Origin of the sequence: Ligilactobacillus aviarius, from assembly GCF_001654615.1 — a bacterium.
GTDB classification, from domain to species: domain Bacteria; phylum Bacillota; class Bacilli; order Lactobacillales; family Lactobacillaceae; genus Ligilactobacillus; species Ligilactobacillus aviarius_B.
In genome coordinates this window covers 1-92,023 of record NZ_LWUD01000002.1, presented here as the reverse complement: position 1 = coordinate 92,023, position 92,023 = coordinate 1, and the positions used below count along the sequence as shown (strand labels likewise).

74 protein-coding genes and 1 riboswitch are annotated in these 92,023 nt (G+C 41.8%); of the genes, 17 read left to right on the top strand and 57 right to left on the bottom strand.

Features of this window, described 5'->3' with window-relative positions; genetic code table 11:
* Positions 1-144: IS3 family transposase (locus A3O17_RS07740; protein ID WP_155729645.1), on the top strand; the 144-nt coding region annotated here is incomplete at its 5' end.
* A 186-nt stretch (positions 145-330) separates the two neighbouring features.
* On the opposite strand, the gene htpX is transcribed toward A3O17_RS07740, so the two are convergent.
* From htpX to A3O17_RS00535, 14 genes are all read right to left on the bottom strand, one after another.
* Positions 331-1,212 carry a zinc metalloprotease HtpX gene (gene htpX / locus A3O17_RS00600; RefSeq protein ID WP_057826936.1) on the bottom strand — a complete coding sequence of 294 codons (882 nt, stop codon included), beginning with the start codon at positions 1,210-1,212 and terminating at the stop codon, positions 331-333.
* 37 nt (positions 1,213-1,249) lie between these two features.
* Positions 1,250-1,804 carry a LemA family protein gene (locus A3O17_RS00595; RefSeq protein WP_064208548.1) on the bottom strand — a complete coding sequence of 185 codons (555 nt, stop codon included), beginning with the start codon at positions 1,802-1,804 and terminating at the stop codon, positions 1,250-1,252.
* A gap of 272 nt (positions 1,805-2,076) precedes the next feature.
* A complete protein-coding gene (locus A3O17_RS00590) occupies positions 2,077-2,505 on the bottom strand; it encodes a GNAT family N-acetyltransferase (protein WP_064208549.1) in 429 nt (142 codons plus the stop codon).
* Between the two features lie 132 nt (positions 2,506-2,637).
* On the bottom strand, positions 2,638-3,942 hold the full coding sequence (locus A3O17_RS00585; protein ID WP_318529077.1) for an NCS2 family permease: 1,305 nt from the start codon (positions 3,940-3,942) through the stop codon (positions 2,638-2,640).
* A gap of 193 nt (positions 3,943-4,135) precedes the next feature.
* Positions 4,136-5,065, bottom strand: a complete 930-nt coding sequence (trxB, locus tag A3O17_RS00580; RefSeq protein WP_064208550.1) for a thioredoxin-disulfide reductase — start codon at positions 5,063-5,065, stop codon at positions 4,136-4,138.
* A 16-nt stretch (positions 5,066-5,081) separates the two neighbouring features.
* A complete protein-coding gene (gene trxA, locus A3O17_RS00575; protein ID WP_064208551.1) occupies positions 5,082-5,393 on the bottom strand; it encodes a thioredoxin in 312 nt (103 codons plus the stop codon).
* Positions 5,394-5,553: 160 nt separating this feature from the next.
* The gene (locus tag A3O17_RS00570) at positions 5,554-5,805 is read right to left on the bottom strand and encodes a type B 50S ribosomal protein L31 (protein ID WP_057826942.1); all 252 of its coding nucleotides are present in this window, start codon (positions 5,803-5,805) and stop codon (positions 5,554-5,556) included.
* 115 nt (positions 5,806-5,920) lie between these two features.
* Positions 5,921-7,306: a transcription termination factor Rho gene (gene rho, locus A3O17_RS00565; RefSeq protein ID WP_081255594.1), complete on the bottom strand. Its 1,386-nt coding sequence runs from the start codon at positions 7,304-7,306 to the stop codon at positions 5,921-5,923.
* A 14-nt stretch (positions 7,307-7,320) separates the two neighbouring features.
* The gene (locus tag A3O17_RS00560; RefSeq protein WP_064208552.1) at positions 7,321-8,595 is read right to left on the bottom strand and encodes a UDP-N-acetylglucosamine 1-carboxyvinyltransferase; all 1,275 of its coding nucleotides are present in this window, start codon (positions 8,593-8,595) and stop codon (positions 7,321-7,323) included.
* Between the two features lie 123 nt (positions 8,596-8,718).
* Positions 8,719-9,546 carry a DNA/RNA non-specific endonuclease gene (locus tag A3O17_RS00555; protein WP_064208553.1) on the bottom strand — a complete coding sequence of 276 codons (828 nt, stop codon included), beginning with the start codon at positions 9,544-9,546 and terminating at the stop codon, positions 8,719-8,721.
* Positions 9,547-9,642: 96 nt separating this feature from the next.
* The gene (locus A3O17_RS00550) at positions 9,643-9,861 is read right to left on the bottom strand and encodes an LBP_cg2779 family protein (protein ID WP_057826945.1); all 219 of its coding nucleotides are present in this window, start codon (positions 9,859-9,861) and stop codon (positions 9,643-9,645) included.
* Between the two features lie 69 nt (positions 9,862-9,930).
* Positions 9,931-11,535, bottom strand: coding sequence for a CTP synthase (locus A3O17_RS00545; protein ID WP_064208554.1), 1,605 nt, complete (start codon positions 11,533-11,535; stop codon positions 9,931-9,933).
* A 160-nt stretch (positions 11,536-11,695) separates the two neighbouring features.
* Complete coding sequence (rpoE, locus tag A3O17_RS00540) at positions 11,696-12,244, bottom strand: DNA-directed RNA polymerase subunit delta (protein WP_057826947.1); 549 nt, start codon at positions 12,242-12,244, stop codon at positions 11,696-11,698.
* Between the two features lie 44 nt (positions 12,245-12,288).
* On the bottom strand, positions 12,289-12,726 hold the full coding sequence (locus A3O17_RS00535; protein WP_064208555.1) for a DUF1934 domain-containing protein: 438 nt from the start codon (positions 12,724-12,726) through the stop codon (positions 12,289-12,291).
* Positions 12,727-12,880: 154 nt separating this feature from the next.
* Between A3O17_RS00535 and A3O17_RS00530 the strand changes: the two genes are divergently transcribed.
* Positions 12,881-14,206: an HD domain-containing protein gene (locus A3O17_RS00530; protein ID WP_064212525.1), complete on the top strand. Its 1,326-nt coding sequence runs from the start codon at positions 12,881-12,883 to the stop codon at positions 14,204-14,206.
* 187 nt (positions 14,207-14,393) lie between these two features.
* Here the strand turns inward: A3O17_RS00530 and A3O17_RS00525 are convergent, their stop codons facing one another.
* From A3O17_RS00525 to purR, 3 genes are all read right to left on the bottom strand, one after another.
* A complete protein-coding gene (locus A3O17_RS00525) occupies positions 14,394-15,380 on the bottom strand; it encodes a ribose-phosphate diphosphokinase (protein ID WP_057826949.1) in 987 nt (328 codons plus the stop codon).
* Between the two features lie 70 nt (positions 15,381-15,450).
* Positions 15,451-16,857: a bifunctional UDP-N-acetylglucosamine diphosphorylase/glucosamine-1-phosphate N-acetyltransferase GlmU gene (glmU, locus tag A3O17_RS00520; RefSeq protein WP_064212484.1), complete on the bottom strand. Its 1,407-nt coding sequence runs from the start codon at positions 16,855-16,857 to the stop codon at positions 15,451-15,453.
* 120 nt (positions 16,858-16,977) lie between these two features.
* Positions 16,978-17,820, bottom strand: coding sequence for a pur operon repressor (purR, locus tag A3O17_RS00515; protein ID WP_057826951.1), 843 nt, complete (start codon positions 17,818-17,820; stop codon positions 16,978-16,980).
* A 364-nt stretch (positions 17,821-18,184) separates the two neighbouring features.
* Here purR and ispE point away from each other — a divergent pair, with 364 nt between their 5' ends.
* A complete protein-coding gene (gene ispE, locus A3O17_RS00510; protein ID WP_064212485.1) occupies positions 18,185-19,054 on the top strand; it encodes a 4-(cytidine 5'-diphospho)-2-C-methyl-D-erythritol kinase in 870 nt (289 codons plus the stop codon).
* A gap of 166 nt (positions 19,055-19,220) precedes the next feature.
* On the opposite strand, the gene A3O17_RS00505 is transcribed toward ispE, so the two are convergent.
* The 9 genes from A3O17_RS00505 to A3O17_RS00465 form a co-directional block, all read right to left on the bottom strand.
* A complete protein-coding gene (locus A3O17_RS00505; protein ID WP_064212486.1) occupies positions 19,221-20,069 on the bottom strand; it encodes an alpha/beta hydrolase in 849 nt (282 codons plus the stop codon).
* Positions 20,070-20,171: 102 nt separating this feature from the next.
* Positions 20,172-20,423, bottom strand: coding sequence for a Veg family protein (locus A3O17_RS00500; RefSeq protein WP_057826954.1), 252 nt, complete (start codon positions 20,421-20,423; stop codon positions 20,172-20,174).
* Positions 20,424-20,522: 99 nt separating this feature from the next.
* Positions 20,523-21,404, bottom strand: coding sequence for a 16S rRNA (adenine(1518)-N(6)/adenine(1519)-N(6))-dimethyltransferase RsmA (rsmA, locus tag A3O17_RS00495; RefSeq protein WP_064212487.1), 882 nt, complete (start codon positions 21,402-21,404; stop codon positions 20,523-20,525).
* On the bottom strand, positions 21,394-21,969 hold the full coding sequence (gene rnmV / locus A3O17_RS00490) for a ribonuclease M5 (protein WP_155728894.1): 576 nt from the start codon (positions 21,967-21,969) through the stop codon (positions 21,394-21,396). Before rnmV ends, rsmA begins: the two co-directional genes overlap by 11 nt.
* Positions 21,970-21,985: 16 nt before the next feature.
* Positions 21,986-22,753: a TatD family hydrolase gene (locus A3O17_RS00485; RefSeq protein WP_064212527.1), complete on the bottom strand. Its 768-nt coding sequence runs from the start codon at positions 22,751-22,753 to the stop codon at positions 21,986-21,988.
* Between the two features lie 91 nt (positions 22,754-22,844).
* On the bottom strand, positions 22,845-24,875 hold the full coding sequence (gene metG / locus A3O17_RS00480; RefSeq protein WP_064212488.1) for a methionine--tRNA ligase: 2,031 nt from the start codon (positions 24,873-24,875) through the stop codon (positions 22,845-22,847).
* A 74-nt stretch (positions 24,876-24,949) separates the two neighbouring features.
* Positions 24,950-25,651 carry an NAD-dependent protein deacylase gene (locus A3O17_RS00475; RefSeq protein WP_064212489.1) on the bottom strand — a complete coding sequence of 234 codons (702 nt, stop codon included), beginning with the start codon at positions 25,649-25,651 and terminating at the stop codon, positions 24,950-24,952.
* A 21-nt stretch (positions 25,652-25,672) separates the two neighbouring features.
* Positions 25,673-26,635: a hypothetical protein gene (locus A3O17_RS00470; protein WP_064208562.1), complete on the bottom strand. Its 963-nt coding sequence runs from the start codon at positions 26,633-26,635 to the stop codon at positions 25,673-25,675.
* Positions 26,632-27,897 carry a hydroxymethylglutaryl-CoA reductase, degradative gene (locus A3O17_RS00465; RefSeq protein WP_064208563.1) on the bottom strand — a complete coding sequence of 422 codons (1,266 nt, stop codon included), beginning with the start codon at positions 27,895-27,897 and terminating at the stop codon, positions 26,632-26,634. The genes A3O17_RS00470 and A3O17_RS00465 overlap by 4 nt, the downstream gene beginning before the upstream one ends.
* 79 nt (positions 27,898-27,976) lie before the next feature.
* Here A3O17_RS00465 and A3O17_RS00460 point away from each other — a divergent pair, with 79 nt between their 5' ends.
* Complete coding sequence (locus tag A3O17_RS00460; RefSeq protein WP_064212490.1) at positions 27,977-28,735, top strand: substrate-binding periplasmic protein; 759 nt, start codon at positions 27,977-27,979, stop codon at positions 28,733-28,735.
* Between the two features lie 35 nt (positions 28,736-28,770).
* Here A3O17_RS00460 and trpS read toward each other — a convergent pair whose 3' ends face one another.
* The 4 genes from trpS to A3O17_RS00440 form a co-directional block, all read right to left on the bottom strand.
* Positions 28,771-29,787: a tryptophan--tRNA ligase gene (gene trpS, locus A3O17_RS00455; RefSeq protein ID WP_064212491.1), complete on the bottom strand. Its 1,017-nt coding sequence runs from the start codon at positions 29,785-29,787 to the stop codon at positions 28,771-28,773.
* Positions 29,788-30,052: 265 nt separating this feature from the next.
* Positions 30,053-30,745 (bottom strand): VIT1/CCC1 transporter family protein, encoded by a 693-nt coding sequence (locus A3O17_RS00450; RefSeq protein WP_064208535.1) that lies wholly within the window; start codon positions 30,743-30,745, stop codon positions 30,053-30,055.
* Between the two features lie 17 nt (positions 30,746-30,762).
* Entirely contained in the window at positions 30,763-31,431 is a 669-nt protein-coding gene (locus A3O17_RS00445) for a VIT1/CCC1 transporter family protein (RefSeq protein WP_064208537.1), read from the bottom strand.
* Positions 31,432-31,605: 174 nt separating this feature from the next.
* Complete coding sequence (locus tag A3O17_RS00440; protein WP_064212492.1) at positions 31,606-33,546, bottom strand: glucose PTS transporter subunit IIA; 1,941 nt, start codon at positions 33,544-33,546, stop codon at positions 31,606-31,608.
* A gap of 203 nt (positions 33,547-33,749) precedes the next feature.
* Here A3O17_RS00440 and treR point away from each other — a divergent pair, with 203 nt between their 5' ends.
* Positions 33,750-34,472 carry a trehalose operon repressor gene (treR, locus tag A3O17_RS00435; RefSeq protein ID WP_064212493.1) on the top strand — a complete coding sequence of 241 codons (723 nt, stop codon included), beginning with the start codon at positions 33,750-33,752 and terminating at the stop codon, positions 34,470-34,472.
* A 14-nt stretch (positions 34,473-34,486) separates the two neighbouring features.
* Entirely contained in the window at positions 34,487-36,154 is a 1,668-nt protein-coding gene (treC, locus tag A3O17_RS00430; RefSeq protein WP_064212494.1) for an alpha,alpha-phosphotrehalase, read from the top strand.
* Between the two features lie 45 nt (positions 36,155-36,199).
* Here treC and A3O17_RS00425 read toward each other — a convergent pair whose 3' ends face one another.
* From A3O17_RS00425 to A3O17_RS00390, 8 genes are all read right to left on the bottom strand, one after another.
* Positions 36,200-37,252 (bottom strand): ATP-binding protein, encoded by a 1,053-nt coding sequence (locus A3O17_RS00425; protein ID WP_064212495.1) that lies wholly within the window; start codon positions 37,250-37,252, stop codon positions 36,200-36,202.
* Positions 37,253-37,400: 148 nt separating this feature from the next.
* Positions 37,401-38,315, bottom strand: coding sequence for a phosphate/phosphite/phosphonate ABC transporter substrate-binding protein (locus A3O17_RS00420; RefSeq protein ID WP_155728895.1), 915 nt, complete (start codon positions 38,313-38,315; stop codon positions 37,401-37,403).
* 152 nt (positions 38,316-38,467) lie between these two features.
* Positions 38,468-39,121 (bottom strand): Lreu_0056 family protein, encoded by a 654-nt coding sequence (locus A3O17_RS00415; protein WP_064212497.1) that lies wholly within the window; start codon positions 39,119-39,121, stop codon positions 38,468-38,470.
* Between the two features lie 73 nt (positions 39,122-39,194).
* A complete protein-coding gene (locus A3O17_RS00410) occupies positions 39,195-40,133 on the bottom strand; it encodes a zinc ribbon domain-containing protein (RefSeq protein ID WP_064212498.1) in 939 nt (312 codons plus the stop codon).
* 15 nt (positions 40,134-40,148) lie between these two features.
* Positions 40,149-41,567 carry a zinc ribbon domain-containing protein gene (locus A3O17_RS00405; RefSeq protein ID WP_064212499.1) on the bottom strand — a complete coding sequence of 473 codons (1,419 nt, stop codon included), beginning with the start codon at positions 41,565-41,567 and terminating at the stop codon, positions 40,149-40,151.
* A gap of 106 nt (positions 41,568-41,673) precedes the next feature.
* Positions 41,674-42,213: a hypothetical protein gene (locus A3O17_RS00400; RefSeq protein WP_064212500.1), complete on the bottom strand. Its 540-nt coding sequence runs from the start codon at positions 42,211-42,213 to the stop codon at positions 41,674-41,676.
* Positions 42,206-42,709, bottom strand: coding sequence for a hypothetical protein (locus tag A3O17_RS00395; protein ID WP_155728896.1), 504 nt, complete (start codon positions 42,707-42,709; stop codon positions 42,206-42,208). The genes A3O17_RS00400 and A3O17_RS00395 overlap by 8 nt, the downstream gene beginning before the upstream one ends.
* Positions 42,710-42,806: 97 nt before the next feature.
* The gene (locus A3O17_RS00390; RefSeq protein ID WP_064212502.1) at positions 42,807-43,811 is read right to left on the bottom strand and encodes an LPXTG cell wall anchor domain-containing protein; all 1,005 of its coding nucleotides are present in this window, start codon (positions 43,809-43,811) and stop codon (positions 42,807-42,809) included.
* Positions 43,812-44,282: 471 nt separating this feature from the next.
* Here A3O17_RS00390 and A3O17_RS00385 point away from each other — a divergent pair, with 471 nt between their 5' ends.
* Entirely contained in the window at positions 44,283-44,852 is a 570-nt protein-coding gene (locus tag A3O17_RS00385; protein WP_064212503.1) for a TMEM175 family protein, read from the top strand.
* A gap of 35 nt (positions 44,853-44,887) precedes the next feature.
* Here A3O17_RS00385 and A3O17_RS00380 read toward each other — a convergent pair whose 3' ends face one another.
* The 8 genes from A3O17_RS00380 to galE form a co-directional block, all read right to left on the bottom strand.
* Positions 44,888-45,415 (bottom strand): HdeD family acid-resistance protein, encoded by a 528-nt coding sequence (locus A3O17_RS00380; RefSeq protein WP_064212504.1) that lies wholly within the window; start codon positions 45,413-45,415, stop codon positions 44,888-44,890.
* Positions 45,416-45,472: 57 nt separating this feature from the next.
* Positions 45,473-46,096, bottom strand: coding sequence for an endonuclease III domain-containing protein (locus A3O17_RS00375; protein ID WP_155728897.1), 624 nt, complete (start codon positions 46,094-46,096; stop codon positions 45,473-45,475).
* A 75-nt stretch (positions 46,097-46,171) separates the two neighbouring features.
* Positions 46,172-46,858 carry a 2,3-diphosphoglycerate-dependent phosphoglycerate mutase gene (locus tag A3O17_RS00370; RefSeq protein WP_057826975.1) on the bottom strand — a complete coding sequence of 229 codons (687 nt, stop codon included), beginning with the start codon at positions 46,856-46,858 and terminating at the stop codon, positions 46,172-46,174.
* Positions 46,859-46,941: 83 nt separating this feature from the next.
* On the bottom strand, positions 46,942-48,132 hold the full coding sequence (locus A3O17_RS00365) for a MalY/PatB family protein (RefSeq protein ID WP_064212505.1): 1,191 nt from the start codon (positions 48,130-48,132) through the stop codon (positions 46,942-46,944).
* Complete coding sequence (locus A3O17_RS00360; RefSeq protein WP_064212506.1) at positions 48,125-49,195, bottom strand: AI-2E family transporter; 1,071 nt, start codon at positions 49,193-49,195, stop codon at positions 48,125-48,127. The genes A3O17_RS00365 and A3O17_RS00360 overlap by 8 nt, the downstream gene beginning before the upstream one ends.
* Before the next feature lie 100 nt (positions 49,196-49,295).
* Positions 49,296-49,943, bottom strand: a complete 648-nt coding sequence (locus tag A3O17_RS00355; protein ID WP_064212507.1) for an HAD family hydrolase — start codon at positions 49,941-49,943, stop codon at positions 49,296-49,298.
* 14 nt (positions 49,944-49,957) lie between these two features.
* Complete coding sequence (locus A3O17_RS00350) at positions 49,958-51,010, bottom strand: aldose epimerase family protein (RefSeq protein ID WP_064212508.1); 1,053 nt, start codon at positions 51,008-51,010, stop codon at positions 49,958-49,960.
* A gap of 147 nt (positions 51,011-51,157) precedes the next feature.
* Positions 51,158-52,159: a UDP-glucose 4-epimerase GalE gene (gene galE, locus A3O17_RS00345; RefSeq protein WP_064212509.1), complete on the bottom strand. Its 1,002-nt coding sequence runs from the start codon at positions 52,157-52,159 to the stop codon at positions 51,158-51,160.
* Positions 52,160-52,356: 197 nt separating this feature from the next.
* Between galE and A3O17_RS00340 the strand changes: the two genes are divergently transcribed.
* On the top strand, positions 52,357-53,082 hold the full coding sequence (locus A3O17_RS00340) for a GntR family transcriptional regulator (RefSeq protein ID WP_064212510.1): 726 nt from the start codon (positions 52,357-52,359) through the stop codon (positions 53,080-53,082).
* A 167-nt stretch (positions 53,083-53,249) separates the two neighbouring features.
* On the opposite strand, the gene A3O17_RS00335 is transcribed toward A3O17_RS00340, so the two are convergent.
* Positions 53,250-54,233: a GMP reductase gene (locus A3O17_RS00335; RefSeq protein ID WP_064212511.1), complete on the bottom strand. Its 984-nt coding sequence runs from the start codon at positions 54,231-54,233 to the stop codon at positions 53,250-53,252.
* 147 nt (positions 54,234-54,380) lie between these two features.
* Positions 54,381-54,481: riboswitch (purine riboswitch) on the top strand.
* A 74-nt stretch (positions 54,482-54,555) separates the two neighbouring features.
* Between A3O17_RS00335 and A3O17_RS00330 the strand changes: the two genes are divergently transcribed.
* Together A3O17_RS00330 and A3O17_RS00325 are read left to right on the top strand one after the other, a co-directional pair.
* Positions 54,556-55,131 carry a xanthine phosphoribosyltransferase gene (locus A3O17_RS00330; RefSeq protein WP_064212529.1) on the top strand — a complete coding sequence of 192 codons (576 nt, stop codon included), beginning with the start codon at positions 54,556-54,558 and terminating at the stop codon, positions 55,129-55,131.
* A 2-nt stretch (positions 55,132-55,133) separates the two neighbouring features.
* Complete coding sequence (locus A3O17_RS00325; protein WP_064212512.1) at positions 55,134-56,429, top strand: nucleobase:cation symporter-2 family protein; 1,296 nt, start codon at positions 55,134-55,136, stop codon at positions 56,427-56,429.
* Positions 56,430-56,469: 40 nt separating this feature from the next.
* Here A3O17_RS00325 and cls read toward each other — a convergent pair whose 3' ends face one another.
* The 4 genes from cls to A3O17_RS00305 all read right to left on the bottom strand — a co-directional run bounded on the left by cls (position 56,470) and on the right by A3O17_RS00305 (position 61,503).
* A complete protein-coding gene (gene cls, locus A3O17_RS00320; RefSeq protein WP_064212513.1) occupies positions 56,470-57,927 on the bottom strand; it encodes a cardiolipin synthase in 1,458 nt (485 codons plus the stop codon).
* 84 nt (positions 57,928-58,011) lie between these two features.
* Entirely contained in the window at positions 58,012-58,884 is an 873-nt protein-coding gene (locus tag A3O17_RS00315; RefSeq protein WP_057826985.1) for an alpha/beta hydrolase, read from the bottom strand.
* 16 nt (positions 58,885-58,900) lie between these two features.
* Positions 58,901-60,211 carry a PTS transporter subunit EIIC gene (locus tag A3O17_RS00310; protein ID WP_064212514.1) on the bottom strand — a complete coding sequence of 437 codons (1,311 nt, stop codon included), beginning with the start codon at positions 60,209-60,211 and terminating at the stop codon, positions 58,901-58,903.
* 113 nt (positions 60,212-60,324) lie between these two features.
* Complete coding sequence (locus A3O17_RS00305) at positions 60,325-61,503, bottom strand: cation:proton antiporter (protein WP_064212515.1); 1,179 nt, start codon at positions 61,501-61,503, stop codon at positions 60,325-60,327.
* A 177-nt stretch (positions 61,504-61,680) separates the two neighbouring features.
* On the opposite strand from A3O17_RS00305, the gene A3O17_RS00300 reads away from it, so the two are divergent.
* Positions 61,681-64,101 (top strand): Xaa-Pro dipeptidyl-peptidase, encoded by a 2,421-nt coding sequence (locus A3O17_RS00300; RefSeq protein ID WP_064212516.1) that lies wholly within the window; start codon positions 61,681-61,683, stop codon positions 64,099-64,101.
* 586 nt (positions 64,102-64,687) lie between these two features.
* Positions 64,688-65,233, top strand: coding sequence for an ECF transporter S component (locus tag A3O17_RS00295; RefSeq protein ID WP_064208050.1), 546 nt, complete (start codon positions 64,688-64,690; stop codon positions 65,231-65,233).
* Positions 65,234-65,315: 82 nt separating this feature from the next.
* On the opposite strand, the gene A3O17_RS00290 is transcribed toward A3O17_RS00295, so the two are convergent.
* Complete coding sequence (locus A3O17_RS00290) at positions 65,316-66,536, bottom strand: ammonium transporter (protein ID WP_404802686.1); 1,221 nt, start codon at positions 66,534-66,536, stop codon at positions 65,316-65,318.
* A 226-nt stretch (positions 66,537-66,762) separates the two neighbouring features.
* Between A3O17_RS00290 and glsA the strand changes: the two genes are divergently transcribed.
* Complete coding sequence (gene glsA / locus A3O17_RS00285) at positions 66,763-67,692, top strand: glutaminase A (RefSeq protein WP_064212518.1); 930 nt, start codon at positions 66,763-66,765, stop codon at positions 67,690-67,692.
* 59 nt (positions 67,693-67,751) lie between these two features.
* Here the strand turns inward: glsA and A3O17_RS00280 are convergent, their stop codons facing one another.
* Complete coding sequence (locus A3O17_RS00280) at positions 67,752-70,430, bottom strand: SpaA isopeptide-forming pilin-related protein (protein WP_064212519.1); 2,679 nt, start codon at positions 70,428-70,430, stop codon at positions 67,752-67,754.
* Positions 70,431-70,686: 256 nt separating this feature from the next.
* Positions 70,687-75,180: a SpaA isopeptide-forming pilin-related protein gene (locus A3O17_RS00275; protein ID WP_064212520.1), complete on the bottom strand. Its 4,494-nt coding sequence runs from the start codon at positions 75,178-75,180 to the stop codon at positions 70,687-70,689.
* Between the two features lie 272 nt (positions 75,181-75,452).
* Between A3O17_RS00275 and A3O17_RS00270 the strand changes: the two genes are divergently transcribed.
* A complete protein-coding gene (locus A3O17_RS00270; RefSeq protein WP_064212521.1) occupies positions 75,453-76,115 on the top strand; it encodes an Lreu_0056 family protein in 663 nt (220 codons plus the stop codon).
* Positions 76,116-76,145: 30 nt separating this feature from the next.
* Here A3O17_RS00270 and A3O17_RS00265 read toward each other — a convergent pair whose 3' ends face one another.
* Positions 76,146-76,991, bottom strand: a complete 846-nt coding sequence (locus tag A3O17_RS00265; RefSeq protein WP_064212522.1) for a DUF4097 family beta strand repeat-containing protein — start codon at positions 76,989-76,991, stop codon at positions 76,146-76,148.
* 109 nt (positions 76,992-77,100) lie between these two features.
* On the opposite strand from A3O17_RS00265, the gene A3O17_RS00260 reads away from it, so the two are divergent.
* Positions 77,101-78,006 (top strand): proline-specific peptidase family protein, encoded by a 906-nt coding sequence (locus tag A3O17_RS00260; RefSeq protein ID WP_064212530.1) that lies wholly within the window; start codon positions 77,101-77,103, stop codon positions 78,004-78,006.
* A gap of 279 nt (positions 78,007-78,285) precedes the next feature.
* Positions 78,286-80,079 carry a putative polysaccharide biosynthesis protein gene (locus A3O17_RS00255; RefSeq protein WP_064212523.1) on the top strand — a complete coding sequence of 598 codons (1,794 nt, stop codon included), beginning with the start codon at positions 78,286-78,288 and terminating at the stop codon, positions 80,077-80,079.
* Positions 80,080-80,238: 159 nt separating this feature from the next.
* On the opposite strand, the gene A3O17_RS00250 is transcribed toward A3O17_RS00255, so the two are convergent.
* Both A3O17_RS00250 and A3O17_RS08005 read right to left on the bottom strand, forming a co-directional pair.
* The gene (locus A3O17_RS00250; RefSeq protein WP_225354710.1) at positions 80,239-91,419 is read right to left on the bottom strand and encodes a mucin-binding protein; all 11,181 of its coding nucleotides are present in this window, start codon (positions 91,417-91,419) and stop codon (positions 80,239-80,241) included.
* Positions 91,358-91,522 (bottom strand): KxYKxGKxW signal peptide domain-containing protein, encoded by a 165-nt coding sequence (locus A3O17_RS08005; protein WP_081255599.1) that lies wholly within the window; start codon positions 91,520-91,522, stop codon positions 91,358-91,360. The genes A3O17_RS00250 and A3O17_RS08005 overlap by 62 nt, the downstream gene beginning before the upstream one ends.
* 247 nt (positions 91,523-91,769) lie before the next feature.
* Between A3O17_RS08005 and A3O17_RS00245 the strand changes: the two genes are divergently transcribed.
* A partial coding sequence (locus tag A3O17_RS00245) for a helix-turn-helix domain-containing protein (RefSeq protein ID WP_155729646.1) occupies positions 91,770-92,023 on the top strand: 254 nt, incomplete at its 3' end.

Here is a 92,023-nt window from a genome sequence, read left to right as displayed (position 1 = left end):
GGTTATGAAGATCAATACAAAAATACTGATGAATTGATTCAAGCAATTCACCAGTATATCCAGTATTATAATAACGACAGAATTAAGGTAAAACTAAAAGGACTGAGTCCTGTTCAATACAGAACTCAGTCCCAGGTTGCCTAGCTAATAAAGTGTCCAACTTTTAGGGTTCACTTCATAAGTCGCAGTCTCTTTACTATTGCATAATCGGGTTCCAAAACAAACGAGCTGAGTGGAAGTTCGAAAACCTCCGAATCTATGCTCTGCGATTCGTTCGCTTTTCTGCTTCCACCACGCTCGTTTTTACTGTTTTGTCACACCTTCTCATACTTACATATGTTCCAACCGCTCAATTCGTTTTTCGATTGGCGGATGAGTATCAAATAAATGGGTCCATGAACCCTTTTTAAACGGATCGGCAATGTAAAGCGACGCGCTGCTTGTGTTCGCGTTCCGCATCGGTTCACTGTCTGAAATTGCCCGTAAGGCATCGATCAAGCCTTGCGGATTACGTGTCAATTCCACTGATCCCGCATCAGCAAGATATTCCCGGTTCCGCGAAAGGGCCATTTGAGCAAGGGTAGCTGCAAGCGGGCCTAAAATCAGCGTTAAAATCGAAAAGATCATTGCAATAATTGCTGACTGATTGTCATCATCATCGCGGTTGACCCGTCCCCAAAAGAACGAATTCACTCCTAAGTTTGCAAGGTATGAAATTGCGGATGACAATGCTAACGCCGTTGATTGCAGCCGAATATCATAATTTCGAATATGACTGATTTCATGGCCAATTACCCCTTCAAGCTCTTCCCGGTTCAACCGTTCAAGCAAGCCCGTTGTTGCGGCAACGGCTGCATGCTGCGGATCCGGCCCGGTGGCAAATGCATTGGGACTTGGATCATCAATAATGTAAACTTTCGGCATCGGAACTTTACCGACCATTGCCATGTCTTGAACAACGTGATATAAAACCGGCGCCTGCTCTTCAGTAACCGGATGGGCATTATTCATGCTCATGACGATCGACGTTGATTGGGTCAACGTCATGATCATGTAGAAAAGGCCAACGCCAATCGCAATTGCAATTCCAATCGTTGCCCGGCCGTAACAAAAGTACCCAAGAGCAGCTCCCATCAAGCCGACTAAAACATAAAATCCAATTAAAACGTAAATCGTTTTGCGTTTATTTTGTGCGATTTGTTGATAAAGCATTTGCTAAAACCTCCGTTTCAACAAACTAATTTCAAAATTAAAATGAAACCTTTGGTGCTTCCTTCGCTGCACTTGGAGTTTCCAAGTAGTTGACCTTCGTCAAATGGTGAATGTGGGCCACCATATTTGACGGGAAGGTTACTAATTTTTGGTTATATAATGCAGCTGAACTATTGAAGAGTTGCCGTGAATAGGCAATTTTATTTTCAGTATTTGTTAATTCTTCTTGAAGTTGTGAGAATTCTTGGCTGGCCTTCAAATCAGGATAATTTTCTGACAATGCAAAAATTGACTTTAATGCATCCGTTAATTGATTTGAAATCTCCATTTTTTCTTGGTGAGCGTCAGCTGGAAGTTGCATAATTTTGTTCCGTAAGCCAACAACTTCATCAAGGGTTTCCCGTTCATGTTTGGCATACCCCTTCGTTGTTTCAACCAAATTTGGAATCAAATCGTTCCGCCGTTGCAATTGAACATCAATTTGGCTCCAAGCTTCATCAGTATTAACTTTGGCACGTTGAAGACCGTTGTACATTACAATGTATGTGATCACCAATGCAATCACAATTACTAAAACAATTAATCCAATCATTCCTGATCCTCCGTTTATTTTGGTAATAAAAATTAGTTACGATACAGCAGAGGAGGCCGACATTTGTCTGACCTCCTCACTTTGCGGTATTTTGTTTATCCAAAATAGTTGAACGTTTTATCCACATTAAAAGTTCAACGCCACCCTGCAATCCGGCAGTAATGGTGTCCGCGTTCGATTTAAAGCCGTCTGTGCCGCAGCACACCAGAAAATTTCTGGCCGGCTTTCCTCGACTCATCGCATACCAATACCATATCATTTTTCATTTTAGATTACAAATCTTTGGTCATTACATGGTGGGGAAGATCAGCTTCTTCAAACTGATCTCCTTCAACTTGATATCCTAACTGGGTATAAAATGATTGCGCATCATCTTGAGCGTGCAAAATCAATCTTTCAGCCTGTTGAGCAAGCGCGTCCTGTTCAATCTGCGCCATCATCTCAGTTCCATAATGCTTATTGCGTTCTTCAGAAACGACCGCAACCCGTTGGATCAACCACTCATTCGCTTTCTTTACAACCCGCGCAGTTGCAACCGGATGACCATCAACGTATCCAACGTAATAGCACGGTCCATCTTCACCCTTCATTTCCTTTTCAATCGGGATTCCCTGTTCGTTAACAAAGACCTGTTCCCGAATTGCGACAGCATCTTTATACAAATCGCGGTCAAGATCAACTGTCTTTTCAATTTCTAACATATATCTACCTCGTGAATTATTGTCATAATTTACCAAGAAGGGCCCTTAAAATAGCCTTCTTCGCAACATTCTCACTCACAGTTAGATAATTTAATCATATCCCCGCCGATTTTTCAAGTTTTGCACGAAATCCTAGTGGTTCAAAATCCAAATGAAAATTACAAAGACGATTCCAAGAATGTACATCAATGCTGGAACTTCTTTGCCGCGTTTAGCTGCCAGCATTGTTAATGGATAAGCAATAAATCCTAGTGCTAACCCATCAGAAATACTGTACGTCAGCGGCATGCCAACTAAAATCAAGAATGCAGGAATCGCAATTTCCAACTTGTTCCAGTGGATCTTGGCCATGTTTTGGGCCATCAAAACTCCCACGATAATCAATGCCGGGGCAGTAACTTGAGAAGTAACCACGCCTAAAAGGGGCGAGAAGAACATTCCTAAAATAAAGAGGATTCCGGTAATCACAACGGTCAATCCGCTCCGGCCACCAACGGCGATTCCGGCTGATGATTCAATGTAAGCTCCAACAGGTGAAGTCCCAAGCACTGACCCAACCATCATCCCGGTTGAATCGGCCATCAAGGCACGACCGGCACGCGGCAACTTATTATCCTTCATAAAACCGCCTTGTTGGGCTAACCCAATCAATGTTCCGGTCGTATCAAAGAATGTTACTAATAAGAACGTAAAGACAACGATCCACATTTGGACGGTATTAATGCTTCCAAGATGATGAAGGGCCACGCCGAATGTTGGCTTCAAACTTGGAATTGCCGAAATGAAGTGATGCGGCATTGGAATATATCCCATTACGATTCCAAAGATTGCCCCCAGAACCATTCCAATAAAGATTGCCCCGGGAACATTTAAAATCAGTAACAAAGCCGTTGCAAGCAAGCCAAACAAGGTTACCCAAACTGCTCCGTGAATGTTGCCTAAACCAACCAACGTCGATTTGTCAGCAATAATGATTTTCCCGTCTTGCAACCCTACAAATGCGATGAACAAGCCAATTCCGGCAGAAATTGCATACTTCAAGTCTTCAGGAATTGAATTAATGATCGTTTCCCGAAGTTTTAAAACCGTTACCAATAAGAAAATGATCGATGCCACAAAAACGCTGGCTAAAGCGGTTTGCCACGGAATGTGCATTCCGATACAAACTGAATAGGTAAAGAATGCATTAACCCCTAAACTTGGAGCCGAAGCAAATGGGTATTTCGCGTATAATCCCATCACTAAACATGCAAAGGCAGCCGAAACAGCCGTTGCCGTGAAGACCGCTCCCTTATCCATTCCCGATGCACCTAAAACGCTCGGGTTAACAAACAAAATGTAGGCCATTGATACGAAAGTGGTAACGCCCGCAATGAATTCTCGTTTAAAATTCGTATGCATCTTATCAAACTCGAAATAATTTGCAATACCCTTCAAAAGTAACACTCCTTTAGTAAGATACGAACATTATTTTGACTGTTTAAACCAAACAACATCAATAAATATATATCACAAATTTTATTTTGTAAATAAGCAAATAAATACGAAAGTTATTTTTCGACATTTCTTTGAAATTAAAAAGCGAGAACCGAACATTAATCTGTTCGATTCTCACTTTAATCTGATCAAATTAGTCTTTTAAACTTTCGATGTAACTAAAGACGCCTTGGCCGGCAATTCCGCCATCACCAACAGCGGTTGTGATTTGACGCAACTTCTTATCCCGAACATCGCCAACTGCAAACACGCCTGGAACGTTCGTCTTCATTTCGTCATCCGTAATTACCCAACCTTGTTCGTCAGTAATTCCAAGGTCTTTAAATGGTTCCGTCATTGGAACATTTCCAATGTAAATAAATACGCCATCGGTTGGAACTAGCCGATCTTCATTCGTTTCCTTGTTGTGAGTCTTTACGCCGGTAACTTTCTTACCGTCACCCACAATTTCAGTTACGATCGTATTCCACGTAAAGCCAATCTTATCATTCGCAAATGCTCGATCTTGCAAAATCTTTTGGGCCCGTAACTGATCACGCCGGTGAACAATGTTAACGTTATTAACCAGCTTTGCAAGGTACTCACTTTCTTCAACGGCCGAATCACCGCCACCGACCGTCGTCACATTTTTTCCACGGTAGAAAGCACCGTCACATACTGCACAGTATGAAACACCCTTACCGCTGTATTCATCTTCACCTGGAATTCCAAGTTTCCGGTATTGTGATCCGGTTGCAATTACGATTGCCGGAGCCTCAAGTTCGCCGCTGTCAGTCTTCACGTGCTTGATACCGTCTTCGTCAACCGTCACCTTTTCAACGTTGCCGTAGACAAAATCTGCTCCAAATTGAATTGAACTTTGATACATTTGCTCAGCCAAATCAGGACCTAAAATTGATTTAAATCCGGTATAGTTTTCAACCTCTGCCGTGTTGTTCATTTGACCGCCATATACCCCACGATCAAGCATTGCAACTTTAAGGTTTGCCCGTGATGCGTAAAGCGCAGCCGTCATTCCACCAGGGCCTGCACCGATCACAATTACGTCGTATTTATCTGCCATTGTGACACCTCATTAATTAAAGATATTGATTGATAATTTGTTCAAGTTGAGTTTTATCATGATACCCAACAACTGTATCTACAATTTTACCATCTTTTTTGATGACCATTGTTGGAATTGACATAATTCCCAATTCTTGGGCCGTTCCAGGGTTTTGATCGATATCCATCTTTCCAAATTGAACCTTATCGCCCATTTCATCAGCCAATTGATCAACAACGGGGCTTTGCATCCGGCAAGGACCGCACCATGTTGCCCAAAAGTCTGTAAATGTAACGCCCTTAGCGGTTTCAGCTTCAAAGTTTTGGTCAGTTAATTCTTTAATCATTCTAATCGTCCTTCCCATATTTGATTTACTTACTTTTTACAAGTATAAAATATCAAATTTACAATCCAATTTCAACCGGATTGCTTAACTTAATTTTAGCTCACTTGGAGGCGAAAACCTAGAAAAAAAGAAGCTGGCCTTCGCCAACTTCTCATTCCAATTATTTGTTTGTAAAGCCGTATTTCTTGTTGAAACGATCGACAACCCCGTCTGCTTGAGTAAACTTTTGCTTACCTGTGTAGAATGGGTGTGAGTCGCTTGAGATTTCAACACGGATCAATGGGTATGTATTCCCATCTTCCCATTCAACAGTTTCATCTGATGTTGCTGTTGAACCAGATAAGAACTTGTATCCTGTTGATGAATCCATAAATACAACTTTGTGGTAATCTGGATGAATTCCTTGTTTCATTTAAATTTCGCTCCTTTGCCCTGGTCCATTTGCTGAGCCAGAGTTATTTATGCATATAACATGCAACATACACCATGTTATCATGAATAAAATTTTCATGCAATAACTCTTTGAATTATTTAACCGACTTTATTTTACTGATTTGTTGAATAAATTCATCATTATTCTTCGTCTTGCGCAGCATGTTCAAAACTTCCGTTGTATCTTGCGTCAAGTCGTTTGTCATCAGCTTCCGCCGCAACTTCCAAATTGCGTTCCGGATATCGTCACTCAGCAGCAGATCTTCCCGCCGGGTAACTGATTTATCCAGGTCAATTGCCGGATAAATTCGCCGTTCAGCTAGGGTCCGACTCAATTGCAATTCTTGGTTGCCGGTTCCCTTAAATTCTTCATAGATCACGTCATCCATTCGACTGCCGGTATCAACCAAAGCCGTTGCAAGAATCGTTAAACTGCCGCCTTCTTCAACGTTGCGAGCTGCCCCGAAGAATTTCTTCGGTTTGTACAAGGCTGCTGGATCAACCCCACCAGACAACGTCCGTCCGCTTGGAGTTTCAACCAGGTTGTATGCCCGGGCAAGCCGGGTAAGCGAATCAAGCAAAATTACAACGTCTTGTTTATCTTCGACAAGCCGCATTGCCCGTTCCAAAACAAGTTCAGCAACGCGCACATGATTTTCCGGGCGTTGATCAAACGTTGAATAAATCACTTCACCATCAACTGTTCGCTCTAGATCCGTAACTTCTTCCGGACGTTCATCAATTAATAGAAGCATCAGCTTAGCATCCGGATAGTTAGCCGAAATCCCGCCAGCGATCGCCTTTAATAAACTCGTTTTCCCCGCATTGGGCGGCGCAACGATCAATCCCCGTTGACCGAATCCAATCGGGGCAAACAGATCGATCACCCGCGTCGAAATGTTCTTCGAAGTTGTTTCTAATTTGATCTGTTTATCCGGATAAATCGGCGTCAACGCTGGAAAGTGCGGTCGGTTCTTAGCTTCTTGCGGAGCCTTGCCATTGACCGAGTCGATCCGCATCATGCCGTAGTTTTGCTCCCCATGCCGTGGTGGCCGGGCTAATCCCGCGACCCGATCACCGTTTCGCAATCCAAATAAGCTGATCTGACTTGCCGAAACGTAAATATCTTCTTGCGACGGGCCATAGTTGATTGGCCGCAAAAAGCCATATGAATCATGGGAAATGATCTCAAGGACCCCATTCATAAAGAAGTATCCTTGTTTTTCAGCTTGCGCCCGGACAACTGCCATCGCAAGCTCTTTTTTATTCATCTGACTGTAATATGGAATTTTATACTGACGCGCGTATTCATAAATCTCCCGCAACGTCTTCTTTTCAAGATCTTCAAGGGTGATGTTTTCGTGCGAAGCCGGTTGCTTGGCTTCTTTATTCTTGTTAGTTTCCTTTGCCTTTGAAGATGCTTTTCCCTTTGCAACCCGCTTTTTTTCGGGTTCGCTCTTCTTCAATGTTTTCTTTTCCATTTCGCTACTACTTTCTAAAGATTATCAGCAACCGTCAATAACTCGATATCAACTGATAATCCACGCATCTTTTCAACGATTCGGTCATAACCCCGTAAAATATTATCCGCGTTATTAATAACCGTTGTTCCTTTAGCCATCAAACCAAGTCCAAGAAGCGCAACGCCGGCCCGAATTTCACCGGCATCAACATTGGCCCCTTTAAGATTCTTTGCCCGATGAATTGTAAATACTCCATCTTCGCATGAAATATCAGCACCCATTCGTCGCATTTCAGGAATATGCTTGATTCGTTTCGGATAAATCGTTTCAATGATCTTGGATGTTCCTTGCGCACACATTAACAAAGGTGTGATTGGTTGTTGTAAATCAGTCGCAAATCCAGGGAACGGTGATGTCTTGACGGTTACCGGACTCAACCGATCATTTCCCGGAATGTAAATACTGTCTTCGTCAATTTCCATCGTAACGCCCATTTCACGCAATTTAGCAATAAATGGATCCAAGTGTTCCGTGATCACATTCTTTACCAAAACCCCGTCACCATTTGCTGCGGCAAATGCAAGGTAAGTTCCGGCTTCGATTCGGTCCGGAATAATCGTGTGGGTATTCGTCGACTTTAAACTCTCAACCCCTTCGATTCGAATCTCATCCGTTCCGGCACCGCGAATGTGGGCTCCCATATTGTTCAAGAAAGTTGCTAAATCAATGATTTCCGGTTCCTTTGCAACGTTTTCCATGATCGTTGTTCCCTTAGCCTTAACGGCGGCAAGCAAAACATTGATCGTTGCCCCAACGGACACCATGTCAAAGAAGACCCGCGCACCATGCAGCCCTTCAGGACCAGTCGTGATCCGAACCGCGTTATCTTCCTCTTCAACGTGCGCCCCTAATGCCTTAAATCCTTTAATATGCTGGTCAATCGGCCGCGGACCAATGTTATCCCCGCCAGGAAATCCAACAACCGCCTTGCCAAACCGGCCAAGCATTGCGCCCATGAAATAGTATGATGCCCGTAAACTGCGAATCGCATCTCCTGGTAATGGGCGGTTCTCGATATTAGTAGGATCAATTTCTAATTGTCCATGCGAAAAGTGCGATTTTACATTCATCGCTTCAAGAATCAACATTAAATTGTGGACATCTAAAATCTCAGGAACTGAGTCAAATTTAACCGGAGTATCAGCTAAAATTGCAGCCGGAATCAAGGCAACCGTACTGTTCTTGGCACCGCCGATCGTTACTTCGCCGTGCAAGCGCTGTTCTCCTTTGACGATCATTTTTTTCATCGCAAGAATCCTCACTAATTTTTTAAATTTATTTATTATAATCCGAACCATCGTCGAGTCGACGTGTCAACTCTAATGATACAAAATCCTTAATTGGGTTTCAATCGTTTTTAAAGAATATTACTAATTTTGTGTCGCATAACCCGTTGCGTAATTGATTCGAATATTGTTTTGAACATTCGGAACAAAAACGTTAAATTCCAACGATCCATCGGACGACTTGGCTTCAATATGCGCTCCTGCCGGAACTAAATTATTGCCGTCATAAATATCAGTCACCCGGTAACGAACTTGCTTGTTTTGATCAAGGGCTTTCCGGACTAAGCCTTCATAATAGTTTTGCCCCGTTGAATCTGCTGACCGGGCTTCGTTGGCCCATGCAGTTTGGGTCGCAACGTTTGCCGGGTTTGATTCAGAAGCGTTAAAGCCGCGAATTCCGCCAACCAACGCATATCCTAATAAGTGGCCGCGGTCATAGGCATGCTTATATTCTCCCGGTAATCCGCTTAATTGATGGAATCCAGCTGGTTTCCAATCCGTGCGGCCGTTCCCGGTTTGCTCACGGTTTTTGTACTGCCGGCAAGTCTTATTCAACCACGCATTGCCAATATGCGGCCGGCCTAAGTTATCAACTTCATCCGTTGCGTACGGGGCACTTGCAATCTGCGCATTCAAATCATTTTGATTATTGTTGATGATGAATGCTCCATGTCCGTTATAGGTGATCGAACCTCCAAGCTGTTGTTTAACACTATCTGTTAATACACTTGATGCTAATTTTTGATTGGGGGTATTTTGACCTGCCCGGACATTTTGCGTCATTCCAAGATCAAGGCGTCCCAACTTACCCGAAACTCTTCCTCCGGCAAGCACGATCAAAATCGCGGCTAAAACCGTAATAATGACCTGTGACGGGGTAACCTTTTGCTTTTTACGTTTTCTCTTTGCCATTTTACTTTCCTTTCTTTAAAGCCAATCAATTTCGTTAAATACAATAAAAGAGACTGGACATGATTGTCGCAGCCTCTTCGCTCTCAATTACAGTTTCTATTGTTTATCATCACTTGTAACTGGTTCCTCATCAGCCAACAATTCCTGTAATTCTTCATATTCTTCAGGACGAACTTCAACTTGTCCCGCCTTGATTGCATGAATTCGTTCTACTGAAAAATGACTTGTCAGTGCCAATTCAGCATCTGTTAAATGATACTTTTCTTGATACTTTACAATTTCTTCAGCAAGGTGTCCTAATTTCTTTTCTTTCATCCCTAGTTCGCCTCCGTTATCTATTGCTACTATAAGGATAACACATTTAATTCAATTCGCCTTCTAAAATTACTTTTGATTTTCAAAAGCAGCTTTAACGAATGCGGCATATAAGCCTTCTGGACGTTGTGGTCGTGATAAGAATTCTGGGTGGTATTGTGATGCAACGAAGAACTTGTTTTCTGGAATTTCGATAACTTCAACTAAGCGGTTATCCGGTGATGTTCCGGAGAAGACAAGGCCGTGAGCTTCAAATGCATCGCGATATTCATTGTTGAATTCGTAACGGTGACGGTGACGTTCTTGAATGACATCCTGGTTATCATAAGCAGCAGCTGCAACTGTCCCTGGACGAAGCTTGCATGGATATGCTCCTAACCGTTGAGTATTTCCCATGTCTTCAACGTCAGCTTGGGCTTCCATCAAATCAATTACCTTGTGCGGTGCATCTGGGTTAACTTCGCCAGTTGTTGCATCTTCAATTCCAAGAACGTCGCGGGCAAATTCGATACTTGCCATTTGCATTCCAAGGCAAACCCCTAAGAATGGTACGTTTTCTTCACGCGCATACCGAATTGCTTGGATCATTCCTTCAATTCCCCGTGAACCGTAACCACCAGGAACAATAATTCCGTCATAGCTGCCAAGTTTTTCAGCAACGTTATCCTTATCAAGGTTTTCAGCATCAAAGTAATCGATGTCAACTTTGGCATTCACCTTGTAGCCCGCGTGCCGGAGGGCTTCATTAACTGAGATGTATGCATCTGGAAGTTGAGTATACTTTCCAACCAATGCAATCTTGACATGGCCCTTAAGGTTCCGAACCCGATCAACTAATTCTTTCCATTCAGTCATATCAGCTTCTGGGGTTTCAAGTTTCAATTTCCGGCAAACAATATCATCCATGTGTTGCGCTTGTAAGTTCAATGGAATTTGGTAAAGCGTATCAACATCAAGGGATTCAATTACAGATTCTGGGTCAACGTCACAGAAACTTGCAATCTTATTCCGAATTTCTTGTGAAATTGGCTTTTCAGAACGAACAACCAAAATATTTGGTTGAATTCCGACACTCCGTAATTCCTTTACACTGTGTTGGGTTGGCTTGGTCTTCATTTCACCCGCAGCCTTCAAGTATGGAAGAAGGGTCGTGTGAATGTAAAGGACGTTATCAGCGCCAACTTCCGCCTTCATTTGACGTAAAGCTTCAAGGAATGGAAGAGATTCAATATCCCCAACAGTTCCTCCAATTTCAGTAATTACAACGTCTGAATCAGTAACCGTTCCGGCACGTAAGATTTTTTCCTTGATCATGTCTGTAATGTGTGGGATAACTTGAACGGTCTTTCCTAAATAGTCACCGCGCCGTTCCTTCTTCAAAACTTCTGAATATACCTTCCCGGTCGTAACGTTTGAATATTTGTTAAGGTTGATATCAATGAACCGTTCATAATGGCCAAGGTCCAAGTCAGTTTCTGTTCCATCATCAGTAACGAAAACTTCACCGTGTTGGTATGGACTCATTGTTCCGGGGTCCACGTTGATGTATGGATCAAACTTTTGAATTGTAACCTTTAATCCACGATTTTTAAGCAAGCGGCCTAAAGATGCTGCAACAATACCTTTTCCAAGTGAGGAAACAACCCCACCAGTAACAAAAATATACTTGGTCATTGTGAAATATTCCTCCAAATTAATTGATTTCCGGGGATTACAAAAAACAACAAGCCCCCTACCTTAATAATCTATAAGGTAGGGAGCTTTCTCCGTTCAAAAGGCTCTTCACGAGCGCCCAAATAAGATTTTACCTAATCGTTATTCGAACGTCAAGCCTTTATTCATCATCGTCATCTGAAAATTCGTTAAGTTGACCTTCGATTCCATCTGGCAAATCGTCTTGCGGGTCATCGCCATCGTCCACGTCATCCAAATCGTTTTGGTAATCCTTCAAATCTTGTTGGTGATCATCGTCATCATCAGCAAAATCATCATCTTCAGGATCATCATTGTCATAATCGATTACATCGTCATCATTGTTTGAGTCTAAGAAAGCATTGACCTTTTTCCGCTTCTTGCGTGGTTGGTCATCATCTGCTTCATCAGAATGGACAAGTGCTTCATCGATTGATTCAAATGGATACCATGAGCGCAATGCCCACATATTATCTCCCAATGAGATAAAACTGCCATCAATGTTTAAGTCAGTATAGAATTGTGGCAACCGTTCACGAATTTCTTCATCGCTCTTTTCAAGGAAATTTTGAACCTCGTTTGTTAAATCAGCAAACGCCATCGGTTCGCCTTTTTCATGCAAAATTTCCCGTGAAACTTCGATCATTGACAATTCATCTTTATTCATACCTTCGAATTTTTCAAGCCCCAATTTGGTACACGTCCTTTCAGCAGTTTACTCTTCATCATACAATACTACGCGGTAAATTGCAATCTGATTTTATAATCGCCAAGTAAAGAATCCCCATTATAAAGGCGGTAATCGATCTCTAACTTTCCAGCACGCGGATCATCTTCAAGCACCGTTTCCATGCGGCCGGCAAAGGCTTCAACCGGAATATTACCGTATGGAGTTTGATATCGGGATGGAATTCGTTTTCCCGGTTTAAAGGTCAAATGCAGTTTCTGATGTTCGAGCTTCCGGGTCAATTGGACCTCTTCATCACCCGCAATCTTAAAGGTCACCTTTGCGTGTTCATTTTCTGGAAGTTCTTCTTCATAACGCAAATAAACCGTCTCCCCGATCTCAATCAACCGGCCATCAAAATCTTCCGCATATTCTTCTTTTTGCCCATCCTGCCGATGAACAGTTTCAACGTGAATTTTGACCGGAATTTCATTTTTAGATGTCATCTGATCACTTCCTTGTTAAAAATCCTTAGTTCTATTATATCGAGCCGCCATTCACTTTACCACCGATTAATTTGTCGGTTGCGGTATAATAAAGGCAATCATTAACCGAAAGGAAGTGACTCCGATCACAGTTTTGCATCCGCAACTTTTACCAATGGAAAAGGTTCTGCGTGACCCGATCCATAATTACATTTACATTCAGCATCAAGTGATCCTTGACCTGATCAATACCAAGGAATTTCAACGGTTACGCCGGATCAAACAGCTTGGCACAACCAGTTATACTTTCCACGGAGCTGAGCACTCACGTTTTTCGCATTCCGTTGGGGTGTATGAGATCACCCGAAAAATCTGTGACCTCTTCCAACGTAATTATCCAACGCAAAAGGCCAATGATGGTCTATGGGATGATCGTGAACGGCTCGTTGCTTTATGTGCCGCTTTGTTACATGACGTTGGTCACGGAGCATACTCGCATACTTTTGAGCATATTTTTCATACTAACCACGAACAAATGACGCAGCAGATCATCACTTCGCCGGAAACCGAAGTCAACCACGTTCTGCGGCAGGTCAGCGATGATTTTCCTGCGCAGGTCGCCAGCGTAATTGCGAAGACCTATCCAAACCAGCAAGTTGTTCAAATGATTTCAAGCCAGATCGACGCGGACCGGATGGATTACCTTTTACGCGATTCGTACTTTACCGGAACAAAATACGGTAACTTTGATCTCACCCGGATCTTACGGGTCATGCGGCCGTACCACGGCGGGATCGCCTTTAACTTTAGTGGAATGCATGCGGTTGAAGACTACATTGTCAGCCGTTTTCAAATGTACCAGCAAGTTTATTTCCATCCCGTTTCCCGGTCAATGGAAGTCATTTTAAGTTCATTATTGAAACGGGCAAAGGACCTGTATGAAATGGATCAGTTACCGCATGACTTTGCATACGAAACTTTAAAACCGTTTTTTGATAATCAATTTTCACTTGAACAGTACTTGAAACTTGATGATGGCGTTTTAAATACCTGTTTCAGCATTTGGAGCGAATGCGATGATCACATTCTTAAAGACCTTGCTCGGCGCTTCTTAAACCGCAAACCGCTTAAATCAGCTAAGGTCAATGATGATACGCGTTCGTTGTTACCAACCTTGCGCAAATTGATTGCTGAAGCCGGTTTTGATCCGTATTATTATGCAGCCACTAATGACAGTTTTGATCTGCCGTACGATTCATACAATCCGAATGCCAAAAAGCCGCAAACGCAAATCGAATTGATGCAAACGGATGGAAGCCTGATCGAACTTTCAACGGTCAGCACGCTGGTCAAAGCCATCAGCGGTAAAATCACCGGTGATGAACGGTTCTTCTTCCCGCGGGAAATGCTTGCTAAGGGCAATCAACTTGAAATTTTCACGCCCGTTTACCAACAATTTGAAGAGTACTTGCATAATGACCGGTTGATTTTTCCGAAATAAATAAAGAAGGTGTGACAAAACATCAAAAACGAGCGTGGTGGAAGCAGAAAAGCGAACGAATCGCGCCAGCATAGATTCGGAGGTTTGCGTCCTTCCACGTAGCTCGTTTGTTTTGGAATCCGATTATGCGGATAAAGCAAAGAGGCCATGGTTTTTCACCATGACCTCTTTCCTTTACTTTTATTAATTAGTCATCAATTTTATCTGAACGGAAACGATTCTTAAACAATGGACTAACCGGCTTGTTTTCGTGAATCCGTTTGATTGCATCGCCGATAAGCGGACCAACTGAAACTTGAGTCAACTTATCGATTTGCTTTTCTTCTGGAAGTTGAATTGAATCCGTTACGATAATCTTCTTAATTGGAGACTTATCAAGACGTTCAATTGCTGGACCTGACAATACAGGGTGCGTTGCACATGCGTAAACTTCCTTTGCACCTGCATCCATTAATGCTTGGGATGCCAACGTGATCGTTCCAGCAGTATCGATCATATCATCGATAATGATGCACCGCTTGCCATCAACTGAACCAATAATATTCATAATTTCGGCAACATTGGCTTTTGGACGCCGCTTATCAATAATTGCGATCGGAGCCTTTAAGAATTCGGCTAACTTCCGTGCCCGGGTAACACCCCCGTGATCAGGTGAAACAACAACTGCATCCTTTTCAAGGCCGTTCTTCAAGAAGTAGTCAGCCAATAATGGAGCCCCCATTAAGTGATCGACTGGAATATCAAAGAATCCTTGAATTTGAGCAGCATGCAAGTCAAGTACGATCACGCGGTCAGCACCAGCTTTTTCAAGCATATCTGCAACCAATTTTGCAGTGATTGGTTCACGGGAACGCGCTTTCCGGTCTTGCCGTGCATATCCATAATATGGCATTACAACGTTGATTGTTGATGCACTTGCCCGTCTTAAGGCATCGATCATAATTAACAATTCCATCAAATTGTCATTCACCGGTGCAGACGTTGATTGGATGATGAAGATTTCATCCCCCCGAATACTTTCTTCAATATTGATCCGAATTTCGCCATCGCTAAAACGGTCAACTGAAGTCTTACCTAAAGGAACTCCTACGGCATCAGCAATTTTCTTTGCCAATGGTTTGTTTGAATTCAAAGCAAAAATTTTAACCTTTGAATTATAACTTTGTTCAGCCATGATTGCCTCCAATAATGATTATTCTACTAATATATAGTATGCGTTAACCGGCTTAAAATCAAGCTAATTCTTAGTCTTTATCAGCTTTTTCGGCCTTTTTTGCAGCTTCTGCAACCGGGTAACGATCATAGTAACCTTCCTTGTTTACTTGACGTCCCCGACCAATCCCCATTGCATGCGCCGGAACATCGTTTGTAATCGTTGATCCGGCAGCAACGTAAGCGTGGTCTTCAATTTCAAGCGGAGCAACCAAGTTAGCGCCACTTCCGATGAATGAGTAATCGCCAACATTTGTGTGGTGCTTGTTCATGCCATCGTAGTTGATAAAGATCGTTCCGCAACCAACGTTGATATTCTTACCCAAAGTTGCATCGCCAACATATGTTAAGTGACCAACCTTAGTGTTCTTGCCGATTTCAGCCTTTTTGACTTCAACAAAGTTTCCGATATGAACATTTTCACCGATGTCTGCTAATGGCCGTAAGTGACTATATGGTCCAATGTTTGAATTCTTGTGCATTACTGATTCTTCAAGGTATGAAACCGTGACCGTAACGCCATCTTCGATCTTGCAATCACGAATTTGTGAATGAGCACCAATCACGCAGTCTTCACCAATAACCGTCTTTCCTTTAAGCTGAACGCCTGGTTCAACAACCGTGTCGGACCCGATTTGAACATCAGCATCAATGTAAGTGTTATCCGGATCAATAATTGTTACTCCATTCCGCATGTGTTTTTCATTGATTCGCCGTTGCATTACCTTCGTTGCCTTTGCAAGGGCAATGCGGTCATTAACGCCCATTGATTCTTCAAAGTCATCCATTTCAAAGGCGCCGACCTTCTTGCCGGCATTTTGGAAGATTCCAATTACATCTGGTAAGTAGTATTCGCCTTGAGCATTGTCATTGTTGACTTGGTGAAGAGCTTCAAATAATGCTTGATTATCAAAAACATAAACGCCTGTATTGATCTCATCAACCTTGGCTTCTTCAGGCGTTGCATCCTTTTGTTCAACGATTTTTTCAACTTCACCAGCCGCATTACGAATTACACGGCCGTAGCCAAATGGATCATCGGCTTTGGCTGTCAAAACCGTTGCCACGTCGCCGTTCTTTTCATGATATTCAAATAACTTCGCAAACGTTTCGGCCGTGAACAATGGGGTATCACCACATGTTACTAACGTCATTCCATCCTTTGAACCAAGCATCTTTTCTGCTTGCAAAACAGCATGGCCCGTTCCCAATTGTTCTTCTTGAAGAGCATATTCTGTCCGGTCGCCAAGGGTTTCTTGAACCTTTTCTGCCCCGTGGCCAACGATCGTTACGATTTGATCAACGTTATCCTTTTCAACTTGTGAAAGGACGTGGTCAACCATGGCCTTGCCGCATACCGGATGAAGAACCTTATATAACTTTGATTTCATGCGAGTCCCTTGACCCGCTGCTAAGATAATTGCAAATTTTGCTGTCATTGATTTATCCTCATTCTCTATTAAAGTTATTTACTCATGTATAAATTCTAACTTAAAAAAATATGAACTTCAATTATTGTCGCATTCAAAAAAAGGAAGCCTTTCAGCTTCCTTTTGATCCTACTCTGTCCGCTTACCGAATACCTTTGCAAGATAATTTCCGGCGCTTACGTGGATCGTCTTATTCAATGTATTAACATTATCAACTTTCAATAACGAAGTGTAATCTTCGATCAACCGGCTGCCTTCATCAACGACCCCTTCAGCGAAGACCGTTACTCCGACTAATTCAGAATCAAATTCTTCGATCATTGACTTCATTCCGTTGATCGTGCCGCCGCCCTTCATAAAGTCGTCAACGACTAAAACATGTGAGCCGCGCCGCAAACTCCGCTTCGATAATTCCATCTTTTCAATTCGTTGGCTTGATCCTGAAACGTAGTTAACTGAAACGGTTGAACCTTCAGTAATCTTTGAGTCGCGCCGAACAATTACAAATGGCGCATTCATGTAATATGCAACACTTTGCGCAATCGGCACACCCTTTGTGGCAACAGTCATGATGGCATCTACTTGACGGCCCATATATTGCCGCGCAATCAAGCGGCCGACATGCCGTAAGACTTCCGGCTTGCCTAATAAGTCTGAAAGATATACATATCCCCCTGGCAATAACCGGTTTTCTTGTGAAAGTTCAGCTGCCATTTCCCAAATAAAGCGTTCAGCTTCTTCTTCGCCGATTGATGGGATAAAACGAGCACCACCAGCAGCTCCTGGAATTGTTTCTAAGACTCCAATGCCACGTACATTAAATGTCCGCTTAATGATGGCTAAGTCTTCACTGATTGATGACTTAGCTGATTCATACCGCTTTGCAAAATATGTTAATGATACAAGTTTGTGCGGGTTGTTAAGAAAATAACTTGTCATATCGATCAAACGATCACTTCTACGTACTTTCATCTTCAAGTCCTCCATTCTTAAAATTTCCTGATTTAATGTTTCATTCTATTAATTATTAACGTAAGTTTGCTCTTCTCTTAATAATTAACCCCTATATCATTTTATTCTTCGTATAAGAATAAATATTCGGTTTTTAATACGAATGACGTCATTTTACCATTATCTGGCAATTTAGTCAACGCTTACTTACGGATAAAATCGGGAAAAACACCCGGTTAACCCTTATCTTATCTAATTTTTATGATAAGATTATTTTAATCATTAAATTAAAAAAATGCAATTTCTAAATTATGAATTATGGTTTAAAACTTTTTGAAAAACATATATAATAAAAATTAATTATTAGGTGAAATGAGGAGGTCCCATGGAAACTTTAGAAAAGGCACCTGCTAAGTTAAATCTTAGTCTTGATGCCCTTTTCCGGCATCTTGACGGCGATCCTGAATGGCGGATGGTCATGACGGCAATCGATTTAGCGGATTATGTTCACATTGAAACGCGTGATGACTCGAACACGATCCAGGTTCAGACAAATACCGGCTTTCTTCCGCAAGATCAACGAAATTTAGCATTTCAAGCAGCGAAAAAGCTTCAAGAACTTTTTCAGATCGATCAGGGAGTAATGATCACCATCGACAAGCACATTCCCGTTTCGGCGGGAATGGGTGGCGGGTCAGCTGATGCTGCCGCCGTGTTGCGCGGGCTTAACAAGCTTTGGAACCTTAACCAATCGTTAACGGACCTTGCTCGCATCGGCCTTGAAATTGATTCCGACGTTCCGTTTTGCGTGTATAGCTGTCCGGCCCTTGTTGAAGGCAAAGGCGAAAAAATCACCCCGTTAAACGATTTGACTTCCTTATGGTTCGTTGTTGCTAAACCGAAGGCCAGTGTTTCAACGCCGACCATTTTAAAACAAATTGATTTCAGTGAAATTCAGCACCTGAACGTTGAAAGCGTCGTTGAAGCAATTCAGCAGCAAGACTGGAAACAATTAACCGCAAGTATGGGAAATTCACTTGAACCGATCACGATTCAAAAATACCCTGAGATCATCCGAATCAAAGAAAAAATGGTCAAATTTGGTGCTGAAGCTGCCCAAATGAGTGGAACGGGGCCAACCGTTTTTGGAATCTCGACCAAACAATCGCGGGCCCAGCACATTTACAACAGCTTACGGGGCTTTTGTAACGAAGTTTACCTTGTACGCCCGTTTAACTTGAAAAATTGTAATTAAAAGAAGATGTGACAAAACATTAAAAACGAGCGTGGTGGAAGCAGAAAAGCGAACGAATCGCGCCAGCGTAGATTCGGAGGTTTTCGAACTTCTACTCAGCTCGTTTGTTTTGGAACCCGATTATGCGAATATAGCAAAAAGGTTGTGTCTTTGACACAACCTTTTATTAGTTATACAGCAGCTTTGCCACTTTCATCAGGACTTTTGGATCTTGGTGCAAAGCGGAGTGTTTGATTCCATAAAACATTACGGTCTTACATGATGACCACTTCGGATTTAAGATCGTTGCTAAAAATTCAGACTGAACATTGGGAACTGAAGTATCTGTATGATCACGGTAATCAGCCATCACGTTATAAAACTTGATTGACGAACACGGCGTTAAATCCCGATACTCCCGTTTCAATTTACGATATTCCGCATCCGTTAAATGCTCTCGCAGTGCTTGCGGATACGTTACCTTATTCGTAACGCCTTCATTAACCGGCGTTCCCATCAAAACAACCTTATTGAACTTCACGTTTCGCTGGATCCATTTTGATTGTCCAAGGGCATGTAAAAATTCAGTTCCGCCCCATGAATGACCAACGATGTTCAATTCATTGATTCCATATTTATTATGCAAGATCTTAATAACCTTGATCGTCCAATTCGTTTGCGGATTATACGTTTGGGCAAGGTTCCAGTCAAATAAAAGCTGAATCATCGCATTCTTTTTTCCTTTAACTGACCCGGAAACATGCACCGTACCGGTCGGCGTTACATGGATCGTCATTGTTTTTTGCGCAATGTTTTCTTTTTGATAATAATTGATCAATTTATTATACGTGTAATTACTGCCGCCAAATCCATTGATCAGCAGCGTTGGGACATCTTGATAATGAATGTCACTTCGCAATTTGTCTTGCCGCAACGCTTTTTGCGGACTGGGGACCAATAAGATCATTTGAACAACCAACGCGATCACAATAATTCCAATCAAAATCTGACCGATCCGTTTCCCGATTTTCTTCAACTCAATTCCTTCATTCTTGTAAAATAAAAAGTATCTACTTCATACTATACCGCGGAAAGCGGCATTCGTATGAAATAGACACTTCTAATCGTTATTCAAAGGCTATTCTTCAGCCTCTTCATTTTCAAATTCAAGTTTGATATTTTGAGTTAAAACATCCGTGTAGCTGTATGAAACACGCTCAACTGCACTTTCATCTTTGTCGAGTTCAACTACAAAAACAGCTGGAAATGTTTCGCTCAGTTTACCTTTACGGGTCAAGATCTTCTTGCGTCCAACATGAGACGTAACGGTCAGTTTCTTTCCAATATGACTATCCAACATCGACTTAATTTTTGCTAAAGTGCTTGGCATGTGCTTCATCCTCCCGTCAGCGTACACTATACCACACACGAAAGAAAATCTCAATTTTAGCACAAATCTTTAACAAAAAGCAATAAATTACCCCAATTTCTAATCATTTTCTATTAATCCATTAGATAAATCTATAAATTGACTAATTGTCAGCCGTTCAGCTCGAATCGATTTTTCAATTCCAACCTGTACAAGAACCTTTTCTAACCGTTCCTTGGTTGCCGGATCCTTCCCGTAAATTCCCAAAAGATTATTCCACAAACTCTTCCGCCGGTGAGCAAAGCTGCCCTTTACCAGTTGCATAAATGCTTGCTCATCTTGGGGCTGTTTGACCGGCTTTTGCGGGGTCAGGCGAACAACTGCTGAATCGATTTTCGGTTGCGGAACAAAAACCGTCTTGGGAACAATAAAGGCGATCTTGGCATCGGTATAATACTGAACCGCAATTGAAAGGGAACCGTAGTCCTTTGTTCCCGGTTCCGCCGTTAACCGTTGCGCAACTTCCTTTTGCATCATCACAACGATCGCATCAAAGTGAATCCCGCTTTCTAACAAATGCATGATGATCGGCGTCGTGATGTAGTACGGCAAATTGGCAACCAATTTCAACTGATGATGGCCATCAAAATGGGCTTCAATTTGCTGTTCAAGGTCCGCCTTTAAAATATCTTGTTGGACAACCGTGATGTTATCATAAGGCGCTAACGTTTCCTTTAATACCGGGATCAACCGTTCATCAATTTCAAAGGCCATTACTTGATGAGCGCGTTTAGCAAGCTGCTCGGTTAAGGCTCCGATTCCAGGCCCCACTTCGATCACATCATCATCTTCGCTAATTTCAGCCGCATCCACAATGTTATGCAGCACGTTGATGTCCGTTAAGAAATTTTGGCCTAAACTCTTCTTAAAGTTCAGCCCGTACGTTTCCATGATTGCCCGTGTTCGGGTCGGATTAGCAATTTCAATTTCATTATTCTTCATGCTGATCACCGTTTTCCATTTGCTGTTCAACCTTTTGCATTGCATCTTCAAAATCGCCCGGGGTAATTTCAAACAACCGCAACCGCTTATAAAGTTGCTTGCCGTTCGTATAGCCAATATTTAAAATTTCACCCAGTAACTCCCGACGTTTCTTGGCCGCCGGACCATTGATCAATCCCTTGGCCGCCAGCGTTTCACGTGAAATCATCGCTGGCGCATCCGGAACTTCCGTGTAAAGATTTTTCAATGCTTCGCGGATCACTTCGGGGCTTGCATGTTCAACGCCTAAACTTCCTTGATGAACCGGAACGGCATCTTTCCGTTTCAAAAAAGCATGTTTGACTCCTGGGACTGCTTCGCGAATCGTTTTCCGAATTTTTTCACCGGAGTAATCAGGGTCAGTGAACACGATCACTCCCCGTTTTTCTTGTAATTCCGCAATTTGGTCAAGGGTTTCATCACTAATTGCTGATCCGCGGGTCTCGATCGTATCGGCATTCACCGCCATTTTAATTCGTTTGGTATCGTCTTTACCCTCAACGACAATCACTTCTTGAATTTTCATTTTATCTTCCATCATTTTACTCATTGATTTTCAATACTTTCTTTGCATTCTGACTTGTTTGCGCAGCCAACTGATCAACGTTTTCGTTCCGCAATTTCGCTAAGAATTCGACCGTATACCGGGTCATTCCTGGTTCATTGCGTTGGTTGCGATACGGCATCGGCGTCAAATACGGGGCATCCGTTTCAACTAGCATCCGATCAGCCGGAACATATTTGGCAGCTTCTTGAACTTCCTTGGCGTTATCGTATGTTACGACACCGCTAAATGACAGGTCCATTCCAAGCTCAAGGAACTGTTGGGCCCACTGCACGTCACCGTTAAAGCTGTGCATAATGCCGCCATACTTAGCCCCATCGTTTTCTTTGATCACGTCATAGGTATCTTCAAACGCATCCCTGTTATGAACGCTGATCGGTAAATGAAATTCATGGGCAAGTTTGATCTGCTTCTTGAAAATTTTCTTTTGCAAATCATGGTCGACATCGCAATGATAGTCCAGGCCAATTTCACCAACGGCCTTCACTTTCGGTTCGATCATATAAACCCGCAACTGGTCTTCAAAATCATCATATTTGGCTGCATCTTCCGGGTGAATTCCAACTGCCCCGTAAATATTCGGGTACTGGTTGATCAATTTCACCATTTTGTCAGCACTTTCACCGTCGTAGCCCAATACAAGCATTGAATCAACGTTCAATGCCTTTGCCCGGTCAATGACGTCTGGAATATCATCATCAAATTCGTGGGAATTGATATGGGTATGCGAATCGAAAATTGAAATCATTTTCCTACTCCTCTCATTTTTATGAAAAAAGACTGGACATTTTTCAGTTTCAACTCAACCTGCCAGTCTTTTCTCCCAATTTTAGATTTTAGCCAACGATTGAACCGTTTGGAATAATTTCTGGAACGGTCAAAAGTTGAACCTGATCGCCAAATTCAGCTGAAAGTAACATTCCTTGACTAAGTTCGCCCCGCATTTCACGCGGTTTCAAGTTCGTCACTGCAATTACTTTCTTGCCAACCAATTTTTGCGGTTCAGGATACCAGCTTGCAATTCCTGAAATGATTTGCCGATCGCCTTCATCACCTGCATCTAACCGGAATTTCAATAACTTGTCGGCATTTTCAACCTTTTCAACCGCCTTGATTTCGCAAACCTTCAATTCGACTTTTTCAAACTTATCAAACCGAATTTCTTTCTTCGTTAAATTCAACGTTGTTTTTGAAGGATCAAATGCATCTTCCTTGTTAACCGCCATGTTCTTCCGGCCCTTTGCCTTTTCGTTGGCAGTCATCATTGATTGCATGTATTCAATTTCTTCGCCTTTATCAAGCCGCGGGAAGATTGGTGTTCCCTTCTTCACAACTGTTGCCCCGGCTGGCAAATCAAAGTATGAAAGATCCTTGATCTCCATCTTGTCAGTTGCTAATCCTAACTGTTCAAAAATTTGTTGCGGTGCATGGGTCATTACCGGTTGCAAGAGAATTGCAATTACCCGTAAGCTGGCTGCTAAGTGAGCCAAAACGCTGTCTAATTGGGCAGTTGCTTCGGCTGATTCATCCTTGGCAAGCTTCCATGGTTCCGTTTCATCAATGTACTTGTTTGTCCGTGAAACAAGTTTCCATAAGTTTTCAAGAGCTTTTGCAAAGTACGTCTTGTCCAAGTCATCACAGTATTCTTGAATTGCCGTTGCGGCTGTTTCTTCAAGATCCTTATCAAATGGCGTCACATTGCTTTCAAGGGCTGGAATCTGCCCATCCCGGTACTTATTGATCATTGCGACCGTCCGGTTAAGCAAGTTCCCAAGGTCGTTTGCCAAATCAAAGTTCATCTTTTCAACAAAGTCTTCCGGAGTAAACCGGCCATCATTGCCGAACGGAACAGCCTTCATTAAGTAGTAACGCAATGCATCTAAGCCATAGCGGTCAACGATCGTTTCCGGATAAATAACGTTCCCCTTCGACTTCGACATCTTACCGTCTTTCATAACTAACCAGCCATGACCGACGATGTGTTTTGGCAATGGCAAATCTAACGCCATCAAAATGATTGGCCAGTAAATTGTGTGGAAACGGACAATTTCCTTTCCGACCATTTGAATGTCAGCCGGCCAGAACTTCTTAAACAGGCTGTCATCCTTTGAGCCATAGCCTAAAGCTGTGATATAGTTGCACAGCGCATCGATCCAAACATAAACAACGTGTTTTGGATCTGACGGAACCTTAACGCCCCAGTCAAAACTGGTCCGGGTCAAGGCTAAGTCTTCCAACCCTGGTTTAATGAAGTTATTCAACATTTCCTGCTTCCGTGAAGCCGGTTCAATAAATTCAGGATGTTCATCATAGTATTGAACTAACCGGTCAGCGTACTTGCTCATCTTAAAGAAGTAGCATTCTTCTTCAACTAATTGAACTTCATGCCCTGATGGAGCGATTCCGCCAGTCATGTTGCCATTTTCATCCCGGAAAACTTCCTTCAACTGTGATTCAGTAAAGTATTCTTCATCTGAAACTGAATACCAGCCCTTATACGTTCCCTTGTAAATGTCGCCTTGTTTCAACAACTTTTCAAAAATTTGTTGAACAGCTGCTTCATGATAGTCATCCGTTGTCCGGATAAACTTATCATTGGTGATTTCAAGTTTCTTCCATAATTGCTTGATATCCGCAGCCATTTGATCAACGTATTCTTGCGGCGTGATGCCCATCTTCTTGGCTTTTTGTTCGATCTTCAAGCCGTGTTCATCCGTTCCCGTCAGGAAAAATACATCGTATCCTTGAAGCCGCTTGTAACGGGCTAAAACGTCACATGCAATTGTGGTGTATGCATTTCCAATGTGTAACCGCCCTGATGGATAGTAGATTGGTGTGGTTACGTAAAATGTTGGTTTGTCTGCCATGTTCAGCTTCCTTTCTCCTTGAATGTGAAATCAAATTTCAATCTCAAAAAATCATTATTTTTAGTATATCATAGTCAGGCCTTAACTTGAGCGAATTCTTGCACCGCATCGTTAACGATCATCGTGGTTTGCGGCGGAACTTGAATCGGTTCCTTGTTGACCGCCGCAATTTGAGCGTCCGGACGGCGATACTGCAGTAAGCCTGCAAACGGATAAACAACAAATGAAGTTCCGACAACGACGATCAAATCGGCCGCTTGAATGGCTTGAATCGAGTGTTCAAGTTTCTGCTGATCGATTCCTTCACCATAAAGGACGATCTGACTGCGCAAAATGCCACCGCAATTCCGATGATGCATATCTTTTAAATATTCATGCCAATCAACCTTTTGGCCGCACTTTTGACAAACAATATTATATAAATTGCCGTGAAATTCAATCAGCGAACCCGGTGCCGGATCAGCTTGAGCATGCAAGCCGTCAATGTTTTGGGTAATGATCGTTGCCCGGCCTTTCCGGGTCAACGCCGCCATTTTTTGATGGATAATGTTGGGTTGAGCATCCGGATAAAATAAATTATGGATCACAAAGTCATAATTTACTTCCGGTTCATTCACCAAACAATCGTGGCTTAATAAGTATTCTGGGGTTTGCCCATGCGAATACAATCCATTTTTTGAACGGTAATCCGGAATTCCCGATGCCGTTGAAACTCCCGCACCGGTCATAAATACGATCTGGCGGGCATTTTGAATCAAATCATTTAGTTTTGTCATTTAACCGCCTCCGTTTGATAATTAACGTTTCAAGTATGGGACCCCGATTGAATCTAAATATTCTCCAACCGGGGTTTCATAAATATGCCGAAATTCAACTGACCGCTGTTGTTCGCTGCCTTTCGGTTCAGGAATAACGAACACATTTTGCTGATCATTTTTCATGCGGCCAATGTAAGCCGTCCGAAAATGCAGATTTTCCTTCATATCAGTGTGGAAGATTTCAAATAATTGCCGCACTTCCAGCCGTAACTGGCGGTTACTTAAAACCGGCGTTAATGAAACGTACGAATTCAAGTTCATCTCATACAGACCATAACTCTTCAGCGCTTCATCAAAGCCCTTATACAACTTCACGATTGCCCGCCGAACGTTGAAGGCGGAATCAAGCGGCTTAGCCGTTACAATTGCATACAATTTTTCGGCTTGCGCAGTTGCTTTCGGGTATAATTCCCGCAATTTCGGTAAAATATTATCCTGTTGGTCCTTAAAGAAAATCAACGCATCAAGCAAGTTGACCGTCCGTAAAACCATCCAGTCATCCTGGTGATCTTGCGGTTCTGGTTTTAAGACCGCCAAAATGCCTTTAAAGTATAAGTCTTCGACCTGATCATCGATCAAGCCCAATTCGCGTTGCCGGTCATAAACGAAGAAGTGCATCAAAATATCATACAGTTCCATTCCCGTAGCGGTGTACTTCGTATCAAGCTTTTGCCGCCCGCTTTCCAAATTAAAGGCGATCTGTGGCAACTTTTCAAACATCAACATAAAGTGCAACAATTCATGCGAAACAATGTAATTCACGTCGGTTTGATCTAAAACATCGATCACTAATTTTCCGTTGCGTAAAAAGTGTTGGGCCTGGTCGTGCCGCACAAAGCCCGATTTTTCGTCATGGTATTGGATTTCAATCCCATTCGGTTGAAGCGTTTCTGCTTTCTTGATCAATTGTTGAACTTTTTCATTTAATTGTAGTTCTGTCATTCTTTTTCCTCACGTATCTTTCTTAATAAAACTTCCGCAGTGTGTGAATCCCGGGCATGCTGTTCTTCAAGGGCATTAACAAGCATTGGAATTTCATCCTTGGTTGCGCCGACTGACGCCGCCAAACTCTTCAGTTGCAACCGCATGTGACCGCGTTGAATCCCATCGGTTACCAATGCATATAAGGCCGCCAAATTTTGGCCTAAACCGACAGCAACAATGATCTGGGCTAACTGAACAGCACTTTCGATTTTCATCAAATGGTGATTGATCTTCACTAACGGCACAATTTTAATTGAACCGCCAACCGAACCAACCGGCATCGGCATTGTCAGGTCACCGATCAGTTGATCGCCGTCAATCCGCCATTGACTCAATCCGCGGTACTGGCCATCACGGGCGGCATAGGCATGGGCTCCGGCTTCAATGGCCCGCCAATCATTTCCACTGGCAATCACGACCGCATCGATTCCGTTCATGATTCCCTTATTGTTGGTTGCCGCGCGGTACGGATCAAGGTGGGCAAAGCGGCTTGCCTGAGCAATTTTCGCAGCTGCCGTTGCCCCATCGATCTTTTCCTTTGCTAAACCCACAACCGGAATTTCAACATGGGCCGTAACTAAACATTCCGTTGCATAGTTGGACAAGATGCTCATCAAAATGTCCTGATGCAAAGTTGACCGAATTTCATCAGCAACCGCTTCAAGCATCGTGTTCAGCATATTCGCGCCCATTGCTTCTTGAACATCAACCGCCATATCAAGCGACAGCATATCATCAGCCAAAACCCGGGTTCGGATCCACCGGGCACCGCCCCCGCGTTTCACGATCGATGGATGAGCGTGATTCGCAATTGCTAGAAATTCATCCTGGCGTTGATTGATCGTTTCGACGAGCTGATCCATTGCCGTTACGTTCTCAATCGCAATTTGACCGATCATCAAGCGTGATAATGACTTGGTTTGAAATCCGCCGCCCAACTTAACCAGCCGGGCACCATTACTGGCCGCTGCAACCACTGACGGCTCCTCCGTAACCATCGGCACGACATATTCTTTGCCGTTGATCACGTAGTTCATCGCTAAGCCTTCAGGAAGCTGGTACTGCGTTACAAAATTTTCGATCATCGTATCGCCAAGGGTTGGGTCGACGGCTTGCGTTTCAAGCTGATCGATTTCCTTTTCATCCAGAAACCCGTTTTCTTTCAAAATCGCCAGCCGCTTTTGCCACGGCTTTTGATAGTATTTATTGAAGCACTGCATTCTTTTTACTCCCTGTTCTCAATTCTTTGTTAAACTAATTATATAATATCTTGAAAAAGTTTTCGCGGAGGGCATTATTTTGAAAAAAATTACGCGCCTATTGGTTTCGCTGCTGACTTTAATTGGGATCAGCGGACTCTTTTCACGAATCGAAGCCGCCCCGGTTTTAAAGGTCGGAATTCAAACCGAAGCCACCAATCACAACTCAAGTGCATTTGACCGGCGGCTTGCGCTTCAAATTGGGCAAAAGCTCCACCGAAAGGTTGTAATTCGCCAATACCGGCAGCAATCTCAGCTGGAAGAAGCTGTTGCTGACCACCAACTAGACCTGGCAATGGGCTTTTCAACCCCAAAATTGAAAAACGTTTATCAAACGCAGCCTTACCTGTACATTAAAAATGTGATGCTGAGCACGAAAGCCCGCTCATTGACCGGTCTTCAAAATAAAAAGGTTGGAATTTTGGGCGAAAGCGGACAGGAGGCAATGTTAACGCAACTGCAACTTAAACCGCAAAAGTTTGCGACGGTCGATCAGCTGGTCAACGCCCTTGACCAAAATCAAGTTAAGGCAATTTTATTGAACCAATATCAATATAACCTTTACCTTGATAAGCATCCGGAACGGGAAAAGGCAGCCCAGATCAACAATTCGAGTTTAAAACTACCGCCATTTAAAAAGGTTAGCGATCCGCAAATTTTATCGCAGCAACTGTTTGCCATTACAAACGATGACCAGCTTGCCAAACAAGTTTCACAAGTCATCAACAGCTTGCGGATGAGCGGAACATTGACGAAGTTGTCGGCCAAGTATTATCAATATAATTATGCGTTTAAGTAAAAATGACATTCAGAATTTTCTGAATGCCATTTTTATTATCCAAAATAATCAACGCCGATCGCGTGCCGCACTTCTTCAAGGGTTTGGTTTGCAACCTCGTTGGCGTGTTCGCTGCCTTTTTTCAACATATCGTAAACCGCTGGAATGTCTTTGGCGAATTCTTCCCGTCGTTGCCGAATTGGTCCTAAGACATTTTCAAGGACTTCATTCAGGTAACGTTTGATTTTCACATCGCCCAATCCGCCGTGCTGATATTGGGCTTTCAATTCAGCAACTTTTTCCTTATCATCATCAAAAATGTCAAGGTAGGTAAAGACCATGTTGCCTTCGACTTGCCCTGGATCTTCAACGTGAATGTGATTTGGATCCGTGTACATTGACATGATCTTTTTCCGCAATGTGTCTGCGTCATCTGAAAGATAAATTGCATTGCCTAACGACTTGCTCATCTTAGCATTGCCGTCTAATCCTGGAATTCGTCCTGAACCCTTTGGTGGGAAAACGCCTTTGGGTTCGACTAAAACATCGCCGTAAATTGAGTTGAAACTCCGGACAATTTCCCGCGTTTGTTCAAGCATTGGTTCCTGGTCATCGCCGACTGGCACAAGGCTGGCCTTAAATGCCGTAATATCGGCTGCTTGGCTGACCGGATATGTAAAGAATCCAGCTGGGATCGACCGTTCAAAGTTCTTTTGCTGAATTTCAGCCTTGACGGTTGGGTTCCGTTCCAACCGCGAAACCGTAACTAAATTCAAGTAGTACAGGTTCAATTCTGAAAGGGCTGGAATTTGGGATTGAACAAAAATCGTTGATTTGGATGGATCCAAGCCCACTGCAAGGTAATCCAATGCAACTTCGATCAATGATTTGCGGATTTTTTCCGGATCACGCGCATTATCCGTCAATGCTTGCTGGTCGGCAATCATGATGAACGGCGTGTATTTCCCTGTATTCTGCATTTCAACCCGGTTCTTTAATGAACCAACATAGTGTCCGATGTGAAGTTTGCCGGTTGGACGATCACCGGTTAAAATTACTGGTTTTTCTGCCATGATAAAATTCCTTTCTTTTCCTTGACCATCAAAAAAATCGCCCCATCATTTCTGAATAGGGCGATTTTAACCGTGGTACCACCTAATTTGCAGTTATTCTGCCACTTGTTACCAATATTTAGTTGGAATTTCTGGTCGGTCCCACTTCGAAAATCCTGGTTCCTTTCAGCGCTTGAAACCTCTCTGTTATTGGATTTTCTACTTCAACCCGGTCATTGAAATTGTTACTTTCATTTTAAACGTTATTCAAATCCCTGTAAAGCGTCTAAATCATTAATCCTAACGTGTAGTGAATGATCATCGTAATGATCCCGACGATCAAGTTCCGCTTAATCGCCACTTTAACCAATCCGTTTCCAAGCTTGGCACTTAGATAACCGGTCAATGAAACGGAAACGCAAACGGCCAAGATCGTGATCGGCCACATCCATTTTACCGGACTAAAAGTCATCGCCGCTAACGGGAAGATTCCGCCAAGTGAAGCGGAAATTAATGACGAAAAAGCTGCATTCCACGGGTTCATGTACTCATTCAAAATCAATCCGTGCTTAACATCGACCACCGTTTCAAGCGGCTTTTTATTCAGCAAGTCTTCCGCAATGTCTTCGGCCGTTTCTTCGGAAACCCCTTTTTCCATGTAGTATTTCCGAACTGCGGCTAATTCACCTTCGCGGTCCTTTTTTAAAAGAGCCTGTTCTTCCTTAACCGTTACCTGTTCCATGTCGCGTTGGGTACTTACCGAAGCGTATTCGCCCGAAGCCATTGAAAAGGCACAGGCAAGCAAATCAGACAAGCCGGCAATAAAAATCGTAAACCGGTTCGACGTTGCAACCGCCACACTAAAAAGGACCCCGACAACCGTTAAAATTCCGTCGTTTGAGCCTAAAACCCCGGCCCGTAAAACATTCAAGCGTTCACCCATTGCTGAGCGTTGTTCATCTTTTTTCTTCTTTGTCATCGTCTAAGTCCTCCTTTCTAGTGTGCGAATAAATGACCAATTCCATATGTTACTAACATCGTAATGATCCCGGAAATCACATTCCGCACCGTTCCGTGAAGCTTATTAGCGTGATTCAACCAGGCAGCCGCCCAGCCGGTAATTGCCAACGCAATGATCACCGCGATAAACGTTGCGACAATCTTGATCGAATGCGGGAAAAATGAAATTGAGCACAACGGTAAGATCGAACCTAACGGGAATGAGATCATTGATGCGATTGCGGCCGCATACGGGCTGGTAAATTCATCGACGTCAAACCCATACCGTTCACGCACCATTGTTCGCAATGCATCCCGTTCCATCATTTCATGAACGGCCTTTTCAACCAATTCCGGCTTAATGCCCTTCTTCAAATACTTTTGTCTTACAAAATCATATTCACCATCGTAATCATCTTTAAGAGCTTGCTTTTCAGTCACAATCGCTTGCTTTTGCGAATCCTTTTCAGCACTGACCGAAACATATTCGCCCATCGCCATTGAAACCGTTCCGGCTAACATTCCGGCGATCCCGGAAATAAAAATCGCAAAGTTGCTTGTCGCCGCTCCGGCAACCCCGATAACGATTCCGGCAACTGACAAAATTCCATCGTTCGCTCCCATGACCGCTGCCCGTAGAATGTTAATTCGCTGGGCAAGCGACATTTTCTTTTTGGTTTTCAAAATGATCCTTCTCTCAATATTTCAAATTAATTTATATTTTACACAACATAAATTATCAATGTCAATGCAAATTAACACTTTTATTATAGTTGAATTACATAAAAAAATCTCAACCACTAACAAAGTGATTGAGATCTTATCGGTTAATTAATACTTTTATTTTGTTCCTGGGCGTTTCTTCTTTTCAACTTTCTTGCCCATTGACATGTTGTCGTTGTAGCCCCAGAACCATGTTACAAGGAATGAAACGATAATGGCGGCAATGCTTGAAAGCAAGAATGCGTAGAAACTTGTTAATTGGGTTGGATGGGCTGGATTGAAGAATGATGAGAATCCAATCAATGAACCCGTAAAGCCGTACATTGTTCCGTGCATCAAGCCAGTAATCAACCCACCAACGGCTGAACCGATCAAGCCAGAAACGAAAAGTTTCTTGTAACGTAAGTTGATCCCATAAATTGCAGGTTCTGTAACTCCGCAGAAGGCTGAAATGGCAGCTGCAAAGCCAAGTTCTTTCATGTTATCCTTTTTTGATTTGATTGCAACTGCTAAAACAGCAGCTCCTTGAGAAACCATTGTAACTGAAATAATTGCGTTCAAAGCACTTTGATGCGTTTGGGCAATTTGTTGGGCAACCAACGGCACAACGCCCCAGTGCAACCCGAAAATAACCAGTAATTGATAGAAACCACCGATAATCAAACCGCCGATCCAACCTGATGCTTGAACCAACCAGTTAACGAAGTCGGCAATTCCGTTCGCAGCTCCTTGAATAATTGGGCCAGTGATTACTAAGGTGATCGTTGAAACTACTAAAATCGTGATCAACGGATTGAAGATCATTTGCAGGTAACTTGGCAAGTGGTCTTTCAACCAGTCACCAACCTTCTTTGCCAACCATGCAGCAACGATCATCGGGAAAATTGAATACGTGTAGTTCAAGAATTGGAAGTGGAATCCGCCAATGGTAAACATTGTCTTGAAGGCTTTCCCCCAAGTAATGATTTGCGGATAAGTCAAGACACCCCCGATAACAGCGGCAACGATTGGATCACTACCGAGCCGTTTAGCAGCTGAATAACCAACTAAAATCGGCAGGAAGAAGAAGGCGGAGTCCGCCATCGCACTAACCGTCATGTACATCGTACTCTTTACGCTTAAGATCGCACCTAATTGAGGCAAAGTCAACAATGCCAAGATTCCTTTGATGATCCCAGATGCGGCGATAACGCCGATTACCGGACTCATTGACCCGGTAATAAAGCCGATCAAATTACCAAAGGCCCGGCTGATTGGGTTCTTTCCGTCATTTTCTGCCGGTTGAGCAGCGGCTGCGTCTTCATCCAACGGTCCTAATTGCTTCATTACCGCATCAAAAACGTTCATCACTTCATTCCCGATGACAACTTGATACTGGCCTGAAGCCTTCATCACATCGATTACGCCATCGGTATTCTTCAATGCTTCAGTGTCTGCTTTGCTTTCGTCCTTTAAGTAGAACCGCAACCGGGTAATACAGTGGATCAAGTTATTCACGTTTTCCTTCCCGCCAACTAACTTGATGATCGTCGTTGCTAAGGCATCGTAATCCCGTTTGCCCTTTTTCTTTTTGCCGACACCTTTCAAGTGTGCATCAACGGCTGGTTCGCCGGCTTGAATTTCGCCTTCATCTAATGAAAGACTTTCAAGTTTATCAGCTGAGTTCGTTACGATCACCATGATCGTCTTGGCAAGTTTGTGAGCTTCAATTTCTTTTAAGTTCATCGTTGCAATCGGTTGCCCCGCTTTAACCGTTGAACCTTGTTCGCAATGAACCGTAAATGGAGTTCCTTTCAGATTGACCGTATCGATTCCCATGTGGATCAAAATTTCAAGCCCATCCGTAGTTTGAATTCCAATTGCGTGCTTGGTGTCAGCCAACATCATGACCGTTCCGCTAACCGGAGCAACAACTTCGATTTCACCTTCAGCTGATGGTTCAAGGCCGAATCCTTGGCCCATTGTTCCTGCTGAAAAAACTTCATCCTTTGTTTCGCATAATGGTAAGACCTTCCCCGTTGCCGGTGCAAGGATCTCAATATCTGTTCTCTTTGCCATTGCGGCTCCTCCTCAATTTTTTGAAAGCACTTTCTTTTAATTTCTGTCATTATTTTATATCCTGTATAGACAAGTTGTCAACATCTTTTTTAATCGCTTTCAAAATTATTTTAACAACGTTATTATCTTTTCCTAATTTGCCTGACCATACATTCTATGGTTAAATAGAACTTGAACTTAAATCAATGAAAGAAGGGACGTTCATGAGCAAACAAGACATGATTGCCCAGGATCTTGCTGAAAAAATCCATCATGGATTGTATTGTCCGGGAGACTATCTGCCAAGCGAGCATCAGCTTACCGACCTGTACGGAACTTCGCGTGAGACGATCCGCAGTGCCCTTTCCCAGTTAAATGATCTGGGGCTGATCCAAAAGATCAAAGGGAAAGGATCGATCGTCCTTGATTATCAAAAATTCACTTTCCCGGTATCCGGAATTACCAGTTTCCAAGAACTTAATCAAAAACTGGGAATGCATGCGGTCACGACGGTTCTTAAAAACGAACGCCGCAATTCAATTCCGCAATACTTTGTGAACCGGGGCGTTGATGCCAATCAACCTACCATCTATATCGAACGGCTCAGAACGATCGACCATGAACCGGTTGTAATTGACCGTGACTTTTTGCTGACCCCGCCGATTGACGAAATTCCGCAAAAGGTTGCTGAAAATTCGTTATATGATTATATTGAAGGTGAATTGGGACTGGATATTTCCTACGCTTCAAAGGAAATTACCGTTGAAAAGGCCGATGACGAAGTTGCTGCGCAACTGAAACTGACCGGCGATCAACTTGTCGTCGTTGTCCGCAGCTTATCATTTTTAAATGACACGACCCTTTTTCAGTTGACCGAATCTTACCACCGGCCTGACAAATTTAAATTCAGCGACTTTGCCCGGCGACAGAAAATCAAATTAAAATAGAAAGGACTTGTCCCATGAATTTAGGAAAAAAAGTTATTTATCAAATTTATCCGAAATCTTTTTATGATAGTAACGGCGATGGGATTGGAGATTTAAGAGGAATTATCGAAAAAATCCCCTACATTGCTAAACTCAACATTGATATGATCTGGTTCAACCCGTTCTTCGTTTCACCGCAACACGATAACGGCTATGACATCGCTAACTACCGTGAAATCGATCCAAGCTTTGGAACGATGGCGGACTTCGAAGAACTGGTTGCGAAGTTAAAGGAAATCAACGTCGACGTGATGCTGGACATGGTTTTCAATCACTGTTCGACTGACCATGAATGGTTCCAAAAAGCCCTGGCCGGCGATGAAAAGTACATGAGGTACTTCTACATCCGTCCGGCTAAGCCGAATGGCGATCTTCCGACAAACTGGGAATCAAAATTCGGCGGTCCTGCCTGGGCAAAATTCGGTGACACTGATCTGTACTATCTTCACCTGTTTGATCCATCTCAAGCCGATCTTGACTGGCATAATCCAGATGTTCGCCAAGAGGCCGTTGACATCGTCAATTTCTGGCGGGCAAAAGGGGTTAAAGGCTTCCGTTTTGATGTATTGAACGTTACTGGAAAAGATGAAGTTTTAGTCGATTCCGATGGCAACATCGACCACGAAAAAGCCCTCTACACTGATACCCCAGTCGTTAAGGACTACATCAAACAACTCAACCGTGAAAGTTTTGGCCAGGATCCAGATGCCGTAACCGTTGGCGAAATGTCATCCACAACGATCACAAAATCAATTGAATACACGAAACCGGATGACCATGAACTTTCAATGGTCTTTGCCTTCCATCACTTGAAAGTCGACTATGAAAACGGCGAAAAATGGAGCAAAGTTCCGTTTGACTTTATGAAGCTCAAACACATTTTAAACGAGTGGCAAGCTGGAATCGACCGCGGTAACGGCTGGCAGGCCCTTTTCTGGAATAACCACGATCAGCCATGGGCCCTGAACCGGTTCGGCGATCCGATCAACTACCGTGAAAAATCGGCTGAAATGCTCGCAACGTCCATCCACCTGTTGCGCGGAACGCCATATATTTACATGGGTGAAGAACTTGGAATGATCGATCCGCATTACTACTCGATCCACAACTACGTTGACGTCGAAGCGCTGAACGCTTATCAGGAAATGATGGATAGCGGGATGAGTGCTCACGATGCCTTTGAAATCGTGAAGACCAAGGCGCGTGATAATTCACGGGTTCCAATGCATTGGGACGACAGCCAAAATGCCGGCTTTAGCACCGGAAAGCCATGGTTGAAGCCGACTGATCAGGATCGAATCAACGTTCAAGCCGAACTTGATCATGGTGAAATCTTTAATTATTATCAACAGCTGATCAAACTCCGGAAGACGGAAGATTTGATTTCCGACGGTCATTTCAAGGCTGAACTGGAAGACCATCCGCAAGTCTTCGCTTACCGGCGTTACCTTGACGACAGTGATGAGCAGTTATTGGTTCTGAACAACTTCTACGGCTACGAACCATGGGCCGACATTCCAGCTGACCTGCAAAATAAAGAAGTTGAGGTCTTGATCGATAACTACGGCGAACCACGGAAGATGCAATTGAAAGATGCAATCCAGTTACAACCATACCAAGCAATTGCCTTTAAAATTAAATAATTAGATTCAAAAACGGTGTCGCATATTCGTGTGGCACCTTTTTTACTATATTCCTAAATAAAAAATTGAATCTGGATTCTGAACTGTTTCCAAATATTCATCGAAGAATGGCAGATTAAACTTTAATCTTCCCCGAATCTGCGGCGAAATCAAACACCGATCGATCAACCGTTTCCGGTACTGTGCAACGTAAACTTTACTTTTCTGCATTTGATTTACAATTTCCCCAAATTCAGCATTTTTTTGCATTGCAAGCAAAAACTCACAGTCCATATCAGAAAGGCCAAGGAAAATCTTTTGATATGCATTTTCAAACAGGCGATTTTTAAAATCATCCATTACGGCATTTAAATCATCAATTGCTGGGACTTGCCCCTGACATCTTTCAAAAAGCAAATATCCAAGTAACTGAAAAGCATATGAGTATCCCTCAACAGCTTGGGTCATCTTGCTCATGACCGGCATCTCGCCATGAAAAGCCCTGCGGTACTCTTCAAGAATTTGAGCTGAACTTAATTCTCCCAAATAAATCTTTTCAGAGCGTAATAAAAAAGTCAGCTTATCGTCGTTTTGAATGTTAAGAATCAAATCTGGCAACCCCGTCATAATTACAAAAATCGGATAGTCCTGCTGTTTAAGCAAACTGAAATATTGAGCAAAGCTTCGAATAGTGGGCGTATTGATAACTTCATCGACTGCAATTACAACATACTTTCCTTGTTTTTTAACTTTCTTCAGTAAGCTTTCTAACCGCTCCTCATTACTCATCTCAGTTAGTGATGTTTTTACTGAAACTCCAGCCGACACTGAATCAATCGCCCCATGAATTCGGTGAACAGCATTGGCAAGCTTTGAACATAAGGTATCGACCATATCTTCTTTATTGATCAAATTAATTGCATAACAGTTTTTGTCTTCTGCAAATTTCTTCATTACCTTGCTCATAAATGAAGTTTTGCCAGCCCCACGCACGCCAGTTACAAAGAATGAGCGTGCAAAATCGCTATCCTGAATCAATTCAACTAACTTCTCACTTTCACCATCATCAATAAAAAGTTGAGGAACATCCCCAAATGTTGGGTTAAATGGATTACGCATAATTCTCCTTTCATTTTTAAACTCTTTTAAACTTCGATTTTACTTTTAAACTCTTTTAAACTTACAAATTAATTTTAAACTCCTTTAAACTCCAATTCAACTGATAACAAAAAGACTGCGCCATAACGCAGTCTTCTTCGAATTAAAACTATTTACTTTGATTAATCTTTTGCATAATCTTCGCATATTCGCGAACCTTGTTAAAGTCGCTGTTATTTGCCTTCACATAACCTTGTTGTTGGTAAACTTCCTGAATGATCTTGTGACCTTGCTTTGATTTAGCAACCGTTTGGAAAGCATTGATCAATTTCTTTTGGAATGCAGGACTCATATTGCCGCGAACTGAAACCGTATCGTCTGGAATTGCCGGCGTCGTGTAAAGCGGAACAACCTTTTGCATAACATCCGGAGCATCCTTCTTCACAATGTTCCGGGCACCTTGGAAGACAAAGCAGGCATCGGCACTACCATTGTAAACGGCCATAACTCCTTGGTCGTGGCCCTTAACTTGAACAGTTTGAATGTGATCCTTGTAAATGTTGATACCGTGCTTGTAAAGGGCAACTACCGGCCAAATCCAACCAGCCGTTGAAGTTGAAGATTGAACCGCAATCTTCTTTCCGCGTAAATCTTTCAACGACTTAATCCCGCTGCCCTTCCGCACTAAAATCTGAGCATGGAAATCTTTAACCAAGTGGTGAGTCATTTGATCATCCGGTTCCTTGTATGCGTACCGGGTCGATTGTAAGATGACCTTAACGCCGTACTTTTGGTGAGCTAAAACATAACCTTCAGGCGGCAAGAACGCACAGTCGACTTTGCCGGAACCCATTCCTTCGATCATCGTGTCGTCATTGGTTGCAACAACGACCTTGACCGGAATCCCTAATTGCTTGGAAAGCAACTTTCCGAATGGTTGTGCCTTTGATTCCATCGTTTCTGCATTCGATGATGGATCAAACGCAATTACCAACTTCTTTGGCGTATACTCCTTTGAATTCGTGGTTGAAGCATGGACGTTGCCGTCAATTAATAAGACTAACACAATTGCAGCAACTGACATGATTATCTTTTTGATGGATTTTATTAAGAATTACTCCCTTTCTATTTACTATAAAGGAGTATAACACAAAATATTAAGAATGAACTTTAAAATATAGTTCGGATTTTATGTGAATAAAAAATAATCCCCGCAAAAAGCGAGGATTAATTCCATTAATTTTGGCTTTGATATACATCTTGATTTACTGATGCCCAACTCTTTAGCTGACTAGCATCGTTGTTAACTTCATCTTTTTGACCTTGGCTTTGATAGTAGTCTTGCAAAAGATTGTGATAAGATACCGTTCTTGTTGTATAGCCTGCATCCGCTACACATTGGCTCCCATGCGGCTCAACATCTTTGATCGTAACCGTATCTCCATCTTTTTTGTAGTAAATATAACTTGTTGGATCCCCGTTTGCTGATACAAAATCATACCCGGCAACCTCATCACCGCCAACTACTAATTTAGGATTATTTGTTCCGTAATACATCGTCCCGTCTTTTAAATACTCCTTAAACCAGTCAGGATTCTGTAAAAACGCCACCATCGTTCCTAATTGTTGCGGTGTAACCTGCGGATCATTTTCCGCTTGCTTGTTTGGAGTCGTCGTTGACGAGGCGGTTGCAACACCGCTTTCAACTGAATCTGAATCGCTTGTTTGAGTATCTGATTCAGTCTTGCTTTCATTTGCGGTATCCTTCTTTACTTTCTGTTCTGTCTTGGGTGCCGCTGTCTTTTGCGGAACCTTATTCTGATTTCCGCAACCAGCTAAAGTTAATGCCCCAAGGCAGATAATTCCTAAGCTTAAAATTGTTTTTTTCATGAATTATTTCTCCTGTTCTAAAAAAGAACTCCAGCCTTCGCCGAAGTTCCTTCATTTATCCCAAATTAATATCCTAATTCCCTAATCCGCCAGTTAATGACTTAAATGCAATGTCAACGGCTGTGCCGCAAATTGCGCAGAGAATGCCAAGTGCAATTAAGATAATGATGGCAACAAAGACTGCCCCGTAAAGGCGGTCAAGGCGTTGGCTTCCTTGCCGGGTAACGATTACCATTGTCATTCCTAAAACATAAAGGAAGATCGATAAGATCAATACAAGGGCCATCATTGTGTAAGCTGACATCAAGCTGAATAAGAAGAACAAGAGGTTTGTAATCAAAATAACATTTGTGTAGTGCGCAAACCGGTTGATGAAATCAAAGAAGCTTTCCTTTTCTCTGAATACCCAGCAGTTGATGCCGTAAACGGCGCCTAAAACAGCAGCGTCTAAAAGCAACAAGACAATAAAGATTTCAAATGATGTTCCAAATGAATTGAAGTGGATCAAGTTACTATTGTTTTGTTGCTGGCCTAAAAGGGCTGCAAGGCCATTTGAGACGTTGTTTGCTTGTTGATTAAGGTATGCGACTGCCTTTTGAACCATTGTAAAGAATGATGCGCAGAACAAGAAAATTTCAATCGCAATTGAAACTACCCCAAACCACTTTGAAGTTGGAGCTTCAGTGTTGGTTGGATGAGCCCATGAACCAAGCAACCATTTCCAGTAGCTGGCAGCTGTTTGCTTTGCTTGTTCAGTATCGATCGAACGCCGAACTGGTTGTGCTTGAGCAGGTTGTTGTGCCTGTTGTGTTGGTTGTGCTTGAGTAGTTTGTTGCGTATTTTGATTTGCTTGTTGTTGGTTTTGATTTTCAACCGTTCCGTTTGGTTCAAACGTTTCAGTTGTTTGAGCTGATTCGTTGCTTACCGGAACGTTGCGTAAGTCTGCACCGCATTCTGTACAAAAATTCGTATCACTCGACATTTGTGCGCCGCACTTTGGACATTTCTTCATTTTCTTTCACCCTCATTAATTATTATCGTCACCTGAAACGGTGTTGTTTTGAATCATCTTACCCTTACCGATCGTATCAATCATATATGGTTGACCTTCGTCGTTCTTTTCGTAGTTTGGATTCTTTTCAAGGACACAGCCTGAATATTCCATGACTTGAGCAAGTTGACTGCCATCGCTGCGATCAAAGACATACTTAACATCGTAAACGACATCACTCTTACCATCGCCGCCTGGCATGATGCTCTTAACGGTAACATCCGTTGTGTATGAATCGTTGTTATCGTTCTTGTTAAAGCCGTCAAACATTTGTTTAACCTGCTTAAAGTCGCTGTTTCCTTCCTGGTTTTGATACAGGTCAGCGCCTTGATCAGAAGTTGCTGTACTTTGATCAAATGCTGCGGATAACAGTGATTGCGCATCTGATTCAGAAATTACCCCGGCAAATTTCGGTGACAAAGTCTTCGTGTCATCTTCAACCTGGTCATAAACGTTCATCTTCTTGGATGTGACCGTCTTGCCGTTAACGTTGGCTTGAACTTGTAATTCAAGGCCCTTTGTGATTGGGTAATCCTTAAATTCTAATTCGCCGTTGCCATCAAGTTTTCCGACACTCTTGCCATCAAGGAGAACCGTTGCCCCCGCAATGCTCTTAACCTTAAAAGTTGCCGTTGTGATCGTCATTTGTTCGTCATTGCTTTGACCCCAAATGTCATCGGCATCCTGGTTGGTTTGAAGATTCCGGCCGTTAACGTTGGCTTTAACTTGGAATGTGTGCGTTCCAGGGAAATATGGGCCAACATTCTTCGTGTATTCCCCATCGCTTCCGGTTGCTTTTCCAACATTTTTGCCATCGACGTAAACCGTTGATCCGGCATGGTTCGTTTCGACCTTAGCATAGGCTGCTGGAACATTTAATTTGTACTTGGGGAAGAATAACCAGTAGTGGCCGTCTTGAACAAGGGTAATTCCATGCAGACTTGCGCCGCTTTCAACATCTGAAACCAAAGAATTCAAGTCATCTTTGTTGTTTTCAAAGTATTCTTGAAGCGGTTTAACCGTGCTTGAAGTGATCTTCAAGTTCGGATCAGACGTGGTTACGATTCCTGTTGCATCTTTCTTGGTGCTTGACAAATCTTGGGCGATCCGGTCGATCTGATTGGTTTCTGAATAGTAATTATTGCCCCATACAAAGAATGCAATTAAAGCAACAATCACGACCCCGATTCCAATCAACCCTGCCTTTTGTTTCTTTGACATTGGTTTGCGTGGTTTCGGTGCTGGCCGACTGCGCCGTTGCGGCTGAACTTTGGGTTGGGCAGCGGGTTGCTTTACCGTTGATGCTGCTTCAGCAAACTGATAGCCGCATTTCCGACAAAACTTTTCGTTGCCTTGACGTTCAGTTCCACACTTGGGACAAAACTTCTTTGCCATAAAAAAGAACCCCCTAAAATAATTTTGCTAAATATATTCACCTAAGAGTGTACTCTTCATTCCAAATTAAATCAAAAAAAATTCATATTTAGTTCACATTTGCAAATTACTTTTGCTGGTTATTTTCCAATATCCAGTGGTCGGAATTGCGAACTTTCATTGTAACGGTTCCAAGTTGAATCGTTGACGTCCCATCGCCATTATTCGTGATCGTGAAAATTTGCGTTCCGCTGATTCCCACATTCATGGTTTGACCGTTACTCGATGTTCCCATATTTTGCCAAACGGTTGGGCCGTTTTGAGCTGCGGTTGGGAAGTCACCGACTAACTTAAGCGGATTCCCGTTATTCCCCATTACGGTTGCTAAATAATAGCTCTTGGCTGAATCCAACGTCCACGCTTGTTGCGTTGAGCTTGAAGATGCTGCTGAAGCAATTGATGATTCTGCTTGAGCTTGGCTGGAAGCTGAACTTGCAGTTGCCATTGAAGACGAACCACTCTTAGCTGAATTGTGAGCTTGCGGTTTGACCGCCGTTTTTTTCGGTTCATAATCTTTTTTCGGCGCTTGATGTTGATTGCCGCAGCCGGCAAGGGTCAACGCCGTTAATGCACTAACCAAAATTACTGATTTCTTCATGTTAATCACCTAATAAACTTCCTAAATCACTAATTCCTTGTTCAATGTTGCTTGCCGTTGCATCGTTATTAAAGTCTGAAACGAAGTAGTCAAGCTTGAACTTCGGTCCGCCGATAAAGGTCCCCTTTTGCATGTCAACCTTCACCATTGTTGTGTACCTTTGACCTTGTTTTTCACATCCCCAGGCAATTTCATATGAGTTGTTACCTGACTTGGCAACCGCAATGCCGTCATCCTTGTATTGACTTGGATCAACGTCCGAACACTTTTGTTGGATTGCTTCCTGAACGATTTTCTTAAAGCCGTTGTATTGTTGTTCATCCAACGTATCTTCCTTATCATTGCCATAGATTATGCCCGTTGTATTTTGGTTATATTCTGGGACCTTGTTTGCATAGATTTCATAACCGCCCCAACAAACTACCAAAATTCCAACGATTACGGCAATAATAATTAACACTTTCTTCTTGGTTGACATCTTTTTCTTTGGACTTTGCTCCATCATGATCATCCTTTTCTTCCTTTTCAATAAAAAAAGAAGGTCAGAAAACCTCTAAAGGGCAGGTGACCTTCTTCAAATGGGTATAACTAACTGTTAGATATTAGTTGCGTTTCTTGTAAACAACGATTCCAGCAGCAGTTGCAGCGATGATTAAACCACCGGCAACGGCTAAGATTTCTGATGTTTGTTCACCAGTTTGTGGGAAGACTGGAGTGTTGTTCTTTTGAGCTGCTGTGTTGTTTGCTGACTTAGCTTGAGCTTTAACAACTGTGATTGTTTCACCAGCAGCTGTTGTGTTCTCGTTTTGCGTTTCAGCAATGGCATCATTGTTTTGGTTCTTTGCTGAGTTTGATTCGTTTTCGTTAGCGACAGTCTTTGTGCCTTCAACATTAGCATTGTTCTTAACTGTGTTTTGTTGAGCATTTGCGTTTGTGTTTTGTTTGTTTGCAACAGCACCCTGAGCGTTATCGTTTTTAGCGTTGTTGTTATTAGCATTGGCAGTTACATCAGCTTTTTTGTTTGATGAGTTGCTTTGTGTATTTGCATTGTTATTTGCGTTTTGGGCGTTAGCATTATTTGTATTTTGCTTGTTTGTGTTTGAATTATTATTGTTTTGTGTAATAGGTTGGTTGCTTTGTTGTTTACCGCCAATATAATTATCTATTTCTTCTAAAACCTTCGTACCGTCTTGATACAATCCTTGGAATTCATTAGCTGTTTCACCAGTCATTGTCATTGAATCCTGTTTATATGCATCACGATAATTATTCCAATCACCGTTTTTGTTATTTTCATTGTAAACACCTGATAATTGATCTGCCGTTTTGTTTTGCAAATGATCTTTTACAGTTTCAGTGTTTACATTGTTTTCAACTTCGTTTGCAACTGAATTAATATCTTGAGTTTCCAACCAAAACTCGGTATATCCTTTACCATCTTCATTTGTCGAATTTTTAACTTCTTGAATTTTACTTGATAATGTCGCATTATCAGTATTAATATTATCCGCATTTACAACGTTTGTGTTATTTAATGCTGAAACACCTGTAATCCCAAAAGTCATGGCTGCTGCACTAACAGCAACTAATTTAGTAATTTTCTTCATTTGTACTTCACCTTTTTCTTAATTAGTCCTCAGGGAACGATTTTACCCCCCCCCCCACCTGAAAAAAATCAACCTTTATTCATATACATATTTTAAAATTTTTATTTTTAAATCATCACATAATTTCATATGTTGATTTAAGTCTTAATATTGCTATGAAGTTCTGATATTCTACGTAATAAATTTATATTAATTTGATAATATAGGACTAAATACAAACATTATTCAATCTACAAAAAGAAAAATACAAATATATTGTTATCACAAACTGAAATATAATCATACCTAGTCATTTATTTTCTTTAATCCAGAATTTTGCATCAACATTTTTAGATTAAATGTTGCTTTCAAAAAAATGTTTAAGTTTTTAATTCTCATCATTTTTTAATTTAGTCATGATCCTTGACGGGCTTTTCTACCCTGATAACCATCAAATGGAACTATAATTAAAAGCAAATCGGAGGTGGAATGATGAATAAAGTTGAACGGCTTGAAGATTATACCAACGCGGTGATTGCCATCGTAATCACCCTGATGGTTCTTGATATTCACGCCCCGACAGGTCATTTTTTCAGTGACATCCTGCGGGCCAATGATCATTTTTTGACATACATTTACAGTTTTTTATTGATTTCAATGTACTGGGTCAACCATGGCAGATTATTTTCCGGCCTTAAGCATCTCAAAATCACGCCGCAAGTTTCATGGGCCAATAGCATCTTCCTGCTTTTTATCACTTTCCTGCCATTTGCTTCATCTTGGCTTGCACGCAATATCAACCAGCGCGACCCGGAAATGTTTTACGCTGCCATTATGCTGTGCATTGACTTATCGTACTACCTTCTAATGCGGACGCTGATTCACTTTAATCCGCATTTAAATACCCTGCCGCGCTTTAAGGTTTATCATTTTAAACTCCACCTTAACTTGTTAATCAACATTTTAGCGATCTGCTGCGGTTACGTGGTTCCCATTTCAACGATTGCCATCAGTTTGTTGGCAGTTGTGATTTGGGTGATTCCTGATAAAGCATTAAAGTAAAAGAAGCTGTGACTGAAAAGCCACAGCTTCTTTCCTTAAAACGCCTGAATAATCTTTGTAATTCCAATCAAGAACAAATAGAATGCAACTACACCGATCAAGGTATAAATCGATAACATCGGGTTAAACAGCAACACTACGCCTAAAATCAACGTAATGATGTTTAACACGATCAAAATATCAAAGTACGACCGGTTCATTGCCTTAAAGAAGTGGTCGATCACCAGTTGCAAGATCGAATCGAAGATAAACCAAAATGCAAACAGGTAAGCAATAATCCCAAATCCAAAATGAATTCGGAACAGGAAAATGATTCCTAAAATAATATCAACCACGGATGAAATGATCAGCAACGTCATCTTGCTGTTGCTGCCCGTCAGCATTTGAATCGCCCGCCGAAGCCATAACGTGTAAATTCCCTTTGCCAGGGCCCCAATTCCGACAAAGACGGCAATCACGCTGATGGCGGTGCTGGGCGAATTAATGGCGGCTGCGCCTAAAATCACCCATAAAATTCCGATTACCAAACTGAACCAGTCAAATTTTCGTTCTGAATTAATCATCCTTCATTTTCCTCTCACTTTGATACCTTCATTCTAGCACGCTTATCATCAAATTCCTTAATTGAAGGCGGATAAAAAGCTTTCATCAAATGTATCCTGGCCGCGAAAATATTTCTTCCCGAATTCATCGATCAGGCCATGAAAGACCTGGGCTTCGTGAAATGTAAAATCAGCTGGGAGCGTGATTTGCCGGGCAAGGTCTTGATAGTTTTTGCTTGGAACCCCTAAATGCGCAAACAGTTTTTGCGCGTAGTTATCAGCTACAAATGCCGGAACATCGAATACATAGATCAGCAAAACATCCGCCGTTTCGTTCCCAACGCCGCGCAGCTTTAAAAGTTCGCGCCGTAAATTCGCGCCAAAGTGCTGCCGAATTGCCGCATAGTCAAAATTAAAATCATCCAGCCATGCAAAGACTGCCCGAATCGCTTTAGATTTATTCCGGTAAAAGCCGCTGGGGCGAATCAGTGTTTGCAACGCTTGTTCATCGAGATGTAAAATGCGCTGCGGATCAAATGCCGTGGCTTCCTTTAACTGATCAAGTGACTTTTGCGCACTTTCCCAGCTTGTATTTTGAACGAGAATCGCCCCGAGAACGATTTCTGGCTTGGATTCGGCCGGCCAGTTCTGTTCCCCGCAATGGGCAACCATTGTTTGATAAAGTTTCCGAATATCGATCATTTCTTCCTCCGCCTTAATTAAGGTAAATAAAAAAGATACGCCGCAGCGCATCTTTTCATTTCAATCAACTTCAAATTAAAGTTGCTTCTTGTCAACAACTTTCAAGTTTTCGTCTAAATCGTAAACGATTGGTTGACCTGTTGGGATTTCCAAGTTGATGATGTCATCATCTGAAATACCTTCAAGATATTTTGTCAAAGCACGTAATGAGTTACCGTGAGCAGCAACGATTACGTTCTTGCCAGCTAACAAGTCTGGAGCAATGTGGTCTTCCCAGAATGGCATTACACGTTCAAGTGTAACTTTCAAGTTTTCACCGCCAGGGATAACGTTTGGATCCAAGTTTGCGTAACGACGATCTTGAGCAGCTGAGCGAGGATCATCTTCACTTAACATTGGAGGTAAAACGTCATATGAACGACGCCAGATGTGAACTTGTTCTTCACCAAATTTTTCAGCAGCTTCTGCCTTGTTTTGGCCTTGCAAGTCACCATAGTGACGTTCGTTTAAGCGCCATGACTTAACTTCTGGAATCCATAATTGGTCTGATTCTTCCAAAGCGTAGTGCAATGTCATGATGGCACGCTTTAAAACTGATGTGTATGCTTGGTCTAATTGGATGCCGGCATCTTTAAGTTTGCGACCAGCTTCCTTAGCTTCTGCAACCCCATTTTCACTTAAGTTAACGTCTGTCCAACCAGTGAAAAGGTTCTTTAAGTTCCATTCACTTTGTCCGTGACGGATGAATACTAATTTTGACATATTCGTAACCTCTTTCTTGAATTAAGATATTACACTGAATATTTTACACTGAATCATTAAAAATTAATAGTCTCTTTAACAAATTATTCCTGATATGCCCGAACGGCTTGAATTAACTGCTTCGTTGCCTGGTGGACATTGGCCGGCGTCGTCGCTAAGTTAAAGCGGATGTGTCCCTTACCCGCTTCACCGAACCAGTCGCCAAAATCAACGGCCAACTTTGCTTTATCCTGAATGACGGTTTGCAGGTCTTCATTGGCAACAAGCTGTGAAAGATCGATCCACGCAAGATACGTTCCTTCAAGCGGCGAAATCACGGCTTCTGGAAGCTCCTTCTTCAACTCATCACGCACATAATGATAGTTATCCGCAATCGTTTCAAGCAATCCTTCGAGCCATTCGGTGCCATGCCGATATGCGGCTTCACCCGCAACCTGCCCTAACAAACTGCCGCCTGGATTCTTCATCCGTTCCTGATATGCGTCATAGCGCATCATAATTTGCGGATTAGGAATAATTACATGGCTGTTCCACAATGATGCCAAGTTAAAGGTCTTCGACGGTGAATCAACAACAACCAAGTTATCGCGGTAAAAACCGTCCTTAATGTTCAACATTGATGTAAATTGACTGCCATCGATTATTAAATCATGGTGAATTTCATCTGAGATCACTAATACTTGTTCCTGACGGCAAAGTTCCAGGACATCTTCAAGCTCTTGGACTGACCATACGCGTCCGACCGGATTATGCGGATTGCAGAAAATCATCAGCCGGACTTGATTATCGATCATTTTTTGCCGCATATCATCCAGATCAAGTTCGTAATGGCCGTGATTATCGATCAAATTTGAAACAACTAACTTGCGATCATTCTTTTCGACCACATCCATAAACGGAAAATAAACGGGTTGCAAAACCATCACGGCATCCTCGGACTTCGTTAATAACTGAACCAGGTTGCTTAATGATTGCACCACGTTGGGATTAAACCGCACCCATTCCTTGTGCAATTCAATTCCGTACCGTTCCTTTTGCCATGTAAAGTAAGCATCATAGTATGAATCCGGCGTAAACGAATAGCCAAATGCGCCTTCATCGATCCGGGCACGCAACGCTTCCCGGACTGCTTCCGGCGTCTTAAATTCCATATCGGCAACCCACATTGGCAACAGGTCATTTTCACCGAACTTGGCTTGCATGCCGTCCCACTTTACCGAATTCGTATTTTGGCGTTCAACCGCATATTGTTTTACAAAATCTTCCTTATTCATTGCTCTCACCTTTCTTGCGCCGCTGTTGCACTTTCCGATGCAATTTCTGATGCCGGCCCGGATGCGGTTCGATCTCCAACACATTCAATAAGAAAGTGAAAATCGGAATTCCGACGATCAAGCCCCATGTTCCGAAAAGCCGTTCTGAAACAAATAACACAACAAAGGTGTAAAAAATCGGCAGTTCGGTGCGGCTTGACATGAACTTCGGATTCAAAATGTAGGCTTCGATCGCATGAATGACCAACAACATGATCAGGACGTAAACGACATCGCGGAATCCGCCATCCGTATACGCAACAAACGACATTGGGATCGTCGAAACGATGACCCCCGCAACTGGTATCAAGCTTAACACAAAAATCATCACAGCTAAACTGGCAATTTGCGGAACGCCAATGATTGCCAGCCCAATGCACGTCAGAATCGTGTTCACGATCGCAATTAAAAATTGCGCTTCTAACACGACCCCAAATGTGTTGGTAAAGATCTTCGCAAAGTGATAAATGTCTTTGAAAATCCATGAGTACGGTCCTTCCAAGAAACTGCGTGAGAATTTAAACGTCGTATCCTTTTCGACCGTAAAGAAGAAACTCAATAGCAATGACATCACGAACGTAAAGCCCATTGAGCCGGCCTTGCTGATATAGCCAAAAATAACCGTCATTCCGCCTTTCAGCTGCTGGCTAAAGTCGCTGTGCTTGATGTAGGCTGAAACGTACGTTGCGATTTCACCGGCCCCTTCCGGTAAATGCTTGTAAAAATGCAAAATTGAATGAATCATGTTTTCCGACTGAACGATCAACTTTGGAACATAGGTCGTGACTGCCGCCACAAATAACAGGATCAGCAACAGATACACCCCGACCACGATCACCGGTGACGGAATCTTGACCCGCTTTTGAATCCAGTTGATCAACCGGATGATCAAAAATGAAAAAATAAACGTCAACAGAATAATACTGATCATCTTGTGGAATGCAAATAAAATTCCAATCAAAAACAGCAGAATCACAAACCGCCGTAACCGCGTATTATTCAAAAAGCGTTGCCATAAACTCATTAATTCTTTTCCCTTTCCATCTGTTAGTTCACAATAATTTAATTATACATTAAAGGTGTAATGAAACCACGCTTTATCCCTGGCTCATTACACCTTTCACTTAAATATTCAATAGTTCAGCGGGCTTTTCTAAAAGAAAGTCCGGATTTTCGGCTTTTAATAACTGCGCGTCAAACGTATCCCACAAGCAGCCGCATGTTTTCACGCCGGCGGCCTTGCCCATTTGAAGGTCATACTTGGCATCGCCGATCATCACCGATTCATTCTTATCCAGATGATACTTTTCAATCACCATCAAAACCCCATCCGGAGCCGGCTTATAATGATCAACCTGATCAGACCCGATCAGATCATCGAACAAATCCGCAATTCCAAGCGCCTTCAAATTTCGTTTGAGCGAGGCCGAAGCCTTGCTTGAAACGATGAAGAGCTTCTTGCCGGCATTCTTCAGTGCAGTCAGTGTGTCCTTCATCTGCGGGAACAAGGTCGTTGTTTCCTGTTCGATCTCGCCATAGTGCCGGCGGAAGCTATCATACATTGCTTCGAATTGCTCAGCTGAATAATGCTTGCCCTGTTTTTCAACTAATTCCGGAATAAAGGTTTCGATCGGAACTCCCATGTAATACCGTACCGTTTCGGCTGAGGGAACTTTAAGATCAAAGTCCTTAAAGCATGCCTGGGTCGCAAGGGCAGCCGCGTCACCAGAGTCCGCAATCGTTCCGTCAAAGTCAAATAAGAAATTCTGCATTTTAATTTACTCCATTAATCTTCATTTTTGATCCGGTCATAGGTAAATGAGAACCGGTATGTTTGCTTGCTATACCGCGGCAAAACAATATCGCCAAAATTATCTTGGTGAATTGCATCCGGCAACATTTGACATTCAAGCGCGATTCCTTCGTTCTTGTTAGCTGGTTCGCCATGATCGCGGCTGAATGACATGTTTTGGTCCGCAATTTCTTCCGGAGTATAAACCACTAACCCATTCCGGTCGGAGTTGACCGTGATCTGGCGGCCGCTTTCCCGGTCACGTAAAACTGCAACTGGTTTCGTTCCTTGACCAGGACCGTTTACAACATATGCCGTATCAAGGCCATGGACCTTGCCGACTGCTAAAGCAACGTTGCTGAAATCGCGAAAGTCATATGGTGTATTTGCAACAGGAACAACTTCGCCGGTTGGAATCATTTGATCATTGACATCCAAAATTCCGGTACTGTTGATCTGCATTTCATGCGTTGTTAAATCGCGCCGATCGCTTAAGTTGAAGTATGCGTGGCATGTTGGATTGAAGAGCGTATCTTCCTTGCCGTTCATTGCACTGTATGCGATCGTTACCCGGTTATTGTTGTTCAACGTATAAATGATCGTTGCCAAGATATTGCCTGGAAAGCCGTCCATTTCTTCATCGATCTTCCGTTGAAAAATAACGCTGATCCCATTTTTCGAAATTGAAGTTGAATAATTCCAGTTCAACGTTGAAAAACCGTTTGGACCGCCGTGCAATGTATTGCCATTTTCATTTGCCGGTAATTGATAATGCTTACCGTTCAAATCATATGAAGCGCCCTTGATTCGGCCAGCGACCCGACCGATCGACTTGCAAATATTTTGATTATTTGAATAATAGCCGTCAATTCCGTCAAAACTCAGCAAAAGATTCTTCTTCGTCCCATCGTCTTCCGGAACCGCAAAGCGATGCCAAATTGCGCCCATCGTCAGACATGACACTTCAACCCCATTGTCATTAACTAACGTAATTTCCGTAACCTTTTCATTCTGATAACGTCCAAATGTATGTTGTAAAATGTCCATTTTTTTGATCTCCTGTAATTAAGTAGTATCGTTCTACGCTTTCATTATCTCATATCTCTAATTAGAGTAAAGCGTTATCATTCATTATTTTAAATTAAAAAACGTGAAATGGAATTCAAACCATTTCACGTCTAAAATCACTTCTAATTAGTCTTTATCATCAAAGCCATTTGGATGCTTTGAGTGCCATGCCCATGCAGTTTCAATCAAACTGTGAACATCATCATATTTTGGTTCCCAGCCTAAGATCTTGCGGGCCTTGTCTGAAGCAGCAACCAATGAGTCTGGGTCTCCGCCACGCCGGCCGGCAATTTCTGCAGGAATTTCTTTTCCTGTAACTTCACGTGCAGCCTTCAACATTTCTAAGTTTGAGAATCCAGTTGATGAACCCAAGTTGAATGCATCTGATGGATTGCCATCACGCAAGTAGTTCATTGCTAAGATGTGAGCGTCGGCCAAATCGTATGGGTGAACATAATCCCGGATGTTTGTTCCATCTGGAGTATTGTAGTCGTCACCGTAGATTTGAAGCTTGTCGCGCTTGCCTTGAGCAACTTGTAAAATAATTGGAACTAAGTGGGTTTCTGGACCGTGGTCTTCACCAATTGAGCCATCTGGCTTTGCACCCGCAACGTTGAAGTAACGTAATGCGACCCACTTGATGCCGTATGCTTCGTCAGCCCACTTCATGATCTTTTCCATCATTAATTTACTTTCACCGTAAGGGTTGATTGGGTTTTGTGGGTCTGTTTCCTTGATTGGCATGTGATCTGGAATACCATATGTTGCAGCTGATGATGAGAAGACTAAGTTCTTTACACCAACTTCTTTCATAACTTCAAGAAGCTTGATCAAGCCTGTAATGTTGTTATCAAAATACTTCAAAGGTTTGTGCATTGATTCGCCAACCAATGAGTATGCAGCAAAGTGAATTACCGTATCGATATCAGGGTTTTCCTTGAATACCTTCCGCATAAAGTCTTTGTCTGCAATATCGCCTTCATAGAATTTTGCTTTGTCGCTAACAGCTGCACGGTGTCCTGTGCATAAGTTATCAACGACAACTGTATCTTCGCCATTTTCAATTAAACGGTCGACCATATGTGAACCGATGTATCCGGCTCCACCTACAACTAATACTGATGCCATAATATCCTCCTATTAGAGTTGATCTCTAACATTCTTATGTAATTAAAAACTTATTTCTTCATTGAAATAAATTTTCCTAAAAAGGATTATACACTTTTTACATTTTTCATGCATTAATTTGCCTTTATAGATTTCACTTGTCATCTTTGCGGCCATGTGCTTAACTGGTAATAGCACTATACAAGAGGAGTTTAACCATGGCTGAATTGATTTACCAGCAAATTATCACCGATTTAAAAAAGAAAATCTTTAATAATGAATTTCCAGACATGAAATTGCCTGATGAACGCAGCCTTGCTGAAAAATACGATGTAAGCCGCAGCTCGATCAAACGGGCGCTCAGCCGGATGGCCAGTGACGGCATCATCTTCAAGAAACGCGGGTCCGGAACATTCATCAATCCGCTTTATTTAAAAAATGAATCTGTTTTTAATTACGGCTCCGGTAAAAACCTTGGAATTTCAGACAACTTCCAATTAAACGGTGAAAAGCCCAGCGTCAAAGTTTTAAGTTTCGACGTTGTGCGTCCCGCTGCTGAACTCCAACGCGACCTCTTCCTTGAAAGCGAAGACTTTGTATACCAGATCAAGCGGTTGCGGTTCTTTGACGATCAGCCATTTATGATTGAAACCGGCTTTATTCCGATCAAGCTGCTTCCGAAATTGAGCAGCAGCATTCTCGAAAAATCGATTTTCGACTATGTTCACCGTGAATTAAAACAATCCGTTTCAAAATCATTCATGTCGGTTTTTGCCGAACCGTCAACCCAGCAAGATCAAGAACTGCTGAAGCTTGATCCAACCCAACCAGTCGGCGTCATGGAAGGCATCTTCTTCCTTGATAACGGAACGCCGTTTGAGTTTTCAAGCATGCGGCTGCATTATGAATATATGAAATTCAATTCATTTGTAAGTATTCAATAAAAAGGTGTGACAAAACGTCCAAAACGAGCGTGGTGGAAGCAACAAAGCGAACGAATCGCACCAGCATAGATTCGGAGGTTTGCGCATTAGCTTCGCGTCACCACACAGCTCGTTTGTTTTGGAACCCGATAAATAAAGAAGAAGGTTGCGCCCGCAACCTTCCTTATTTATTCTCCTAATTGATCGCCATTTATAATTGAATTTTTAACGATCACATAATCAACTTTCCGAAGATCCGTTAACTTTCGGCCGCCAGCATATGAAATTGACGACTGCAGATCTTCCTGCATGGCTTGCAACGTGTCACTGATCTTGCCGCGATACGGAACCAATAACTGTTTACCTTCAATGTTATGCACATCATTTTTTTGAACGGCTGAGGCTGAACCCCAATATTTTTTATACTTTTGACCGTCGATCGTTACGATTTCACCCGGCGATTCCAAATGACCGGCAAACATTGATCCGATCATCACCATCGAAGCGCCAAACCGAATCGACTTCGCAATGTCGCCATTGTACCGCACGCCGCCATCCGCAACGATTGGACAATGAGCAACCGCACTGCATGCTTGGATCGCGGCTAATTGCCAACCACCCGTTCCAAATCCAGTTTTCAATTTGGTAATGCAAGCCTTTCCCGGCCCGATTCCAACCTTCGTGGCATCAGCACCGGCACTTTCCAAGTCGATCACTGCCTGCGGCGTCGCAATGTTACCCACGATCACAAAACTTTCCGGTAATTGCTTCTTGATATAATCGATCATTTTCATTACATAATCGGAATGCCCATGCGCAACATCGATCGTGATATACTCTGGAACTTCATGCATTTCCTTTAATTGATCAACTAATTGATATTCACGATCTTTGATTCCAATTGAGATCGATGCGTATTGGTCTTGCTGGTGCATCCGTTGCACGAACGCCGCCCGCGTTTGCGGTTCAAACCGATGCATCACATAAAAGTACCCGTTTTGAGCCAACCATAAAGCAAGATCTTCATCGATCACGCTTGCCATGTTTGCCGGAACGACCGGTAACTTGAACGTCCGGGGACCGAATTTAATTCGGGTATCCGCCTCTTTCCGGCTTTTTAAAATACATTTGTTTGGAATTAATTGCACATCTTCATAATCAAAGGTTTCCATTTTCGCTTTCCCCTTTAAAATTCTTAAAATGACCATTGATTATTTTATAGAAACTTCCCGTGATTTTCAAGAACAAAATCAGTTTTTGTTCATTAAATTGTTCACCATTATTTGACAATTCAAAATAATCGTTCATAATAAAGTTAACATTTAAATTAACTTTTTGCTTATATAATCGCTATGATATGGTTAGCAAGTTTCTACCCGATACCGTAAAACATCGGACTATAAGCTTTGAGTGTTCGGAGTTCTTTGGAAGCCGTTCATTTTGCATTTGCTTAACCATCAGCATTTTCAAGCAAAAATGAAGGGATTTTTTTATATGGAAGAACTTAAACAACGAATCATCCAAGACGGCGAAGTCCTTGATGGCGACATTTTGAAAGTCAATTCATTTCTGAACCACCAAATCGATCCGCAATTAATGCAACGCATCGGTGAGCAATTCAAACGTCTTTTTGATGACCAACCAATCACTAAAATTTTAACGATCGAAGCCTCCGGAATCGCTCCGGCCCTGATGACCGGGTTAGCTTTCAACGTTCCAGTTGTCTTTGCCCGCAAATCCAAAAGTGCAATTCAAGATAACAACAGCTACCACGCTGACGTTTTTTCATACACCAAAAAGGTTACCAATCACATTTTAGTTGACCGCAAATTCATTCGCCCAACTGACCATGTTCTGATCATTGACGATTTTTTGGCAAATGGTGAAGCAGTCAACGGCTTAATTCAAGTATGTGACCAAGCGAAGTGCACCCTTGATGGAATTGGCATCGTGATTGAAAAGGCCTTTCAAAAAAGCGGCCAGCAGCTGCGCAATTCAGGCTACCGGCTTGAATCCCTCGTTCGAATCAAATCACTTGCTGACCAGCACGTCACCTTTATGGAGGATTAATCATGAACCAGTCATCATCTGAAGTTAACCACCGTAAAGCATTTATTTTAGGAATCCAACATTTACTGGCAATGTATTCCGGGGCGGTTGCCGTTCCGTTATTGATTGGAACCGCGTTGCACTTCTCCAGCACTCAAATGACCTATTTGGTTTCAATCGATATTTTCATGTGTGGCCTGGCCACCTTCCTCCAACTTGCCCGCAACCGGTATTTTGGAATCGGCTTGCCCGTCATTTTAGGCTGTGCCATTCAAGCCGTTGAACCGCTTAAAATGATTGGTCATGAATACTCGATTGGAACAATGTACGGCTCGATCATCGTTGTCGGAATTTTCGTTTTCCTGATTGCCGGGCAATTCGCTAAGATTCGCAAACTTTTCCCGCCAGTCGTAACGGGCAGTTTGATCACCGTGATTGGATTGACCCTGATTCCAATTGCCGTTCAAAATCTCGGTGGCGGAACCGTCGCCAGCAAATCTTTCGGATCACTGCCAAATATCGCAGTTGGCGGCATTACCATTTTGATCATCCTCGCAATTCAATTTTGGGGCAAAGGATTTATCCGTTCGATTGCCGTTTTAATCGGCTTGATTGGCGGAACGATCGTTGCCTCATTCATGGGAATGGTTTCCCTGAAGCCCGTTACCCAAGCCGCATGGTTCCACGTTCCCCAACCATTTTACTTCGGCATGCCGCGGTTTGCCCTTTCACCATCATTAACGATGATCATCATCGCTTTAGTTTCAATGGTTGAATCGACCGGGGTTTTCTTTGCTTTAGGAAATCTGCTTGACCGCGACATTCAAAAGGAAGACTTGAAAAAAGGATACCGGGCGGAAGGATTAGCCGTGATCCTGGGCGGAATCTTTAACACTTTCCCGTATACGACCTTTTCTCAAAATGTCGGTTTGCTTGAACTTTCCGGAATTCGGACTAAACGGCCGATTTACTGGGCAGCATGCCTGTTGATGCTGATGGGGCTGCTTCCGAAAATCGGGGCATTAGCAACCATCATTCCAACCCCGGTTTTAGGGGGCGCAATGCTCGTCATGTTCTCAATGATCAGTGTTCAAGGAATTCGCATGCTTTTGAAAGTCGACTTTACCGACGAACGCAACACGTTGATCGTTGCCATTTCGGTTGGTGCTGGATTAGGGGTATCAGTTTATCCCACCATTTTCCAAGCATTGCCGCAATCGCTTCAGCTTTTCCTCGGAAACGGAATCGTAATTGCCAGTGTCTGTGCTGTTGGCTTAAATTTACTTTTGAAACGACCAAAATTCAGAAATCGTGAATAATCAAAAATGGAATCGGAAAAATCCGATTCCATTTTTTAATTTATAAGATCGGCGATAACAGCCGTGAGAAGTACTGCTTGAATTTCCGCCACCGGGATTGCTTTTCAAAGTACTCCGGAGTTAATTCTGTACAGTGTTCCAAATCTTTTTCATAAATTGCCTTCAACTGCCGCGTCAAATCCGCGTCATAGCAAAACGCATTACATTCAAAGTTCAATTCAAAACTCCGAAAATCAAGGTTGGCTGATCCAACCGAAGCAATCGTATCATCGGTAATCATCGTCTTCGCATGCAGGAAACCATTATCATAGCGGTAAACCTTGACCCCATTATTTACCAAGTACTTCGCATAATATTCGGTTGCCCGGTAAACAAATGGGTGGTCCGGCTTGCTTGGAATCATGATTCGAACATCGACTCCTGAAAGTGCCGCAATCACCAATGATTCCAAAACTGAATCATCTGGAATCAAATAAGGAGTTTGAATATACAAGTAGCGTTGCGCAGTTGAAATGATCTTTTGGTACCCGCGCCGAATCGAATGCCGTTCGCTATCCGGACCAGATGAAACGATCTGCATCTTGGTTTTGCCGTTGCCTTCAAATACCGGGAAGTACTTCTTCTCAAACTCAAACCGGCTCTTCGTTGTCCGCCGGCAAGTTGTATTCCAGTCCATCATGAACCGGGCCTGCATTTGAATCGTTACCATTCCATAAACGCGCATGTGGGTGTCGCGCCAGTAGCCGTACTTTTCAAGCCGACCAAGGTACTGATCGCCAATATTAAAGCCGCCAATATACCCTGTTTTACCATCAATAATCACCAGCTTGCGGTGGTCGTGATAGTTTAACCGCGGTGTTGTAATCAGCTGTTTTTCAGAACTTGAAATGAACCCTTGTGCTTCACCGCCCAGCTGTTCTAGCCGTTTGAAAAACTTGTAGTTGGTTCCAATCGAACCCCACATATCATACAGAACCCGAACCTCGACCCCGCGTTCAGCCGCATCCTCCAAGGCGTGCAAAACCTTGTGGCCGATTTTGTCCGCATAAAACGTGTAAAATTCGATGTGAATGCTGTGCTTGGCATTTTGAATATCTTGCAACAGTGAATCAAAGAAAGCTTTTCCGTCATCAAACAACTTGGTTTGATTATTCGTTGTTAAAAACGCCCCTTCCGCTTCAAGGAACAAATGCTCCAATTCACGTTCCTGCTGGGTACTGTTCTTGTCCAGGTCCCGCTTTTGCCACATTTCTTTTTGGCGGCGCGTCAGCGAGTTAATAACCTTTTCCTGTTCTTTTTGGATCGTAAAGATCTTATCGTGCGAAATCTTACGTCCCACAAACAGATACAGCAAAAATCCAAAAATCGGAATAAACACCAGCACCAGTAACCATGCCCACGTCGTTGAAATATCGCGTTTTTCATGGAAAACCGTAATAATTGCAGCCAGTAAGTTAATGATCCAAATAACTCCAATTATAATTCCCAAAGTATGCAAAAAAGTGCCGCTCCTTTCTCGAAAATCATTTACTTTTATTTTACCAAAAGCAAATCATTCGATAAACCGAAGTGGCACTTAATTTTATTGCTTTACCTGTTGATGACCCGTTCCGGCACCCGGAGCTGGATAATCAGAAGTCAAGATATATTTCTGAATCAGGTCAACAATCTGCTGATTTTGCGGCAAATCAGAGTGCTCAGCGTTCACACCCGTTACCGTAATTTCAGTATAATGTTTGACTTGGCCTTGATAAACATATTTTTCCGCTTCCACACTATTCAACGGAACTAACCCGTCCGAGTCGTAGTTTTCGGTTCCCGCAACGGAATAAACCGTCAAATTCTTGGGAATATTTTTCCGTGCCTTAATAAAGTCAGACAGCATCTGCGTTTTATATTTAAGATTTGTTTCATCAAAGTTAAATGGCGAACCGATCGTCATTAAACTTGTCATTCGAACATCATAGTTTTTATAGTATTTTTCCAAAAAGGCGGTGTAAACCAAACCACCGTTTGAATGTCCAATCGCCTTATAGTTGTTGAAATAGTATTTTTTCTGCAACGCTTTGAACGCTTCATTGAACATCTTGGCTTGTTTCAAAATATTACTGTACCCGTCATGATTATTTTGAAAGCCGACCACAATGATCGGTTCATTATCACCAGACCGAATCTTGCCATAATATTTGATTTTTCCATCATTGAATACTTTGACCTTTAATAAACTGTGATTCTGGTGATCAGTTTGATTCAACAGCTTGACCATATCATCAAACCGGTTGACCGTTGCCGAACTTCCAGGAATCATGATCACCGGTGAAAGCTTCGAGTTTTGCCAATGGGCAAGCTCATCAATGTTATTCCGGGTCCAAAAATACGACGGAATCGCCATCGCCAACATGATGATCCCCGCAACTAGTAAGAAAATCCCACTGCGTTTCTTATGTGCATCCATCTTCTTCACTTCCTTATTACCGCATTCTTAACCGTTGCCGTTCCTTGATTTGCATTTCATTGCGGACTTGTTCTGACAACTTAACGAATGGAATGTAGATCAATACATCAAGCGTCATAATCAATATTCCGACTAGAAGCGCCATGAAGTTTCCGCCCGTTCCAATAAACGCCGACAGAACTCCTGGAGTATCAAGCGGTGACGGATAAGTTACTGGCGGCATAATTTGGAAATGAATCGCAAACGCCGCAATCAGCATGTTAACTACCGGGGTTGCCACAAACGGGATCAAGAAAATCGGATTAAATAAGACCGGGATTCCTAACAAAATCGGTTGGTTAGCATTAAATAACGTTGGGAACACTGCCCACCGTGCAACCTGGTGGTACCGGCTCGTCCGGGCAACAATGATGATGGCGACCACAAGCGCTAACGTTGAACCAACTCCGCCAAACGTTCCAAAGCTGTGATACAGCGTTGTTTGCGTATACTTATACGGAACGTTCCACGGACTATGATGTTTCAAGGCATACGTTAGGTCCGCAACTGCGGCCGGATCATCATTAAAACTTGCTTGGTTGTACGGGCCGCTTAATCCCAGCCATGCCAAGAAACTTGACCACGCCCCTAAAATCAAAGTCATCACTAAGCCATGCTTTTTCGATGACAATGCTTGGTAGTAGTTGGAGATTCCCGCTGGAATTTGGTATTTGTAAATTTGAATGATCAACTGGTTAATAATGATCGCTGCTCCAAGGGTGATCATGACCGGAATAATCGTCCGGTAAGCCCGTGAAAACGAATCTGAGCGAATCGAAATTGGTTTCCGGTTAAAGATTCGGAAAATCTGTCCCGTGATAAAACCAATCAGGATTCCAATCAAGATCCCCTGAATTCCCATCAAGTTATTGTTAACGTTGAATTGCAGGAATGTCTTCGGTCCGTATTGCCGCTGAACTGGGCGCAACGCAATGATCAAGAATGCCAGCATGCCCGTCATCCCGGTCATTTCAGTATTTTTATGATATAGCCGCGCCGTATGGGCCCCGGCCTGGTATGCAGCCAGAACCGCCAAAATTTTGACCGTCATCATACTGAAGGCTGCAAACATTGACCGAATCCGCGCAACGTGCGGCAACCATTGGGTAATATAAAAGATGTTGCCGATAAACCCTGTCCGCGACAAGATTGAAACGTTGAACACCGATGCAATACTGCCTAAAACCGCAAACGGAAAAAGCATCAGCATCGTTCGCCGCATTACTAAAATAAATGGGAGCTGATACAGTTTAACGATCAACTTGTATCCTTTCTCTGATAACTTCATTTCACTTACCTGATTTCTATAGTATCTCTGTTGGTCATTATACAATGAAAAAGCCCTTGAACCTACTAAATGCATTGAATCTTCAGTAAATTCAAGGGTTATTCATTCAATATTCATTTTTCCTTTTCATTGCGCATTTGCCGCTTGATCGCTGCTTTAAGCATAAATGGTGCTGCAAAGGTCGTCAGGATGATTACGAAAATTACTCCCGAGTAATACTCTGAGCTCAATAAATGAGCTTCATACCCGATCTGAGCGATGATCAACGCCATTTCACCCCGCGAAACCATTCCTGATCCAATAATATTCATTGAATCGTAATTCATTCCTAAAACCTTTGCTCCCAGGCCGCAGCCAAGCCACTTGGTGATCAATGCTAAAATCGTTAACGAAACGATAAAAATCAAGTCGTCAAAAAAGCCCTTGAACGTCATATTCAAGCCAATGCTAACAAAGAACATCGGAATAAAGACCGCATAGCCGATCGGTTCGATGTTGGAATCAACTTCCTGCTTATATGGGGTTTGGGCAATCGCAACCCCTGCAAAAAACGCCCCAACAACATCGCTTAAGCCTACCTGTTCAGCAAGCCATGCCATCCCTAAGCACAAGACGATCGACATTAACGTCACTGATGAAGCAACTTTTAAGTGCTCACCCAGCCGCATCATCTTCGGTGCGATCCATTCAAACAGGAAGAAAATCACGACAAAATAAAGGGCATCCAATAAGAAACTCATCCAAAGGTTGCTTGAGTGATGGCCACCCTGTGCTTTGGCAACGTTGCTAAACATGCTTACCAGCACGCTTAAAATGATCACCGAAATAATATCATCGATCACGGCCGCTCCAAGAATCGTCGTTCCTTCCTTGGATTTTAGCCGTTTCAATTCCTTCAAGACTTCAACTGAGATACTGACCGAAGTTGCCGAAAAGGTTACTCCCAGAAAAATCGCCTGTTCAAACGAAAAGTGAAATAACTTTCCGAAAAAGTAAATCAGCACCACGGGAAAAACAACACCGCTGAAAGCAACCGCCAGTGCCGGTTTAAAATACTTTTTCAGCATTCCAAGGTCACTTTCAAGCCCTGCGATAAACATCAAAATGATGACGCCAATCTCAGAAAAAGTATGCATAAACGCGTTGTTATGTACCCATCCTAAAACGGCCGGACCAATCAAAATTCCAACCAGCAACTGCCCAATGACAGCCGGAATTCCAATTCGCCGGCTAAAGTGACCTGCCAATGAAGTTGTGATCAATACCAAACATAATGTTCCTAAAAATTCCACGATCAAATTCCTTTCTCGACTCGCATCGATTGCCTATAAAAAAAGAGTTTGCCTAAGGTTGACAAACTCCACTCCGAACAAATATTTCAATTACTATCTTACCATGCCCCACTTTTTTTGTCATGTAATCTCCAATCTTGATATACTTAAACTAACCTTTAATGGGAGGAATTTTGAATGAAAATTAATCAGTTTGCACATCTTAAAGTTGATCATCAGCAAAAAATTAATGAACTTCAAAAAATTAATTTTTTAGACGCTGATGCATGCACACTGCCATTAAATGACCTTTACCTTCATTTCCTACGGTGTGCGTTGATCGAAGCTCAAAGTTCAAGTACATTTGATCAAAAATTACACGCATTGCTCGCAACCTCTGATCAAGACTTAAAGGATTATCTTGATCATCAACAATTGACGCTTGAAGTCTTCTACACGGTTGCAATGCAACTATTAGGCTTTGAAGTTAATGATGACTTTGAAATCGATCATCTATTTGAAAAAATGGATGACCTGCACCTTTTCCACCACGATCAGTTAACCAATGCAGCCGACTTGATCGATGCTTGGTATGATTTGCTTTGTACTCACGGCAAAGGCGGCCGAACCTACCTTGATTTGTTAGCTGCCAAGGGCTACTTTAAACCATTCTGGAATTTGCCGGTTGAGCAAAAGCCGCTGATTTTCAACGGAAAAACGCAACCGGTATTTGACACTTCTAAATTGATTCGGGAAGTCGTTTACGTTGAATCATCCTTGGACACTGATCATGACGGCAAACGCGATCTGCTGAAAGCCGAAATCATTCGGCCTGCCGAAACCAACGATGGTTTAAAAGTTCCGGCGCTTTATACTGCCAGTCCTTATAATCAAGGAACCAACGATCATGCAGCTGACAAATTAATGCACAACGTTGACGTGCCGCTGAAGCGCAAGCAACCAAACAACAATACATATGAAGACATTGAATTTCATGAACCCGCCGTTGAACTTCCGCCTGCGCGCCAAGTCCAGAGCGAAACGCAAACGGCTGAAGAAACGTTCGGTCACGCCAAAGCCGTTACCTTAAACGACTACTTCCTTGCCCGCGGGTATGCTGCCGTTTATGCAGCCGGAATCGGAACAATGGATTCTGACGGCGAACGGACTTGCGGTTCAAAGGAAGAAACCGAATCGACGATTGCAATCATTGAATGGTTGGCAGGCAACCGGCGGGCATTTACCAATAAAACCGACAACATCGAAATCAAAGCATGGTGGTGTAACGGCTCCGTTGCAATGACCGGGAAATCATACCTCGGGACGCTTGCAACGGCTGCAGCTACAACCGGTGTTGACGGTTTGAAGACCATCATTTCAGAAGCTGCGATCTCAAGTTGGTATGACTACTACCGTGACGGTGGGCTTGTAATTGCTCCCGGCGGCTTTCCAGGTGAAGATGCCGATATTCTTGCTGAAGAATGTTTCAGTCGGCAAAAACAAGCCGGCGATTACCTGAAATGCAAGGACCAATTCAACCGTGATCTTGCCGAAATCACAGCCGGCCAAGACCGGACAACCGGAGACTATAATTCATTTTGGGACGCCCGCAACTATCTTAAAGATGTCGAAAACATTAAGTGCGACGTCGTAATGGTTCACGGATTAAATGACTGGAACGTTAAACCACGAAACGTGTATAACTTGTACCGTGAATTAGATAAACTTCCAGTTGTCAAAAAGCTCTTCCTTCACCAGGGGCAACACATTTATATCAATAATTTTCAGTCAATCGACTTTACTGATATGATGAACCTCTGGCTTGCCAATAAGCTGTACGGGGTTGAAAACCATGCCAATGACCTTCTGCCGGATGTATGCGTTCAGGATAATAGTTGTGAAAGCACCTGGCATTCATTTAATGGTTGGCATACTGCCAAACCAGAAACCCATCAATTTGGATTTGAAAATGAACAGCTCGTTGACCATGCAACTGCACCAGCAGTCGCATCATTTAATGACCAGCTTGAACAAGCTGCCTTTGATCAGTATAAAAAGAACTGGAATCAGTGGCGCGCTGATCTTTTAAGTGATGAAAAAAATGCCCTTAATAACAACCGGTTGATCTTCAAGACGGAAAAGCTGCAACACGACATCTATCTTCAAGGGTGTCCGCACATTAAGTTAGACGTTGCCTCGAGTGTTGATAAGGGGATGCTGAGCTTCATGCTCGTTGACTTCGGAATGGCCAAGCGGCTGGGTGAAGTTCCGGCAACGCTTGACTTGAAGGCCCTTGATGCCGGTTATCAATGGCGCCCTGATGATTTAAAGGAATTCAAACTTGCAAAACCAACCCCGTGGAAAATGATCACGAAAGGACACATCAATCTTCAAAACCGTGAACATCCATGGAAAACGGATGAATTAGTTCCAAAAACGTTCTACCAATTCGAATTGGACCTTCAGCCGATGTTTTATCATTTACTTAAAGGTCATCAACTTGGGCTTGTAATTTACTCAACCGATATGGAAATGACCGTCCGTGGGAATGAGGACATTACTTACTCGCTTCAACTTGAAAACTGTGAACTAAGTGTTGATTATGAAGAATTGAAATAAATTATAATAAATTTAATTACCATTTTTATATAGCATAGCTGAACAAAAAAGGAAACCGTTTATTGGTTTCCTTTTTTTGTTTCCATTACTAACAAAACAATCACATTTATAGCTAACGAGCAGCTCATTCTTTTATAAATTGTGATCTTAATTTCGTTTATTCTAAAATTGATACTTTTTAATAAATTTTCATAAATCTTTCTACTCTAATTGCTTTTATTTTAACCGAGTCTACTTAATTTGTTTATATCGGATACATTTTTGCTCAACTAACCTTTTTCTTCCCAATGAGTTTTAGGAACATTACGATAGATATTTATAATAGCTTATTTTTAATAAGTAATGTGTCGCTAACATTCTTTTCATGTACTAGGAATATATTCTCGAATAATATATATTATCGGATCGCCATATGGTTAGTAGCAATACCATTTTAATATAATTTTATATTGAATTTAAATACAAAAATTCATTAACACAATATCTATCTCCAAAAATTTAAATATATATGTAAATAATATTTACCTTTCTTTTTTGTCCACCTATCAAATGATCATATATACTTAATAAGTGAGGAGGAATTTTTATGTATAGATCTAATAATACTTTACGCAACATTACTTTTGCTGCCATTTTTGCAACAATCGATTATATTTTAGCAATGTTTCAAATTCATATTCCATCATTAATTGGACGTCCTTTTATTGATTTAGGATTCACCTTTGTAGTTATTGGAACTCTTTTCTTAGGATACAAATATGGATTGATATCTGGAATTATCGGATTAGCGCTTTTTGATCTACTAAATGGCTATGCAGCTCATGTTTATCTAACTGTTATGGAAGCTTTTATTGTTGTATCAGCTAGTTGGCTTACATTTAAAGCGACTCATTACTCTACTCATCTTTCAAAAATTATTTTAGTAAGTATTATTAGTGGTCTATCAAAAATGTTATCAGGTTTCTTACGTTATTTAATTGAAGGACTAATTGTTGGAATGCACGGAGACAAATTATTCGCTACAGCATTATTATCTGTACCAGCAAGTATAATTACAGGAATTGCAATGTTTATAACCATTCCGCTGTTTTTTGAAGTTTTAAATCGAGTTATGAGAATCATTAATCATTAATAAGTTTTTAATTTTCTATATAATTAACTTGATCACATATAGATAACAAAGAGACTGTGCTTTTTGTCACGGTCTCTTACTACTATTTATTTGAGTATGTTTCGTGTAATAATGTCTTGTCCAAACCTTCTCTTTGTTGTTCAGCTGTTGTCCGAATGTGGCCGATCTTATCAAGAACAAATAAGATAATCCAAGTTAAGATCATTGCATATGCAGCAACTAAAACAGCACCCATGATTTGGATAAGTAATTGGTGAGCTCCAGCATGAACACCGTTGATTACAGGATCAGCTAAAACCCCGATCAAGATCGTACCGAGCATACCACCCATTCCGTGGACCCCCCATACGTCTAACGCATCATCCCATTTGAATTTGTCTGCTAATTTTACGCAAATGTAGCAAACGATTGCAGCTAATAAGCCAATCAGCATTGCGGCAACTGGAGTTACATATCCAGAAGCAGGTGTAATCGTAGCTAATCCGGCAACTGCCCCAACTAATGGTTCAACAAATGAGAAGTGGTGACCATCGTGGAAGTAGGCAATAATTGTCCAGACGACCATTGCAACGATTGCAGCAACGGCTGTATTTGCAATGATGATTGCTGCTTTGTCATTAGCGCCTAATGTTCCACCGGCGTTAAATCCAAACCAACCAAAGAGAAGCAAACCGGCACCGATTCCAACCAATCCCATGTTTGATGGTTTTTGGTTTTCTTTATCGTGTTCAATTCGTTTTCCTAAATATAAGATTGCAGCCAATCCAGAGAATGCTGAAGAAATGTGAATAACCGTTCCTCCGGCAAAGTCAACGAACCCTAACTTTCGTAAGAATCCACCACCCCAGATCCAGTGGGCAACAGGAAAGTAAACTAAAATCATCCAAATGATCAAGAACTTGATCCATCCGCCGACCGTTAACCGTCCAGCTGTTGCACCTGTCATCAATGGAAGAGTAATAATAGCGAACATTAATTGGTATAAGAAGAAAAGGATAAATGGAATATGCATTCCATACATATGATTAATGTCAAATAATAAATTATGAAACGCAAAAAATTGTGCAGGGTTTCCAATTATCCCGCCAATGTCCTTTCCAAAAACTAAACTAAAACCACCAAATATCCAGAGCACCCCAACGATTCCAATCGAAAGAAATACTTTCAACATAATCGTTAACGAATTCTTCCTTCGCTCAAGTCCTCCATAAAAAAGGGCCAATCCCGGAGTCATTAAAAAAACCAAAATCGTACATAAAAAAACGTACGTAAGATTACCTAAACTCGCATTTAAATTCAAAATATGGGTCAACATAAATTTTCACCTTAAACCTTAATAATTTTTCGGCTTAATTTTAGAACTGTGGTCCCTTCTCTTCAATAAAATACCCATTTATATTACGCAAAGGAACTGTTCATTGAATCCGCGTTTTTTCAATTTAAAACAACAACAATCAGATATAGATTTATAGATGAGAGCGATAAATTTTCTTTTGTTTAACTTTTTTTCACAAAGGGGCCTAAGAACTATGAATATTCAAAAACTACTTAACGACACACTCGATAACTCTGCTGATTCATATAAGAGTGGTCATGTAGCGACTTACATTCCAGCTTTAGGAAAAGTGGATCCTACATTACTTGGAATCACATATTATGATTTAAAAAATAACTTAGTTTACTCTGCAGGAAATGACTGTACCCCATTTGCAATTGAAAGTATTTCTAAAGTTCCAGTATTATTACTTGCCCTTGAAGAAAATGGGCTTAAAAATGTTTTTCAACACGTGGATGAGGAACCCACTGGATTTTCTTTCAATTCAATTTTAAATATGGAAATCAATAAACGACATTATCCGATGAATCCTTTTGTGAATACCGGCGCAATTGTAGTTAATTCCTTGATTTCTGGAAAGAATAGTAAAGAAAGATTTGATCGAATTTTAAATTTCATGAAAAAGATCTGCAATGATCCATATTTAACTTTAAATGAAGAAATTTATCACTCTGAATCACAAACCGGAAATATGAATCGTTCTTTAGCATATTACATGAAAGCCAATAATATGTTTGAAGGCGATGTTGAAGATGTCTTAGATTCATATTTCAAACAATGCTCTGTAAATGTTACAACTAAGGATCTAGCTAACTTAGCAGCTCTATTAGCCAATGGCGGGATCGCACCATGGAATAACCAGCGCATTTTAAGAGAAGAAAATGCTACCGTTGTTAAATCAATTATGGTAACTGCTGGACTATACGATCAATCAGGAGATTTTTCTTCCCATGTTGGGGTTCCTTCTAAAAGCGGGGTTGGAGGTGGATTAATATCTGCGATCCCTCAAAAAGCCGGAATCGGGGTTTTTGGTCCAGCCTTAGATAAGGAAGGAAACAGTGTTGCTGGAATAAAGGCGTTAAACTTTCTTGTTAAGAAATTGAATTTAAATATTTTTGAATAAACTCCAATAAAAAAAGAAGTTACATTTCTGCAACTTCTTTAATGTTTCAAACAATCCCTTTATTTATTCTTTTCTAGATAAACTCCCAATCCAACGATCATTGCAACTCCTAGGCTAACAATTACAATTGAACTTGCTTCACCGGTCTGAGGAAGTTTTTGTTGTGAATTTCCTTTTTGACTAGCTTGTTGTTGGCTTGTTTGAGCTTTCAATGATGTTGAACTATTTTCTCTGCTTTGATTACCTGTTGGTTGAGCACCATTGTTTTGTTGTGCGTTACCACCATTCGTATTTCCTGTTTCAGCAACTGTTCCATTTCCAATGTTGCCTGAATCTTGGTTCTGAGAAGAACCATTTCCTGATGGTCCACCCTCATTATTGTTTCCAGAACCTGGAACCGGAACTTGAACATAGCTTGACTTTATAATCATGCTTGTTGAAAATGCGGGACCTGGAGCTGGCTTTTGACTTGGTGTAGAAGGCCCAATTGAACTTGAATCTTTACTTGGTAACCCATTTCCTGTACTTCCTGAAGAACTATTTGTTCCCGTTCCTCCAGAGATTGAAACAATACTTGATGTATACACAAGTGATGATGTCATACTTTGTGAGCCTTGTGACTTACTTGAGTTGTTTCCGCCACCATTTCCATTTGATGAAACCGTGTTTGAATTTGCACCAATGCTCTTTGAGCTAGCTGTTGATGACGAACTTACAATAATTGACGAGCTCTCTTTACTACTTGAATCAGTCTTTGAAGGTGCGTTTAATTCACTACTATTTGAAATCGTGCTTGAGCTTGATTCCTTACTGCTTGATGAACTCTTGACACTTGAGCTCTTCTTGCTGCTGCTTGAGATCTTGCTTGAGCTTGATTCCTTACTGCTTGACGAACTCTTGATACTTGAACTCTTCTTACTGCTGCTTGAGATCTTGCTTGAACTTGATTCCTTACTGCTTGACGAACTCTTGATACTTGAGCTCTTCTTACTGCTGCTTGAAATCTTGCTTGAGCTTGATTTCTTGCTTGATGAACTCTTGATGCTCGAGCTCTTCTTACTACTACTTGAAACCTTGCTTAAACTTGACTTCCTGCTTGATGAACTCTTGACACTTGAGCTCTTCTTGCTGCTGCTTGAGATCTTGCTTGAGCTTGATTCCTTACTGCTTGACGAACTCTTGATACTTGAACTCTTCTTACTACTGCTTGAAACCTTACTTGAACTTGATTTCTTACTTGATGAGCTCTTTACGCTTGAACTCTTCTTACTGCTACTTGAAATCTTGCTTGAGCTTGACTTCTTTGACGATGAACTACTTGACGAACTTGCAGCTAATGGCGTATCAATTACCCGTGCATTATCAGTAATATCTTTTCCATTAACCGTTACGGTCGTCTTTCCCTTATCATCAATCGTTACACTAATTTTTTCATTATTAATGCTGTATCCTGCTGGAGCCTTAGTTTCTTTTACCGTATATGTTCCAGCTGGTAATCCGCTAAAGCCAACGACCCCTGCAGCGTTTGAGACTGCTGTAAGATTCTTTCCATTTCCAGTAAGTTCAAATGTTGCTCCTGATAAACCAGCCATTTGACCATTTGTGGTTTCGACCTTCTGTAATTTTACCCCATACTTCGGTTGAATTCCGTCCGCAGTTGCCTGCCAACTATTCTTTACAGTTGCCGTTGTTGAGCCGCCGCTTGAACCATCAGGATTGGTCTGCGTAGCTGAATTTGTCCACTGATCATTTTGTTCTGTTGATGAAAGCTTTGATTGGTACGTGATCGTATATGCAACTTGTCGAACGTTGCCCTGGTTACCACTTTGGTCAACCCCCATCAATGCACCGGCGATGTCATATTGGTTTGCAGTAATTGTGAATCCATCGCTTGATTCAGTTATCTTACCTTCAGAGGCTGGATAAGTTTTTTCAGTATATCTGAAGTGGTCAGTTCCCCACTGACCATCTTGATATTGAATAAAGTAGGTGATTTTAATTGATCCTGGGACCAATGTTTGACCATCTTTCAATGTATCCGTAATGGTCGTTGTTCCTGGATCACCTAAAACCCCGTGAACTTGCCAGTTAATATTTCCATTATTGGCAATCCGACCGCTCTTCTTAACTTGACCGGTTGGTGCGATGATGTTTGGTGTTCCACCTCGGCCAACGTTAGGATTTGTATTTGGCTTAATTGTCTGGCTGACATGAATTGATGGTGTTGGAACATTTCCCATATTTGGCCAATTATTGACCTTGGTTGGATTAGTTCCGGCCTTGGCCGCGATTTGACCCGCAAACGTTAATTTTCCTGACGTTAAAATATGGCCATTCATTTTACTATTAAATGTAATTGTCACACCCGTCGTTGAAATATCAGCAGTCGCAATCGTTTGTCCATTTAGCGGGTCACCCGGATCACTTGGGTTATTATACTTAACTGGAATTTGGTGAGGAATTCCTTGAATCCCAGCAGCCGTATCAGTTGCCTGCGGGAAAGTTACGTGAATCGTGTCGCCCGTATGAATGACCTGCGAACTATTCCCAAAGGTCATTGTGAAGTATACCCGTTGTCCAGGTTTAGCCTGCCCAACATTTGTTGAAATTGAATTGACTTCTGAACTTGTAATATCTGCTGCTTGAACTTTTTGAGAATTCGTCATTGGAATAATCAAAGCAAGCGCAGAAATTGCAACCATCAAAAACCGTACAATTCGAGATTTACTCTTTGACATTTTATCGATCCTTTCCTTAAAAATTAGACTAATTTTATAGTTACCAAATCCCCCTTTTGATTTGAATTCACTATAAAACGATCTCCGACTTTCAATCTTATTATCAATCACTATCCAACACAACAAAAACGCATTTTTGTTTAAACATTACTTTAAATATTTGTAAAATATAATTTTTTCTTTAAAAAGATTATCAGTTCTTAACAAAAAAAGGGAATGCGATGTAGGTCGCATTCCCTTTTCTCATCATTAGTCATTAACGTTGCTTAATGTAGAAAACAATTGTTGATCCAACGATCAAAATCACTCCTAAAGCAATCAATGCACTTGCTCCAGCTTCACCGGTTTGTGGTAAGTTGCTGCCATCGCTATTGTTACCATTCCCGTTTTTGCCGCTTTGAGCATTTTGATTATTTACAGTTAATTGATTGTTCTCAACATTGTTGCTGCCTTGAGCAGCTTGGCCACCTTGAGCGTTGTTGCCGTTGTTATTTCCAACAACTGCCACTCCGCCTTGGTTTGCACTGTGATTATTATTGTTATTAATTACAGTTGTATTTTGAACGTTGTGTGTAATTGTTGCCGTGTTAGCTGTTGGTTTATTGTTGCTTTCCTTATTCGGAATTTCACTTTGTGAATATGTGATCACCGTTGTCCCAACAGTTGTTGCTGAACTTCCGTTCACAATTTCCTTTGACCAGCTTGTTACCGGAACGTTCATTGAACTTGATACCAACGTTGGCTTGTTGATCATTGAGCTTCCAAATGAACTTGAACCTGATCCTGTCCGCACTGCTGATGAAACTGAACTTTCAACCATTGTGTTCGTTTCACTGCTTACAGTTACAGGAACTGATTTTTCAGTTGATTTGTCTACGTAACTGATCGTTGATGCCTTTGATGGTACCTTCACGCTTGTTTCAGTATCCTTGCTTGGCTTGTTAGCTGAGCTTGAAACAGTGTTCATTGTTGAACTTGATTCAGTATTGATGTTGCTTGATGATTCAACTGATGATGAACTCTTTACAGGACGGACACCACCACGGTGGCTCTTAGCTGTTGTTGACTCCATTGATGATGAACTTACAACTTCTTTACTGCTTGATTCAACTGATGATTCCTTGCTTGAAGCCTTCATTGAACTCTTCTTGCTTGAAACTTCGCTTGAACTCTTTGCTAAACTCTTGATTGAGCTTGACTTCTTGCTTGAAGCTTTCTTTGATGAAGCCTTGCTTGATGACTTAATCATTGAACTCTTCTTGCTTGATGCTTCACTTGAGCTCTTTGCTGAACTCTTGACTGAGCTTGATTCTTTGCTTGAAGCTTTCTTTGATGAAACCTTGCTTGATGACTTGATCATTGAACTCTTTTTGCTTGAAACTTCGCTTGAACTCTTTGCTAAACTCTTGATTGAGCTTGACTTCTTGCTTGAAGCTTTCTTTGATGAAGCCTTGCTTGATGACTTAATCATTGAACTCTTCTTGCTTGATGCTTCACTTGAGCTCTTTGCTGAACTCTTGATAGAGCTTGATTCTTTGCTTGAAGCTTTCTTTGATGAAACCTTGCTTGATGACTTGATCATTGAACTCTTCTTGCTTGATTCTTTGCTTGAGCTCTTTACTGAACTCTTGATTGAACTTGACTTAACGCTTGAGCTTGAAGCTTTCTTTGATGAAGCCTTACTTGATGACTTGATCATTGAACTCTTCTTGCTTGAAACTTCACTTGAACTCTTTGCTGAACTCTTGATTGAGCTTGACTTCTTGCTTGAACTCTTCAAACTTGAGCTCTTTACAGGACGGTTGCCACCACGGTGACTCTTAGCCGTTGCTGATCTCTTTGATGATGAGTTGCTTGAAGCCTTCACACTTGAGTTCTTCTTACTACTGCTTGAAACCTTGCTTGAGCTTGACTTCTTGCTTGATGCCTTGCTGCTTGATACAACTGATGACTTCTCGCTTGAACTCTTTGCTGAACTCTTAATTAAGTTTGACTTCTTTGATGATGAGCTCTTAATGCTTGAGCTCTTCTTGCTTGATAAGCTCTTTACTGAACTCTTGATCAAGCTTGATTCCTTGCTTAAAGCGCTCTTTGATGAAGCCTTGCTTGATGACTTAATCATTGAACTCTTCTTACTTGAAACTTCACTTGAACTCTTTACTGAACTCTTGATCAAGCTTGATTCTTTGCTTGAAGCTTTCTTTGATGAGGTCTTGCTTGATGACTTAATCATTGAACTCTTCTTACTTGAAACTTCACTTGAACTCTTTACTGAACTCTTGATTGAGCTTGATTCTTTGCTTGAAGCTTTCTTTGATGAGGTCTTGCTTGATGACTTAATCATTGAACTCTTCTTACTTGAAATTTCGCTTGAGCTCTTAATTGAACTTGACTTCTTACTTGAACTCTTCAAAATTGAACTCTTTACAGGACGGTTGCCACCACGGTGACTCTTAGCCGTTGCTGATCTCTTTGATGATGAGTTGCTTGAAGCCTTTACACTTGAACTCTTTGCTGAACTCTTGATTGAGCTTGACTTCTTGCTTGATGAGCTCTTAATACTTGAACTCTTCTTGCTACTGCTTGAGATCTTGCTTGAACTTGATTTCTTACTTGATGAGCTCTTAATACTTGAACTCTTCTTGCTACTTGATGAAATCTTGTTTGAACTTGATTTCTTGCTTGATGAGCTCTTAATACTTGAACTCTTCTTGCTACTTGATGAAATCTTGCTTGAACTTGACTTCTTGCTTGATGAACTCTTTACACTTGTGCTCTTCTTGCTGCTGCTTGAAGAAATCTCACTTGAGCTTGATGATTCCTTACTTGATGAGCTCTTCACACTTGAGCTCTTTTTGCTACTGCTTGAAGAGATCTTGCTTGAGCTTGATGACTTCTTACTTGAACTCTTGATGCTTGAGCTCTTCTTGCTACTTGAAGAGATCTTGCTTGAACTTGATTTCTTACTTGATGAACTCTTAATGTTTGAGCTCTTCTTGCTATTGCTTGAAACCTTGCTTGAGCTTGATGACTTCTTACTTGAACTCTTAATGCTTGAGCTCTTCTTGCTACTGCTTGAAACCTTGCTTGAGCTTGATTTCTTTGATGAGCTCTTTACGCTTGAGCTCTTCTTACTGCTGTTTGAAACCTTGCTTGAACTTAACTTCTTGCTTGATGAGCTCTTTACGCTTGAGCTCTTCTTACTACTTGATGAAACCTTGCTTGAACTTGATTTCTTGCTTGATGAATTCTTTTCGCTTGAGCTCTTCTTGCTGCTGCTTGAAATCTTGCTTGAGCTTGATGACTTCTTGCTTGATGAACTCTTGCTACTCCTAATTGAACTGCTGCTTGATGCAGTTGCAATCGGCGTATCAACAACCTTCGCATCATTTGTAATATTCTTACCGTTAACAGTAACCGTTGTAACTCCGGTATCACTGATTTTTACAGTAATCGTTTCCGGATTAAGCTTGTAACCCTTTGGAGCTTTGATTTCCTTAATCGTGTATGTTCCAGTTGGAAGTCCATTGAAGTTAAAGTATCCAGTTTGATTTGAAACTGCATCCTTCGTAATTCCATTTCCACTGATCTGGAATGTTGCGCCAACCAAACCAACCATCTTTCCATTTTCTTCGCCGACTTTAAGTAAACTTACCCCATATTTAGGCTGTGATCCATTAATTGTTCCTTGCCAGTTGTTCTTTACCGTTGCCGTTGCTGATCCTGATGGTGTTCCATTTGGATTGGTTTGGCTTGCAGTATTTTGCCACTGACTTGCTTGTTCATTTGATGAAACCTTTGTTTGATAGGTGACCGTGTAAGCAACTTTCTTTACTGGATACCAGTCACCGCTTTCATCTACCCCCATTAACGCTCCTGAAATGTTGTATTCATTTGCAGTAATGGTTAATGAATTTCCTGAAACGGTGATCTTTCCTTCTGATGAAGGATAGTTTGCTTGCGAATAAGTCAAATGAGCTGTTCCCCACTGACCATCTTCATATTGAATAAAGTATGTTATTTTAACTGATCCCGGAACAATTTCTTGACCGTCTTTGGCAGTATCTTTAATCGTTGACGTTCCACTATTCGTTAATACGCCGTGAACTTGCCAATTAATGTTTCCGTTATTAGCAATCGTCCCACTCTTCTTAACGGTTCCTTTGGGAGCAACAATATTTGGTGTTCCTCCTTGGTTGCCAGAAGTTGATGGGGTTGAATTTACACTAATTGATGGAGTTGGAATCGAATTTGAATTCGGCCAATTGTTAACTTTAGTCGGTTTTGTCCCGCTCTTCGTCGTAACAACTCCTGTAAATTGTAATTTACCGGAATTTAACACATGACCATTCATTTTGCTATTAAAAGTAATCGTGATTCCGCTGCTTGTGATTTGAGCAGTTGCGACATCTTGACCGTTTAATGGGTCGCCAGGATTACTTGGATCTTCATACTTAATGGCAACGGTGTGGGGAACCCCAGTGATTCCCGCTCCGTCAGCCGTTGCGGTTGGAAACGTAACGTGAATCGTATCTCCTGTATGAATTACCTGCTTACTGTTTCCTAAGGTCATTGTGAAATGAACCTTTTGTCCTGGTGTAGCAGACCCTACATTCGTCGTAATTGAATCAACTTCAGAACTTGTTAGATCTGCTGCATGCAAATTCCCATTTTGAGATGGAATGAACACTAAAAACACCGACGTGATCATTACGACCAATCGAATAAGATTCTTTTTAAATTTTGTCACTTTACTTACCCTTTCTTTATTAATATGTAATCCCCAGATTTCGATATCCGATCTAATCTCTTATCTAACTAATAAATACTATTCGTTTTTACTTTGAATAGCAACATTTCCGCATTATTTAACCGCTAGATTGCTAAGAAATGGTAAATTCAGCAACATTATTTGTTAATTATTAATTTTTAAATCATATTTAATAAGAATATTGTCTTTTTCCTTATATATTGTTAAGATGAATTTTGTAAAATGTTTTACAGAGCGGGAGATTTAAAATTATGAAAAAGGAACTGATTATCGGAACTGTTTTTCTCGGATGTTCCGCAATTTTAGCCGGGTGCGGAACCACTACTCATTCGGCAAAAGCCGTCACTCATCCTCAAACAGTTCGGCAAGATATTCAAAAAAAGCATTCAACTCAACCGCAGGCCCCAAGCTCTGCGGCTAATCAAGATTCGGTAACTAATGATTCATCATCAAGTGCCCAATCAGATGGTTTAAGCTATGATGCACGGCACCTCTCAGTTCAACAACTTGGAACTTTGATTTGTCTTTTAAAGGATCCTGATGAATTTAAAGGGGCTGACAATGGACAACCTGGTGGTCTTTATTACGGTAATGCTCCTCAAGGCTCGGATTATGGCCAGCAATTCTGGGGAATGGACTTTCTCACAACAAATGGTGATCCAACAAGTTGTCTCTACTTTAAGCCCGATGGTCCAAACGTCATCATTAAATACGTTGATGATGACGGAACGACTGGTGGTGTCGCTAATGCACCGGTCAAAACTGAATCGATCTCGATTCAACGATTAGTGAATGATTATTACATTTCACAAGACCAGAAAAATGAAGTTAACGGGTATGCCAATCGAATTCAACCCGAACAAAAATGGCTCGACCGTTTTAATCAAAATTCTTCTTCAACTAATAATAACTAAAAAAGATGTTGCAACCGCAACATCTTTTTCTTATTCTTTCGTAATTTCAATTTCTTTATTTACATCCAAGTGGCCGGCACTTGTTAAGAATGAAGCTCCGGCATGGCCACGCTCATGTTGTGGTAATCCTTCAACACTCGCTGGATTCTTAAGGTCATTTCCACGAATCGCTGCAATCGTAATCGTTGGTGCCTGAATTTGCCGAAGTGACAAATCACCGATATTGGTTGATAAGTTGAAGTCACCGGTCGCCTTAAAGCCGCGAACCCGCACATCGCCTTGGCCAAGCGTGATTTTAGCATCGTTAAAGGTTACATCCCGCATCTTCAATCGACCTTCAGCAAAGGCAGCGGTCATTGAATCTCCACTTTGAAATTCATCAAGTAGAATATCCCCGGTTCGGTTTTCAATTTTGGCATTTCCGAGCAGTGTTTTCTTCATTACTAGGTTTCCGCTTTGAGCCTTCACATCCAAATTGTCGATCGTTGAATCAGCCACTGTTAATGCTCCGCTCCCAACGATCAGACTAATTGTTAACGTTTTAACGTTGTCGATTGCCACGTCGCCCTTAGTCACTTCGGCACTTAACTTTGAAAAGTCTGTTTGCGGAAGTGTAACTTCTAACCGGCTTTTACCGATTGAAAACTTAAAGGCCAATGTCTTTTTCAAAACATTCAAACCATTCTTTTCAGTTATCCGCAACGTGTGCCCTTCCTGCTTCATTTCAAACCGGTCATCATCTTTTTGTTCACCATAATAAATGATGCCTGCGTTTTCTGCTTGACGAATAACCAAGTCTGTTCCGGTCAGATTAATCTCTAATCGGTTAAAGTCCTTCACATCAAAGACATGTGCAAATTGTTTCTTATCAAACACAAATATCACCCTCTCATTGATCATTCCTCTTCTAATATACTATAAGTTTGAGCATTTTCTAAAATTAGTGCTACAATTAAACTAATTTAGAGGAAATTAGGTGAAAAACATGCGTCAAGGAACTCATATTATTACACTTGATAACGGCTATCACATTTGGACTCACACCGAAGGCCAAGGCGACATCAAATTGCTTTGTCTCCACGGCGGCCCTGGCGGTAACCACGAATATTGGGAAAACTTTGGAGAAGAACTGGCTGATCTCGGCGTTGAAGTTACAATGTATGATCAACTTGGTTCATTCTATTCTGACCAACCAGATTACTCAGATCCCAAGATTGCCGAAAAATACCTTACATACAACTACTACCTCGAAGAATTAGAGGAACTTCGGCAAAAACTCAACTATGATAACTTCTACTTAATTGGTCAATCATGGGGCGGTGCTTTAGCAATGATGTACGCTCTTAAATACGGCCAACACTTAAAGGGATTGATCATCTCATCAATGGTCGACAACATTGACGAATACCTTGAACACATCAACGCTCTTCGGGAAAAGACATTAACCCCTGAAGCCGTTGCTTACATGAAAGAATGCGAAGCTAAAAATGGCCTTGATAATGCTCGTTACCAAGGCTACGTTGACGTTTTGAACCGGGAATACGTTGATCGGAAACAACCAATGGCAATTCGCCACTTGATTCCAACAATGGCTACTCCGGTGTACAACGCATTCCAAGGAAACAATGAATTCGTTGTAACTGGAAAATTAAAGGAATGGGATATCCGCGACCGGATGAAAGACATCACAATGCCAACCTTATTGACATTCGGTGAACATGAAACAATGCCATTGAAGTCCGCTGAACGGATGGCACGTGATATTCCGCACGCTCGGTTAGAAACCACTCCTTACGGTGGCCACCACCACATGATCGATAATGCTCCAGTTTACTTCGCACACTTAAAACGATTCTTAAGTGACGTTGAAAACGGAACTTTTAATGATTAAGTTATTGAACAAGATTTAAGAGAGGTTGTGACATAATTGTCACGACCTCTTTGTTATATCCGCATAATCGGGTTCCAAAACAAACGAGCTACTTGGAAGTTCGAAAACCTCCGAATCTATGCTGCGCGATTCGTTCGCTTTTCTGCTTCCACCACGCTCGTTTTTAACGTTTTGTCACACCTTCTCTTTTTTCATCTTTTCCTCTCACAATCAACTTTTAAAATTCAATTCAAAAGTGGTAAACTTGTTATGTTTAATTAGTATTGGAGAGAATTATATATGAAGAAAAAATTATTATCTGGAAGTTTTTGGATGATGATGGGAAGTATCCTTTCACGGGTCCTCGGAATCATCTATTTAATTCCCTGGTTAATGATGATGGGAAGCCTTGAACAGCGCAATGCTGCTCAAGCAATCTTTAATTCAGCGTATACTCCATACGCCCTTTTTCTTGTTTTAAGTCAATCAGGATTTCCATCTTCAATTGCCCGGCAAATTGCGGAATACAATAGTGAAAATAAATTTCGCAACAGTTTACGGGTCTTCAAGTATGGAATGATCGTAATGATTGGAATGGGGTTGATTTCCGGAGTTATTTTCTGGGTCGCTGCTCCTTGGATTGCGGCTACGAGTCCAGTTGTTTCCGTTCAAGCAACAACGGTTACGATTCGGTGCTGCGTTCCTGCGTTGGTGATCTTACCGCCAATGAGTTTGATCCGAGGGTTCTTCCAAGGAAATCAGGACATGCAACCGTATGGAATTTCTCAATTATGGGAACAACTCATGCGGGTCATCTTCATCATCGCAACGACATTCGTGATCATGGAAGTTTTCCACGGAAGTTTCTTAAAGGCTGTCAATTACAGTACATTTGCTGCCTTCGTTGGAGCAGTTTTCAGTTTACTGTACTTGACGTACCACGGATTTAAAAAGCGCAATGAATACAAGGAAATGTACGAGCAAAGTCTACCAGCCGACAATAATCATATTCCGTCAATTTTCAAGGCGATCATCCATGACGCCATTCCGTTCGTTGTTATCGGATCAGCCATTACGATTTTCCAATTTGTTGATCAGATGACTTTCAAAACAATTGCGGTCGGAATGATGGATATGCCGCTGAAAACGGCGCGTGACCTCTTTACTTATTTCTCAGCCAACCCGAATAAGATCACTGCAGTTGTGATTTCATTAACAACGGCCATTTCTGAAACATCTTTGCCGCTGTTAGCTCAAAAGCAAAGTCGTAAGGAAACCGGAACCGTTCTTTCGCAAAACATTGAATTGAACTTAGCATGTTTGATTCCGGCATCAATTTTGCTTTCGATCTTAGCATGGGAAGTCAACGGAATCTTCTTTGATTTCCAAAAGATTGGTGCTCAATTAATGTCATTTGCATTGATCAACAGTATTATTTTGGCCCTTTTCATGAACTTCTTCACTGCCGTTCAATCAATGGGCTATCAACGCTATGCGATTAAGAAATTCGGTGTCGGGGTAATTTTAAAATTGGCCTTGCAGACCCCTGCAATTTACTTTTTCGGCGCATTTGGTCCAACATTGGCAACTTCAATTGCCTTTGGGCTGGTAACCTTAGACGTTTACTTAATGTTGCGGCGCAATTACATTCAAAAAGGGCAACTGCGCTATGCTGGTAAAATTCTTAAGATCAATGTTGTCTTATTGGCGATTACGTTTGTCATCAACAAGTTGATCAAAATCTTCTTCGTTCCAGAATCAAAGGTCACCGCATTCATTTACTGTGCAGTGCTTGCCGGCGGTTTTGGACTTGCATACCTTGCAATTTTGAAGAAAGCTGGATTATTAGGAGTGATCTTTGGAACTGCGGAGGAAAATACTACCCCTACTGAAGATGAAGACATTCTCCTTGAACCAGCAACTGATTATGAAATTCAAAATGACGATCAACCAATTGATCAGTCATTCTCAACGGATTCAAATCACAAATCAGATTCTTCATCAGAAGAACCAATTCCACCACGAAATCAAACGAAGCCTGCTAAAAAGAAGGCTTCTGGCTGGTGGAATAAACCGAAAGGAAAACACTTTTAAACAAAAAATAGTATTGGTGAGAAAATCATCAATACTATTTTTTTACTCGTTTTTCGCTTTTTAACCAAAAAGAGAAGCATTAACTGCATAAATACAGTCAATGCTTCTCTTTAAACGTTCGTCGCCAACTCAATTGACAAAGATTCGTTTCTCATTCAGCTATTCTTCTTTATCTTTTTTCCGTTTTCCGATTCCGAAGAACCCAAACAATCCTGAAAGAGCGAGCAACAATTCGCCGAACAACGAATGATTTGCTGAATCTTCACCGGTTTGCGGCAAAGTATTCTTATTTTCATTTGGTTGCGCAGCTGAATTATTTGACGTCTGCTTTTCAATCATGGTTGATTGTTCCGCAACGCGAACCGTTCCTTCATTAGCTGATGAAGTCTGCTTCGTTGAAACAGCCTTCTTCACCGTTTCAACCTTCGATGATTGTCTTGCTACTGGTTTAGCAGTTTGAACAGGTTTCCTCGATGGTTGAACGTGTTCAGTTGGTTTTTCAACTGATGTCTGCGGTTTCTTAGCTGGTTCACTCGGCTTGTGTTCCGGTGTTGCCGGCTTCTTGTCCGGTTCGCTTGGCTTGTGTTCCGGTGTCGTTGGTTTCTTGTCCGGTTCACTCGGCTTGTGTTCCGGTGTTGCCGGTTTCTTAACTGGTTCACTTGGTTTGTGTTCCGGTGTCGTCGGTTTCTTATCCGGTTCACTTGGCTTGTGTTCTGGTGTTGCCGGCTTCTTGTCCGGTTCACTTGGCTTGTGTTCTGGTGTTGCCGGCTTCTTATCCGGTTCACTTGGCTTGTGTTCCGGTGTTGCCGGCTTCTTGTCCGGTTCACTTGGCTTGTGTTCCGGTGTCGTTGGTTTCTTATCCGGTTCACTCGGCTTGTGTTCCGGTGTTGCCGGTTTATCAGCCGTGTAGACGACATTGACAACTTGATCAGTTGAGTTTACTGAAACGTTGTTTTCAGCTTCAACTGTCTTTTGCGTTGGCGTGTAGCCCTTCACAGTTGGCGATTCAACTGCGTTGTAGCTGTCACTGCCGCTTGGTTGCCAGTTACCGTACGTTACTTGTCCCGTAACTTCGTTGACCATTGCGGTCCGCGTAAACGTGATCGTTTGCGTTACGCTTGGAGCTACTTGCTTGCCGTTGGCATCCACGTAATTGATCGTCCGGGTAACCGTCTTCGTTAAGTCAAGCTTCTTCGGATTATTTTCCGGCGTGTAGTTGCTTGTCTTTTCCGTGAACTTGATCGTGAAGTGTTGCGTTACTCCATCCTCACCAAAGATTTGTCCGTTTGTTGGATAATCATTGCTTACTAATTGGTAACCTTCACTTTCGTACTTATCGATTACTGCTTGTGGATCGTAGCTTGATGTTGAATCGTATGGTCCGGTCAACGTTGTTGTTGATAATACCTTGCCGGTTGTTTCATCAACATACGTTACCATTGCCGTTTCCTTGTTTGCCGTGTAAACAACATTCGTTACGGTGCTGGTTGCCGTTGCTGGAACATTATTAACTGCGCCAACTTGGGTCGTACTTGGCGTGTAACCCTTAACGGCTGGTGATTCAATTGCGTTGTAATCATCGTTACCACTTGGTTGCCAATCAGTATACGTTACTTGTCCCGTAACTTCGTTGGCCGTTGCGTTCCGCGTAAACGTGATTGTTTGCGTTACGCTTGGAGCCATCTGCTTACCATTGGCATCCACGTAATTGATCGTCCGGGTAATCGTCTTCGTTAAGTCAAGGTTCTTCGGATTATTTTCCGGCGTGTAATTATTAATTGTTTCCTTTAAGTGAACAACGTAATGCTTTACAACTCCATTAACATCAAAAGTGATTCCATTTGCTGGATAATTTCCACTGACATACTGGTAACCCTTCTTTTCATAGTTCTTAAGGACTGCGGACTCATCGTAATCAGCCTTAGTTCCAAAATCACCATTTACTGTTACCGTTTGAATTGCTTTTCCTGTTGTATCATCCACATAAGTGATCGTTGCACTTTCTTGATTATCAGAATAGGTAACGACCTGTGTAATATTCGAAGCTGATTCAGCAACATTCTTAAGAGCCTGAATTGCTGCTTTATTTGGCGTATAACCCTTAATCGTCGGTGAAATTACCTTACTGAAAGCGTCATTTGCAGATGCTTTCCACTTCGAATACGTAATTTGACCAGTAACATGATCAAAGGTTGCACTTCGACTGAAGACAATCTGTTGCACAACAGACGGATCAGCTGTCTTTCCGTTTTGGAAACGATAATTGATCGTCCGCGTTACCGTATGCTGAAGATTTAACAACTTATCTGGATTAGTGGTTGCTGTGTCCGTCGTAATCCGGTGCTTCAAATGAATTTCAAAGTGTTGAACTTTTCCAGCTTGGTTAAAGATATTCCCGTTTTGTGGATAATCGTTACTTACAAGTTCGTATCCTTTGCTTTCATAACGCTTGATCGTTTGATCTGGTTGATAATCAGAATCTGTGTCATATGCGCCACTTAATGTTGTCGTCGATAACACCTTTCCTGTTGTATCGTCAATGAAGCTCACCGTTGCTTGTTCTTCATTCGGAATATAAATAACATTTTCAACCATGTTTTGGGTATCAGCATTCACCGTTGCAACCGCTGGAACTACCTTTTCGCTCGGAGTATATCCTGCAATTTCCGGTGATTGAACAGCTGCAAATACAACATCCCGGCTTCTTGCCCATGGACTATAAGTAATTTGTCCAGTGACTTGATCCTTAGTTGCCGTCCGCGTAAATGTTACGCTTTGAACAACTGAATTAGCGGCAGTTTGACCGTTTTGATAACGATAATTAATTGTCCGCGTTACTTCATGGGTCAATCCTGCAACGTTATCCGGATTGTGATCAACAGTGTCAATGGTCGTCTTGTGTTTCATGTGAATTGTGAAACTTTGGACTTTTCCAGCTTGGTCAAAATCAATTCCGCTTGCTGGGAAATCATTACTTACAACTTCATAGCCCTTGGCTTCTAATTGCTTGATTGTAGCTTCCGGACTATATGCTGAAGTTGTTCCAAATGCACCATTAAGGTTAACCTTTGAAATCACCTTATTTGCCGTATCATCAACAAACGTTACCGTTGCTTGTTCTTGATTTGGCGTATACGTTACCGTAACCGTCCGATCAGGAGTTGTATCTGAAACACCATCAACTGCTTGAACAACCGGTTTGTTTGCAGTGTATCCCGTAATCACCGGACTCTTAACTGCATCAAACGAAGTTCCATCGACCGCTTGCCACGGAGTATAGGTAACTGCACCCGTTACGGCATCCTTTTGAGCATCACGGTGGAAGTGTAACGTTAATACTTTGCTTGCTGCCGCTTGTTTACCATTAGCGTAAACATAGTTGATCGTTTCCGTTACCGTTTGATCGAGGTCTAAGCCAGCTGGGTTTTGATCATCTTGATGTTTCAAGTAAATATTGTAATTATTAACCGTTCCGTCTTCACTGAAGCTTGCACCACCTTGTGGATATCCATTCTTCACAAGAACATATCCTTCAGCTTCGTATTTTTGAATCGTTGCGGTTGGTTGATAACTTGAAACTGTTCCATATGCACCACTTAAATCAACAACTTGTAAAGTTTTGCCAGTTGTTTGGTCAATAAACGTTACTGTCGCCTTTTCTTGGTTTGGCGCATAAGTAATCACCTGAACATTATCCTTATCGCCAGGTTGAACTGCGACTGCTGAACTTTGTTTTTGACTAGGAGTATAGCCTGTAATTTCCGGTGATGTAACTTGAGGGAAGTTACTAATTGCCGGTGTCCACGGTGTATAAGTAATTGCTCCCGTTACATTGTTTTTGATTGCATCCCGCGTAAACGTAATCGACGCTTTCTTGGTAGAAGCTGCCTGCTTCCCATCAGTAAATTGATACTTGATCGTTTGAATTACAGTATCCGTTAAATCTAAACTTTGCGGATTATTATTTGGAGTAAACGTTGTCGTTGTTTCCTTCAAATGAATTTGATACGTTTGGACCTTGCCATTTTGATCAAAGACGTTTCCATCTTGTGGATAGTCACTGCTTACAAATTGATAACCGGCTTGTTCATACTTCTTAATTTCATTTTCAGGTTGGTATGAAGAATCGGTTCCGTATGCTCCCGATAAATTATCCGTTGCAATCACCTTACCAGTTGTATCGTCAATGTATTGCACGACTGCTTTTTCTTGGTCAGCAGTATACGTTACCGTTGTCGTTACATTTGGCGATTGACCGGTCAAATGATAAACTGCAGCAACACTCGACTTATCTGGAGTGTAACCGGTGATCTGTGGTGAAACAACCGCTGGGAAACTATCATTACCAGTAGTTTGCCATGCTGAATATCCAATGATCTTGCCAGTTACATTATCCTTTGTTGCAGTTCGCGTAAATGTTACTGTAACTGTCTTCGTTGGCGCAGCCTGCTTCCCATCAGCATAAACATAGTTGATTGTTTCCACAACATTATGCGAAAGATTAAGTCCATCCGGATTTGATGTTGGCGTTTCCGTTGTATATGTGTGCTTTAACGTAATCGTAAAGTGTTGCGCTTGTCCGGCTTCATCAAATTTAACACCCGTTGTCGGATAATTATTGCTTACTAACTGATACCCCGCCTTTTCTAATGCAGCAATTTCACTTGCCGGTGAATAATTCGATGTTGAGTTAAATGCCCCCGTTAAGGTTACATTCTTGATCGTCTTATCCGTTGTTTGGTCAATAAATGTTACCGTTGCACTTTCTTGGTCTGGAGTATACGTAATCGTCTGTGAACTATCAGCACTTGATGCTACTACTCCCGTGATTGCCGTTGATGATGTTGCGCTCGGAGTATAACCCGTAATTGCAGGTGTTGTTACTGAATTAAAGGTCCCAGTTGCAGGTCCCCAATTACTATATGTGATCGTTCCCGTTACATTATCTTTGGTTGCTGTCCGCGTAAATGTCAATTTTTGCGTATTATCTGGCTGAGCTTGACCACCAGTACTGTATACGTAGTGGATCGTGTGTGTCACCGTATTACTCAAATCCAAACCTGCCGGATTATTTGTTGAAGTATATGTCGTTGTTCCATGTTTCAACGTTACCGTATAGGTTGGTGTTACTCCATCTTTGTTAAAGGTAATGCCATTTGCGGGCACCCCATTATTTACAAGCACATATCCCTGTTTTTCATAGTTTTGAATAACTGAGTTTGCATTATAACTTGTTGTTCCGTTATAAACACCATTTACACTCACCGTTTGGAGTGTCTTCCCCGTGGTCTGGTCAACATACTTGATCGTTGCGGTTTCCTTATTTGGAGTATAAGTAATCGTTTGGACATTATCAGCCGCATCACCAGTAACATTATTAATTGCAGTTGATGAAACTGCACTTGGGGTATAACCCGTAATGACCGGCGACTTCACAGCAGGAAAGTCGTCATTTCCAACTGCTTGCCATGCCGAATACGTGATTTTGCCAGTTACTTCGTCTCTAATCGCTGTCCGGTTGAACGTGATTGAAGCCGTTGCATCCGGTGCCGCCTGTTTACCATCACTAAATACATAGTGAATCGTTTGGGTTACCGTATGCTTTAAATCAAGATCATCCGGATTATTCGATGGATCGAAATCTTGGGTTGCTTCTTTCAAATGAACTTGGTAATTCTGAACAACACCATCTTTATTAAAGACTGCCCCATTTGTTGGCCAATTATCACTAACAAGTTGATACCCTTGTTTTTCATATTGATTGATTACAGTTTGCGGATCGTAATTTGAATCCGAATTAAAATTCCCAGTAATCGTATCCGTCTTTAAGGTCTTACCCGTCGTATCATCAATATACGTGATTATTGCCTTTTCCTGGTTTGGTGTATAAACCACCGTTTCTGTATGGGTTTGACCATCAGGAGAAGCACTCATTGAAGGTTCTTCAACAACATTAGCTGTATATCCTGTGATTGATGGTGATTTAACTTCAGGGAACGTTGCGCTGCCGCTTACAAGCTTCCAGGCTGATGCCGTTTGCGTCCCTGTAACATTATCCACCGTTACTGTCCGCTCATACTTCGCCGTTTCCGTATTTGATGGAGCTGCGGTTTGCGTTCCGGCAACAATTTGTCCATTTTGATTCGTTCCATAGACGTAGTTAATTACCCGGGTAGTTGACGTTGAAATCTTTACTCCCTGAGGCAAATTCGTTGAAGCGGGTCCATAAGTTGTCGTCCCGTGCTTGAACGTTACATCAAATGTTAATTGTTTACCATCTTGATTAAATTGAATACCGTTTGTTGGAACCTCATTATTAACCAATACATAACCTTTTGATTCGTATTGTTTAATAAGTGTACTTGGATCATATTTATCTGTTGATCCAAAAGTCCCCGTTAACGAGACCGAGTTAAGTGTCTTCCCAGTCGTTTCATCAATATAATTAACAATTACCTTTTCTTGGTTAGCATTATACGTAATCGTTTGAGTATTACTAATGTCGCTTGCAGTTGCATTAGCTGTTGGCTTTTCCGTAACTGCCGTTGATGAAGCCGCACTTGGGGTGTACCCACTAATCGTTGGTGAAACAACTGCTGGATAACCCGTTACCTGTGATGTCCATGCTCCGTAAGTAACCTGCTTTGTTACATGGTCATAAGTTGCCGTCCGTGTAAAAGTGATCTTCGTTGTCTTGGTCGGTGCTGCCTGCTGACCTTGTTTACCAGTATTTGTTCCATAAACATAATTAATTGTTTGGGTTCCTGTTAAACTTAAACCGCTAATCTTATCAGGATTATTTGTAACTGTATCTGTTGTAATCTGATGTTTGAATGTAATGCGGTAAGTTGGAACATTCCCGGCATTATTAAAATCAATTCCGCCTGCTGGGAAACCATCAGACACAACCTGATAACCTTCGCTAATATATTTCTGAATATTTTCCGCTGGGTTATAACTTGACTTTGTTCCAAATGCCCCTGTAACTGTATCCGTACTTAATACCTTTCCAGTAGTTTGATCATAATATTCGATCTTTGCACTTTCCTGGTTTGGTGTATAAATTACATTCTTCGTAATTGAAGCATCCGTTCCATCGGCATTCGGTGTAATCGTCTGGCTTGCCACAACTGTTGGGTCGGCCGTATAACCTGTGATCGTTGGTGATGTAACAGCTTTTGTTTGTTGTGAAGCCACATTCCATTTACCATTTGATAAAACTTTTCCAGTAACTTCATCAACCGTGTTATCACGAGTAAAGGTAAAGTTTTGCACATTATCAGCCGGTAAATTGATCTTTGAACCATCAGCTGGTGCTTGTCCTAATTCGTAGTGAACCGTATATGTTACATGGGCTGTTTGCGCAACTTGTTTTGTTTGATGGATCAAATAAAACTTAAAGACTTGTGTGCCATCGACGTTAAACCATAATCCTTTTGCCGGAAGAGATGGATGGAAACCAACTGGCTCGTATCCCTGATTGTGATAATCAGTAATTGTACTTGTTGGTGAATAAGTAGCTTCACTTCCATATGCTCCCGTCAAGGTCGTCGTACTTAAAACATTCGTCGAATTGTAATTTGGTGTCGTCGGATCACTTGGATCAAACGCATCAATGTATTCGATCTTAATTGTTTCTTGTTTCGGCGTATACGTAATCGTTTGAACATTATTCTGCGGCGTAGTTGTTGCCGTCGGTGCACTAACCGTTACTGCCGTACTTTCAGCCTTATCAGGGGTATAACCCGTAATCGTTGGCGAAACAACTGCCGGAAAGTCTGAACTACTTGGAGTCCATTCTCCATAGGTAGTTGCACTTGTCACCTTATTCGTTGTAACTGGACGCGTAAAGGTAATCGTTGCCGTATGATCAGCAGCAAGTGGCTTTCCCGTTTGATCAACATAGTGAATCGTTTGGGTAATTGTCTTTGTTTCAGTTGAATTAACAATTTGTTCCTTTAAAACAACTTGATAATTAACAAGCGGACTTGTGCTATCTTTATCAAATGAAATTGGCTTAAAGTTATTGCTTACTAATTCATATCCCCGGCTTTCCAAAGCGGAGATTTCAGCATCAGGTGAGTAACTTGATGACGTTCCATAATCACCTTGAACCGTTACCGTATTGATTGTTTGACCAGTTGTTTGGTCAGTAAAGGTAATCGTTGCCGTTTCCGTATTTGGAATATAGGTAATAACCTGAACATTATCTGGGCTTGAACCATCAACCGTTACCGCCGTACTTTCCGGATGAGAAGTCGAATAGCCATAAATTACGGGTGACTTAACCGCACCGAAAGTATTCGTTGTTTGCGGTTTCCAATCGCCATAAGTTGCTTGGTTGGTTACCTTATCCAATGTCCCCGTCCGCGTAAACGTTAATGAACGCGTTACTGGAGCGGCAGCTTGAGTTCCATTTGAATATTGATACTTAATTGTTTGGGTTACCGTTGATGTTTGAGTCACTGGAACGATCGTATGTGCAAATACAAGGGTGTACTGCTGACTGCCAGTTTCTTCAAATGAAATTCCGTTTTTAGGAAAATCATTTGATACTAACTTATAACCCATTGATTCAAGCGTACTGATTTCAGTCGTTGGCGAGTAACTTGATGACGTTCCATAATCACCGTTCAAGTTGACAACGTTAATATTTTTCCCTGTTGTTTGGTCATAAAATACAATTTCCGCATCGGCTTCAATTGGTGAATAAATAATCGTTTGAACGTTATTTGCGTCAGTTGCTTGAACGTTGTTTACTGCCTGAGTTGCTTTAATATTTGGTTCATAACCGCTAATCGTTGGAGCAGTATATGCCGGAAAATCATCACTGCCCTCCGCCGTCCAAGCAGTATATGTTCCGTCCGCATTCTTCGTCCGCGTAAATGTAATTGTTGTTACTTTTGGTTGAAGCAACTGCGTACCATCATTCTTTAAAAAATAGATGGTTTGGGTAACCGTTGTTTTCGTGTCACTTTGCGGTGTTTGAGTTCCCCCATTATTTGGAGTGTAAACGACCGTAACAACGGAATTATTTGCATTACTGCTGACATTTTCAGCCGCAACGGTTGCAATACTTGGAGTATATCCATTGATCGTTGGCGACTTAACTTCCGTAAAAGTTGAGTTATTGTTTGCTGCCGTCCATGTACCGTAAGTAATTTCATGGGTAACATTATCTTCTGTCGCTGTTCGGGTATACGTAACCGTTTGAACGTCATCGGCATGCGCGGTTGTCCCATCAGCATAGACATAATGAATCGTTCTTTCAATAACCTTGGTTAATCCCTTTGCATCACTTGGTAAAACCGTTGAAGTGTGGGTAAAGTCAACTTCGTAGTTTTGCTTTCCAGTGTTATTGAATACTAATCCCTTTGAAGGAATGTTGTTCCGCGCAACTTTATAACCTTGACTTTCAAGTTGATTGATTACTGATTGGTAGTCAAAGTTAGCCGTCGTTCCATAAGCCCCTTCAAGGACCTTTTGCTGAATGATCCGTTTAGCATCCATATCATAGAATGTAATCGTCATTACATAGTTGTTAGGTGTATACGTAATCGTTTGGACGTTATTCGGCGTATTAGCGGTTACTCCTGTAATCGCCTGTGATGACGTATAACTTGGAGTATAGCCGACGATTTCCGGTGATTGAATCGATGGAAATTCATCTGTTCCAGATACATTCTTCCATGGAGTTTGCGAAATAATTTGTCCAGTAACCTCATCAACCGTTTCCGTTGCTTGGAATGTAATCTGAGCAGTATGGTCCGGTTGCGCTTGCTTTGAAGAGCCGCTATATACATAATGAATCGTTTGGGTAACGTTAGCAGTAACCGTTGCCGACTTCGTCTTATGACTTACATGAATCGTATAAGTTGCTCCATTATTTGAAGTATTAAAAGTCAACGAACTAGGCCAAGTGCTGCTGACAACATTGTAATTAGCTGCATTGGTCAAATTCTTTTGTAAAATGTCATTCGTTGTTTCTGATACTGTTTGTCCAAAACTTCCATTGACTGTAACCGTCTTAATCGTTTGATGAGTTGTATCATCGATAATTTGAACGTTTACCTTCTCTTGAACCGGAGCATACGTATACGTTACCGTTTGCGTTGAATCTGTAACCGTCCCGTTAGCGTTTGATGGTGTATTCGTTAATTGATACCCCGTAAATGTTTTGGCAGTTGTTGTGTAAGTATCACCAACGTATGGCGTAGTTTCAGCCGTTCCTGATGAACTTTCATAACTTGCAGTTCCAGTTCCTAAAATTTTACCATCAGCCGTTTGATAAACAACGTCAACTGGTTTCCCCGCTGACCGACTATGGTCAAAATAAAGCGTTACCGTTACACTTTGGTTCCAGGGATTAATAAAATAGTTAATTTCAACTTGATCAAGGGAATAACCGTTCTTTGAAAGGTAATTTACCCCTGATTCGGTATCTGTTCGAACCTTTGATCCGTTTTCATATGAATAGTAAATTTCACCATTATCCCACCGATCATCAGCCGTAATAACATCGTTGATCGGTTGCCCATCATTATTTTCATATTTGATATACCATTGAGCATCCAAATCATCCATATCGATATTTTGAGCGTCTTCTGGTGATAAAGTGACATCGCCCACATATGTTGAACTAATATCATACAGCTTATTGGTAGCCGCAAAGGTTGCATTTTCATTTTTATCATGGTTCTTTATTACCGGATTGACCTCACTCAACCGTTGGCCATCATTAATGGTCGTTTTGACTGAGGACGGGAATTCCGGATCATTCGATAATGTTCCCTTTTCGCCATCAACAAGCGGGATTGTTGAAGACGTGGAACTAGTCACTGAACTTTGCTTGATTGATAATCGTGAGACCTCAGATGAAAGCGAACTTGGAACCCTGCTTGATGACTTTGAGTTTTCGCCTTGGCTACTTTCCTTTGAACTTAAGGAAATCGAGGTCTTTGAAGATGAAACCGCTGAACTCGGCACACAACTACTTGAACTCTTCAAACTTTGTGAAGAAGCAGCTGTCGAACTTGGCATACGACTACTTGAACTCTTCAGACTTTGTGAAGAGGCAACTGTCGAACTTGCAGCAGAAACTAAACTTGAACTTTGTTGGAGACTACTATTAGGCTTAACTGATGATGAAACCACCGTTGGCGCTGATTTTTCAGTTTCTGATTGGACTTTTACTTTTTCTAATTGCGAACTTGATTGTGTTTGAATAGACGTCTTGCTGCTTTCGCTAACAAGCCGTTGACTAGAAATTTGGGCTGATTCAATTGAAGTTTGAGGCACTTCTTGTGCGTGAGCAATGCCTGCTACTACCCCCCATTCCAATTCCTAATGATAAGAATGTTAAGGACGAAGCGACCCAAAACTTACCTTTTTTATATAGTTTTACTCGGTTGTAACGATCACCGAAATAACTTTTATTTTTCATTTGTATTCCTCTCCTTTAACTCATTAAAACTGCTCAATACTTATATGTAATAATTGTAGCAGCTATTTAAATAAGAACATGAAATCCAGCACGATATTTAAACTTTTTTAATCTCTTTTTACTTATATCTCAATAAGGCATAATTATAATCAAGGTGGGTACAAGTTAAAATAAAAAAACGAACCGATAAAATGAAGTGCCCTACAATTGTTAGACAAAAAACTAATGATTGTGAGGCACTTTTTGTATGGTTAAATATAAACCTGAATTAAAGGCGCAGATTGTTCATGAATATCTTTCAACTGCACAGAGTATCAATGATTTAAGTGAGAAATATCATATTGGAGAAAGTCAAATATCTAGATGGGTTCAAAGATACCGGTTAAATGGTCCTGATGCTCTCAAACCACGGCGGCATAAACGGAATTTTACTGCTGATTTCAAATTAAGTGTGATAAACTATTACCAAACTCACGAGGATTCAATGGCTGAAGTAGCGGC

Excerpts from the sequence above, each read along its gene's own strand:
- htpX (WP_057826936.1), bottom strand. The coding sequence starts at position 1,212 with ATGCTTTATCAACAAATCGCACAAAATAAACGCAAAACGATTTACGTT.
- A3O17_RS00595 (WP_064208548.1), bottom strand. The coding sequence starts at position 1,804 with ATGATTGGATTAATTGTTTTAGTAATTGTGATTGCATTGGTGATCACA.
- A3O17_RS00590 (WP_064208549.1), bottom strand. The coding sequence starts at position 2,505 with ATGTTAGAAATTGAAAAGACAGTTGATCTTGACCGCGATTTGTATAAA.
- trxB (WP_064208550.1), bottom strand. The coding sequence starts at position 5,065 with ATGGCAGATAAATACGACGTAATTGTGATCGGTGCAGGCCCTGGTGGA.
- trxA (WP_064208551.1), bottom strand. The coding sequence starts at position 5,393 with ATGATTAAAGAATTAACTGACCAAAACTTTGAAGCTGAAACCGCTAAG.
- A3O17_RS00570 (WP_057826942.1), bottom strand. The coding sequence starts at position 5,805 with ATGAAACAAGGAATTCATCCAGATTACCACAAAGTTGTATTTATGGAT.
- rho (WP_081255594.1), bottom strand. The coding sequence starts at position 7,306 with ATGGAAAAGAAAACATTGAAGAAGAGCGAACCCGAAAAAAAGCGGGTT.
- A3O17_RS00560 (WP_064208552.1), bottom strand. The coding sequence starts at position 8,595 with ATGAAAAAAATGATCGTCAAAGGAGAACAGCGCTTGCACGGCGAAGTA.
- A3O17_RS00555 (WP_064208553.1), bottom strand. The coding sequence starts at position 9,546 with ATGGCAAAGAGAAAACGTAAAAAGCAAAAGGTTACCCCGTCACAGGTC.
- A3O17_RS00550 (WP_057826945.1), bottom strand. The coding sequence starts at position 9,861 with ATGAAAGAAAAGAAATTAGGACACCTTGCTGAAGAAATTGTAAAGTAT.
- A3O17_RS00545 (WP_064208554.1), bottom strand. The coding sequence starts at position 11,535 with ATGACCAAGTATATTTTTGTTACTGGTGGGGTTGTTTCCTCACTTGGA.
- A3O17_RS00535 (WP_064208555.1), bottom strand. The coding sequence starts at position 12,726 with ATGACATCTAAAAATGAAATTCCGGTCAAAATTCACGTTGAAACTGTT.
- A3O17_RS00530 (WP_064212525.1), top strand. The coding sequence starts at position 12,881 with ATGGAAAAGGTTCTGCGTGACCCGATCCATAATTACATTTACATTCAG.
- A3O17_RS00525 (WP_057826949.1), bottom strand. The coding sequence starts at position 15,380 with ATGGCTGAACAAAGTTATAATTCAAAGGTTAAAATTTTTGCTTTGAAT.
- glmU (WP_064212484.1), bottom strand. The coding sequence starts at position 16,857 with ATGACAGCAAAATTTGCAATTATCTTAGCAGCGGGTCAAGGGACTCGC.
- purR (WP_057826951.1), bottom strand. The coding sequence starts at position 17,820 with ATGAAAGTACGTAGAAGTGATCGTTTGATCGATATGACAAGTTATTTT.
- ispE (WP_064212485.1), top strand. The coding sequence starts at position 18,185 with ATGGAAACTTTAGAAAAGGCACCTGCTAAGTTAAATCTTAGTCTTGAT.
- A3O17_RS00500 (WP_057826954.1), bottom strand. The coding sequence starts at position 20,423 with ATGCCAAGCACTTTAGCAAAAATTAAGTCGATGTTGGATAGTCATATT.
- rsmA (WP_064212487.1), bottom strand. The coding sequence starts at position 21,404 with ATGAAGAATAATGAAATTGAAATTGCTAATCCGACCCGAACACGGGCA.
- rnmV (WP_155728894.1), bottom strand. The coding sequence starts at position 21,969 with ATGAAAATTCAAGAAGTGATTGTCGTTGAGGGTAAAGACGATACCAAA.
- metG (WP_064212488.1), bottom strand. The coding sequence starts at position 24,875 with ATGGCAGACAAACCAACATTTTACGTAACCACACCAATCTACTATCCA.
- A3O17_RS00475 (WP_064212489.1), bottom strand. The coding sequence starts at position 25,651 with ATGACAAAACTAAATGATTTGATTCAAAATGCCCGCCAGATCGTATTT.
- A3O17_RS00470 (WP_064208562.1), bottom strand. The coding sequence starts at position 26,635 with ATGACAGAACTACAATTAAATGAAAAAGTTCAACAATTGATCAAGAAA.
- A3O17_RS00465 (WP_064208563.1), bottom strand. The coding sequence starts at position 27,897 with ATGCAGTGCTTCAATAAATACTATCAAAAGCCGTGGCAAAAGCGGCTG.
- trpS (WP_064212491.1), bottom strand. The coding sequence starts at position 29,787 with ATGGCAGAAAAACCAGTAATTTTAACCGGTGATCGTCCAACCGGCAAA.
- A3O17_RS00450 (WP_064208535.1), bottom strand. The coding sequence starts at position 30,745 with ATGACAAAGAAGAAAAAAGATGAACAACGCTCAGCAATGGGTGAACGC.
- A3O17_RS00445 (WP_064208537.1), bottom strand. The coding sequence starts at position 31,431 with ATGTCGCTTGCCCAGCGAATTAACATTCTACGGGCAGCGGTCATGGGA.
- A3O17_RS00440 (WP_064212492.1), bottom strand. The coding sequence starts at position 33,546 with ATGGCAAAGAGAACAGATATTGAGATCCTTGCACCGGCAACGGGGAAG.
- treR (WP_064212493.1), top strand. The coding sequence starts at position 33,750 with ATGAGCAAACAAGACATGATTGCCCAGGATCTTGCTGAAAAAATCCAT.
- treC (WP_064212494.1), top strand. The coding sequence starts at position 34,487 with ATGAATTTAGGAAAAAAAGTTATTTATCAAATTTATCCGAAATCTTTT.
- A3O17_RS00425 (WP_064212495.1), bottom strand. The coding sequence starts at position 37,252 with ATGCGTAATCCATTTAACCCAACATTTGGGGATGTTCCTCAACTTTTT.
- A3O17_RS00420 (WP_155728895.1), bottom strand. The coding sequence starts at position 38,315 with ATGTCAGTTGCTGCAATTGTGTTAGTCTTATTAATTGACGGCAACGTC.
- A3O17_RS00415 (WP_064212497.1), bottom strand. The coding sequence starts at position 39,121 with ATGAAAAAAACAATTTTAAGCTTAGGAATTATCTGCCTTGGGGCATTA.
- A3O17_RS00410 (WP_064212498.1), bottom strand. The coding sequence starts at position 40,133 with ATGAAGAAATGTCCAAAGTGCGGCGCACAAATGTCGAGTGATACGAAT.
- A3O17_RS00405 (WP_064212499.1), bottom strand. The coding sequence starts at position 41,567 with ATGGCAAAGAAGTTTTGTCCCAAGTGTGGAACTGAACGTCAAGGCAAC.
- A3O17_RS00395 (WP_155728896.1), bottom strand. The coding sequence starts at position 42,709 with ATGATGGAGCAAAGTCCAAAGAAAAAGATGTCAACCAAGAAGAAAGTG.
- A3O17_RS00390 (WP_064212502.1), bottom strand. The coding sequence starts at position 43,811 with ATGAAGAAAATTACTAAATTAGTTGCTGTTAGTGCAGCAGCCATGACT.
- A3O17_RS00385 (WP_064212503.1), top strand. The coding sequence starts at position 44,283 with ATGAATAAAGTTGAACGGCTTGAAGATTATACCAACGCGGTGATTGCC.
- A3O17_RS00380 (WP_064212504.1), bottom strand. The coding sequence starts at position 45,415 with ATGATTAATTCAGAACGAAAATTTGACTGGTTCAGTTTGGTAATCGGA.
- A3O17_RS00375 (WP_155728897.1), bottom strand. The coding sequence starts at position 46,096 with ATGATCGATATTCGGAAACTTTATCAAACAATGGTTGCCCATTGCGGG.
- A3O17_RS00370 (WP_057826975.1), bottom strand. The coding sequence starts at position 46,858 with ATGTCAAAATTAGTATTCATCCGTCACGGACAAAGTGAATGGAACTTA.
- A3O17_RS00365 (WP_064212505.1), bottom strand. The coding sequence starts at position 48,132 with ATGAATAAGGAAGATTTTGTAAAACAATATGCGGTTGAACGCCAAAAT.
- A3O17_RS00360 (WP_064212506.1), bottom strand. The coding sequence starts at position 49,195 with ATGAGTTTATGGCAACGCTTTTTGAATAATACGCGGTTACGGCGGTTT.
- A3O17_RS00355 (WP_064212507.1), bottom strand. The coding sequence starts at position 49,943 with ATGCAGAATTTCTTATTTGACTTTGACGGAACGATTGCGGACTCTGGT.
- A3O17_RS00350 (WP_064212508.1), bottom strand. The coding sequence starts at position 51,010 with ATGGACATTTTACAACATACATTTGGACGTTATCAGAATGAAAAGGTT.
- galE (WP_064212509.1), bottom strand. The coding sequence starts at position 52,159 with ATGGCATCAGTATTAGTTGTAGGTGGAGCCGGATACATCGGTTCACAT.
- A3O17_RS00340 (WP_064212510.1), top strand. The coding sequence starts at position 52,357 with ATGGCTGAATTGATTTACCAGCAAATTATCACCGATTTAAAAAAGAAA.
- A3O17_RS00335 (WP_064212511.1), bottom strand. The coding sequence starts at position 54,233 with ATGGAAACCTTTGATTATGAAGATGTGCAATTAATTCCAAACAAATGT.
- A3O17_RS00330 (WP_064212529.1), top strand. The coding sequence starts at position 54,556 with ATGGAAGAACTTAAACAACGAATCATCCAAGACGGCGAAGTCCTTGAT.
- A3O17_RS00325 (WP_064212512.1), top strand. The coding sequence starts at position 55,134 with ATGAACCAGTCATCATCTGAAGTTAACCACCGTAAAGCATTTATTTTA.
- A3O17_RS00315 (WP_057826985.1), bottom strand. The coding sequence starts at position 58,884 with ATGGATGCACATAAGAAACGCAGTGGGATTTTCTTACTAGTTGCGGGG.
- A3O17_RS00310 (WP_064212514.1), bottom strand. The coding sequence starts at position 60,211 with ATGAAGTTATCAGAGAAAGGATACAAGTTGATCGTTAAACTGTATCAG.
- A3O17_RS00300 (WP_064212516.1), top strand. The coding sequence starts at position 61,681 with ATGAAAATTAATCAGTTTGCACATCTTAAAGTTGATCATCAGCAAAAA.
- A3O17_RS00295 (WP_064208050.1), top strand. The coding sequence starts at position 64,688 with ATGTATAGATCTAATAATACTTTACGCAACATTACTTTTGCTGCCATT.
- glsA (WP_064212518.1), top strand. The coding sequence starts at position 66,763 with ATGAATATTCAAAAACTACTTAACGACACACTCGATAACTCTGCTGAT.
- A3O17_RS00280 (WP_064212519.1), bottom strand. The coding sequence starts at position 70,430 with ATGTCAAAGAGTAAATCTCGAATTGTACGGTTTTTGATGGTTGCAATT.
- A3O17_RS00270 (WP_064212521.1), top strand. The coding sequence starts at position 75,453 with ATGAAAAAGGAACTGATTATCGGAACTGTTTTTCTCGGATGTTCCGCA.
- A3O17_RS00260 (WP_064212530.1), top strand. The coding sequence starts at position 77,101 with ATGCGTCAAGGAACTCATATTATTACACTTGATAACGGCTATCACATT.
- A3O17_RS00255 (WP_064212523.1), top strand. The coding sequence starts at position 78,286 with ATGAAGAAAAAATTATTATCTGGAAGTTTTTGGATGATGATGGGAAGT.
- A3O17_RS08005 (WP_081255599.1), bottom strand. The coding sequence starts at position 91,522 with ATGAAAAATAAAAGTTATTTCGGTGATCGTTACAACCGAGTAAAACTA.